Source organism: Pseudoalteromonas obscura (genome assembly GCF_030135505.1).
In the GTDB taxonomy this organism is placed as follows: domain Bacteria; phylum Pseudomonadota; class Gammaproteobacteria; order Enterobacterales; family Alteromonadaceae; genus Pseudoalteromonas; species Pseudoalteromonas obscura.
Window position 1 is genome coordinate 57,672 of record NZ_JASJUT010000011.1, and the last position, 115,343, is coordinate 173,014.

Below are 115,343 nucleotides of genomic sequence, written 5' to 3' on the forward strand. Positions count from 1 at the left end.
TCCAAAACAACTGTGTGTCGTAGTTGTTGGCTAGTACACCTTGGGCGAGTGTACGACCAGCTCCGTTGCCGAACTCTGCGCCAGCTGTGACATAGATGCCATCATTACCATAACGCGCATCATTGAATGTCCCGTACTGGCCTAAAACTTTACTGCTATTGTTTGTTAGGTCAAACTCTACCAACTCAGTTATGCCATGATATGGTGCATCGTAGTGCTGTGGTGAGCGAGTAGCGAGGATGCGCTTATTTTTAGCGTCGAAATCTTCAAGAGAATGGCTAAGGTCATGTTCAGTCACTGCCTGAATTAGGCCTGTGCTGATGTCCATTAAATATACTTGGCTGATATTGCGTGCATAAGACCAGCGATCTTCTAGGCCTTTGTAGTGTTTAACTATCTTATCGCCTTTAGGCGCTGTTTTAGTCCAAGAGAAGATCAAAGTATTGTTATCAAAGAACTTGAACCCACTTGCACCGGTTAAATCTTCAGCGATGACTGTTTCTTTAAGGGTTTTGATATCGAGTGTTTTAAGCTGGTTGTTTTGAACAAAGATCACTGCTTTAGAATCTTCTCTCCAACTAACCCCATTTGCATTAACGCCATTTAAACGATAAACGACTTCACCGTCTTCGTTATAAAGTACGGTATCACGTAGTGCAGAGTTACCTTTATTGTCTTGATATTGCTGTTTGGTCGCAACGTAGTAGTTTGCATCAGGAGACAGTGAAATTGCGCTGATGGTCGGAGAGTCGAAGAGCTGTTTTGCGGATAACGCTTTGGTACTTTTCTGGGTAAATACCAGCGTGTCATGCTCAGCATTTGGGGTATAGTCGATGACCACTTTTTTCCAATCACTGACTTGCTCGGCGACAATTAACAGTTGGTGATCGCCAGTGACGGCGTTCAATGAATAACTCTCTTTGCCTTCAAGTTGTTGACCATTCAAAAAGACATGGGCCTTCTCTATACCAGTCAGGTTCAGTTTACCTTGTACAAAGCGCGTTGCAGAAAACTCAAGTTTTAGTGCCTGTAGGCCACCCATCGTTAATGCATTGACGTCAGACAGTGGTTGCCACTTGATCTCCTCGCCAAAGACTTCTAAAGAGCTATTGTTTTCACTTAATTTGCTAACGAGCGTGTTAACAATTGCTGTTTGGTGGCCGGTATGGTGCGGTTTAGTTTGAATGTTTTGACCAATTGGGCCAATAAACTGAATGTGTTGGCTATCGATTGGCGCTGCGCTGAGTTGCGTAGCTATTGCGGAAAATAGTAAAGTTACCGCTGACTTAAATTTCATAGTATGCGCCTATTGTAGGTAAATAATATGCGTTAATATAACATATTCATAAAGATTACTATGGGCTGTGCGATTAAGTGCTGTACAGCTAAGATATAAGAGAACGGTTGTTACGTGAGGAGTAGACCTTGTTTTTGTTAATTAGCTACATGTTTTTAGCTATCGCGATTTCTTTTTTATGCTCGGTTATGGAGGCGGTACTATTGAGTATCACGCCTAGCCATGTTGGGATGATGAAGCAACAAAACCCAACTTTGGCATCACGTGTGCAAAAGTTGAAAGACAATATTGATAAACCGCTAGCAGCTATATTGACGCTTAATACGGTTGCCCATACCGCAGGTGCGGCGGGGGTTGGTGCACAAGCTGCCGTTGTATTTGGAGATGCGGCGGTCGGAATGGCATCAGCGGTGATGACGTTATTGGTACTCGTACTGTCTGAAATTATTCCAAAAACGTTAGGTGCAACCTACTGGCGCGGGCTCACGCCTAGCGTGAGTTTTGCTTTGGTGTGGATGGTGCGCCTATTGAAGCCATTTGTGTGGATGTCTGATCAGTTAACCAAGCTTATTGGTAAAAAAGGTGATGAGTCTATTTATATTCGTCAGGAAATTGAGGCCATGGCGGAAATGGGTTCTCAAGCAGGCGCCTTACAAGCTGAGGAATCGGCAACCATACGCAGCCTGCTTCAGTTTAGACATGCAAAGCTAGAAAACTTAATGACACCAAGAACGGTGCTATTTAAAGTGCATAAAGATATGACGGTGCATGACTATCTTGCTGATCACGGTTCTGTGTCTTTCTCTCGCGTGCTGGTATTTGACCAAAACAGCGATGATATTGTTGGTTTCGTGCACAAAAATGACATTATGTTGGCTTATCACCGTCTTGGTGAAGATTACAAGATCAGCAAGCTGATGAAACCACTGTACACCGTGCCAGAAACCTTGGCTGCCCCGACTTTATTTCAAACCCTGTTAGAAAAGCGTATTCATATTGCCTTGGTTGTCGACGAATATGGAGATATTCAAGGCATCGTCACGTTGGAAGACTTATTGGAGTCTCTGATGGGCATGGACATCGTCGATGAACGAGAGCAAACCAGCGATATGCAAGCGGCAGCGAAACAAAAGTGGCAACAACGTATAGACAATCACAGCCATTTAATTGTCACTGAAAATGAGCCAGAAGGACAAGATAAGAAGTAGCCTCAGACGGACTGCGCTGGAAAGCTAAGGGTTTGAGTTAATCATTCTTTCCCATGAGTGTATCCAGCGCACAAATTCAGAGAGGGCTTTTGGTCGGCTGATCAAATAGCCCTGCATGAGCAGGCTGAATTTATACCTTTCTAAGTATTGAAGCTCTTCAATGCGTTCAATACCTTCTGCAACAATATCGAGTTGCTCATTTTGAGCTATGTCTATCAAACTATCGACCAAAACTTGTGAAAATCGATCTGATTCGATATAGGTGATCAAAGAGCGGTCAATTTTAATTTCTGTAAATGGCAGCGTTTTCAGCTGGTGGATATTAGTAAACCCAGTGCCAAAGTCATCAAGGGCAAGATCAAAGCCACGTAACCGTAAGCGATTGATGGTTTCCAATTGTAAACTGGTAACAATAGGCTGATGCTCGGTGATTTCGACAATGACCTCTTGAGGTTTTAAACGGTTAAGCTCCAAAATTAGCGCAAGCTTATCTGGGCAGCTGGTATCATTAAGTTGAATGGGTGAAAGATTAAAGGCCAATTTGAACGGGTAATTTAATTCATTTCTGATGAGTTGAAACTCGGTTGCCGCTTTTTCAAAAAGTTGAAACGTAAGCAGGTTTATCAAATCAAGATCCTCTGCAACGCCAATAAAGCGTTTTGGCAACATGACCTGACCATGCTCTTTTGACACAATACGAGCGAGTACCTCAATACTTTTAATTTGTTTGGTACCGCGGTGCACCTTGGGTTGATAAAAAGGTGTGATCTCATGCTGGCTAATTGCCTCTAACAGCTTTTCTTCAGTGATGGGCTGTTCATACTCTTCTTCTGTTCCGACAAAGCTGTCTAATTTTTTTAAGTTTCTTTCAACGTCAATAAGCTGTACAGGCTTTGCGATATTGCCAATTAAGTGTGTACAGTGTTGGCGCGCCAAATTGGCCGCTAAATCAATGATGCGATTTTCCATCTCTGAAATGATAATGATCCCACCGGGATAATGTATTTCACCTAAATGGCGAATAAACTCCATACCATCCATTTCAGGCATGTTGAGATCGGTGAAGATGGCATCGTAAGGGTAGGGGGACTGACGTATTTTTTCTAGAGCTTTCGCTGCGCTGTCTACGGCGGTGACGTGCTCAATATCGAGTTCAGATAGAATGGCTTGCATCACTACAAGGATCGCGTGAGAATCATCTACAACAAGTATACGTCGGCTACGATTGTTCATAATTTCCTGTCCCTAGGGCTGACTGTCTCTATGTGCTTGTTAAAGTTAGACTGCTCTAATCTCTTTAATATCATTTATTAAATGACAAAAACATTTCAAAGAGGTCGAAAGACTCGGCTGAATTCGACATCCTAAGCGTAGTACAACTTGGTAAGAATTCACTCATTGTCTCTTCAATAGAGACTATGAATTGAGGATAATAGTGAAAATTTTGCGAAGTAGTGAATACGATGACAAGAATTGAGCTTCCTATCAGTGGTATGGCTATATCTATTATGGTGAGTCAGCATACGGTGGTACAGGTGTATAAAGAGCAGCAGTCAGTCCCTATTGAAGAGCACAGCGAACATCAGTTTAGTGTGGACTTAGGGACACATATATTGATGTTGGATACTACACAGTTACACACTAATGCGCTGGCGGTATCAATTGATCAATCACCGTGGCAATGGATTGAAGTACCTCATGCTATAGAAGAGCGACGGGGCAACTGGTTGGGCTTAGCGGCACTGGGTTTTAAGTTATTTAAAAGTGCCAAAGTAGTCAAAGCGGCATTGATTGGCGCATCTGTAGCCGGGTATGCGTGGCTTTTTTCTTGGCAATTTGCTTTGATGTTGGTGGCTTGTCTTGTGGTACATGAATATGGGCATGTGCGCGCTATGAAATACTTTGGATTGAAAACCAAAGGCTTTTATCTGATCCCTTTCGTTGGTGGCCTAGCTATGAGCGAAGATAAGATGACCACTCGTTGGCAGGATGTCATTATTTCTCTGATGGGACCCGCATTTGGTTTGTTTACATCGGTGCTGGGCGTGGTGCTCTATTATGCGACCGGTGCTGAAATATTCGCAGGTGTTGCGGTACTCAGTGCATTGTTAAATTTGTTTAATTTATTACCTATTTTGCCGCTGGATGGCGGGCATGTACTTAAAAGTATCAGTTTTTCAATGCGTTCTTGGGTAGGCTTACTCGCTTGCCTTGCAGGGTTAGGGCTAGGGCTTTGGATCAGCTTTAGTTTTGGTTTGATGTTGTTGGCATTTTTCATCTTTATTGGCAGCATTGAAATTTTATTGGAGTGGCGCACGCGCCATCAAACCCATTTGCTGCCCTTAGACCGATATGGACAGGTTGTTTCCGCGGTATTGTATGCGCTCGTCGCTGTCGGGCATATTGCCGTGATGTGGCATTTTGCAGACTCAGACAATGTGATCCTGAGCCTGCCTGTGAAAATTTTGTCTAGCTAAACAAAGGTTAAGATAGCCGCAATGATAATGCCTGTTACTAGAAGTTGTAGCAGGCAAAATCCCATAATATCTCGTGCTTTTAGCCCTGCAATTGCGAGTACAGGCAAGGCCCAAAATGGTTGGATAAGGTTTGTCCACGCATCTCCCCAAGCGACCGCCATGGCTACACGGGCAATATCGGCTTCTAAGGCCTGGGCCGCCGGGATCACAATTGGTGCCTGCACAGCCCACTGCCCACCTCCGGAAGGCACAAAAATATTTACTAAGCCTGCACTCAGAAAGCTCCAAAAGGGCAGGCTTTGTGCGTCACTGATTGAGACGAATCCCGCTGAAATCTGCTCTGCAAGACCTGTTTGAACCATAATTGCCATGATCCCAGCATAAAATGGAAACTGGATCACTATACCAGCCCCCCCTTTAATTGCCTCTTGCAAAGAGTTGAGAATATGGGTGGCCGAACCATGAAACAGAATTGCTAAGAACAAAAAGAGTGCAATGATGATATTGAGGTTTAGTCCACCTCCGGTAGCAATAAAATAGTAGCCTAAGTAGCAACAGCCTAGTAAGCCTATAGCCCTGCCAAGTAACGGTGTGTGCTCTAACCGTTCTGCGGGCGTTAATTTATTGGCCGTCTTTTCTGGCTCTGATGTTTTCAGCTTTGTTTTATCAATTAAAACTTGCTCTTTTTCAGGTGGTAACATAGCGCGATTTAGCAGCGGTAGCACCACCAGCATTGCACCGAGCAAGATTAAATTGAAGTATGAAAAAATGGTTTGTCCGGTGCTTAGAATGCCAATTTGTGACTCAGCAAAGTGACCATCTGATGCAATGGTGAGGGGCACTGAGCCTGCAAGCCCGCCATGCCATACAATAAAGCCAGAATATGCGCTGGCGACCAGTACCCGGTAGTCTACATTGATGTGTCTTGCTAGAGCTTTGGCAAAGAGTGCGCCGACCACGAGGCCAAAGCCCCAGTTTAACCAGCTTGCGATCATCGAGATCAATGTGACTAATAAAATGGCTTGCTTTGGAGATTTGGCACAGCGTGCAAGTTTATTGAGCAGCTTGCCACAAAAGGGTGTATTTGCCAGCATAAAGCCTGCAATCAAAACAAGTAACATCTGCATCGCAAATGTCAGTAAATTCCACAATCCACTTCCCCAGATTTGTACGGTTTCAATTGGGGTGGTTGGTGTGAATAGGGTTGCCATAAACATAACAAACAAGGTTAGTATAATGACAAAAACAAAGGGATCTGGCAGATAGCGCTCGACAAGTCGACTCAGTGGCCGTGTAATGGTGTTTAGCATGGATAAAGTCCTGTTGTTATTATGTAGGCCTGCATGGCTTTTTGTCACATAGTGAAGTGTATATGAAACAATGTGCTAAACAATAGTGGTGATATTGAACAATATAACTAATAAAAGGACTAATAGTTAGTTAATTAGACTAATCTCAATTCTTTAATTTGAACTCTTTGTTTTTAACTTGTTGATACTTAAAAATTTAAATGTTGGCATATATTGTGATTAGTATTAAATATAGTGAATGAAGCAAGGAGCTTCTGTACACTCTGTCAAAATTTGATGTTTTTGGAATAGACATACAACAAAGAGAGGTATTTATGGCAGGACAAGGTTCTGGCGGTAATGTTATTGCGGCAATATGTAATGTATTTTTTCCTGGTTTAGGGCAGTTAGTTCAAGGCCGTTTGTTGGCAGCCATTATATTTGCCATTATTACGGTTGGTGGTTATGCACTGTGGTTTTTAGTTGTGCCCGCTATCATTGCTGCCGTCGTACACCTTTGGGCAATCATTGACGCAGCAAAGTACTCTTCACGGGATTAGCCAGTATAGCCAGAGACTCATAGTAATAGGACTTAGTAGCGTGGACATCACCACGCTACTGGCCAGCGTAGCTTGAGCACATTGTTGCTGTCTCGCGACGAGGTATGCGTTTACGCCCAGTGGAGACGCCGCCATTAAAGTCAATACGGCGGTATGTTCTGCGGGCAACTCCATCCAATTTGCAAATCCCCATACCATTATCGGTAAAAGCACTAATTTCGCTGCGCTAAGGAGCAGAGCACTTTGCCATGCTTGTTTGATGGAATACTGGACTAAACTGACCCCTAGCACAAAAAGTGCACCTGCAATGGCGGGTTTTGCCAACCAGTCTAATCCAGACTGCATTAAGGTAGGAATAGAAAGCTCAACAGCGTTGAAGACCAACCCTAAGCTGATACTTAGCACAATGGGGTTGATAAATAAGGGTTTCAGTGTAGTTATTAGAGATTGTTGCGCTGTACTTGAGAACAAAAAGCTCAACGCAAACAGCAATGCACTGTGAAAGGTAATAATCATAAATACCATTGCGCCTGCATCGTTGCCAAGGGCTGCGATGATCACCGGAAGGCCAACCAAAACCGTATTAGAATAGGTTCCGCCAAGTCCCCACATAGCTGCATCATTCAAAGCTTCTCGGTGAACGAGCCACTTTGTTGCAAGGATCAAAAAGTAGCATGTAGCTACGGGTAAATAGAAAGCTAGCATAATCTCAGTTGAAGCAACCTGAGACAGATCTGCACGGTACATGTTTAAGAACAAAAATACAGGAATAGCGAGATAAAAAATAAAGCGCCTAAGCCCTTCCAATTGATTGGTTGCAATAAAACCACTCTTACCGCACACAAACCCGGTGAGTACTAAAAAGATCAAAGGAAAAAGAATTTCAACGGGTGTCATAAGCTTACTGTTTGCGTGTTCAGGAGCAGTATTATACGAATTACACAAATATTTTCACGGGATTGATGAAGCTTATATTATCAACCGGATTACCCTTTTATAGTGAGTTAAGGATATAATTAGGGACTATCCAGAAGAAATGAAAGTAGTATGGAATATCAGTTTATTAGAGATCCGATCACAGGCTATCGTGTGCGTATGTCACAAGAGCATGCGCTGGTAGGTCGTTGGTTGAACGAAGAACTGGCAATTGCCGATGTGAAACAGTTTGTGCAACAAATGGATATGTTAGGCCAAGATCAGGAAGAAATACGCTTAGAAGGCAAAGAAGTACGTCTTACGCTATCAAAAGATGAAGCGTTATTCGAAGCGCACACGCTGTACCAGAACGAGGTTGACCTATCTCGCTATGAAGATGATTTTTTAGAATTAGATGAAGATGGTTTAATGGCAGGGTGTGGGTTTGAAGATTTTCGAGCCCTGATGCTCGACTGGCAAGCATTTACTCAGGGCCGCAGGTAATCATCGTTTAAGCGGTTGCCTGTTGAGGCGGTGCGCCGTATAAACGCTCGGCTCTTTGAAATAGCACCCAAGAGGTGAGAATATATTTATCATTAGAGCGCGGCATGTTGCCTCTGTGAGTATGGGTGAAATAACTTGGGGCGATCACCATACTGCCCTGCTTTGGTGCTAGCTTTTTGTTTTGATAGAAAAACTCAGTTTCTCCGCCTTCTTCAACATCATTGAGGTAAAACATAAATAACAACACGCGGTGTAGCGCTTCATTGTGATGAAGTTGAGGGTATACCTCACTGTGCCAGTAAGGATAGCCGCCTTTATTTACTGGATACTTTTGCGCTTGAATGGGGCCGAGTCTAAACAATTGCTGAGTTAATACGTGAAGTTGGGGCTTACCTACTTCTTCAAAGTTTTCTACAGTTAGGTTTACTGGTTCACCTGTTTGCGGATGGTAGACATTGAGACCAAACGCCCCTAGCATCATAAAAAAGTGCTCTTCGATGTATTGAAATAGATACTTTGATGTGACTTGTTCAATTTCTCGCAATTGATTTTGATATTCAGGATGATTGTTGAGATATAAATCTTGGCTGACTTTTTTGCTAAGGTCGACGCCGCCAGAAGTTTGCCCTTGAGCTAAATGTGGACTTTTATCAAAGGTTTGCATAAATTTGTTGCAAAACTCTGCACTGAGTGCATTGTCATAAACGCGAATAAAATCAGTCATCTCAATCCTCAAAGGTTGTTAGAATTATTATGCTTACAGAAAAAATCATGCCACGTTTTAGTGAAACTGACGTGCTAGGCCATATAAACAATACCGTACTCCCCGTTTGGTTTGAAGCGGCAAGGGCACCTATTTTCAAAATTTTTACACCAGATTTAAATCCACGCAACTGGAAGTTGATTGTTGCTAAGGTGGAAGTCACTTTTAAAGGAGAGCTATTTTACGGTCAGGAAGTGGAGATCAAGACCATGATTGAAAGAGTAGGTAATAGCTCCTTTGTTATTTTACAGCAAGCATGGCAGCACGGAGAGTGCTGCGCTGAAGGGCGAACTACCATGGTACGTTATGACTTTGCAGCGAAAGCATCGCAATCTCTTGATGAACGTGAGCGAACTGCATTGTCAGAGTATCTCGTAAAGTAGCAATAAAGCGCTGTATATACAGCGCCATCTAGTATTGGTTATTTGGTCATTACCCGAGTTTTAAATTGATGTCCTAGCGCTGCGGATATGCAGGGGAGGACATCGTATTGGTAGCTTGATAAAGTATTGGAGTCATCGAGTTTGGTGATTTGTAAAATCTCATAATCATTCAATTCAATCACTCGTGTTCCTTGTGCATGTTCGCAACGAGAGCGTGAGTCAGCTTCATACTCATAAATAAAATGTGCCAATATGCGTTTTAAGTGGGTTTCGTACTTAACCGTATTTTCGCTGACTGTAGAAATTCTCATTTTAAAATCTTCAAAGTCAGGGTCTTGCTCTGCCGATACGGTTTGTTGTTCTGCACGCTCAAGCTTTAATACATTCACTGTGCTAGTTTGCGGTCCTTCATTATTTGCAGTTGTCACATTGATAGGTTGATTGGCGATAATCTCAAACCACCCTTTGAAAAACTGATTCACGCCACCAGACAAACCTGTGTGCGATAACAGATTGGCTACTTGCACAAGTATAAATAGGCTAAAGATAAAGCGTAACAATCCAGTGGTTACTGGGAATTTGTAATCTGTGGGCTGCCAAATACGGTGTAAGCCAAATGGCCTAAGCAGTATGAGCATTAATAAATATAACGGCTGAATAATTTGCAATAGCAGCAGTAACACGATGGTGGTAAGAAAAAACCAAGTTGGCAGCGATAGAAGTACGCTGAGGTTATGGCTATATGGTAAAGGATCTGAACTGACACCTGTAATGTCATTGATCATGCCTGCGGCTTGTACCAATGCGTAATTAGCGATGAAGGCATAAAAGAGTAAAATAATGGCTTTACCGGGCAAACTTTCCCAAAACACTAGAAATTTTGGCCAAAATTCATAGGTCATGGCACACAGAACAAGTACTGCAACCAAATTCACCCAGCCAGTACTGTCTTGATTTGCAAATACTATTGCGTAGATGCTAATAAAAAAAGCTGAAAAGTAAAGTCGTTGTGGTGTGTTGAGTGAATGCCAAAAGCGTTCGAATGGTGCGCTTACTTTTATCGCGGCTTGCTTCATTGTAACCCAAGCGGGGTGGTTCATTGTTATTATCATCCCTACTGTTAAAACCAAGTTGCAGCGGCGAGTACGCGCCGCTGCACCTCAGTATTTATAACATAGGCTTAAGGTAACGACCAGTATGGGATTGAGGGTGCTCTGCGACTTCTTCAGGTGTACCAGACACCAAAATCTGGCCACCGCCTGAGCCTCCTTCTGGACCAAGGTCGACAATCCAATCGGCGGTTTTAATGACATCCAAATTGTGCTCGATAACGACAACGGTGTTGCCATGATCTCGCAGTCGATGCAGTACTATTAGTAGCTGTTGGATATCGTGGAAGTGTAGGCCTGTGGTTGGTTCATCCAAAATGTAGAGTGTTTTACCTGTATCTCGTTTGGATAACTCACGTGCTAATTTGACTCGTTGTGCCTCACCCCCAGAGAGTGTTGTAGCAGCTTGGCCGAGTCGGATATATGACAAACCAACGTCCATAAGTGTTTGTAGTTTGCGATTGATAGCAGGAATTTTATCGAAAAACTCTCTGGCATCTTCAACGGTCATCTCCAATACTTCATGGATATTCTTACCTTTGTATAAGACTTCAAGGGTTTCTCTATTATAGCGTTTACCTGTACATACATCACAGGGGACATAGACGTCAGGTAAAAAGTGCATCTCTACTTTGAGTACTCCGTCACCCTGACAAGCCTCACAGCGACCACCTTTAACGTTAAAACTAAAGCGGCCGACTTTATAACCACGAGAGCGGGCTTCTTGAGTACCTGCAAATAACTCTCGGATGGCGGTAAAGATACCTGTGTAAGTTGCGGGGTTGGAACGCGGTGTTCTGCCGATTGGACTTTGATCAATATCGATAACTTTATCAAAATGATCCAGGCCTTGAATGTCCTTATGCGGTGCAGGTTCCGAGACTGTAGCGCCGTTTAAAGCACGGTGCGCCAGCTTATATAGCGTATCGTTGATCAGGGTTGATTTACCTGAACCTGATACGCCTGTAATGCATGTCATCAAGCCAAACGGAATCTTTAAGTCGACATTTTTTAAGTTGTTGCCAGTCGCCCCAAACAACTCCAACCATTTCTCATTTGTCTGGTGTCTCTCTTTTGGTACTGCGATTTCTTTACTGCCTGCCAAATATTGCCCGGTTAGAGAATCTGGGTTTGCAATAATGTCTTCTCGGCTCCCTTCTGCCACCACATGACCACCATGAACGCCTGCCCCTGGGCCTATATCAATGATGTGATCCGCGGCGCGTATTGCGTCTTCATCATGTTCAACGACAATAACGGTATTTCCGAGATCGCGTAAATGTGTCAGCGTGCTAAGCAGTCGATCGTTATCCCTTTGGTGCAGGCCAATTGACGGTTCATCAAGTACATACATAACGCCTACCAGCCCGGCTCCAATTTGGCTGGCCAGCCTGATCCGCTGAGCTTCACCACCCGATAAAGTGTCAGCACTGCGTTCGAGTGATAAGTAGTTGAGTCCTACATTGATTAAAAATGACAGTCTATCGCGAATTTCTTTTAGTACTTTTTCAGCGATTTGCGCTTTTTGGCCCGTGAGGGTCAACGACTCAAAAAACTGACATGCTTCACCAATACTCATCGTTGTAACTACTGGTAGATTCGTGTCGCCAATAAAGACGTGTCTGGCTTCTTCTCTGAGGCGCGAACCGTTACAGCTTGGGCATGCTTGACTGGTTTGGTATTTTGCGAGCTCCTCACGTACTGAAGTAGATTCGGTTTCGTGATAGCGGCGGTTCATATTATTTAACACGCCTTCAAACTCGTGATTTCGGGTGATCAGATCACCTCTATCATTGCGATAGTTAAAGGCAATTTTGGTTTTGCCTGAGCCCTCTAAGACGACTTTTTGCGCGGCTTTGGGCAACTCGCCAAAGGGTAGCTCTAAATCAAATTCGTAGTGCTCTGCGACAGAGCTTAGCATCTGAAAGTAATAAAAACTGCGCTTGTCCCACCCTTTAATTGCACCGCCAGCAAGACTCAGCTCAGGATTCTGTACAACTCGATTTGGATCGAAATACTGTCTTACACCTAGGCCATCACAGCTTTGGCAAGCACCAGCTGGGTTGTTAAACGAAAACAGCCGAGGCTCTAACTCAGCCATTGCGTATCCGCAAGTTGGACAGGCAAAATTGGCTGAAAAAATAATGTCTTCAGCATCTGGGTCATCCATACTGGCAATTTGTGCAATACCATCCGCCAAATCCAGTGCAGTTTCAAATGATTCAGCTAATCGTTGTTGCAAGCCATCTTTGACTTTAAACCGGTCGACCACAACCTCTATCGTATGCTTTTTGTGCAGTTCTAATGTTGGAGGGTCTGACAGATCACATACTTCTCCATCGATCCGTGCACGTATGAAGCCTTGACTTGCCAATTGCTCCAGTAACTTAACATGCTCACCTTTACGGTTTTTGACTACTGGGGCGAGTAACATGAGCTTACTGCCTTCAGGTTGAGCGAGAGCAGTATCAACCATTTGGCTAATAGTTTGTGCTTTTAGCGGGAGATCGTGAGTTGGGCAGCGGGGTTCTCCAACGCGGGCGAATAACAGCCTCAAATAATCATAGATTTCAGTAATGGTACCAACTGTTGAGCGCGGGTTATGCGATGTTGATTTTTGCTCGATAGAAATTGCAGGGGATAGCCCCTCAATATGGTCAACGTCAGGCTTCTCCATCAGAGATAAAAACTGTCTGGCATAAGCGGAAAGAGATTCTACATAGCGCCTTTGCCCTTCAGCGTACAGCGTATCGAAAGCGAGCGATGATTTCCCTGAACCAGATAGTCCTGTAATGACGATTAATTTGTCTCTTGGGATGGTCAAAGAGATGTCTTTGAGGTTATGCGTTCGCGCACCTCTTACTTCTATTTTATCCATAGTGGCCTTTTGTGAATCTCATGTGCTTGCAACCAAATCTGGGTGTGTATATCACATTCGCTTATTTTTTAATATTTCACCGCTGCGCTGAGATATGTATACCTTATATGACACTATTTGAAGCTAAGTGATCATTCAATGGGTATGCAAACTAAATTATGGGTAGCTGTATACTCATACAGTATACATAAAAGCTGTGGTTATTCTACCTTTGCTACGTGCTAAGCGCTGTGACGGCTCACTTAAATGAGGTAGATTGCAAAACGAGTTGGATTAAGCCCTGCATGGTATCGCATTGCAAAGACAAAATTAAGCTTTTGTAAAAATAAACAACTAAACTTGTTTTTGAGTATTGGCAACAGAGTTGTGTGTGTGCGCTTTTTGCTTTTGAGTCTATTTTTTCTGTCGCCAGTGTGGGCGTGTGAGATGACGGTGCGATTTGAAAATTACGCCGCACAATCGCGCTTGGATGAAGAAAAGGGTTGGCATGGTATGGATGTAGACTTTGCTAAGGCATTACTTGATGAGGCTGGGTGTAGCTATAAATTTGTGAGTATTCCTTGGGGACGCTCTTTGAAAATGCTTGAAGCAGGTAATATTGATTTGGTGCTGAGTGTAACGCAAACAGAAGAGCGCACCAAGTTTGCCCACTTTGTCGGTCCACAACGGATGGAAACCATCGTATTTGCTATGAATGCAGAGCGTTCATTTGATGTGGAAACGATGGAAGACTTATTTTCACTTCCTGTACCAGTGGCTATTCAACAAGGGGCATTTTATGGCCCTAGCTTCACACAGCGGTATGAAAAACAGTTAAACAAAGGCACTCAATTTATTTTTGTTCCCGACAACCAAACTAAGCTAAGTTTACTAAAACATGGGCGCATTGCTGGCTTTTTGGAGGAAAAATTCAATATCATTTTTCAGTCAACCAATCACCCTGATTTTATGACCATCAAAATCGCACCTTTAATTATCAATCAATCTCCTGTCTACTATGCATTTAGCAAAAAAAGTGTTTCTGAGAAGCAGTTAAAGCAGCTGAGCGAAGCCTTTAGCTCATTAAATAAATCGGGACGTTTAAGCGAGATATTAAAAAAATATCAGTTAGACTGAGTTTTTGCTAAACTAGCTCGCGATTTTTTACTGTTTGACTTTACATTGCTTTATGTCCAATCAATCTTTGAACCAAATTGAAAAACGCGCCGCATTTTCTTTAGCGGGTGTCTTTGCATTTCGCATGCTCGGGTTATTCATGCTCATGCCTGTGTTGGCGATTTATAGTGATTCTTTCGAAGATGTTTCACCGCTTTGGATTGGTTTGGCCATAGGTGCGTATGGTTTGACCCAAGCGCTATTACAAATACCAATGGGGTGGCTATCGGATAAGTACGGGCGTAAACCTATTATTATAGGTGGGTTAGTTGTTTTTGCTGTCGGCTCCGTGATTGCGGCAACGGCTGAGTCTATATATTGGGTAACCGCAGGTAGAGCTCTTCAAGGTATGGGGGCGATTGCCAGTGCGTTACTTGCTTTGGCATCTGATTTAAGCCGTGATGAGCAGCGGCCAAAGGTGATGGCCGTGATCGGAATGTGTATCGGGTTAAGCTTTGCGGTAGCGATGTTAGTGGGTCCTATGGTAGCTGCTTCTTTCGGCATTGCAGGGGTATTTTGGTTAACTGCGATTTTAGCTTTAGTGGGCATCTTGATTGTGTTATTTGTGGTGCCAAATGCAGTGCACAAAGCACCTAAAGGCGATACGGTGGCTTCCTTGTCAGATATCAAGAACCTTATTAAACACCCACAACTGCTGCGTCTTGACCTTGGGGTGTTAATGCTACATTTAACGCTAACAACCCTATTTGTGGTGTTACCAGCCAAATTGATCGACGATGGTCTGGATGCGCAGTCTCATTGGCAAATATATATTCCAGTACTCATATTAGCTTTTGTATTGATGGCGCCAATGATGATTGTTGCGATCAAGAAGCAAAAAGAAAAGCAGGTCTTTTTGGGGGCGATTGCCATGTTAAGCATTAGTACTTTTCTGCTTATCTGGCTATCTCATTCCCTGTGGGGCATTGCACTGGCTATGACTTTGTACTTCATCGCATTTAACTTCCTAGAAGCAACAATGCCAGCATTGGTATCGAGAATATCGCCTGCTACACAAAAAGGTTCAGCTATGGGGGTATTTTCTTCCGGGCAATTTTTGGGAGCCTTTTTAGGCGGTGTACTTGGTGGATATCTCGCGCAAAACTACGAAACGCAATCTGTATTTGCCGCTGCGGCAGGAATTGGGGTAATATGGCTGGTTATTGCATGGCGCATGCAAGTCCCTCCACGTAGTAAGGCGCTGAGCTTTGTAACGGAACTCGATAAACCTCAGCATGCACAAACACTTGCTGATAAACTGGTTACATTACCGGGCGTGTTAGAGGCGACTGTTGTCAGTGAAGAAAATCGCGCTTATCTAAAAGTGGACGAAAGTAAATTTGATTTAAACCAAGCTAAGCAAATTTTATATCCTGCGTAACGGGTACTTGGTTGCGATGAGAAGTCGAATTCGAAGCGCAATCGTTATACAATCGTGTTGTAGAATATAACTAAGCAATGCTTGTAATTGTGTGAGGAGAGGGTGCCATGGCACGCGGTGTGAATAAAGTAATCTTGGTGGGTAACTTAGGCCAAGATCCTGAAGTACGATATATGCCCAACGGTAATGGTGTGGCGAATATTAGTATTGCTACCACTGATAGTTGGAAAGACAAAAATACAGGCCAGATGCAAGAGCGTACTGAATGGCATAGAGTGGTGTTGTTTGGAAAATTAGCTGAAGTGGCTGGCGAATACTTACGCAAGGGCTCTCAGGTTTATATTGAAGGCCGTTTGCAAACACGTAAGTGGACTGATCAGAGTGGTCAAGACAAATACACCACAGAGATTGTTGTTGATATGGGTGGCCAAATGCAAATGTTAGGCGGTCGCAACGAGCAGGGTGGTCAATACCAGTCTGGTGGTAATCAAGGTGGCTATGGTCAGCAGCAAGGTGGTTTTGCGCCTCAGCAAAACAACCAACAGCAATATGGTCAGCAGCCTGTGGCTCAGCAAGGTGGCTTTGCTCCTCAGCAACAAGCACCTCAACAAAGTGCACCTCAACCACAAAATAACAACTTTGGTGGCCAGTCTCAAAGTGCACCAGCGCAAGGTGGTCAGCCTCAGGGCGGTTTTGCACCTCAGCAGCAAGGCAGTGCTTCCAATCCAATGGAGCCACCAATCGATTTTGATGACGATATTCCGTTCTAAACGCTATCTGAGATAGACTGTCGAATCAGCATAAAAAGCCTCGTTTGATACGAGGCTTTTTTGTTTTTGGCTTTTAAGGTGCAGTGTCGTTCCAAGCCACTAAAAATAATGCATGCAAGATCAGCAGCTTTTAGGATTCTTATTCAGGTCTCCTTGAGTTTTGTATTAGATTGAACAAAACTTTAATCAGAATCATTAATGGCAGCTTTATCATGTTTCACTTTGCGCTTACAGAACACTCAATTAAACGTGAGTACGTGTTTTTGGGGGCGTGGTGTGGGTTATTCATCGTATTAAACTTGGCGATAGTCCAGTTCACTGGCACTTGGATAGCAGAAGAAGCAAATCGCCTAAATGTCCAATTGGCATACTATATTGTACCAGTTCCAGCTCAAGAGTTGAGTGTGTTGGCCCAGCAGTTTGGGTTTAGCATTTTCCCCAGCAATGATGCTTTAACAGCTTGGCTTTCAAGCCCTTATCATTTTAAAGTTGGTGAGCACTCAACGAGCCTCTATCCAAGTAATATGATCAACTGGGCTGTTACGTGCTGCTTGTGGCTCAATGCAGTATTAGTGAGTGCAGGTGTATTGGGGTGGATTGCTATGTCGAAGCGGGCTAAATCCCCTGATCGTAGGCGAAAACTGATTGGCGATAAAGCGTTGAGTGCCAGCCCAGATGTGATGCATGTTGCTACAGAGCAGCAAGTAACCATGTTTGCGATGTTTAAGTGGCGTTGTGAATTACCCAAACATATCGAGCCACAAAGCCACTTTAGCGTGACATTGGCCAAGTGTTTCAATAAATATAAGTACTGTTCGGCCAAGTACTTATCATCAGGTACACTCACCGTCACACTCAGCATATTAAATAAAGATGAAGTAGAGCAAACAGTCAAACGTTTGCATGAAGTGGTTTATCAAGCTTTGCTTGCCTTCAGAGGGGATTTATCACGCAGTGCGGTAAAATGTGGCGCATGTTTTTACAGCGAAGGAGCAGATCAAACACAAGTATATCAAATTGCGAGATCGTCCCTCAGTGTCGCGCAAAATCACGTTTGGCAGCATATCCACATGTTACCGTTAAATCACACCTTAGCCGAAAGCCTGCTGGATGCTGAAATCAACATTATGGAAGATATTAGAGCCGGTCGATTTGTATTATTTTGCCAGCCCCTGTTTGATTTTAAATCACAGGATGTGATCCAAAGCGAAGCGCTTTTGCGTGTGCGACATAAAACTTTAGGGCTGATAACCGCTGGTCAATTTATCCATAAAATACATCATAATGAGCATCTAATTGAACTCGATAAGGCCATAGTTGTACAGGCGTTAAAAGTGCTTGCAAAAGAGCCGAGAGGGTTTTCTGTGAGTGTAAATTTACACGTAGTAAATTGGTCCAATAGTGATTTTTTAAACTGGTTGATTGTGACACTGAAGGCGTCGGGGCGAGCGAGCGAAGTGACCCTGGAATTAATGATTAATGATTATTACCAACACAAAGCTTATTTTGAGCAGTTTTTTAGTTCGCTGGCATCGCTGGGAACGAATGTGGTATTGGATCATGTTATTAAACCCCTAGACATAGTGCAGCTCCATACATTGCATAATGTAGTGGGGATCAAACTTGCCTTTGAGTTAATTCATGAAATTAACAGTTGTGCCAAACGCAGAGCAGTAGTCAAACAAATCGTTAATCAAGCGAAAAAGTTACAGATCCCAGTTTATGCAGTGGGGGTTGAAACACAGGATGAGTTTAATTGTATTAAGCGACTGGGTGTAGATGGAGCACAAGGCTATTTCTTCAGTGCTCCATTGTTAGAGTTGGAAAACAGTTTAAATTAATTGTCGATAACGCAGACCATCAAGCCCCTGCAAACCGCCTGTATGTATGGCTACGATGGTACTGCCTCGAGGGAAGTAATCTTGTTGAATGAGTTGCCATAGGCCATAGAACATTTTGCCGCTATAAATGGGTTCTAGAGGGAGGTGATACTGGTGATTCATGTGTTGACAAAACTGCCACAAAGCAGCTGAAAACTTGCCGTAGCCGCCATCGTGGAATTGCGAAAGTATCTGCCAGTTTGTTTTTGTTGCGGCGCAGGGGTTCAGTTTAGTGACTTCTGCATTGAGATAGTGAGCGCCTTTTAGTACTGCAAATCCTAACACTTGTGTAGCTTCATCGACGCCGCTTAGCAGCCCCGCGAGAGTTCCGCCACTACCTACTGCGCAGCAAAGGTAGTCGCTTTTCGGGAGCGATTGTGCCAGCTCTTGACAACCTTGTAAGGCGAATTGGTTACTGCCACCTTCGGGAATGATATATGCCATTGGAAACTGACTCTGGAGCTGTGCTAGGTAGTCTGAATCATGACGTCGGCGATACTCGATGCGGGTGACTGGGTGCAAATTAACGCCACAGGCTTTTGCAAAGCGAAGAGTTGGGTTTTGTGGGTCTATGTGTGGACCTCTGACGATGAAATGTGCGGGAATCTGAAATAACTTACTCGCCATAGCCGTGGCATATAAATGGTTGGAAAATGCGCCACCAAATGTAACGAGCGACTGGCATTGCTGACGTTTAAGCTCTAGGAGGTTGTATTTCAGTTTTCTCCATTTGTTTCCTTGAACTGTAGGGTGAAGCAGGTCGTCTCTTTTTATAATTAAGTCGATTTTTTTCTCTACCAATAGTGGATGATTAATGGTCTGAAGAGGCGATTCAGCGTGGCTTGAGGTCAACATATGATTTTCGATTTATCTATAAATAGGCGCTTTGTGGTTATTATTTCATGAAAATGTGCTCAGAACACTGGTAAGGACGTGACTATTAGTTGTAAACTCAGATATTAATTGTGCAAGGCTTGTGTTTTACTTCGTAAGTACATAGCATTAAGCATTAAAACATTAAAAATAACAAAGACCAAAACAACTGCCGCTGTTGGGAATGGAATATATGCGAATTGCTCCTTTATCTCTTTTTGTCTCTGCCGCCTTATTGTCTGTAAGTGTTTGGGCACAAGATACTGCGACTGTGACAGCTATCGAGTCAGAGCGCTCCGAAAAACAAGCTGAGTTAGACAGATATACTCAGGTATTAGACAAACACGTGGCTGAAGAAGCCCGTTTACAATCACAACTTGAACTGTTGAGGAATAACTCGACAGAGTTGGACAAAGAAAAAAATCAGGCACTTGATGCCATGAATGACTTGTATCGTCGCCTTATCGACGATCCTTCTATCGATATTTCCTCTGCGCAGACGAGATATCAGCAATCAGTGGCTGATCATAAGTCTAACAAAGAAGATATTGCGATGCAGTTAGCGGCCATAGCATCGCACCGTAAAGATATTGAGCAAATTCGCGTTAGCAAGCACACCTTAGTTAACACGCTTGCTAGCTTAAAAGACCAGTTGAGCACAGCGCGCGTCGAGCGACTTCGTAATGAGTTCACTCGAGAAGGGACATTGGAAGTTGAGCATACTATAAACTGTAAGCGCACCGAGACGCTGGCAGCGTGTGAACAGAGGGGCCAACAGCTAGGATTGCAAAAAGCGACTAAACGCTTTATCGATCAAATCTTTGCCAATTTAACCGAGCAGCGTATTGTCGAACCCAAAAGGCATCTTGCAGGTGCACAAGTGCAGGTTGTCAGCAGCCATGTAATCGGCAGTGCATTTAGCGGTCAAGGTAATTACAGTGTTAATTTGAGTGTCACAATGCGTGGTGACGTGAATAATAGCCGCCTGTGTGGCTTATTGACGCTTGATAACCGTTTTTGTAGTGAATATGGCACGCCGCTGTCAGTTGGGTACCAAGCAAGTTATCCAACAACGTTTAGTGACAGCCAGCTAACATTCAAAGATGAATTAGATAAACCTGAAAAAAGTATTCCTAGTGTTACTACATTGCAGCCAAAGGCTGAAATCAAATCACAAATCATTCAACAATCACCACAAGACAGACAAGTTGATCTGACATTGCGTTCAAATGTCTATGATGATGAAGTTTTTATTGATGGCGTCAGCTATGGCTCGACCAAGCTAGTTGTGAGTGTACCACTTGGCTCATACGATATTGAAATTCGCAAACTCGGTTATGAGTCATATACGGCAAGAGTAGATGTTCGACGTGCTCGAACGATTAACGCAAAGCTAATAAAAAAGCCTGAGTCGATTGCTGCACCGACTCCCAAAAGAGAGCAAGTTGAGCGCCAAGCAGTGGTACAAAAATCGGTGACTCCTAACTTGATAGAAAACAAAGAGGTCATTATCCCTGCGGGATCTTTCCAAATGGGAGATTTGACGGGAAATGGACTAGCTAACGAGCGCCCTGTTGTTGAAAAAGTGCTAAGCCACTCGTATGCAATGCAAAGCAATGAAGTGACGGTTGCCGAATTTCGACAGTTTGTCACCAGTTCTGGATTTCAAACCGAAGCTGAAAAAGGCGCTGGATGTGCACACTACAAAAATGGTGAGCCGATTTGGGAAAGTGAATACAACTGGAGCAACCCGGGTTTTGAGCAGGCAGATAATTTCCCTGTTGTCTGCGTGACATACGAAGATGCAAAGGCTTATGCCAATTGGTTGTCAGCAGAACAGGGGATCCAATATCGTCTACCCAATGAAGTTGAGTGGGAATATGCCGCTAGAGCCGGCACAAGTTCAGAGTATCCATGGGGAAATGAAATTGGTCGGGGCTTAGCCAACTGTGGTTGGTGTGGTAGTGAGTGGTCAAATAAAAGCCCAGCTCCTGTAGGTGAATTTTCACCAAATAACTATGGTTTATATGATACCGTTGGCAACGTGTGGGAGTGGACGCAAAAGCGAGCTTCACAAGAGGATGTAACGGTACGCGGTGGCGCATGGAATTTTGCTCCTAGCTTGGCTCGAGTGTCGACCCGCCTTGCACTAGCGCCTGATTTTAGAGCCAACTACATTGGTTTTAGATTGGTTCGAGAAAGATAACTAAAACGTGCCCTGAAATAAGGGCACGTTCAGTCAAAGTGCAGTTTGCACTTTGTAGACTTAAATATTTCAGCCTTAGCGTACAGTTGCTTTGGCTTGGTTAAAAGAATTCTTTAAGGTTACCCAGCCTCATGTTTAAAAAGCTACGTGGATTATTTTCAAATGACCTGTCTATTGATTTAGGCACGGCTAATACACTGATTTATGTAAAAGAAGAAGGTATCGTACTAAACGAGCCCTCGGTGGTGGCAATTCGTCAGGAGAGAGCTGGCGGGCCAAAAAGTGTTGCTTCAGTAGGTACTGCAGCAAAACAAATGCTAGGAAGAACACCTGGGAATATTAAAGCTATCAGGCCAATGAAAGATGGCGTTATTGCCGATTTCTATGTTACTGAAAAGATGCTCCAACACTTTATAAAACAGGTTCACAATAATAACTTTATGCGCCCAAGCCCTCGCGTTTTGATTTGTGTACCATGTGGCGCAACACAAGTTGAAAAACGTGCAATACGTGAGTCTGCAATGGGGGCTGGTGCACGAGAAGTATATTTGATTGAAGAGCCTATGGCGGCGGCTATTGGAGCCGGCCTACCAGTATCTGAGGCAACAGGTTCTATGGTTGTTGACATTGGTGGTGGTACTACTGAGGTTGCAATTATCTCGCTCAATGGTGTGGTTTATTCGTCTTCAGTGCGCATAGGTGGTGATAAATTTGATGAAGCCATTATTAATTATGTCAGACGTAATTTCGGAAGCCTGATCGGTGAAGCTACTGCTGAACATATTAAGCATGAAATCGGCTCTGCATTTAAGAGCGAAACACCAATTGAAATAGAGGTACGCGGTCGTAACCTTGCTGAAGGTGTACCGCGCTCGTTTACACTGAACTCCCATGAAATCTTAGAAGCGTTACAAGAGCCTCTAATGGGTATTGTAAGTGCTGTTATGGTTGCCTTAGAGCAATCGCCACCTGAACTGGCTTCAGATATTTCTGCTCATGGTATGGTGTTAACTGGTGGTGGTGCTTTACTGAAAGATCTAGATCGTCTATTAATGGAAGAAACGGGTATCCCAGTTGTCGTTGCAGATGATCCTCTCACTTGTGTAGCGCGAGGCGGAGGTAAAGCCCTAGAGATGATAGACATGCATGGTGGCGACGTATTTAGCTACGACTGATGAATTTACTGTTTGGCCGAAGCATATCTTTACAACTGCGACTTACTGTCGCAGTTGTGCTTAGTATTGTCCTGATCATAGGCGATAGATACACCTCTGGCGGTACGTTTGTCAGAACGACGTTAAATACATTAGTAAGCCCTGTCTTATATGCGGCAAATATACCCTATGAGTTATTTAACGTCGGGGCACAGAGCTTGCATACTCGCGATAGATTACTCGATGAAAATGAAGTACTCAGGGCTAAGCAATTATTGCAAAGTGAGCAACTCCAACAGTATCAGTTCCTACTTAAAGAAAATAATGAGCTAAGGGCACTGCTAGGGGCATCTGCGCGACAATCCCATAATCGCCAAATTGCGCAAGTACTTTCTGTACGTTCCAATCGTTATAACCACCAAGTAGTCATTAATAAGGGCACTATTGATGGAGTCTCAGAAGGGCAGGCTGTTATTGATGAGTTAGGGCTAGTAGGTCAATTGACACATGTAGGCACGACAACATCTCGTGTTTTACTCATGACAGATACAACCCATGCGACACCGGTAAGAATACTGAGAAATGATGTCAGCATGGTGGTTGAAGGGATTGGTAAAATTAACCTAGTCCAATTGGCACATGTTTCCCATAGTTTGGATATTCGAATTGGTGATATTTTGGTCACTTCAGGTCTCGGTAGCCGTTTTCCTGAGGGGTATCCTGTCGCCGTCGTTACAGAAATAGATAGAGATGAGGGGCTACCTTTTGCCAAAGTTTATGCTGAACCGATTGCACAGCTAGATAGGATAAGATTGCTGGTAATTTTGGGAGAGAACTCCATAGAGGTCAGTGATGAGCCGTAGTTTTTCTTTTATTACTTTTAGTGTTTTTCTGGCACTTATCATGGCTTTAATGCCATTACCTTTCTCATTAGAACCTTTTAGGCCTGATTGGGTCTTACTGGTATTGATGTATTGGTCCATCGCGTTACCACACAGGGTGAATATAGGCTGGGCTTGGTGTACCGGACTGATCATGGATTTGGCAGTGGGCTCGCCACTGGGTATAAATTCATTGACCTATTCTGTATGTATTTATATTACGGTCAGTAATTTCCAGAAATTAAGAAATTTCTCGCTGTGGCAACAAGCTATGTTAATTGGCTTGTTTTTAGCGCTCTACCACTTACTGCAGTTTTGGTTAAATCATTTCTTATTAGATATTTATTTTAACCCTGCATATTTATGGCCAGCATTGATTGGCATGTTATGTTGGCCTTGGATATTTCTATTGCTGAGAAAATACCGTAGACACTTTAGGATCCGTTAATGGCAGTAAAATTATATTTGGCTTCGGCTTCTCCACGTCGAAAAGCACTGTTGAGCCAATTGGGGTACTCCTTTGAACAATTTTCTGTTGATGCAGATGAGAGTGCGCACCCCAACGAACAACCGCACGCCTTGGTTGAGCGCCTTGCGCGTTTGAAGGCACAAAGTGGGGTGGAGGTTGGAGATGAAGAACGTCCCGTATTAGGCAGTGATACTGTTGTTGTGGCCGATGGGAAAGCCTTGGGCAAGCCAGAAAATAAAGCCGATTTTATGTCAATGATGACTATGCTTTCAGGTAAAACTCATCAAGTGATGACTGCAATTGCGGTGGCAGATAAGCATGCTGTAATGAGCAAAACGGTGATAACTGACGTAACATTTAAAGTGCTTTCAGCAGCAGAAATCGAACAGTACTGGTCAAGCGGTGAACCTTTAGACAAAGCTGGCGGTTATGGTATTCAGGGCTTAGGTGGTCGGTTTGTAACGCAGTTGAGTGGTAGTTATTTTGCTGTAGTGGGACTACCTTTGTATGAAACAGATGAACTAATTCAATTATTTATGGCGGAACGAGATGAGTAGCGAATTATTGATCAATGTGACACCAAGCGAAAGTCGAGTCGCACTAATTGAAAATGGTGTATTGCAGGAAGTTCAAGTAGAGCGTGTTGGCAATTTAGGGATTGTCGGCAATATATATTTGGGCAAAGTGAGCCGGGTTTTACCAGGTATGCAGGCTGCTTTTGTAGATATTGGCTTAGAAAAAGCCGCATTTTTGCATGCTTCTGATATTGTCAGTAGTGCATCTATTGAAGAAGCTGTTGATGAGCAGCCGATAAAAAAAGTACAAGATATTAGAGAACTGGTTAAGCAGGGCCAGTTTATTATGGTTCAGGTAGTCAAAGATCCTATAGGCACCAAAGGGGCGCGTTTGACCACAGACATAACCATACCATCTCGCTATCTGGTATTTATGCCCGATGCTACCCATGTCGGAGTTAGCCAAAGAATTGAAACCGAAGAAGAGCGCGACCGCTTAAAACGTATTGTCGCCCAGTACAACGACGAGAACGGCGGGTTTATTGTCCGCACGGCTGCTGAAGGTGCAGCTGAAGCCGAATTGAAGCACGATGCTGAATTTTTAAAAAAGCTCTGGCAAAAAATAGTCAGCAAACGCAGAAAAACCAGCAAAGCGAGCATACTGCACGAAGATTTAACACTCGCATTTCGTACGTTACGCGATTATGTCGGTGAAGATATGGAGCGCATAAGAGTGGATTCAAAGCTCACATATCAACAGCTAAAGTCTTTTACAGAAGAGTTTGTCCCGCAACTTTCAGAAACACTTGAGTATTATCCGGGTGAGCGCCCTATCTTTGACTTGTTTGATGTAGAAGCCGAAATTCAAAAAGCATTGCATCGCAAAGTGGAGCTAAAATCTGGTGGGTACTTGATCATTGACCAGACAGAGGCAATGACAACTGTAGATGTTAATACTGGTGCGTTTGTAGGCCATAGAAACCTCGAAGAAACGATCTTTAATACCAATGTTGAAGCGACATCCGCAATCGCCCGTCAGCTTAGGTTAAGGAACCTTGGCGGTATTATTATTATTGACTTTATCGATATGATTTCCGATGAACACAAGCGGCGTGTATTGCATTCATTAGAAGCGGCGCTGGCAAAAGATCGTGCTAAAGCGAATATTAATGGTTTATCTGCACTCGGTCTTGTGGAAATGACGCGCAAGCGCACCAGAGAAAGCTTAGAGCATATTTTATGTGATGTTTGTCCATCGTGCTCAGGCAGAGGCTCACTCAAAACTGTTGAAACAGTATGTTATGAGATATTACGTGAAATAGTGCGGGTAAATAGGGCCTATGATGCTGACAAGTTTATGGTGTATGCATCTGCGGCTGTGAGTGAGGCGCTGGTGAATGATGAGTATCATAATTTGGCGGAGCTTGAGCTGTTCATCGGAAAGCAAGTGAGTATCCAAACTGAGAACTTGTACAGCCAAGAGCAGTTTGATGTGGTAATGATGTAGGCAATTATGCACCCCAAAACAATCTGCTTTTTTTGTATCAGAAAAGCGTGGCAAATCTTTGCTGTGACTTTGGTTATGATCGCGGTATTGGTTTCGCTGTTAAAATTAAGCCTGCCGTATGCCAATGATTACAAAAATAGCATTGAATCTTTGATTTACAGGCAACTTAATGTTGAATTGAGTATCGGCTCTATCAGCGCTAGCTGGCAAGGAACAGGGCCTGCCTTACTGCTCGAAAATGTCAGTTTTGAAGACAATCTAAACGCACCTATTTCACTGCACATTGACAACACGAGTTTGCAAGTCAATGTCGTGCAATCTCTTAGGCAATGGCAGTTGGTGTCAAACTATTTCGTGTTAGATGGTTTCAAAGCTAATATTCACCTTGATAGACTTGATTTGCAGGGGGATTCTGGAGATTTTGAGCAGCAAGCACTGATTGAAGGGCTGTTTTTGGGGGAAACCGGACACTTTGCAGTACAAAATAGTGAAGTAAATTTATTTAAAGCAAACAAACCACACCACAGCGTACTTATTCAAGATATGGTGTGGCAGAACAGCGCCAGTGCACATCACGGTGAAGGCCGCTTAATATTCCCAAGCCTTTCACAGGGAAGCTTAAATACACGAGTCAAACTCACAGGGGAGACTCTGCAAAGCATCGAAGGTGATATTTACCTGCAAGCCAGTGACCTGAATGTTTTAGACTTAATCGACGAGCATTTCAATACTAACCATCGCGCGTTAAGTGCAAGTATTAACGGGCAATTGTGGGCCAGCCTAGAGTTAGGTAGATTAAAAGATATTTTGGTCCAATTTGAACCGAGTTACATCACTTGGTTATCTGATAATGAGCCCAACAAACTGGGTTTAGATAGCGGTCAATTCTATCTAGAGCCGTCAGATCAAGGTTGGTCACTTTCAAGTTCGGAATTTATATTTCGTAGCGCCGAGCAAGTATACCAGCCAGCGCACTTTCAAGGGGTATGGTCTGTCGATCAAGGCACTCTTTGGCTTCAACAACTTAACTTAGAGCCGTTCGCGCATGCCCTTGCTCTGACCCACTACAACTGGGCTAAGGAAGTTGGTAAAAGTGACTTTCAGGGAACTTTAAGCAAAGCAAAGCTGCAATGGGAGACTCATACAGGTTTAAGTATTTGGAGCTCCTTAAAGGATGTGGGTTGGCAAGAAACTGATGCCGCACCAGGACTGGAAGGACTTAATCTGGAGTTCAATTGGCAAGCGCAGCGTGGTGTTGTAAGTGTTAGTGCGCATCAACGCCAGCTTATCACTGGCCCGCGTTTTGTTGCGCCGATTGACATCGATGAGCTCAACGGTGATATCCACTTTTGGCAGGACAGTAATGCCAAGTGGCACGTTGATTCCGATAATTTATGGCTAAGTAATTCGCAACTTGCGGTAGCGTTAGAGTTTCATACTCGGCTATTTGAGCAGCCTGAATTGGATTTATACGCAGAGGCCTACGGCAAAGACGCGTCTATTGCTGGACGATATTTTCCATTGGAACTTATGCATAGCAATTTGGTTGAATACCTTGAACAGGGCATCATTGCAGGTAAGCATGTTAATGCTCAAGTGCTTTTTTCAGGGCCTTTGACTGAGTTTCCTTTTCGTGGTCAACAGGGGCAATTTGAAGTGCTTGCGCTTATTGATGATGCTGAGTTTTTATTTGCACCTGATTGGCCTAGTGTAAAAAATGCGGGCGTAGAATTGCATTTTCACAATGAACGTATGGATATTACGGCCGACTCAGGGCAATTAGCAAATCAGTCAATCACTGGTGAAGTAGTGGTAAGTCTCCCAGATCTTGAGCAAGCCGACAATCTTTATGTCAATATAAAACAACAAACAGAGGCCGCAAGCTTACTATCATTCTTTGCTGCTACGCCAATAGCAGATCCACTCGTCAATGTATTTGAAATTGTGCAAGGCTCAGGTCAAGTATCCGGCAATATTGAACTTGATATAGATCTTAATAACCTCGATGTTATCGCTAAAGGAGTTGTTGACCTCAATGACATTGGTGTTTTCCTGAGTAAACCGGGTATGCAATTAAACAATGTGTTTGGGGAGCTAACTTTTCATGATGATGAAATAGCACTCCTTAATGCCAAAGCAACTTGGCTTAGTATGCCGATGGATTTTTCTGTGAATGGCAGTGGCGATCAAGACAGTTATGAAGTGAGTGTATCGACTAACTTATTGGCATCTAGTGAGCATTTACTTCCCTATGGGCATGGTTTAATGGATGGTTTCTTGGCAGGCGAAGCTGCATTGGAAACCCAGTTAACGCTGAATTTTGCTGAGCGAGGTTTTAACTATTTAGCGAGTTTTAGCTCCGATTTAAGTGATGTGTCTGTCATGTTACCCGCGCCCTATAGCCAAGAGGCAGGCACTAAAGGGAAGCTAATTGGCGAAGTGAGAGGCGATGATATTTCTAACCTGATCACTGCAAATGTAAATGATTTACTCTATTTCAATGGCATTTTAGATAACCAAAGTGGTCAGTTCAGCAAAGCGCATTTGATTGTGAGTGAGCAAAATCGTGGTTTAGAGCAGTCTGGGTTCAATGTAACCATCGACCATGCTCAGTTGCAACTAGATGAGTGGTTTGCCTTTTTAGACAGGATAATAGAAAAAAGCGAAAAGTCAGACAGTGATGCTGAAAGTCTGTTACCTGCACTCAATGAAATCCGAGCTAACCTCAGTGAGCTAACTATCGGAGATGTGTTGTTTAACGACTTCGAAATGGTAATGCGTCCGAATGAGCAAGGTTTGTCAATGCGCTTAAATGGCAAGGAGCTCAGGGCACAAGTACAATTTCCAACACAGCCAACTTTGCCGATAAGAGTACAGGCAGATTATTTAAGGCTCAATTCAAAACAACCCTCTCAAACAGGGCAAATAGACCAAGCTAGTTCACCACAAGATGACAGCTGGCTGGCCAATATTCCGGCAATAGAGTTTGGTTGTGATGATTGTCGTGTGAATCAGTATCAATTGGATAGAGTGACCTTGTCCATGCTTGGTAATGGTGAGCAACTAACGATCAGCAATCTTAACATTGATAAGGGCGCACATTCGTTGACAGCTAATGGCAGCTGGAGCGATGGTCGCTCACAACTAAGTGGTAATTTAAGTAGCGCTGACTTTGGTGACTTGATGGAAGAGTTTGATATCACCTCTACTGTTAAGGACTCTCAAGCAAATATTGATTTTGATTTAAACTGGCAAGCCGCACCATATGATTTTCAGTGGGCAACATTAGGTGGAGATATTAAATGGCGATTAGGAGAGGGACATTTAACTGACATCAGTGATCAAGGTGCGCGTGTTTTTTCATTGCTTAGTCTAGATTCCTTGGTGCGCAAATTGAAGCTCGACTTTAGAGATGTGTTTGCAAAAGGGTTTTTCTACAATCAAATGGAAGGCAGCTTGCAGTTGAATAACGGTATTGCTTATACCCAAGACACTAAAATGGATGGTGTACCTGCCGACCTTAGCATTTCAGGTTACGCAAATTTAAAAACGCATGAAATCAACTATGATTTGGCGATTGCGCCACAAGTTACTTCAAGCCTACCAGTTATTGTGGGGTGGATGGTTAATCCAGTGACTGGCCTTGCTGCACTGGCAATTGATAAAGTTATCCATTCTGCTCGTGTGATCTCTGAAATTAATTTTAAAGTAACCGGCACAATGCAAGAGCCCGTAGTCACCGAAGTGGACCGCAAGAGCAGAGAAGTTACTCTTCCTGGTGTAAAGCCTCCTGCTTCAACTGAGCCTGCAGTGCCGAGCGATACAAAACAGCCAGATAAGGAAAACCCAGAAGGGTCTAAAAAGGATGCTGATACTACCGCGCCTTTACAGGTTCCTGTCAAGCAACAAAACCCTTCACAAACATCCGACACGGAGCAAAAACGTAAGCAGCTTGGCAATGGAGTACCTGAAGCACCAGCATTTATGTCAGCTGACAGCGAAGTACAACAAAGTATCAAGACTGACGAGGGCCGTTTGTCGAGTGGTAAAATAAAAACACCGTACATCTTTGACTTAAAGTGATATGAATTTTATGACTGTAAATGATGCCAATGTGGTTGTGATCCCAATGTGTTCAGGCATGAATCCTGAAGAGAACTTTAGCTATGTCGCACAACAGTTAGAAGCACTCACCATAGAGGGGCGAACCTTAGTGTGTCTACCCGAAGCTTGGTTGGCATTTTGCAAAAGTGGTTCAGATACTTACGAGATCGCAAGTAACAGCGAGTATTGGATAGAGAAAATCTCGCAGCTATGTAAACGCAATAAGATATGGCTGAGTGCGGGGACTATTCCTATCTCGTGCACTTCTGAAAAATACTATGCAGCTAGCTGTCTGTTTAATGAACAAGGGGAACTTGTTGCTCAGTATAATAAAATCCATTTATTTGATGCTGATGTACGCGATAAATCGAAGCAGTATCGAGAATCTCAACACACAGAAGCTGGGAATGAAGTTGTAGTTGTAGATAGTCCCTTTGGTAGACTAGGCTTAAGTGTGTGCTATGACATGCGCTTTACAGGATTATATCAAGTTCAGCGCGAGCAGGGCGCCTCTATATTGCTGATCCCCAGCGCATTTACTACCGTGACGGGTAAAGCACATTGGTTGCCGTTATTGCAAGCTAGAGCCATCGAAACACAAAGCTTTGTTATTGCCGCAGCGCAAGTTGGGGAGCACCAAAATGGACGAGCAACATATGGTCACAGTGTCATAATTTCTCCTTGGGGAGAGATACAAGATAATAGTGAATTATCTTTGAAGCCAATACAAAGACGGTTAAATTTAGCCGAGCTGGACAATATCAGGCTGTCTATGCCTGTGTTCAAGCACAATCGATTTAAGAGCAATATTATATGAATCAAGTTGAAAAAAGCTTGTTAGCTGATAGCCAGTTAACTAGAGAGCAGCTAGAGCAAACACTCAGCTACATTCACCAGTACAATGTGGATTATTCCGATCTGTACTTTCAATCTAGCTATCATGAAACTTGGGTACTTGAAGATGGCAAGATAAAAGAGGGAAGCTATAACATTGAGCGTGGTGTCGGTGTGCGAGCAGTTAGTGGAGAGCAGACTGGGTTTAGTTATTCTGATGCCATCAATCTAGAAGCCATTAATCAAGCTGCTGAGGCGGCGAGGTCGATTGCTCAGCAAGGAAAATCGCAAAGTGTGCAAGTGTTTACTGATATCCAGGCACCTGTTCAATTTCAGCCAGTTCAACCGTTATTGAGTATGAGTGATGAAGAGAAAATATCATTGCTTAGAGAAGTCGATAGTGCAATTAGAGATTTGGCTCCGGATGCACAGCAAGTCGTTTGTTCTATCGCAGCAGTATATGAAGAAGTATTGATAGCGGCAAGTGATGGTACATTTGCCACTGATATTCGTCCTTTAGTTCGTTTAAATTGCTCTGTGTTATTGGAAAATAATGGCCGCAGAGAGCGAGGGAGTGCCGGTGGTGGTGCGCGTTTGGATTATGGTTACTTTAAAGAACTTGAAAACGGTAAACCACGTTGGATGAGTTACGTCGAAGAAGCGGTAAGACAAGCACAGGTCAACCTGACAGCTATTGATGCTCCCGCTGGTACCATGCCTGTAGTATTGGGCGCCGGTTGGCCTGGAGTGCTATTACATGAAGCTGTAGGACATGGCTTGGAAGGTGATTTTAACCGCAAAGGGGCTTCTGCCTTTAGTGGTCGAGTCGGTGAGCAAGTGGCGTCATCGCTGTGCACGGTCGTAGACGACGGTACAATGGCTAACCGACGTGGTTCTTTAAATATAGATGATGAAGGTACACCTGCAGGTTATAATATATTGATTGAAAAGGGTGTTTTGAAAGGTTACATGCAGGATAAGACCAATGCCCGATTGATGGATGCAAAGCCTACTGGTAATGCTCGCAGAGAATCATTTGCGCATTTACCTATGCCTCGAATGACAAATACTTATATGTTGCCGGGGGAGAGCACACAGCAAGACATCATCAGCTCGGTGAAAAAGGGGATTTTTGCGAGAAACTTCGGTGGAGGCCAAGTTGACATCACTTCAGGGAAGTTCGTATTTTCTGCTTCAGAAGCGTATTTGATTGAAGATGGTAAAGTAACTCAGCCGATTAAAGGCGCGACGTTGATCGGCAATGGTCCAGAAGCCATGCAGCAGATCTCCATGGTTGGAAACGATTTAGAGCTCGACAGAGGCGTAGGTGTTTGTGGTAAAGACGGTCAAAGTGTGCCAGTTGGTGTCGGCCAGCCAAGCCTTAAAATTGATCAGCTTACGGTAGGTGGTACTGCTTAACATCAGTATGAGGGGAAGAAGCTCCCCTCATAATATCAACTAGGGCAAGATGGCTTCTTTTAAGTATTGAAACAGTTCTTTGTACCCTTTCGCAGGTTTTTCTGCTTTTAGTTCCTTGTTCGCTTGACGGACGAGTTGACGCAGCTTTTGTCGCTCCATGCTTGGGTGTTGTTCAAGCAGTTCATTAATTTTGCTATCACCACGCTCGAGTACTTCATCGCGAACTCGTTCAACTTGGCCGAGTAATACTTCCGCTTGGTTGTTTTTGTTTAATAACATATCTAAGGCGGACTGAAGCTGCTCTACATTGTCAGTAGTTCTTAGTACTTTCGCGATGTAATTCATGTGGCGGCGATAGGCATCGTGTTTACCACGAATTTTGTCAGCGAGCGCCATGGCTTCAATGAGCTCGTTGCTCAGTGGCAGCTTTTCGCGTTGTTTTTTCCCCAGCTCTGCTATATCAATGCCAAGTTGTTGATATTGTTGAGCATCCCTTTTTAATTCGCTCTTGGATACATAGATGATTTCTTCATCTTCAATGTTGTGATCTGGTTTTTTTGCCATAATCTAAGGCCATAAAATATTACAATTATATTGATTATACCAAGAAGCGACAAAAAATATCGCTCATACTGCTGCCTTTAGTGATCTATCCCAGCGAAAATGCCACTCCTGTGTTAGGATTGTAATGTTTACAAGTATTTGGAAAATCAACATGAATGATAACCAAGCTGGATCTATATACCAGCAAATCGACGAAGTAAAAGATGCTGTCTCCGAAGTGCTGGAGCTTGCATCCCAGTTGGGTGCAACTTCTGCTGAAGCGGCGATGAGTCGCACTTCAGGGCTATCGGTTAGTACACGAATGGGTGAGGTCGATACGATTGAGTTTAATCAAGACGGCAGCTTGGGGATCAGTGTTTATGTTGGTAATCATAAGGGTTCTGCTTCCACTGCGGATCTAAGTAAGCAAGCATTGCGCTCTGTTGTGAAAAAAGCCATAGAAATAGCTAAGTACACGGCCGATGATGATTGCAATGGTTTAGCTGATAAGGATCTGATGGCGCGTTCTATGCCTGAATTGGACCTCTATCACCCTTGGTCTTTATCTCCGCAAGAAGCTATTGAGCACTGTATAGAAGCGGAAAAATCAGCGCTTGAATTTGATAGTCGCATTGTAAATTCTGACGGTGCGAGTATCGCTTCTCACCAAGGGTTGCGCGTGTATGGAAATAGTCATGGATTTCTCGCAGGTTTCCCTCGTACACGCCACACATTGAGCACTATGGTTATTGGTCAAGAAGGCGATGTGATGCAAAGGGATTCAGCATTCAGTATCGCGAGAAAACACGAACTGTTAAAAGCGCCCAATACAGTTGGTATCGAAGCCGCACAGTCTACAATTGCCAAACTTAATAGCCAGAAGCTATCCACGATGAAAGTGCCAGTGGTATTTCGTGCTGACATTGCAAATAGTTTATTTGGTCACTTGGTTTCTGCGATTGGCGGAGGTGCGCTGTATCGTAAATCGAGCTTTTTACTAGATACACTCGGTAAGCAAATTTTTAATCCATGCGTTTCTATTGCTGAACGACCGCATTTATTGCAAGGTCTGGCGTCAAGCTCGTTTGACAGTGAAGGGGTGTATACGCAGGATAGAGAGATAGTCGTCGACGGTACATTACAAACTTATTTAATGGCAAGCTATGCGGCAAGAAAGATGGGCATGAAGGCGACAGGGCATGCGGGTGGCATTCACAACTGGTTAATTCAAAAAACACATGATGACCTGAGCGCTGTGCTAAAAGAGATGGGCACAGGTTTGTTAGTCACAGAGCTAATGGGGCAAGGGGTTAACACGGTAACCGGTGATTACTCTCGCGGCGCTGCGGGTTTTTGGGTAGAAAATGGCGAAATTCAATACCCTGTAAGTGAAATTACCATAGCGGGTAATCTCAAAGACATGTTCCATAATATTCAAGCAATTGGTGGAGATGTCGAGTTGAGAGGTGCCGTTCAAACTGGTTCGGTGCTGATAGAAAGTATGCAAATCGCCGGAGAATAAATAGATAAAACTATACGATGTCTTGCTCTAAGTCAGGCTTAGAGCAAGAACCATGTTGCAGTGCCAAGAAACGCAAATATGCCAACAATATCTGTGACTGTGGTCAGGACTACGCTTCCAGCCAACGCTGGGTCTATCTTCATACGCTTTAATATTAAGGGGATACTCGCTCCCGCGATCCCAGCAGCAACCAAATTCATGAACATGGCAAAAGCAATCACTGCACCAAGCTTAAAGTCCCATTGCCAAAGGGCAACCACTCCTGCGATTAACAAAGACCACAGCACGCCATTGAGCGCGCCGATCGCCAGCTCTTTACCAAGTAAAAACCTTTGGTTAGTTTGATTGACATGACCTAAGGCAATACCACGGATAACCAAGGTTAAGGTCTGGCTACCTGCAACTCCCCCCATGCTGGGTACTATGCCATTGAGTACTGCTAAAATAGGTAAAATGTCGAGCGTACTTTCAAAAAAGCTGGCGACAAAGGCTGCAAGTAGTGCTGTCAGTAAATTGATCCCAAGCCAAATTGAGCGCCTTTGGCTACTTTTCATTACTGGTGCAAAGGTATCTTCTTCATCCTCTAGACCAGCCATACTCATTAAACTATGTTCGGCATCTTCTCTAATTACATCGACGATATCATCAATGGTGATCCTGCCTAATAACTGCGTTTGATCATCGACTACTGGTGCCGAAATCCAATTGTGGCGCTCAAATAGCTGTGCAACTTCACTTTCGGGCATTGTCACAGGGATCGTTTCTCTTTCCTCGTTCATCAGCTCTTGTACGAGCTTGTCAGGAGGGTTGGTCAATAAAATACCAATGGATAAAGAGCCCAAAAAGCGGTTTTCTTTGTCGACGACATAAAGATCGTCGGTACCTTGTGGTAACTCTTCTTTTAAGCGCAAATAGCGCAGCACCACATCTAAACTCACATCAGGTCGTATGGTGATGGTATCACCATTCATCAATGCACCAGCAGAGTCTTCATTGTAAGACAGTGCGAGCGTGGCTCGTGCTCTGTCTTGGCTATCCATCGCACTGATAACATCTTGATAGACAGGGACAGGCAAGCTTCGCAGAACCTCACCCAAGTCATCATCGTCCATATCTTCGGTGGCTGCCGCGATTAATTCGGGCTCCATTTTGGCGATTATGCTAAGTCGAACGTCTTCTGAGAGCTCTTCAAGTACATCCCCTTGAATATCGGGGTCAACTAACTGCCATAAGGCCGTTCTTATTTTATGAGGCGATGACTCGAGTAGTAGTGCTGTATCACATGGCGGGATCTCTGCCAATGTCTGTCTGACTTGAACAAACTGTCCACTGTTTATTGCTTTTGTTACTTGCTGTAATTGTTCCAGTGTATAGTCTTGTTCAAAAACGTCAGGCATAGGCTTCCAAATTTCAATTTAAGAATAAGTGATAGTGTGTTTTGATTAGTCATCTAGGACAACTAATGTTACCCCTTTAGGGTAATGACAGTGATTAACCTTGTGGTCAATACTGCTCTCACATTCCAAAGGCATGGCACTCAAAACAAATAGATTTGGGAGAGCCTATCTGCGTCGCGCCATATTACTGTAAAAGTGAAAATAATATAATGATTATAGCTGCTTAAATTAAAAGTATTGTATTACAGTTTATTTGCATTAACAGAGCTGTCGGGATAAAAGTAGTATCCTTATAGTTCACTTGAAGCTAGATCTTATTCAGATTCATGGAACTTATCTTCAATGAGATTTCCAATTGCAAGCAAAGCGTCTTGCGCATCGGGACCTGTGCAGGTTACTTTCACTTCTTTTCCCTGGCTGCTCTCTAGTAGCAATAGAGCCAATACGCTGTCTCCTGGCGCGCTTTTATCGCCTTGGTGTAGCGTAACTTGAGCGTTAAATTGAGTAGACAACTGTGCTAGAACTGTTGCTGCTCGAGCATGTAGACCCAGCTTATTTTTTATAAGAAAAACGCCCTCGTATTCTCGCCTCATTACTCTTGTTCTCGGTGACGAATCTTGACATTGGAGTGAGTTCTTTGAAAACGCTCTCCCAGTGTTTGAGCCAAGTATACAGAGCGGTGTTGCCCACCAGTACAGCCGATGGCGATTGTTAAATAGCTACGATTATTACGCTCTAAGTGTGGTAACCAAGTTTGCATGAAGGTTTGAATTTGCCAAACAAACTTTTGAACTATGCTATGGCTTGATAAATAATCAATTACGGGCTGATCTAAGCCTGTTAAGGGTTTTAATTCTGGTTCCCAATGCGGGTTTGGTAAAAAACGTGCGTCGAAGACGTAATCAGCCTCTTTAGGGATGCCGTGCTTAAAGCCGAATGATTCGAACGTGATAATAAGCTGCTTGTCTTTTTGCCCGAGGATTTTTTCACGTACACTCTCTGCTAACTGATGAACACTGAGATCTGTGGTATCTATGGTGACATCGGCACGGCGGATTAACACATCAAGTAAGTTGCGTTCTTGTTTTATGGCCAAGTCTAGTGGTAAGTCGTTTAATGACAGCGGGTGTAAGCGTCGAGTTTCTGAAAAGCGCTTTACCAGAGTTTGATCATCACAATCTAAATAAAAAACACGTGGATTCGCAAACCCAGGTAAATACTCTAAGATATCATGAAATTCTTGCTGCTCTTTAGGTAAGTTTCTTACATCAATGCTTACCGCAATTTTGTTGTAGCTGTCTGAGACACTGCGAACTAGAGCTGGCAGCAGGTTAACTGGAATATTATCAGCGCAGTAATAACCTAAGTCTTCTAAAACTCTTAACGCAACAGATTTACCTGAACCAGAGCGGCCACTGATAATTATGAGTTCCACGTTTAATTCCTATTATTTATCAAACTCAACAAGGACTTGATGAAGCTCGCTATCATTACTTGCTTGCCTAAGTCGTTTACAAAAAGCTTTGTTATTTAGTTTACCAGCGATACTAGCTAAGGTCTCTAAATGTTGTTTATTTTCACCATCTGGTACGATGAGTGCAACAAAAATGTCTACATTGCGATCGTCATAGGCATCAAAAGGAATGGCTTGTTGATTTACAAGTATGATGGCAACAATATTATTTAAACCTGGCAATCTACCATGTGGGATCGCTATCCCTTTACCTATCCCTGTACTGCCAAGCTTTTCGCGGCATAAAAGTGCCTCAAGAATCTCATGTTGATTGGCACTTGGAATTTTTTGCTGCGCCAACTCACTAATATATTGAAGTATTCTTTTCTTACTATTAAAAAGGACCGCAGCTTTGCTACAGTCCTCGGAAATGAGTGTGCTAAGTTTCATGATTTAGTGTCGAGTTAGCTTCTCTTTATGTTTAATCACTTGTCGGTCTAGCTTATCAATCAAACCATCAATTGCTGCATACATATCTTTATGTTCTGTAGAAGCGAACAATTCACCTCCGTTGACATGCAATGTGGCTTCTGCTTTTTGTATGAGTTTTTCGACATCTAAGATTACATGTACGTTGTTGATGTGATCAAAATGCCTTTCTAGCTTCGCAAACTTACTCGTTACGTAGTCTCTTAATGAATCGGTAATTTCTACATGGCGACCAGTTAAATTTAGTTGCATAAGCATTTTTCCTTCTTTTGTTACGCCTAAATCAAGCTCTTACGTTGATTAGACGGTGGAATAGCCAAAGACTCTCGGTATTTGGCAATAGTACGTCTTGCCACCTTAATACCTTGATCAGCTAATACATCTGCAATTTTGCTATCACTCAAAGGTTTAGCTGAGTTTTCAGCTGCAATTAGCTTTTTGATGAGTGCTCGGATTGCTGTGGAAGAGCATTCACCACCATTCTCGGTACTAACGTGGCTCGAGAAGAAGTATTTCAATTCGTAAATGCCACGAGGCGTGTGCATGTATTTTTGCGTTGTTACTCGAGATATTGTCGACTCGTGCATGTCAACCATTTCAGCAACATCATTGAGTACCATAGGTCTCATTGCCTCAGGGCCATGTTCAAAGAATGCCTGTTGTTGCTGCACAATGCAATTAGTAACTTTCAATAAAGTTTCATTTCTGCTTTCAAGGCTTTTAATAAACCACTTTGCTTCTTGTAAATGAGAGCGAATAAATTGACTGTCACTGCTTGATTTTACAGAGCGAGACATTGCAGCGTAATGATCGTTAACTCTTATTTTAGGCATAGAGTCAGGGTTTAGCTCTACAACCCAACGCCCCTTGACCTTTTTCACTGAGACATCAGGGATCACGTAATCGGCTTCTTCTTGCACTATACTTGCCGCGGGCTTAGGGTTTAAGCTGTGGATCAACGTCATCACTTCTTTTAGCTCACCTTCTTTGAGCTTTGTTTTCTTCATGATAGTACGATAATCACGATTCGCTAATAGATCGATATGTTCATCGATAACTAACTTGGTTTGTTCAAGCCAAGGGGTGTCTGCTGCAAATTGATTGAGTTGTACGATTAAGCATTCCTGAAGGCTTCGAGCGGCGATGCCTACTGGATCAAAGAGTTGGATGCGTTTTAATACAGCTTCAACTTCATCGAGTTCGACGGGATCTTGATCATTGTCTAGATTCAAGCTTTCTAAAATGTCTTCACACGATACGGTTAAAATGCCAGAATCATCGACCCCCTCTACAATTGACAGTGCGATCAGTCTATCCGTCGCGCTAAATGGCGTGAGCTCAAGCTGCCACATCAAATATTCTTGCAAGCTTTCTGTTGTTTGCCCTTGGTAAACACTTTCATCCTCAGGCATAGGTCCTGATGAACTAACCGGTGCCGCACTGATGTATTCATCCCAAGTAACATCCATCGCCATCTCATCGCTGAGTGTCTCTTTATTTAGAGCTGTGTCAGTGTCTTGCTCATAATCACTGAGCTGCGGCTCAGGGATCTCCTCAGAACTGGACTCCGCTTTTTCGCTTGTCTGTGATTGCTCTTGCGTTTTATCTAGACCGTTGTCAAAAGACTCTTGTTCGTTTTCTTCTACTTCCAATAAAGGATTGCTGTCCAGCGCTTCTTGAATTTCTTGCTGGAGGTCTAATGTGCTCAACTGCAGCAGGCGAATCGCCTGCTGCAGTTGTGGTGTCATTGTTAATTGCTGCCCCATGCGCAGCTGTAGCGATTGCCTCATGTATCTCTAACAATCCTTTCTGTTGTTACGCTTATTCTTAACTATAGCCTGAATTGTTCGCCTAAGTAGACATCTCGGACTGTTTGATCCGCTAAAACATGTTCAGGACTACCTGAAGCAATTAATTCACCATGGGAAACAATATAGGCTTTTTCACATACATCCAATGTTTCACGCACATTGTGATCTGTGATCAACACACCGATTCCACGGTTTTTTAAATGCTCAATAATTTTCTTTATATCTAACACTGAAATGGGATCAACGCCAGCAAAAGGCTCATCTAATAGAATAAATTTTGGATCTGCGGCTAAAGCGCGAGCAATTTCGACTCGACGACGCTCTCCACCGGAAAGCGCCATTCCTAAACTAGAGCGAATATGTTGAATATTAAATTCGTCCAATAATTCGTTTAATATCGTTTCACGCTGAGCTTTATTTAGGTCTTTACGAGTTTCCAAAATAGCCATTAAATTTTGATAAACCGTCAACTTTCTGAATATCGATGACTCTTGTGGTAAATAGCCTATCCCCATACGTGCACGGCTGTGCATTGGCAGTAGGGTGATGTCTTGCTGATCAATGTGAATGCTGCCTTTGTCACTTGGCACTAAACCGACAATCATATAAAAAGTGGTGGTTTTACCTGCGCCATTAGGCCCTAGCAAACCCACAATGCTCCCAGCTTCAACACTTAGTTCGACATTTTTAACAACTTGTCTGCCTTTGTAGCTTTTGGCGAGTGCTGTGGCTTTTAGTGTGCTCACTGTTGCTCCTTGTTACCATCTTGTTTTTTGTCAACAGGGAGTAAGACTGTTCTTACGCGCTTACCTTCGTCATTGGCTTTTTGTGCGCTGATCAGCTGTTTTTCCATATCATAGAGTATTTCTTGAGCGGAAATCTTTTGGCCTGCTTGGCTGATCTCTGCGTTACCCTTGATTGTCAGCAGGCGATTTGCGACATCATAGCGCACTTCATTGGCGCTGGCTTTTAAGAGTGAGCCATCAGTTTGTCGTTCCTGAAAGATTGCGGGAGAGCCAGTCGCAACTAACAATTGTTTATTCTCGCCTAGCTCTTCTCGCCGATGTACTTCAAGGCGATCTGCAAAGATCTTTCTCTGGCCATGAATAATTTCGACATTTTCTTCAAATACGCCGATGTTAGTCTGTAATTGTGCTTGCTGCTTGCCTGAACTGATAATGACTTGCTCTTGGTTACTATTAGCGAATACGCTATGTGGCAGTAGTCCAATAGCACAAGTAAATAGTAGGGTTGCACTTAGTTTATTGCTTATCATAAATCGTTTCGGTGTGGTTGATGAGTTCAATGACCTCAATATTGAGATCGGCGATAAGGCCTTTTCCAGTAATTGTTACACTTGGGCCTGTAATGACCACTGGCTGCTCTGAGCGCATCATCCGGTTGGTTATTTCGAGCCGGAGGTTGTCTGCGTCAATGTGCGTGATCATTGCTGTTTCATTCAAGTTGGTTGCTTTAACGTTACCTTCTAAAATTAAGGTATCGTTTTCGTATAAAGTGGCTTCGTTCGCTGCGAGTTGCCAGTTGTGCTGCCCATTATGTAAGACAAAAATAGGGGCCTCAAAATGACTAAACCCCAGCTCCTGATAGAGCTCCATTCTTTTTGCTGTAATTTGGTAGCTGAGCTGCCCATTTTCAGCAAAAGAAGTCTGTTTCAAATCAACAGCGACATAATCAGGCTTGGCAATCGTTTCTTCTTGTTGTTGAGATTGCTGCTCTGTTTGTATTAAAAAAGGATACCAAAGCCACAGCATGGTAGCGCCGAAAACTACGAGTAGTATGACTCGTAAATTAGTCATGTACTGCTCCCATTAGAGAGTAACTCGTTGCCCTGACTTAACATCAACAAGTCAGTTAGCTCCCGGACGGCGCCAAAACCTCCCGGCATCATAGTCGTGTAATGAGCTAAGTTTTTCACCAGTGGATGCGCGTCAGCAACCGCCACTGCAAAGCCAACTTGTTGCATGACTGGAATATCCGGTCCATCGTCACCAATATAGGCGATTTGCTCGTTAGTTAAATTGAGTTCGGCCTTTAACTTGTCATAAGCTTGCAGCTTGTTTTCTTGGCCTTGGAAAATATGATTAACGTTTAGGCTAGTCATTCGCTGCTTAACGATTTCTGAATGGCGACCTGTGATCACGGCTACTTCAATACCTGACTCAATGAGAGCTTTAACCCCAAAACCGTCTTTGGTATTAAATGCTTTTAGTTCTTCACCTTGATTTCCTAAGTAAATGCGACCGTCAGAAAATACGCCGTCAATATCACAAATTAGCAGTTTAACTGCTTTAGCTCTGTCATTTATTTGAGATGTGATGGGTTGATAAAGCTCACTAAACTGCATGTTATAATACTCCCGCGCGCAATAAATCTTGAGTGTTTAGTGCCCCAATAGGATGTTGGTTTTCATCGATCACAATGAGGCCATTAATTCGTTTCTTTTCCATAATATTGAGTGCTTCAGCTGCAAGCATATCTGGTGAAGCTGTAGTACAGCAAATCGTCATTACCGAATCAATAGTATCATTATGTAGATCAATTTTTTGCTCAATAACACGGCGTAAGTCACCGTCAGTAAATAGACCGCACAGTTGGCCTTGCTGATTGACGATAGCGGTCATGCCGAGCCCTTTGGCTGACATTTCAAATAGCGCGTCTTTTATTGAGCTACCTGCCAGTGTTTTGGGTACCCCGTCACCTTTGTGCATAATCTCTTCTAACGTAAGGAGAAGGCGTTTTCCAAGACTGCCGCCGGGATGTGACAGTGCAAAATCATCCGCGGTAAAGCCTCTGGACTCGAGCAGTGCTACAGCCAGTGCATCTCCCATTACCAGTGTAGCTGTGGTGCTAGCTGTGGGCGCTAACCCTAACGGACAAGCTTCTTTAGAAACCTTGATGCAAAGATGGACATCAGCTTGCTGTGCCATGGTCGATTGCTCATTGCCTGTCATGCTGATTACATGTGCACCAATTCGCTTAATAACGGGGATGATACCGATTACTTCACCAGTTTCGCCAGAGTTTGATATCAGCAAAACGACGTCATCTGATGTGATCATGCCCAAATCGCCGTGGCTCGCTTCTCCGGGGTGAACAAAGAAAGAGGGTGTACCTGTACTCGCTAATGTAGCGGCAACTTTATTACCGATGTGGCCAGATTTGCCCATACCGATAACAATGACGCGCCCTTTGCAGTTCAGCATAAGTTCGCAGGCGTTAGCAAAGCTAGTGTCTATGAATTTGTTTAACTCACTAATTGCTTGTTGTTCAATTTCCAATACTCGCTTTGCAGATTCAATAAATGACAGGTGCTTCATGCCAACTCCTAAATAATGGCGTACATATAGCCAATAAACGCAGCGAGTAACACGCCACCTTCTAGACGATTAATTTGTCGCTTGCCTCTGAGGTTTACACTCATCACAATGAGCGCGATCGTCGCACCCAGCATTACGTAGATATCTCGCTGTGCGATGTTCATATCGAGTGAAGCCGGGTTTAAAATACCAGCAATAGACAATACAGCGAGGATATTGAAAATATTCGAGCCAATGATGTTGCCCAATGCTAAGTCATCTTCATTCTTAAGCACACCTGCTACACATGCCGCGAGCTCAGGTAAGCTCGTACCAATAGCGATAATGGTCAGGCCGATAAGCAAGTCACTCATACCAAAGAACTTAGCAATATCAACAGCGGAGTCAACTAGAACGTCAGCACTGATTGGCAATACTATCATGCCAACTATCAACCAAAAAACAGCCTTGCCAGTAGGTACATTGTCAGGTACTTCATCACAAGCCTCAGATACTAAAGGGTCATCTTCTTGAGCGTGATTACTGTTCTTGGTGATATAAATGAGGCCGAGAATAAACGTTGCGAACCCGGCAAGTAAGACATAGCCCTCGGTAGCACTGAAATAATTGTCGCTAACGATGTACCATGCGCCCAGCGAGACAATAATTAAGAGCGGCATTTCGCGTCGTAATATTCCAGAACCGACAGCCAAAGGTCTGAGTAAAGCTGTAATGCCTAATACCAAAAGGATATTGGCAATATTGGATCCAATGGCATTGCCGACAGCTGTGTCGGTTTTATCAGATAAAGCAGCTTGTGCTGCAACCATCATTTCGGGTGCAGATGAACCCATAGCAACAATTGTTAGGCCAACAATTAAGGTGGGTACACCCAGGTTTTTTGCTAAAGCGGCTGCACCAAAAACAAATCTATCTGCGCTCCAAACCAGTGCAACAAAACCTAAGATAAGAATGACAAAAGATAAAACCATGAAACCTATGCCGAGCAACTAAATACAGTGCGGTAAATATTATCAAATGCGTTGTCAAATGTATAAATAATCTGATCTTGATAGAGCAATACTGTAGATAGGTAAACGGATAAATTTACGTGATACGGCGATATTCAACGTTTTGTAACCATGTCCATTACAAAATTTTACCAATTTGCATTTTCCATCTTGGTGTAAAAAAACGTATTATTCACCAATTGGTGAAATCGATATATGGAGAGCGACTTGTCGCAGTCAATCGTTGAAGTCAAGGATGTAACCTTTTCTCGCGGTGATAGGGTCATATATAAAAATATGAGCTTTTCAGTGCCTAGAGGTAAAATTACAGCCATCATGGGGCCTAGTGGTATTGGTAAAACAACCATGTTGCGCTTGATAGGTGGTCAACTTCGCCCAGATAGTGGCGATATTACGTTTATGGGCTCAAGTGTGCCTGCTATGTCTCGTTCTGAGTTATATCAAGCACGAAAACAAATGAGCATGCTATTCCAAAGTGGCGCACTTTTTACCGACATGTCCGTTTTTGACAATGTTGCTTTTCCACTACGTGAACACACTCAGCTAAGCGAAGACTTAATTCGTCTTATTGTATTAATGAAGTTGCAAGCGGTTGGCTTACGCGGTGCGCGATCACTTATGCCAGCAGAGCTCTCAGGCGGTATGGCTAGACGAGCTGCACTAGCAAGGGCAATTGCGCTAGACCCTGAACTCATTATGTATGATGAGCCTTTTGCCGGGCAGGATCCAATCTCAATGGGCGTGCTGGTCAGAATGATTAAATCTCTGAATGAAGTGTTAGGGCTTTCATCACTCATCGTGACCCATGATGTCACAGAAGTACTCAGTATTGCTGATCATGTTGTTATTATCGCAGAGCAGGGGGTTATTGGCAGTGGCTCTCCGGAACAGATGCTGGCTCATAGCTCCCCGCTTGTGCAGCAATTCTTGCAGGGATTGTCGGATGGTCCTGTCCCGTTTCATTATAAAGCTGCGCCGTATGAACAGGAATTATTGGATGGAGGCATATAAGCGTGGATTTTTTACAAAAGTTAGGACATAAAACGCTCAGCCGCTTTGCATCTATCGGTCGAGCAACACAAATGTTGCTAGGGGCACTGTTGAATGTTCCCAACCTTCGACAAGGTGCTCCTTTACTGATAAAGCAGCTTTACATGGTGGGTCACCAGTCTCTTTTGATCATCATGGTATCCGGTCTATTTATAGGAATGGTGCTAGCGCTTCAAGGCTACACGGTGTTAGTTGGTTATGGTGCTGAAGACAGTTTGGGGCCGTTGGTAGCTCTGAGCTTGTTGCGAGAACTTGGTCCTGTTGTGACAGCATTATTATTTGCCGGCCGTGCCGGTAGTGCTTTAACTGCCGAAATAGGCTTAATGAAAGCAACCGAGCAACTATCTAGTTTAGAAATGATGGCTGTAGACCCTTTGAAGCGAGTTGTAGCACCTCGTTTTTGGGCCGGTTTTATCAGTATGCCTTTACTGGCATTGATATTTTCCGCTGTGGCAATTATAGGCGCACATTTAGTCGGTGTTGATTGGTTAGGCGTCGATTCAGGAAGCTTTTGGTCAATTATGCAGTCTCAGGTTTCGCTGCAACAAGATATAATGAATGGTCTTATAAAAAGTTTTGTCTTTGCGTTAATCGTTACGTGGATCGCATTGTATAAAGGTTATGATTGTATCCCTACTTCAGAAGGGATAAGCAAGGCGACAACGGAAACCGTTGTGCATTCTTCACTGGCTGTTTTAGGCTTTGATTTTGTATTAACAGCAGTGATGTTTTCGAGTTAAGGGTTAGGAAAAAATGAATACACGGAAAATAGAAATTTTAGTTGGCTTATTTGTAGCCTTAGGTGTCGCTGCGTTTGTTATGCTTGCAATGAAAGTAGCTAATGCAGGGATCAGTGGTAATGGCGAAACATATAGACTGGAAGCCAAATTTGACAATATCGGCTCGTTAAAAACCCGCGCCCCAATTAAGGTCGGTGGTGTTGTCATTGGTCGTGTTGACAGCATTCAAATTCACCCAGAAGAATTTGTCCCAGTTGTGAGCATGAGCATTGATAAAACGTATGAATGTCAGTTCTCAGACACGACTTCGGTGTCCATTTTGACTTCGGGCATACTGGGGGAGCAGTACCTGGGTATTTCGCCTGTCATTGCTTCTGAATCTGCAAAGCAAACGTGTTTAGGGAATGAAGTTTCAGCACAGGATGAAGTAGATTTAGACGATCTCTTTGGTGTTGAAAGTCTAGCGCTTAAAGACGGCGATGCGATAACGGATACTAAGTCAGCACTCGTATTAGAAGAACTGATAGGTCAATTCTTGTTTAATCAAAGCAGCGAGTAAGCAGATATGTCGAAGAATCATTTTTTTGTTGTGAGCATTTTTATTCTCTCGTTGTTGGTATCGTTCGCCAATGCGATGCAGGTTGACTTGAAAGACCCGTATAAAATGGTTCAACAGGTTGCAGAAAATACGTTTCAACGAGTAGCGAAAGATCAAAATATTATTGCCAAAGATAAAGAACATTTAAGAGTGATCGTTGAGCAGGAGCTTTTACCTTATATTGACTATAAATATGCGGCTTACAGAGTCTTGGGTAGCTATATTCAAAAAGTGCGCACGATTAAAGATAAGGAAGAGAAAAAGCAAGCGGTACAAAACATCAAGGCATTCATTGAGGTGTTTAAATCGTATTTGGTTGCAACTTACGCGGGCGTATTTACACAGTACACAGATCAAAAAGTAGAGTTTGAAGCACCGCGTGCTATCGGCGACGCGAATGTGGCCACAGTAAAAACAAGGATCATTGAAGCTGGTAAACCTGATATCAAAATTGATTTTAAGGTACGTAAAAACAAAAAGGGCGAGTGGCGCGCATTTGATATGATGGCAGAAGGGATCAGTCTACTTGATGCGAAACAAAGTGAGTTACACGGTATATTGCGTCAACAGGGGATTGAACATGTGATCTCGCTGTTGGAAAAGAAAAGTCAGCTGCCGGTTCAGTTTAGAGGGGATGATGGAAATGCCTAATCTGCACTTTACCAAGGTTGCTGATGATACCGTCGCGGTTAAAGGTGAATTGACTCGTGACACACTGATAAATGAATCACTTCTTAATCAATTGTTAGAAAATGCGCAGTCAGAGCTGTATTTTGACCTTTGTGAGGTCTCAAGGGTTGACACCGCGGGTTTAGCTTGGTTAATTCACTCTTTAGGAAAATTGAAACAACAAGGCACGCGCCTTGAGTTAAAGAATAGACCTGAGCAATTGCAAAATTTGATGGAATTGGGGCAGGTCACAACCTTATTTGAGTGAGTCCAATGGAAACGAATCAAGTCGAAACTGTTTTACAACAATCTTTGACCTTAGAAGAAGTGAAAGTAAAAGCGAATGGCAGTCACTACGAAGTGATTGCCGTTGGTGAGTGTTTTGATGGACTAAGACGCGTTAAAAGAGAGCAAATGGTATACGCCCCACTGATGGAAGTGATCAAAGATGGGACAATACATGCAGTAAGCATAAAAGCATTCACACCTACCGAGTGGCAGCGCGAGCAGAAGTTCATTTTGCCACAATAATTAGGAGCCACAATGGATCAATTTGTAATCCAAGGTGGCACCACTTTAAACGGTGAAGTCACTATATCTGGAGCCAAGAATGCGGCTCTCCCTATCTTATTTGCTGCATTACTTGCAGATGGCAAAAGTACTTTTAGTAACGTACCTCAGTTGCGTGATATTGTTACGACAGAAGCGCTACTGCGGACACTTGGAGCCGAAGTAAATTGGCGCGGAGAGCTACTGGAAGTAGATGGACGCTGTGTTGACAAAGTACTGGCTCCTTATGAGCTCGTCAAGCAAATGCGTGCGTCTGTTTTAGCCCTAGGGCCACTTTTGGCGCGTTTTGGTAAAGCACAGGTCTCACTGCCTGGAGGGTGTGCCATTGGTGCTCGTCCGGTTGATTTACATATCTCAGGCCTTGAAAAAATGGGCGCTCAAATTAGCGTAGAGAACGGTTATATCAATGCCCAAACGCCACAGGGGAAGCGCTTGCAAGGCGCGGAAGTTTTCATGGAGACCGTGTCTGTCGGTGCAACAGAAAACCTGCTAATGGCTGCTACTTTGGCTGAGGGGACCACTGTGTTAGAAAACGCAGCGCGCGAACCTGAGATCATCAACTTAGCACTGTGCTTGATAGCCATGGGTGCCAAGATTCAAGGAGCGGGCTCAAGCCGCATTGAAATACAAGGTGTTGAAAAGCTAGATGGCTGTGAGCATAAAATCCTACCCGATCGTATTGAAACAGGGACATTTTTAGTCGCTGCGGCAATGAGTAAAGGTGAAGTGTTATGTCGCAATACCGATCACGCTAGCCTCGAGCCAGTACTTGAAAAGCTTCGTCAAGCCAATGCCGCAGTTGAGGTCAATGGCGATAGCATTTTTGTTAGTATGAAAAACCGAGATCTGAAAGCAGTAAATATCAAGACCATGCCACACCCTGGTTTCCCGACAGATATGCAAGCACAATTTACGGCACTCAATGTGGTTGCAAATGGCAGTGCGACGATTACTGAAACAATTTTTGAGAATCGCTTTATGCATGTGCCAGAGCTTCAGCGAATGGGCGCTAATATTCGTCTAGAAGGGAATACTGCAATTTGTGATGAAACCACGCATTTATCGGGTGCACAAGTGATGGCAACGGATCTGCGTGCTTCAGCAAGCTTGATTTTAACGGGCATTGTCGCGCAAGGCGAAACTGTAGTTGATCGCATTTATCATGTTGATAGAGGCTATCAAAAAATAGAAGACAAGCTCAGTCGTCTTGGGGCAAATATTCGTCGCAAGCACAACTAACATTGCGCGCCAAGTGAAGAAACTCACCATAGTTGGATAAACCAATTATGGTGTCGTTTCATAGCTCGCGTTTTCTAGATAGAAGCGCTAGTAAATAGGGGTTTCGAGTTCGACGACCTCGACCATAAATACGAGGCGCTCTCCATTACGATTCACTTCAAACTCAAGCTCGGTACCTGGCTCTGTGTTGCCAATGGTACGCAGCGTTTTTTGCGGGTTGGTAATAGCATTTCCCGCAACTTTGGTGACAATGTCTCCATCTTTCATACCCGCTTGCCATACTGGACCTAGAGGGTCAAGCTCACTGATCCGCAATCCCATGATCGGAGTGTAGACATCGGTAATAACCTGCCCCTTGTTATCCACTGCTGTGCCTTTGAAGCCCAAATAGCCCCGAATAACTCGGCCATCTTCAATGATTTTAGTCATAACATCCTTGGCAAGCCGGTAGGGTACAGCAAAGGAGATACCTTCAATATCAATGTTGTACCGCGTGGTAAATTGAGCAGATGTAATACCCACTAAGGTGCCATTTGAGTTGACCAGAGCGCCACCTGAATTACCAACGTTGACCGCGGCATCGGTTTGCAACAGGCTATTATATTGGCTGTCCGTTAAAGTCTGTTTACCTGTTGCACTGATTATCCCTTGTGTGATGGTTTGCCCAAGGTTGAGCGGGTTGCCGATGGCCAGTACTACGTCCCCAATACGCGGAATTAAATTGTCATTCATTGGGATAACTGGCAGATGATCTTCATTTACTTTGATAACCGCGAGATCGGTAATGGTGTCAAATCCGATCAGCACACCATAATATTGTCTGCCATCGGGCAGTAAGACAATGATTTGATCTGCACTATTGATGACATGGTAGTTCGTCAATATGTAGCCATCCGAGCTCATTATCACACCTGACCCCAATTCTTGAATGCGATTTTGACGTTTAAATCGAGGCACTGAACTAAAGCTTTCAGAAAATATAGTGACAACAGCGGGCGCTGCTCGGCTAACACCATTGGCAAAACTCATTTGCTGAACAGTGTATGGCACGTTTAAATTGGCTGCTTTTTCTCTTAACTCAGGTTTTAACCAGAGGATAAAAAATGCAATACCGAGCCCTATCAAAGCGGGGACGAGAATAAATCTAATAAATTGAAGCACGGTTTATTGTTATACGTATTTAATTTTGTGATAAAGCTATCATGACACAAAACAACGCAGCGGCAAGAGCCGCTGCGCAATTCTAGCTGTTTTTTGTAGCTCTTTACTGAATTAGATAGAAAACAGAGTCTCTCCCACGTTTAATGCCCAATACAATGTTGCCTTGAATATCGTCAATCAGACTTTTCATTTCTCTGACTGTGGTTACTCGCTGGCGGTTAACTTGCATTATCACATCACCTTCTTGTAGCCCGACTCGAGCAGCTGGCGAACGCTCATCAATGCTGACAACTACAATACCTTGGTTGCCATTGCGCTCATTACTTTCAAGTACCGCACCTCGTAAGCTTGGATGGATCCGGTCAGCCTGAGCTTGTCGTTCATTTTGGCCTTGTAATTTAACATCTAAGGTACGTTTTTTACCGTCGCGGTAAATGCCCACTTCAATTTCACGGCCTTCTCCAAGGGTCGCGATTTTTCCGCGCAACTCTTCAATACTTTCGACTTTGTCGCCATCAATACTGGTAATAACATCATTTGCTTTAACACCTGCTTCAGCGGCCGCTGAATCAGGGGTGACCTCTTGAATATAAACCCCTTGTTTGACATCAAACCCTTGGGCTTCAGCAAGGCCTGCATTGAGTGTGCGACCTACAATACCAAGAGAACCACGCCTAACTTGACCATACTCGATGATTTGATCGACCAGATTTTTCATCATGTTGGACGGGATGGCAAAGCCTATTCCAACATTGCCGCCTGAAGCGCCAAGGATCGCGGTGTTGATACCAATCAGTTCACCTTTTAAGTTGACTAATGCGCCGCCCGAATTCCCCTGATTGATTGCTGCATCGGTTTGAATAAAATCTTCATAACCCTCTATGTTTAGGCCACTGCGACCAAGTGCGCTGACGATACCTGATGTTACTGTGTGGCTAAGGCCAAACGGGTTACCGATGGCAACTGAAAAATCACCGACACGGAGTTTGTCTGAATCAGCGAGCTTTACTTCGGTGAGATCTTCGTTGTCAATCTGAAGTAACGCAATATCAGATTCTTTGTCAGCACCGATTAATTTAGCTTTAAATTCTCGGCCATCCTTGAGCGTTACAATAATATTGTCCGCTTCGTCAACCACATGGTTATTGGTGACAACATAGCCTTCATCGGCATCAATTATCACCCCTGAGCCTAAGCCGCTAAAAGGACGTTTTTGTGTTCGAGGTGCAGGGTTGCCGAAGAAAAAATCGAACGGGTCAACGCGGCGGCGTACTTCTTTGGCGCCTGAAACTTGGATGCTCACAACACCAGGTGTTACGCGCTCTAACATTGGCGCAAGCGTCGGCATTTGTTGACCATCGACCGCAACGGGTAGCCTAGCTTCTGCGCTTTGTGGAAGCAAAAGTAAGCTGGAAGAGAAAAGCGCTGCGGATAATAAAGTTAATTTTAATTTCATAGTCTGGAAATTCTCCTAAATAACAGCGTTAAACACATCACTTTTACTGCTTATTAAACAGCAGTTTATAATACCTTTTAAGCGGTATGATGTGAGTCAGAATTAAAGAGCGGGTAGCACCCGCTCTGTTATTCGGTGGTTATTTCTAAAGACTATGAGGTCGAAAAAAAGTTCATCAAGAAGTTTTTAATTGCTCGCTTTTTGCGCGATCATCGTTAAATAAACCGCTTTCTCCTTCGGCATAATCAACGGGTTGTTGATGGTGAGTTGACTCACTATTGCGCCTTTTTTCAGGTCTTGCGCGCAATGATGCTTGAAGTTGTTCAGTGGTCTCTTTAGAGAAAAACGGCTCATTTGAGTGGCTGCGCTTTTCCTCGAGTAAAAGCTGGTTGGTGTCTTCTACATGCTGAAGTAGTTGGCTGTAATTATCCTGCATTTTGCCAACTAACTTTTTAGTATTTGCTAAGTGGTCTGCGACATCCTGCCTATATTGTTCCAAATTTTGCTCAGCTTGCTGTGCTTGCTGTTCTAATTCTTCATGTTTGAACTGCTTTTTGGTAAAGAGTGAACCTAAGAAAAATGCACTGATCGCCACGATGATCAATAAGCCCAACCATGCAATTGTTGTCATATTTACTCCTGTGTAAGGTGAGTGTCACCTAATTACTTTTACTAAAATGCTATCTATCGATAGGTTAAATATACGCTGAGATTGGATGCGTGTTAATATATTGGGCAAATAAAACTGCTCTGTTCAATAAAAAAATATGATGACGCCGTGGGAAAAGTATCAACAAGATCTTACAAGAGATGATTTTCAGTACGACAGTGCGCAAGAGAATGCCGTAAAGCATTTACAGCGTTTATATGACGATTTGATATCTCAACCGCCTGAACCAAAAGGTTTCTTTGCTAAACTTTTTGGCAAAAAGCAAATAGAGCCAGTAAAAGGGCTCTATTTTTGGGGAGGAGTAGGTCGTGGTAAAACGTATTTGGTCGACACTTTTTATGAAGCTTTACCCAGTGACAGAAAAATGCGTGTGCACTTTCACCGCTTTATGCATCGCGTTCACGATGAATTAAAAAAGCTCAAAGAGGTTAAAAACCCACTCAACGTTGTAGCCGACATATTTAAGTCAGAGACGGACATCATTTGCTTCGATGAGTTTTTTGTCCAAGATATTACCGATGCAATGTTATTAGGTGGCTTGATGGAGGCGTTGTTTGAACGTGGGATAGTCCTTGTTGCAACGTCCAATATTGTGCCCGATGAGTTGTATCGTAATGGTTTGCAGCGGGCGCGATTTTTGCCAGCTATAGCGCTTGTTAAAGCCAATACAGAAATTGTGAATGTGGATTCTGGTATTGATTATCGATTACGGACGTTGGAATCTGCGGAAATTTTCCATAGTCCGCTTGATGCACAGGCCGATGACAATTTATTTGAGTACTTTGATAAGTTGTCACCAGAACCAGGCGTGCTTGACGCTGAAATTGAAATCGAAGGGCGCATGATTAAAACGCGCAAGGTGTCAGATTGCATTGCCATGTTTGATTTTACGCAGTTATGTGAAACGGCACGTTCACAGGTGGATTATATGGAGATTAGCCGTTTATATAACACGGTTATCTTGTCGAATGTAAAACAAATGGGCCAGTCCAACGACGATGCTGCACGGCGTTTTATTGCCTTGGTCGATGAGTTCTACGAGCGCAATGTGACTTTGATCATTTCTTCGGAAGCACCTATTGATGACATTTATACACAAGGCACATTAAACTTTGAATTCAGGCGTTGTATCAGTCGTCTACAAGAGATGCAATCCCTTGAATACCTGTCACGAGAACACTTAGCTTAATTAAATAACATTTCTAGTGGAAAAATCAGCCACATGCTGGTTTTTCCCAGTTACCCTTGCTATAATCCGCGGCCTGCCACGTTGCGTTCTATAGCCCTCGTCGGCTTAGCCACCGACTTGAGCGGCAAAAAAGTCTTAAACTCGAAGGGGTTGAAGCACCATTAGTAGAGCGGTAGTCCTTTGACTACCAGTGGTTTTAACTGAAAACTTTGGATTTTATAAATGAAAACGTTTGTTGCTAAACCAGAAACTGTAAAACGTGACTGGTACGTAGTTGACGCTGAAGGTAAAACTTTAGGTCGTATTGCTACTGAAATCGCTGCTCGCCTTCGCGGTAAGCACAAGGCTGAGTACACTCCACATGTTGACACTGGTGATTACATCATCGTTATCAACGCTGAAAAAGTTACTGTAACTGGTAACAAAGCTCAGCAGAAAATGTACTACGCTCACTCTGGTTATCCAGGTGGTCTTAAGTCTGTTAACTTCGAAAAACTTCAAGCTAAAAAGCCTGAAATGATCATCGAAAAAGCAGTTAAAGGCATGTTACCTCGCGGTCCTCTAGGTCGTGAAATGTTCCGTAAACTTAAAGTTTACGCTGGTAACGAGCACAACCATGCGGCACAACAGCCTCAGGTTCTAGACATTTAAGGAGCACTATCATGGCAAATCAATACTACGGTACAGGTCGTCGTAAAAGTTCAAGTGCTCGCGTATTCTTACGCCCAGGCACTGGCAACATCGTAATTAATCAACGTTCTATCGAAGAATACTTCGGTCGTGAAACTTCTCGCATGGTTGTTCGTCAGCCACTAGAGCTAGTTGAACTAACTGAGAAGTTTGACCTTTACATCACTGTTGCAGGTGGTGGTATGACTGGTCAAGCTGGCGCAATCCGCCACGGTATCACTCGTGCACTTATGGAGTTTGACGAGTCACTACGTCCTACTCTACGTAAAGCTGGCTTCGTTACTCGTGACGCTCGTCGCGTTGAACGTAAGAAAGTTGGTCTTAAGAAAGCACGTAAGAAGACACAGTTCTCAAAACGTTAATTTATTACGTTTCAGAATTTGCAAAAACCCAGCCTTGTGCTGGGTTTTTTGTTTCAAGCACTATTGTGGTGTTTTAACTATTGGTACAATTGCGATTAACCGCGTTTCATTCACTTGTGGGTGCGATTGTAACGAGAGGTGAACAGCCACAATTTGTTGGGTGTCTTCGATTTAAAAAGTTCCGTTTAAGCGAGCCAAAGACGAATTTTGTGGTTTTATATTTTTAAAATAACGACAAAAATTAAAGGAATTGTCATGAAATACCTTCTTAGTATTTTTATTTTAGTATCTACATTTGCAGTTCAAGCAGAGGTGACCTGTAAGGGCAAAATTATTAAATTGGTGAAGTGGACAGACAAGAATCAAGCGGCGATTTATTTAGATAATACAAACACCCGCTGGATTTTATTACCTGACGATCAAACTTCATTGTCCATGGCATTGACCGCATATGCAGCGGGAAAAGAGGTTGCACTATATTGGCGAGATCGTGATGTAACCAGTTGTTCAGCTGGCTGGGAGCACTATCGCAAATTGAATGGCTACTTTTTAATTCAATAGTGATACTCAAGCGTAAAAGCAAAGCGGTTTATTCCGCTTTGTCTGTCCTCTAAAAATTCCTGCTGTACTATTTTAAACTTTCTAAAATGCCTAAATGTTATTTTTAGGTTGACCAATTTATCACCATTTCTCTGCTACACTTGCAGGGCAAGTAAATTATTCGCGATATAGTCTGATTAATTTTTCATTCATTTGAAAAGAGGTTGATCTTGGTCAGGGAATCGTTGCGAAAGACGTCATATCATAACCTGTCGTTTCTAGTCTTGGCTGTTTATTGAAGCGCTTAGCACTTTATATGGTCATCATTAGAATAGTAATAACCTTGTTAAATAAATGGTTTTTACTAATGATCGCGTCTATTTTGAAATATCTTAAAATTAACCTGCTGTAACTGATGTTCTCAATATAGCAAGTGTTGAGGATCATAGTGGAGATAAGTGGATGAGCAATGCGCCTGTTGACAACAGCCGACGCCGTTTTTTAACTATCGCTACCTCTGTCGTAGGTGGTGTTGGTGCGGTTGGAGCTGCTGTTCCTTTTATTGCGTCTTGGAATCCAAGTGAGCGTGCTAAATCTGCAGGGGCTCCTGTAGAAGTGGACATAAGCAAACTTGAGCCTGGACAACTAATTCGTGTTGAGTGGCGAGGGAAACCTGTGTGGGTTATCTATCGTACACCAAAAATGCTAGAACAAATGAAACAACACGAAGATCAACTTCGTGACCCCAACTCCAACGAGGCACAACAGTTGGACTCGGCCAAAAACAGCTACCGCTCAAAACGAGAGGAGATTTTTGTTGCAGTTGGGATCTGTACCCACTTGGGTTGTTCTCCAACGTTTATGAATGGTGGATTCGGCGAGAAAGTGGAAGGTACGGCAGATGGCTTTTTCTGTCCATGCCATGGTTCTAAATTCGACATGGCTGGACGTGTTTTCCAAAATGTTCCAGCGCCGTTGAATTTGGAAGTACCACCATACACCTTCCTTGATGACACCACAATTCTTGTGGGCGAAGAAGAAGAGGTGGCATAATGGCAACTAAATATGAAGAACAAAGCCCGGCTGTAGATGCGCCGAGCAAGCAATCTAGCGATGGTGTTGTCAGCTCTGTGGTAGGCTGGATCAACGATCGCATTCCTATGACGCGTGTGTGGAATATGCACATTGCGCAGTACCCAGCTCCGAAAAACTTCAATTTTTGGTATTTATTTGGTTCATTAGCGATTTTGGTTTTGGTTAACCAAATTGTTACGGGGATTTGGTTGACAATGAACTTTGTACCTTCAGCCGAAGGTGCATTTGCTTCCGTTGAATATATCATGCGGGACGTAGAATACGGTTGGCTATTGAGGTATCTCCACTCCACAGGTGCTTCTGCATTTTTTGTAGTCGTATACTTGCATATGTTCCGTGGCATGATTTATGGATCTTATCAAAAGCCAAGAGAGTTGTTATGGCTTTTTGGTATGTTGATATTTCTTGCCTTGATGGCTGAAGCCTTTATGGGTTATCTATTGCCTTGGGGTCAGATGTCATTTTGGGGTGCACAGGTTATCATTTCGCTGTTCGGTGCGATCCCGTTTGTCGGTGAAGATCTTACTCTTTGGATCCGCGGTGATTACGTGATTTCTGGTGCAACGCTAAATCGCTTTTTTGCACTGCATGTTATTGCGTTGCCACTGGTGCTGGTAATATTGGTTTTCCTTCATATTGTTGCGCTGCATGAGGTGGGCTCTAACAACCCTGATGGTGTAGAGATCAAGCGCAAAAAAGGGTCTGTTGCTGAAGAAGACAAACCTAAGTTTGAATTTCATGAATATTACACTAGTAAAAAAGACATTGTTGATGCTATTCCATTCCACCCTTATTACACCGTAAAGGACGTCTTGGGTGTTGCTGGTTTCCTTATTTTGTTCTGTTGGGTGGTGTTCTTCATGCCTGAAATGAATGGTTTCTTCTTAGAAGCGCCAAACTTCGAAGCGGCAAATCCACTTAAAACACCAGAACATATCTTCCCTGTTTGGTATTTTACGCCTTTCTATGCGATTTTACGTGCTATTCCTGATAAACTATTTGGCGTAGTGGCGATGGGCGCCTCCATTGTTATGCTGGCATTATTGCCATGGCTAGATAGAGGTAAGGTGCGCTCCATTCGTTATCGCAGCATTTGGCACAAGTTAAATATCGCACAGTTTGTAGTGACCTTCTTAATTTTGGGTTGGGCAGGTGCTACACCACAGACGGTATTTTCGACAATCTTGTCGCAAATTTGTACTGTGACGTATTTCATGTTCTTTGTACTGTTATATTTCTATTCAAAGAATGAAGCGACGAAGCCACTACCGACGAGGTTGACGAAATGATGAAAAAGCTATTAATCGGTTTATTCGCATTGTTGCCAACCTTTGCAATGGCAGCAGGTCCATCTGTTCCGCTTATGGACGCTAATATTGATTTGAGGGACAATGCATCTTTGCAGCGTGGCGCTAAACTATTTATGAATTACTGTTTAGGTTGTCACCAGATGCAATATCAACGTTATGAGCGCACCTTTCGTGACATTGGTATCCCTGTTGAAATAGGTAAAGAGACATTAATCTTTGATGACTCTAAAGTAGGTTCGCACATCCTTAACTCAATGTCTCAGGATGATGCAGCCAAATGGTTTGGTGCGGCACCGCCAGATTTAACGTTGATATCTCGAGTTAAATCACCAAATTATATCTATACCTACTTGAAGTCATTTTATAAAGATGAGTCTCGTCCTTTTGGTGTGAATAATGTTGTATTTCCACTAGTGGGAATGCCTCACGTTCTACAAGAACTTCAGGGCTTACCAACGGCGATAACAGAAGATGTCGTTGAAAATGGTGAGACTGTAACCAAAATTGTGGGTGTCGAAACTGACGGCTCCGGTGAGATGAGTGATGACGAATACGATCAAGCAGCAAGGGATCTCACTAACTTTTTAGCGTATGTGGGTGAGCCTTCTCGATTAGAATCAGAAGCAATAGGTATCAAAGTGCTTGGATTCTTGGTAATCTTCTTCATCTTAGCTTTCTTATTGAAGAAAGAGTACTGGAGAGACGTTCATTAATTTGAACACTCAATGGTGATTATAGGTAATAGGGGCGCATGCCCCTATTGCTGTTTAAAGTGATTTGATTACTTTGTGATTAATTTATGGAGGTAGGCATGGCCGTAGCTGCCAATAAGCGCCCAGTTATGACTCTTTTTTCTGGTGCAAACTGTATGTATAGCCATCAGGTTCGTATCGTTTTAGCAGAAAAAGGTGTAAGTGTTGATATTCATCTGGCTGAAAAGGATAACTTGCCAGAAGCGCTACACGAAATTAACCCATATGGTACAGTTCCGACGCTGATCGATCGTGAACTTGGCTTGTATCAAGCAAATATCATTATGGAATATTTGGATGAGCGTTTCCCGCATCCACCGTTGATGCCAGTTTATCCAGTTATGCGTGGCCGCAGCCGCTTGATGATGCACCGTATCGAAAATGATTGGTACAGCCTTGCTGATAAAATTCTATCAGGAAACGATGCTGACAACGCGCGCAAAGAGTTAACTGAAGCTCTACTTGCTGTGGCACCTATCTTTGGCGAAGCACCTTACTTTATGAGTGAAGAGTTTAGCTTGGTAGACTGCTTTATGGCACCACTACTATGGCGTTTGCCTCAATTGGGTATTGAGCTTAATGGCAGTGGCGCAAGTGAATTGAAAGATTATATGCTTCGTTTGTTCGAACGTGAGTCTTTCCAGGCGTCTTTGACTGATATTGAGCGCGAGATCCGCAGCTAATGACATCAAACCGACCTTATTTACTAAGGGCGTTCTATGAGTGGATAGTGGACAACCAGTGCACACCACATATAGTAGTCAATGCCAACTATCCTCATGTTCAAGTACCAGTCCAATTTGTACAGGATGGACAAATTGTGCTTAACGTGAGCCCTAGCGCGGCAAACAACTTCACGATGGATAACGACGCACTGAGCTTCAGTGCGCGTTTTTCTGGACAGCCAATGCAGGTATATGTACCTGTTGATGCGGTCTTAGCTATCTACGCGAGAGAAAACGGTGAAGGCACTATTTTCTCTGAGGCAAGTATTGAAGAGGATTACGAAGAACAAGCGTATGACTCTGATGATGACGTAGATCAAGAAGTTGAAACACAGTCTGAGGACACTGAAGAGAAACCTTCGGGCACAGACAAGCCTAAAAAAGGCGCGCATTTACGCGTTATCAAATAGAAAAAAAAACCTGCAGTTGCAGGTTTTTTTATATGTGGGCACTTATAAATATTCGAATGCCTTAACAACCTTTTCAACTCCGTGAATATTCCGTGCAATTTCAACAGCCTTTTCGGCTTCAGCTGGAGCAACCATTCCCATCAAAAAGACTTCAGCATTTTCGGTGACAACTTTGATATTACTACCATTGACATTGTCATCAGCAAGCAATTGTGTTTTTACTTTTGATGTCAGCCAAGTATCGTGTCCTTTTGTTGCAAGGCCGATATTGCTACCAATTCGGATCTGATTAAATAATTTTTTTACACCAATAACAGACTGTACTGCTTTGTTTGCTTCAGTACGCATTTCTACATTGGCAACTTGCCCCGTTAGTAACACAGTACCATTCACGCTCACTACATTAATGTTGGCATGTTTTGCCAGTCTTTGGATTTGTTTGAGCGCGATTGTGGCTTTAATTTCAATGCTATTGTCGTCTATTTGGGAGCCAATTGTACGTCTGTCATTGGCTGCCGAAACTGCGCTTGCCGTTCCTGCAACAACAGCGGCAGCACACCCTTGAAGCAAAGACAAAATCGAGATTAACAAGATGGTTCTTAACATCATAATTAGGCATCCTGTGGGAATAAAATGTTGTCGATGAGCTGACTGAGACAATGTATAGTAAACATATGAGATTCTAAAATTCGACTAGGTCGTTTGCTGGGCACTCTAATTTCTACATCATTAGGCCCCAATAACCCTGTTAGTTCACCACCATCATTGCCCGTTAATGCAATTACCTTTAGGTCTTTGGTTAAAGCTGACTCTACTGCGCTAATAACTTCTTTTTCATTACCATTGAGTGCAATAGCGAAAAGTAAATCACCTTCTTGCGCAACAGCCCTGATCTGGCGAGCATACAGCTCTGTGAGAGTATTAGTGTGCTGGCTACTCAAATTGATGTTGGATTGACTCAATGTCAATGCTGGTAAGCAAGGGCGCTCAGTTTCATAAAAGTTAATTAATAAGCTGGCAAAATGCTCCGCAAGCATATGGCTGCTAGGCTCGCCACAGCAAATCAATTTATTGCCATTTATTAAAGTCTGAGAAATGACGTAGGCAGCCGTTTCTAGTTGTTCTGGAAGTGCCTCTCCCGCTGCTATTTGCGCTTGAATGCTTTCGGTAAAGATGGCTTTGATAGATTCTTGCATATTAAAAAACGTTCTTTATCCATTGTATCGCATGTGGGGTGTTCCCCTGTATTGCAACAAAGTCTACGCGCAGCGCTATATTATGCAAGGTAAAATCTTGCATATATTGATATATACTGCGCCTTAGACGCTGTTGTTTTTGTTGTGAAAGTGTATTTATCGCACCGCCATATTTGAGACTTTTGCGATATTTAACTTCCACAAATACCCAAGTTTGGGCATCTTTCATGATTAAATCAATTTCTCCATGTCTACACAAGTAATTACGTGAAACTGGTGTTAGGCCGTGTTTTTTTAAGTAACGTTCTGCAATAGTTTCAAAGTAAAGGCCTTTCTCTCGTGTATTAGTAAAAATTCCTTTTAGCATCTTTTCTGTCCCTAATTAATTGCTCCTAGCAGCCAAGCGTACCCCAGAACTATACTTTACTCTTTTTGCATGAAAAGAGGGGTCGGCAGGCGTTCATCTAAACTCACGAGGCGAATACTATTTTTATGATATTGCCCCCAACTTAATTTTCTGTGTATTTGATTGGCTTCTTTAATGCTCAAAGAGCCAGTTAAACCATCGAATTCTTTGCCCGGTATTTTACTTAACTGCTTAAGTTCCGGAATGAGATTGAGTGCATCATGCGCCATTGCAAATAGTCGCTGCTCAATATCTGCTTGTTCTGGCCACAGGCGGGCGTAGGTATCACGCAAATTTCGTTCATTGATAGCATCGGGGAGCATCCAAGGGAGCTCGGTAAAGTATAATCCCTCTAAATCACCTTTGTCTGTTTTGTCAATTTGTTTGCTGTAACTCCGTGAGCTGGCGTAGAGCGGGATCCGCTCTGCAAAGGTACTAACGTTGACATCAAGGTAAGGCTTGATCAAGCGGGTCTCAATTGCGTCACCTAAAATATAAATCGCGTCTATATCTCGTCTAGAGCGTGTTTCACTTTCGACTTCGCTACGGAATAAGCTTTTAACTTCTTTAATCCTAGCTTGCGAGCGATCTACTTCAAGTAGCTGAGTGATCACCTCGACCATGTCTTCGCTGTTGTTGTAAAACCCAGCCTCTGGTTCTGTTTCACTGAAGTTTTGCCACTGCGAATTAAAGTGAGCAATGAGACGTTGACCAGATGGTGTATTCGGTGCGAGCAGCATAGGTTTTTGAAAACCTTTTGCTAAAAAGTGCACCATTGCTTGTTCTACTTCGTGCTCTGGGTTTAGGGCAAAATAATAGTGTTCAGTATGGATGCGCTCGGCATCTTCTGGGTCTATTTCATTCAAAAAAATAGCAGCAGATTGAGCGACAAAACTGCTAGATTTAACTTTGACGATATTGGATTTTAAAAGAGGTCCTATGATGAAGTCTGCTTGAACTTTTTGTAGCTCTCTTTCGATCAATTCAGCGCTGTCCATTTCATCAATAAAGTAAATTTCATTTACTTGGCTTTTATCCATCGCAGCTAGGAAACCATTTTTTAATGCAGCGCCTAAGCGCTCGCTACTACCTGATTGCGGTAATAAAATTGCTAGCTTAGTGGCTTGGTAGGGCGCTAAATTGATGGTCGACTTGACTTCACTGGGAATAATGAAACTGCCAGGATGATTTTTATAGCGCCTTTGCCAATTATTCATGGCTTGATGCAGTTGCACTGTGGAGCCTAAATAGACTTGATGATATTTTGCGAGCTTGACCCACCCTTGTTGAATAACCGAGCCGCGGTCGAAGCGCTCGAGCGCATAGGAGGATAACTGTTGCAACGCGGACCAAATATCATTGTCTAGTCCTGCGATGGTGAGTTTGTTTTGCTGCGCGATATCTGCGCTCTTAAAGTAGTGAACGAGCGCCTTTTTGGGAAGTTTTTGAGAGGCAAAAATACTGCCTGTCAGATATTGATGCCATCCTCGATGTTCTGCAAGTTTTAGTTGTGCATCGACTGATTGCAATATGGTGTGGGCACTCTCAAATTTTCCTTGTTCTTTTTGGGCAAAGGCAATGTATAGCTTGTTTTGCACATGATCGACACTTGCTTTAGTCTCTAGCTCAAAACATACCTGCTCAAGCACCAACCAATTTCGTTCGATGATAGCTGCTTCTCGCGCATTATAAAGTAACTGTATTCTGCTCGCGCCTTGCTTGGAAAGGGCAAGGGTATACAATGCATTTGCATCCAGATTTTCCTGCGGCTGTGCTTTTTGGACCTGAGATTGTGGGTTACTTACAGGTTGTTGGTTTTTGGGGGTTGTACCACACGCTGATAACCCGGACAATATAGCCACTATTAGACTTAATTTTTTCAGTTGCACGCGTATACCTTCACTCATCACCTTGTATGTGAATATCTTACTGACTGATCTTGGAGAGCTCAATGACAAAAGCCGAAACCTTAGACAAAATAGGCACCCTTTACATCGTCGCAACACCTATTGGCAATTTAGACGATATTAGTGAACGAGCGCTGAAAACCTTAGCTGACGTAGATCTGATCGCAGCAGAAGATACACGTCACACAGGCAAGCTATTGAGCCACTTTAATATTAAAGCAAAAACCTTTGCTTTGCATGATCATAATGAAAAACAAAAAGCGCAACAAATCGTAGATTGGTTGAACGAAGGAAAAGACATTGCTTTGGTGTCAGATGCTGGTACACCTTTGATCAGTGATCCAGGTTATGCGGTGGTCAATTTGTGCAGAGATGTCGGCGCAAAGGTTACACCCGTGCCCGGCGCGTGTGCCGCGATTGCCGCTGTGAGCTGTTCCGGCTTGCCGACTGACAAATTTCAATTTGTCGGTTTTACACCTGCAAAAAGTCAGGCAAGACAACAATTCTTTAACGATGCGTTTGATTCGGGTATCACTAGTATTATGTATGAAAGCACTCACCGCATCATGGCCAGTTTAGGTGACTTGGCCACCGCGCTGGGAGATCAACAGCAGGTGGTTTTTGCAAAGGAATTGACTAAAACTTACGAGACGTTTTTTAGTGGTCCAGTGTGTGAATTGATTGAGTTTTTGACTGCTGAGCCGGAGCGCCAGCGAGGAGAGCTGGTGTTAATTTTGCCTGGAAAAGGGAAGGAAACGGCTGCAATCACACCTGAAGCTCAGAAACTAATCACACTTTTAGAGACTGAAATGCCGCTAAAGAAGGCGTGTGGAGTTGCAGCAGAGTACTTCGGATTAAAGAAAAATGCACTGTATAAAGCCATCATTGCTCAAAGAGAAGAATCCTAGAAAAATCGCTGTGATTTAGCCTAGAAAAGGGTATAATACGCGCCGAGTTGGCCGGATAATCGCTGCTTGTGACGAAAATGATCAAGGGGAGGAAAGTCCGGGCTCCACAGGGCAGGGTGCCAGCTAACGGCTGGGGGGTGAAAGCCCACGACAAGTGCAGCAGAGAGAAGACCGCCAACTTCGGTTGGTAAGGGTGAAAGGGTGCGGTAAGAGCGCACCGGACCACTGGTAACAGTTGGTTGCAAGGTAAACTCCACCCGGAGCAAGACCAAATAGGGTTCCTTATGGTGTGGCCCACATCGGAACCGGGTAGGTTGCTTGAGCCTAAGAGCGATTTTAGGCCTAGACGAATGATTATCACCTCGCAAGAGGGACAGAACCCGGCTTATAGGCCAACTCACACTTTCAACTGATCGCCCATTTGTTTGATGGGCGATCAGAACTCACCTGACTAACTTATTATGCTTTATCTAGTGATCAAACTTCACTTTCACCATGGCACGCAAGTTGAATAAGCTCCTTTTTCATATCAATCTGGTAAGCATAGTTAATAATTACCTGTGATCTATATAATTTTAGTAAATACAATAATGTAGGAATAAAAGCGTAACTTAGTTGACATGTTCCTGAAATAAAAAAGTCATTTTTAAATCGTAGACTTGCCGCTGCTCACAATCGATTACGTTTTAGGAACATAAAAATGAAAATGAAGCTTATTGCGCTCGCGGTGTCCGCAGCTGTGCTTTCTGGGTGTAATGATGATACTTCGACAGTTGAAGTCCTCAAAGAAGTTGAAGTCGTCAAAGAAGTCCCAAAAGAAGTTGAGGTGATCAAGGAAGTTGAAGTAATTAAAGAAGTACCAACAACACAACCTGAACCACCTGCGCCACCAGTACCACCAACACCAACTACCTCAGTTAAAAATGTCATCTTAATGATTGGTGATGGTATGGGACCTCAACAAGTTGGTTTATTGGAAGAGTATGCTCAACGTGCACCGAACTCTATTTACAAAGATAAAAATAATCAAACAGCGCTATCCAAATTTGCCAATGCTGGACACCTAGGTCTTTCACTTAATGCGCCTCATGGCCCTTCTGGTAGTCTGGTAACTGACTCTGCGTGCTCTGCAACTCAGCTTGCAACAGGTATTGCGGCCGGATCAGAGATGATAGGCCTAGATACACAAGGCAACAAAGTTGCGACTATCCTTGAAAAAGCCAAGGCCATGGGTAAGGCAACGGGTTTAGTTTCTGATACGCGTATTACCCATGCTACTCCAGCGGCATTTGCGTCACACCAACCACATCGCTCCTATGAAGATAAAATTGCGCAAGAACTTGTTTCATCAGGCAATGTGGATGTCATGCTTTCTGGCGGTGCGCGAGTTTTCCTTCCTAAAAATGTGGCAACAGATACAAAAACGCGGGATCAGTTAGCTAAGCTAGGCATGCCTGCAAGTGTGTATAAGAAGTCAAAACGCGATGATTTGAAGAACCTTGTTTTAGATGCGAAAAATGAACACGGTTATGCGCTGGCTTTCGATAAGACACAATTGAGTAAAGTAGAAGGTGATAAGCTACTTGGCTTGTTTGCAAATTCAGGCATGGACGATGGTATTGCTTATAGAAAGTGCCAGCAAGCTAATGACTGTACTCAACCATCACTGAAAGAAATGACTGTCAAAGCGCTTGATATCTTGGCTAAAGATGAAGATGGCTTTTTCTTGATGATCGAAGGTGGCCAAATTGATTGGGCTGGTCATGCAAACGACGCGGGTTGGATGCTCAACGAATTACTGAAGTTTGATGAAGCTGTAGAAGCTGTTTATGAGTGGGTCAAAGATCGTGACGATACGCTAGTCGTAGTAACAGCGGACCACGAAACGGGTAGTTTCGGCTTTAGTTATTCCGATCACAATACACCAACAGCTGTGGCTTTACCAGGTGATGGTATGGGTGACTCTCTTTATAAACCCAAGTTTAATTTTGGCGCACTGTCTTTACTTGATACTTTGTACAATCAAGAAGGGACATTTTACGACATTATGGGTGACGTAGATGGCGACTATAATTTTGCCAATAGCAGCGCTGAGCAATGGCAAACTGCCATTACTAAACACACTCCTTACACTGTAACACTGGATCAAGCGGCAACCATTCATGCCTCTCACGAGGTTAATGACGATGGTCACCCTCTGCCTCATTTTGAAGATTTCTCTGACTTTTATGTCTATGGCACAGAAGACTTTACTGGAAAGATTGCACGTGTTGTTGCAACTCAGCAAAATGTGGTTTGGGGTACTGGTACCCATACCGCTGCACCCGTACCTGTCTATGCATTTGGTCCTGAAGACGTGACCAAGCAATTCTCAACACTACAGCATCATGTTGATATCGCAACTAAGATGATGAATGCGCTGGGTGTAAATAAATAATTGATTCAATCCAAACAACCAAAGCCATCTAAATGGTGGCTTTTTTTATGCGTTGCCATGTTCTAGGTAAGAAATAAATGCTTCTTTTGGTAATGGTTTACTATAAAAGTATCCTTGTCCAAAATCACAACCTGCCTGTTTGAGAAGTTCATGCTGTGTTGCTGTTTCAATACCTTCAGCTATCACTTTGAGACCCAGTTGATGCGCCATCAATATCATTGTTTCGCACAGAACTAAATCGTCTTCATTGATTTCAATACCGTCGACAAAGCGTTTATCAATTTTGATAAACTCAGTATCCATTTGCTTGAGGTACGCCAATGATGAATAGCCAGTGCCAAAGTCATCTAAAGCGATAGCAAACCCTTGCTGAATGAGTTTAGTAAGGCGTTTTTGGCTTCGTCCTTCACCTTGCATCATTAAACCTTCAGTGATCTCAAGTACCAACATATCAGGCGTGAGCTGATGTTTAGTGAGTTGATTTTGCCAAGCTAGTAGCGTTGTGTGCTTAGCACTAAATTGGATAGGTGACACGTTAATACTGAGTTGTAACTGACTATTCAGGCTACGCGTCTTCTGTAGTACTTCGACAGCCTGATCGAAAGCAAACTCGCCCAATTGATGGATCAACTGGGTTTCTTCCGCTAACGGAATAAATTGATCGGGGCTTATCATACCTTTGTTAGGATGTTGCCAGCGGATCAAAGCTTCAGCTTTGGTGATTTGGCGCGTATGCATTGAAACAATAGGTTGAAAGTGCATTTCAAACTGGTTTTGTGCCAGTGCAAAGCGCATATCTTTCAGTAGTAAAATTCGTTGTTCTGCTTTTTCTCTGAGTTCGGAGCTAAATAAGGCAAAACCGTTTCTGCCAATCTGTTTGGCTTTATACATGGCTTGATCGGCTGCTTTCAATAATTGCTCGGTGCTTTTACCATCCTCCGGAGCGAAAGCGATACCAATACTTGCGGCGATAGGGTAGGTGTCGTTTTCTAGCGTAAAGGGAACTTTTAGTGAGTCTAAGATCTGCTCGGCTAATTCAATGGCATTTTTACGATCTGTACAATGATCGTAGATCAATACGAATTCGTCACCGCCTATGCGCGTTAGTCGTGCTGAGGATTCAGATAATTTCTTGAGGCGTTTGGCAATTTGCTTTAGCAGGATATCTCCATAATAGTGTCCCAGCGTATCATTTATATCTTTAAAATGATCAATATCGAGCAGTAGTATTGCAAAGGTATGTTCAGGCAGTCCAAACAGAGTATTAAGCTGTTTTTTTAGGCTGGTTCGGTTAGGGAGCTCGGTGAGCTCATCAAAGTGGCTTTGTCGCCAAAGTTGTTCATCCTTTAACTTTTTATCTGTGATATCAGCAAAAATACCAACTCGGCGATAGGGTTCATCATGTTCATCGTAAACCGTATCTATGGTCAGCCACTCAGTATAAAGCTCACCATTTTTACGCTTATTGATGATTTCACCTTGCCACTTTCCTGTCTTAATAATTGATTGCCAGAGTTGCTCATAAAAGCTGGTATCGTGGCGACCTGAACTAAGGATCGAAGTTGTTTTACCAACGACTTCATGCTGTTCAAATCCAGTTACTCGAGTAAAAGCAGGGTTAATATCTAAAATATATCCTTGAGCGTCCGTGATTACCATGCATTCACTGCTGTTATTGTATGTTAACGCTGCTAAGTTAAGTGCCTCTTCTTGCTGCTTCTTCTGGCTAATGTCGCGCATGATAAGTATGGCTTCATCCTTGTGTTCGATACGTTGTATACGGATCTCAAAAACTGTATTTTGGCCATGTTCTTTGTGAGCATACTCAAAATAGGTACTAGCTTGGTTTTCAAGCATTGCCATAGCGGCTTTAATGCGAATATTGATATGAGTGGGAAAGATTTCTTGAATGTATTGTTTATTGTTGACTCTATCACCATGTTTATCCAAGATCTTTGCCGCTTTGTTTAATCTGAGATAGTTATCAGGAAGGGCTTTTATCAAGGTATTAAGTTCGGCATTCTTATTCTGTGCAATGGTTTCAGCTTGCAGCCGCACAGCAGCCATTCGTTCAAAGTGTGCCGCAAGCTCAGCCAGCTCTTTGGGCATATCGGTGTGCTCAATTTTATGCTCTTTCCCGTGTGCCAATGCACCTATCGCCCGACTAAAGTTATTTAAAGGTGTTAACAAGGAGCGATTGAGTTGTGCACGGCCAGTCCAGAAAAGCACCAGTATTGTAAGTAAAAACAATGCTGTTACGAGCATAAATTGACTGTTTACTTCATGCAGTGCGTCATCAAATGGAAAATCAAAATATATACTTAGCTCAGATTGGGGGGCTTGTAGCGGTAACTTAAAATAAACGTGATGAAGTCCTTTATTATCTTTGACTGTTTTAGTTACATAAGCTTGAAGGTCACTAGGCCAATCGTCGCTTACTGAGCGGCCAAGTGTTTTTTTCGAATACGGGTATTCGGCCACTATCTGTGCGTAGTTGTCTGCAACCATAACACGAGTGCCGATTGGCAGGGGAAGATGAGAGAGTGATTCACTCCAATTTGTTAGCCTGCGCACGGCAAAAATTACCATCTTTAACTGACTTTGTTGATAGACAGGTTGAGCAAAATTGAGAGTTTCAGTATAGACACTCCGATCGTTTTGGTATTCACCGATGCTAAATGTTCCGGTTCTGATGGCCTGCAAGAAATAGGCTCTATCGGCAATGCTAATGGGAGCTTTGAGTGGGTGCAATGAACAAAAAACATGTCCAGTGGGGGTTGCTAAGCCAAAATTTGCAAACTCTTTATTAATGATCAACGCATGTTTTAGTAACTTTGGACAGCCTTGTTGTTGCGTATCTAACAGTGTCGCATCTTTGGCTAAATTATAGAGCAAATGCTGCGTGTCAGTAATGTCTACCCGTTGCAAGGTGGCGATCTGGTTAGCAAAAAATAGCGCATCTTGCTCTTTGCTATGCAAAATGTCCGAGCGCTGTTCAACCAAAAGTGCTAATACCGCTAAAAAGCCTGGTATGGACAGCAGTAACATCAGTCTAAAAAAGCGCTGTTTTATTGATGAATAAAGAATAGTGAGATCTCAATTTGTAAATACATGTATATGATAACCGCGAGTTTGTAAATCGCCAAACACAAGCACTACTTATCTAATTTAGGAGCTGATTTTTATCGGATAGTTGTGTGTGAAGGACATACTAGGTAGTGATATTTTTCATTCATTAAAACCGGTTTTTCGCAAAATTTATTATTAATTTGCGCTTTATTTTCTTCTATTCCCACTTTTTACCACACTTATCATAAACTTCGTTGAAAGCCTGATTTTTTCTGGATTTTGGCTTGCTTTAAGACGCCCTGATAGCTTGACAAAATGGCTTGTCAAGCCCTAGACTTGTCAACTGTGGTAGAATGTGGGTTAAAGTGGATCAATTTGGATCAAAATGTACATTTCTTAGTGAACAGGGCAACAGCAAGATGTTTCGCGGCGCGAACTTAATTAGCCTGGATGATAAAGGGCGATTCTCGATACCGACTAAGTATCGCGATACCTTGCTGTCTGAAGAAATGGGCACAGTCATTTGTACCATTGCGATTAATGAACCTTGCCTATGGGTGTATCCCTTATCTGAGTGGCAGGATATTGAAGCGCGTTTACAAAAGTTATCGAATACAAATCCAAGAGTCAGGCGGTGGCAAAGAATGCTTTTAGGGCATGCTACTGAGTATCAATTGGATAAGAATGGCCGCATTTTATTAGCTCCTGCCCTGCGCAGTTATGCCAATTTGGGGAAGAAGTTAATGCTTGTCGGTTTGTTAAATAAGTTTGAGATCTGGGATGAAGCACGTTGGAATGAACAAATGCGTCTCGATACAGAGATCGAGCGCAGTGGTGACGTGGAAGAAAGTTCAGATCTTGATGGTTTTTCTTTATAGAGTACAGGTGTAGCTCACAATTATGAGTTCAGAATTAGAACATATATCGGTGTTAATGGATGAAACACTCGATGCACTAGATATCAAACCCAGTGGTATATATATTGACGGCACTTTTGGACGTGGTGGTCACTCGGGGCAAATTCTGAAACGTTTAGGTGAGTCGGGGCGTTTACAGGCGATTGATCAGGATCCTCAGGCGATCCAAGCTGCTCAGAAGTTTGCTCAAGATACACGCTTTTCTATTGCACACAATCGCTTTTCAAATATCGCGCAAGTTGCCAGTGAAGCAGGGCTAACTGGCAAAGTCGATGGTATTTTATTAGATATCGGTGTTTCATCTCCGCAACTGGATGATGCAGATCGTGGTTTCAGCTTTATGAAAGAGGGACCTCTGGATATGCGAATGAATCCGGAGGCAGGGCGCAGTGCAGCTCAATGGCTTGCAGAAGCAGAGCTGGAAGACATGGTATATGTAATTAAAAAGTATGGTGAAGAAAAATTTGCCAGACGTATTGCGCACAAAATTATTGAAACCCGTGAAGAGACTGATATCACGACGACAAAGCAATTGGCAGATTTAATTGATGAAGCTGTGCCAGTTAAAGATAAACATAAACACCCTGCAACACGCACATTTCAAGCTATTCGCATTTACATCAATAGTGAACTAGAAGAAATTCAAACGGCTCTGTCAGCATCTCTTGAGGTGTTGAAGCCGGGTGGCCGTTTGGTTGTTATTTCTTTTCATTCACTGGAAGACCGAATTGTTAAACAATTTATAAAAAAGCAGAGCAAGGGGGAAGCAATTCCGAGAGGGTTACCTTTGACAGATGAGCAAATCAATAAAAACTTAACGCTCAAAGCGATTGGTAAAGCGATCAAACCAAGTAAGACGGAAATTAATAATAACCCTCGAGCGAGAAGCTCTGTACTGCGTATTGCTGAGAAATTATAAATGGCTAAACCTGCGCAACGTCAACCTCAGCTTTTTTTGGAGATTTGCCATGTTTTATTGGCGAACAAGCTGACATTTTTGCTGCTCGTCAGTGTGTTTATATCGTCTTTGGTGGTGGTACAAATAACACATTCGACTCGGCAACAGTTGATATTGCAAGATCAGTTACTCCAGCAAAGGGATGAGTTGGATCTGGAGTGGCGCTACCTACTTGTAGAAGAAGAGTTTTATTCACAGCATGCGAGAATAGAAGAAATTGCAAAAACACAACTAAAAATGTTGCGCCCTACAAGTAAAGAAGAACAGGTGATAGAGCTGCCATGAAAACGAAGAATACGTCACCACAAAACTTAATAGCATGGCGGTTCATCCTTGTTTGCGTTATGTTGGGTTCAGTGTTTTTAGCATTGATTGCTCGAGCTGCTTATTTGCAGGTGATAGAGCCTGACAAAGCGCGAGAAGAAAATGCCAAGCGTACTGTGAGAAAAGAAAAATTGCATGTTCAGCGGGGTATGATCTATGACCGCAACGGCAAAGAACTTGCGGTAAGCGTTCCGGTTGTCAGTGTATATGCTGATCCTTATGCGCTGGAAAAAGCCTTGAAGAAAAAGGTGCTACGTCAGGCGAGAAAAAACCGTGAAGACCATGTTGCGCTGGCCGAAAACGAAGAGCAGCTCAAAACACGTACCCAGCAATTGTATCAAGGGCAAGCTCGTTGGCGTGAGTTGTCCGATGTATTGCAGCTTCCTTCTGATCAAGTTAACACTAAGTTGCGTGGTAACGCTAAGCGTCGTTTTGTCTATTTAAAACGTCAAGTAACGCCTGCGGTGGCAAAATATATCAGGCAAATGCGATTGCCTGGAATTCATTTACTTGATGAATCAAAGCGCTTTTATCCAAGTGGTGAAATTGCTGCACACGTTTTAGGTGTGACTAACATTGATGGCATTGGTATTGAAGGAATTGAAAAACGTTTTGATACGGCACTCACGGGCACCGAGGGGCTACGGACTATCCGTAAAGACGCACAAGGTCGAGAAGTACAAGTCTTATCTGAAGAAGAGCGTGTCGAACCGGAAGACATTCATCTCAGTATTGATCATCGTATTCAAACGATAGCGTATGTAGCGTTAAAATCAGCGGTTTTGACATACCAGGCAACCTCAGGATCAGCCATGGTTGTCGATGTGCATACCGGTGAAATCCTCGCAATGGTGAATAGCCCGAGCTTTAATCCAAATGATATGAGTACTGCTGCACCGTATAAACGCCGTAATCGCGCTATTACAGATTTATTTGAACCAGGCTCAACGCTTAAACCTTTAGCAATATTAGCAGGCCTAGAATATGGTGCGATTACAGCTGATGAAATCATCGATACTTACCCCGGCTGGATGCGCTTAGGTGGTAGCTTAGTAAAAGATACGCGCAATCATGGTGAAATGTCACTGCGAGAAATATTAAAAGTATCGAGCAATATGGGCGTGGCTAAAATTAGTCAAAAATTACCCAAAGATTATTTTGTTGGCACGTATCAAAAAGCGGGATTTGGAGAAGATACTGGCACCATGATGATTGGCGAAAGCTCAGGATTATTCTATCCAAATAGACGATGGTCAGACTTTGAAATTGCTACATTATCATATGGTTATGCTGTTTCGGCCAGTACGGCGCAGATTGCTAGGCTCTATGCGATGATAGGTGCAGGTGGTATATCTAGGCCCCTAACAATACTAAAGCAGGATCAACCTCAACCTGGTGAGCGCATATTTAAAGAAGAGGACACCAAAGCGGTGATCTCAATGATGGAATCCATTTTCGAGAAAGGCGGGACGGCATCCATGATCAAAGTGGACGGCTATCGTGCAGCTGGCAAAACAGGAACATCGGAAAAAGCCATTGCTGGTGGTTATGGTGATGAATATGTTGGCTATTTTGCCGGCGTTGCTCCTGTCAGTGACCCTCGTTTGGCGGTAGTGGTGATGGTTAATGAACCCGGTGGTGATGTGTATTATGGAGGTCAGACCGCAGGCCCTGTTTTTGCTGAGATTGTTTCTAATTCATTGCGTATGTTGAACGTAGCCCCAGACAAAGAAAGCGTAGCATATTTATCAGGAAAAAATGACGATGCGTGACTTAACTAAAGTACTCAAAAACTTTGGCGTAGTAAGTCCCCAAATCAGCGTGAATGCACTGCGTTTAGACAGTCGTGAAATATGTGTGGGCGACTGCTTTATTGCTATTGCTGGGCACCAATTGGATGGTACACAATTTATATCTGCGGCGATTAAACAAGGCGCAACATGTATTTTGGTTGACGACAGTACACACCTTGGCAGTTTTGCGGTGCCCGTCATACGCGTTGCAAATTTAAAACAAAATCTATCGCAAATTGCAGCCCAATTTTATCAAGAGCCCAGTACAAAAATGACCGTTATAGGTGTCACAGGCACTAATGGGAAATCAACAACAACTGCTATGATTGCTAGCTTAGCACAGCAGTGTGGTACACCTAGTGCCGTGATAGGAACATTGGGCTATGGTGAACCTGAGCGACTAACTCCCTTAACCAACACGACCCCTTCGTCAGTATTGCTACAGCAAATATTGAGTGAACTACAGACGCAATACCAGCAGGTGGCGATGGAAGTGTCGTCACACGGTATTGTGCAAGGGCGCGTTGAGCATATTGACTTTGACATTGCTGTTTTTACTAACCTAAGTCGTGATCACTTAGACTATCACGGTGATATGGAAAATTATGCACAAGCTAAAAAACGCTTGTTTACCGAGAGTAATGCCAAAGTTAACATACTTAATATCGATGACGCGTATGCACAGCAGTGGCTTGGCGAGTTAGACGCACAGCAGTGTGTTGTTTATGGCAAGCAGCCACAGGATAATGCGTATGAGCAATATGTATTTTTTGAAAATGTGCAATGTCACCAAAATGGAATTTCTCTAAACCTTAATACTTCGTGGGGCAATACTAAGATCACAACAGGCTTGTTTGGACAGTTTAATATTTATAATCTGTCGGCCGCGATAGCTTCTTTACTAATTCAAGGTTACGCCCTTGAGCAGCTTCAGGTTGCAGCAACCAATTTGTTACCTGTTGATGGCCGTATGCAAGCATTTTATCAACCCGGATTCCCAACCTGTATTGTCGACTATGCGCACACCCCTGAAGCGCTGGAATTAACACTGCGGGCTTTGCAGCAACATGTGCCGGGGAAGGTTAGCTGTGTGTTTGGATGTGGTGGTGATCGTGACAAAGGGAAAAGACCATTAATGGCCCAAGCAGCAGAACAATTTGCTGATACAGTGATTATTACCAGTGATAACCCTCGAAGTGAAGACCCTAACACAATTATAAGTGACATTAAGGCTGGGCTCAGAGAACCTCAGTATGCTGTGTCACAACCTGATAGAGAAAAAGCCATTAGATATGCGATTGAACATGCCGATGAAAACAGCGTCGTATTGATTGCAGGTAAAGGCCATGAAGACTATCAAATTATAGGAAACCAGACACTAAGCTTCTGCGATAGAAGTTTAGTGAAATTAATATTACAGGGGGAAAGTGCATGATCAAGATGGATTTTTCTTGGCTTGCAGAAGTACTTGAGGCCCCTTTTTGTGGGCAGAATTTGGCAGTTGCCAATATCAATACAGATACAAGAACAATAACCGATAATGAAGTCTTTTTAGCACTCAAAGGTGCAAATTTTGATGGTCATAAGTTTGTTGAAGAAGCAAAGAGCAAAGGTGCCATAGCGGCCATTGTATCAGAGCGTGTCGACGCTGATATTGTACAGTTTGTGGTATCTGACACACGTGATGCGCTGGGCAAGCTTGGACAAGCGGTTATAAAGCAGGTCGCGCCAAAAACCGTAGCAATAACGGGCAGTGTGGGAAAAACCACGGTAAAAGAGATGACTGCGGCAATATTATCACGCCGTGGCAAAGTGCTCGCGACCAAAGGAAACTTCAACAATGATATTGGTGTCCCTTTGACTTTACTGCGTTTATCGGAAGATGACGAATATGCTGTTATTGAGCTGGGCGCTAATCATATTGGGGAAATAGCCTATACAAGCGGGTTAACCAACCCAGATGTCGCTGTGGTGTGCAATGTTGCCCCTTCTCATTTAGAAGGCTTTGGCTCTATTGAAGGTATAGGCCAAGCCAAAGGAGAAATATTTGGCGGGTTAAAGTCTGATGGTGTAGCGATTATAAACGGTGATAGTGAGTTTGCCCCCATGTGGGAGGGCAGCTTGACCTCCCAATCAGTTCAACGCTTTTCTATGAACAGTAAGCTGGATGTTTGGGCTCAAGACATTCAATTAGATGAGTTTGGTTGTGCCGAGTTCGTTTTGTGTACGCCAGATGCGTCGCAAAATGTAAAGTTAGCACTGCCTGGCAAGCACAATGTGATGAATGCTGTGATCGCAGCATCACTTACGCTGCCTTTTGATACGTCGCTGCAGGATATCGCCATTGCACTTAAAGATATGCCAATTGTAAAAGGCCGGGTCAATGTCATCGATGTTTCCAGTTCACTGCGCATTGTAGATGACACCTACAATGCCAACGTCCGCTCAGTCAAGGCTGCCATTGAGTTATTAAAAGACATGCCTGGTACACGAGTACTGGCGCTTGGAGACATGGCTGAGCTAGGTGAAGACGCTCGGGCTTACCACAAAGAAGTGGGTGAATATGCGAAGCAGCACGGTATTGACGCTGTGTATACGCTGGGTGTACTGAGTCGTTATGCAAGCGAAGTATTTGACACGCCAAATCGTCACTTTTCTACCCGTGAACATATGCTAGAAGAGCTTTCACAATTCATTAAACACGAAACAGAGCAGTGCACACTGCTTGTCAAAGGATCGCGTAGTGCCCGCATGGAGCTATTGGTCGCTGATCTGATTTCAGCGCATACAAACTCAGAAAGTGGGGACCGATAATGTTAGTTTGGTTAGCAGAGTATTTAACGCAATACTACAGCGGTTTTAACGTATTCTCGTATTTGACTGTACGAGCTATTTTGGGGATTTTAACCGCTTTACTTATATCACTGTATTTTGGACCTAAACTTATCCGTGCATTACAGCGCATGCAGATAGGTCAAACGGTAAGAGATGATGGCCCTGAGTCTCACTTGTCTAAATCAGGTACGCCCACAATGGGAGGTTTGCTGATCCTAGGCGCCATCTTTGTCAGCTCCTTAATGTGGGGAGATTTGAGTAATAAATACGTGTGGGTCACATTGTTTGTGATAGGTTCACTGGGTATTGTCGGTTTTGTTGATGATTACAGAAAAGTGATCCGCAAAGACAGCAAGGGATTGATTGCAAGGTGGAAATATTTTTGGCAATCCGTTATTGCAATATCCGTCGCCGCATTTTTATATTCTACGACAACATCTGCCGCTGAAACGTCCCTTGTTGTGCCGTTTTTCAAAGATGTATTGCCACAGCTGGGACTGTTTTATCTCGTAATGAGTTATTTTGTGATTGTGGGAACATCCAATGCTGTAAATCTAACCGATGGCTTAGATGGATTGGCGATCGTACCTACGATTTTGGTGGCTGCGGCTTTAGCGATCATTGCTTATTTAACTGGTAACGTAAACTTCTCAAATTATCTCCACATTCCTCATATACCATTGGCCAGTGAGCTTGTGGTTGTCTGCACTGCTATCGTCGGAGCTGGACTTGGATTTTTGTGGTTCAACACCTATCCAGCCCAAGTATTTATGGGTGATGTTGGCTCTTTAGCGCTGGGCGGAGCTCTCGGAATAATCGCTATTTTAGTCAGACAAGAATTGGTATTAGTGATCATGGGGGGGGTATTTGTAATGGAAGCCTTATCTGTCATTTTGCAGGTAGGTTCATATAAGTTACGTGGCCAGCGAATTTTCAGAATGGCACCTATTCACCATCACTATGAACTAAAAGGTTGGCCTGAGCCACGTGTTATTGTGCGTTTTTGGATCATCTCCTTCATCTTAGTATTGGCTGGTTTGGCGACCTTAAAGATAAGATAATGAATTATTTAGATACGTTGAAACAGAAAAAAGTCACTGTGTTAGGGCTCGGTATATCCGGGCTTGGCACCGTACGCTTTTTGTTACGACACGGGATCTTTCCTAAAGTAGTTGATACGCGACCGGTACCACCGGGCGCGGATTGGCTAGCGCACAATGCACCAGAATGTGAGGCTGTTTTCGGTCCACTTGCTGAAGGCGCGTTGGTTGATACCGATATAATTATTATTAGTCCCGGGATCCCGCTATATGACAGATATGTTGTAGAGGCGATAGCACACGGTGCTGAAGTGGTCGGTGATATAGAGGTTTTCGCGCGACTAAACACGACTCCAGTCGTTGCGGTCACTGGATCAAATGGAAAATCTACGGTGGTAAGCCTAGCTGAAACGGTTTGTCAGTCGGCGGGGTTGAAAGTTGGTTTGGGTGGCAATATTGGTACGTCCGTGCTGGATTTACTTGATCAAGATTTAGATATTGTCATTTTGGAGCTATCTAGCTTTCAGCTCGAGACCACTCAAAACTTAAAGTGCCACAGTGCTATGATCCTCAATATTACAGAAGATCACATGGATCGATATCCTGACTTTGAAGCTTATTGTGCGGCGAAAAAGCGTATCTATCAAAAAACAGACTTACTTGTTTTCAATGCTGATGATGAAAAAACACATCAAGCACACACACACTCGATTGGCGTTGGTTTACACAAAGCGGATTACTGTATTGCCACGACTGAGCAGGGCGACTTTTTTAGTATAAATGGCAAACATGTGTTCGCTGTGGATAGTTTATTGCTGTCTGGCAAGCACAACCAGTTTAATGCTTTGGCCGTCATGGCGCTATTGTCGCCTTTTACAATTGGTAAACGGGCTTATCAAGACGCATTTTCTCGCTTTGGTGGACTCTCACACCGCTGCCAACTGATTGCAGAAGTAGCCGGTGTAAAATATTTCAACGACTCTAAAGCGACGAATGTCGGAGCGACGGTTACAGCACTTGAGAGCTTGCAAGCTGAGGCTCAGAAAATAATTCTAATTTTAGGTGGAGATGCAAAAGGAGCTGATGTCTCACCATTGGCTGCACCTATCCAAAGCCATTGCAGGGCGATTTACTGTTTTGGCAAAGATGCGGCTCTGTTTTCTTCGATGCATACTCAAAGCCATCTAGTTGGTTCATTAAAGGATGCTGTTATTGGGGCAAGTCAGCAAGCACAGGCTGGCGATATTGTATTACTGGCTCCTGCGTGTGCGAGCATTGATATGTATCCAAATTACATGGCACGTGGTGATGAGTTCTGCAAATGGGTGGGAGAGCTGTAAATGATTGCGACCATCAACCTTAAAGGCATATTTAAATCAAGCAAGACAGATACATTGTTTGATTTGCCATTGTTGTATGCGATGTTGTGCTTAATTGGGGTTGGGTTTGTGATGGTCACCAGTGCCTCTATGCCTGTTGCAGAAAGGCTTTACGATAACCCTTATCATATCATTGTACGTCACGGCATGTTTCTGATTATGGGGATGGTACTTTTTTGGTTAAGTACATCTGTGTCCATGGCTTGGTGGAAACGTTTTAACCCTTACTTATTGCTCTTTGGCGTGGTGTTGTTGATCTTGGTTTTAATCGTTGGCCGAGAGGTGAATGGGGCGAAACGTTGGATCCCTGTTGGACCCGTTGGTGTGCAAGCTGCGGAAGTAGCAAAGCTTTACTTTATAAGCTATATCGCGGGCTACTTGGTTCGAAAACGAGATGAAGTGCAAGAAAACATTAAAGGGTTTGCAAAACCTATTGTAGTGTTTGCGGTTTATGCCTTTTTAATACTGATGCAGCCAGATTTAGGCACAGTTGTTGTGATATTTGTCACCACTGTTGGGTTATTGTTTTTAGCTGGTGCAAAGCTATGGCAATTTTTTGTACTCATGCTCACCGGTATTTTTTTGGTGATTATGCTGATCATTTTTGAGCCTTATCGAATGGCCAGGGTAGTTGGATTTTTAGAGCCTTGGAAAGATCCATTTGGTAAAGGGTATCAGCTTGTTCAGTCTTTAATGGCTTACGGACAAGGCGGCTGGTTTGGTCAAGGACTTGGTAATAGTGTGCAAAAGCTACAGTATTTACCTGAAGCGCATAATGACTTTATTTTTGCTGTCATTGCCGAAGAGCTAGGCTTTTTGGGCGTTGTTTGTGTGTTATTTATGTTGGGTATGTTGGTCTTTCGAGCTTTGCTCATTGGCCAACAAGCGCTAAAGTCGCAAAAAGAATATGAAGGATATTTAGCACTGGGAATCGGGATTTGGTTTGCGTTTCAGACATTAGTCAATGTCGGGGCGAGTGCAGGGATGTTGCCAACGAAAGGGCTAACTTTGCCATTTGTATCTTATGGTGGCTCAAGTTTATTGGTCATGACAATTGCAGCTGGGTTGCTGCAACGGATAGATTTCGAAACCAAAATGTCTACGAGGCAGGCAACATCAAGAGGTGGTAAGCGATGAGTAGACGATTATTGGTTGCTGCTGGTGGTACAGGTGGGCACATTTTCCCAGGTATCGCTGTTGCAGAAAAATTAAAACAACTTGGCTGGGAAGTTTCTTGGGTTGGAACTGAGGATAGAATGGAAGCCCAGGTTGTACCTAGTCATGGTTTTGAGATTGACTTTATTAAGGTAAAAGGGTTGAGAGGCAATGGTTTAAAACGCCTGTTAAAGGCCCCTTTTATGATACTTAAAGCCATCATTGCAGCGAGAAATATACTCAAAACCCATAAACCGGATGCCGTACTTACAATGGGTGGGTACGTAACAGGGCCTGTCGGGATCGCAGCAAAAATGTTAGGCGTACCACTTATCATCCACGAGCAAAATGCGGTGGCGGGTTTTAGCAATAAACTGCTGGCTAAGTTGGCTACACGTGTATTGTGCGCTTTTCAAGGTGCGTTTGCAGATAGAGCGTGTGATATTGTAGGTAATCCAATAAGAGATTCGGTGACCCAGATTCAGTCTAAATCGATTACTCACCAAGTGAATTGCCTCGTGGTTGGTGGTTCTTTGGGGGCAAAGGCATTAAACGATACATTGCCTGATGTCTTTTCATCTCTTAATGAGAAAAATCACGCATCGTTAGCTGTTTGGCATCAGTCAGGAAAAGGGAATGGGGGCGGTGTAACCAAGCGCTATGAAGGTCAATCGTTTGACTATAAAGTTACTGAGTTTATCGAAAATATGGATCAAGCTTATGAGTGGGCTGATATTATAGTCTGCCGTGCGGGTGCCTTGACGGTCAGTGAAGTTGCAGCGGCAGGAAAAATGGCCGTTTTTGTACCACTGCCTCACGCCGTTGATGATCATCAAACATTAAATGCTCGTGCTTTAGTGGATAAACAAGCAGCCTTGATTGTTCCTCAATCTGAGCTGAATATGTCAAATATGGTTTCACTATTAGAGCCGTTTTTTGCTGAACCACACTTAATTGAAGAAAAAGCACTGCGCGCCAAAGCGTGTGCGCAACTTGATGCCACAAATTCAGTGGTTGAAATAATTAAAGAAGTTACTAATCAAAGAGAAAGTTGTGAAAGAAAATAAATATCGCCGGGCTATGAGACGCATCAACACCATCCACTTCATTGGAATAGGTGGAGCTGGTATGGGCGGTATAGCAGAAGTGTTGGCGTATGAAGGGTATCGGATCACAGGTTCAGATATCGCGCAAAATGCTATGACAGAAAGGCTGTTAAAAATTGGCGCTGAGATTTTTATCGGTCACGATTCGGCCAATGTCACTGATGCAGACGTGGTGGTGGTCTCCAGCGCAATAGATACATCAAACCCTGAAATTATGGCGGCTCAGCAGGCACGCATTCCGGTTGTAAGGCGTGCTGAAATGCTCGCTGAGTTAATGCGCTTTAGACACGGCATTGCGGTAGCGGGTACCCATGGAAAAACAACAACGACTAGCCTAGTAGCAAGTATTTTTGCAGAAGCAAAGTTAGATCCAACATTTATTATTGGCGGATTGCTAAATAGCGCAGGAAGTAACGCTAAAGTTGGCAGTAGCGACGTGCTGATTGCCGAAGCAGATGAAAGCGATGCTTCTTTTTTGCATTTACAACCAATGGCTTCAGTAATCACCAATATTGAAGCAGATCATATGGATACGTATGGTGGTGATTTTGAAAAGCTCAAAGACACCTACGTTGACTTTATCCATAACTTACCGTTTTACGGTTTGGCAGTTGTATGTATTGACTCGCCAGTAGTAAGAGAGCTGTTACCGAGATTTGCTAGGCCAACGATTACCTATGGTGAGAGCGAAGATGCGGATTATCGAATGACCGACTATGTGCAAAACGTTGAGAGTTGTAGCTTCAAGGTGTTGCATAAATCTGGGTCAAGTATTGAGATCACGCTAAATATGCCAGGTAAACACAATGCACTTAATGCCACCGCAGCCATTGCAATAGCCAAAGATCACGATATTGATAGCAGTGCTATCCAAGTTGCTTTAAAAGAGTTTGCAGGTATCGGAAGACGCTTCCAGCACTACGGTACATTTACAAATGATTCTGGTGAAGTGATGTTAGTCGATGATTATGGCCATCATCCATCTGAAGTGGCCGTGACTATTGAAGCTGCGCGTGCCGGTTGGCCCGATAAGCGGTTGGTGATGCTGTACCAACCACATAGGTATACGCGTACTCGTGATCTTTATGAAGAGTTTGTTAAAGTGCTCTCGGAAGTTGATCAATTGATCTTATTAGATGTCTATGCTGCTGGTGAAGCGACCATTGTCGGTGCAGATAGTAAAGCATTGTGTAGGAGTTTGCGCCAGAGAGGGGTTGAACCTATCCATGTGGCGGAGCATGAAGAGTTGATGACCGTTTTGGCGGATGTGATAGAAGACAATGATTTAGTGATCACTCAAGGTGCGGGCAACATAGGTCAGATCGTGAAGCAATTAGCTGCGACAGAGCTATCCAAGCAAAAGTTAAGAGCGGAGAGTTAATGAGTAAATTTGGAAAAGTTGCTGTATTACTGGGTGGAAGTTCAGCTGAACGAGAAGTCTCTTTGGCCTCAGGTAATGCGATCGTTGCGGCATTAAAAAGCCAAGGGGTTGATGTGATCGCCTTTGACCCTGCGCAGCGCAATATCTCGGAATTAACAGCTCTGAATGTAAAGCGTGTTTTTATCGCTTTGCATGGCAGAGGTGGTGAAGATGGTACGGTGCAAGGTGCCCTTGAGTTTATGGGGATCCCTTATACAGGTAGCGGTGTGTTGGGAAGTGCATTGGCAATGGATAAAATTCGTTGCAAGCATCTATTTGAATCGGCCAAGCTGAGCACAGCAAAATACGCGGTGGTTGATAAACACAGTGGCTATGATGCCAAAGCTATTATTAAAGAGCTAGGACAAGTCATGGTGAAGCCGAGCCACGAAGGTTCAAGCGTTGGTATGGCAAAAGCACAAGATGAAACGTCATTAATAGAAGCTTTGAATGCTGCGTTTAAGTTCGATAATCAAGTGCTAGTAGAACAGTGGATAGAAGGGCGAGAGTTTACAGTTGCAATCTTAGATGGGCAGCCGTTACCTGTTATTGAAATGCGCACACCACGTGGGTTTTACGATTATCAGGCAAAGTATAAAGAAACGACAACTGAATACATATGCCCAGCAGAATTAACGCCAGCTTATACTGAGCAATTGCAAGTGATGTCGCTACATGCATTTGAATTAGTTGGTGCTAGCGGTTGGGGGCGAGTTGATGCAATGCAAGATGCAAATGGACAGTTTTATTTACTTGAAGTAAATACTGTGCCAGGTATGACGGAAACCTCTTTGGTACCGAAGGCGGCAAAAGCACAAGATATCAGCTTTGAACAGTTAGTCGTTCGCATTTTAGAGCAAACGTTATAATATGCGCCCAAATATGAAAAAAGCGTTTACGAAAGTCGGCAGGCTGAATTGGTCTGCGATACTTGGTGTGGGCTTTTTTCTAGGTGTATTGATTTTTCTAGTACGCAGTGTGTTTTGGGTCAGCGACTGGTTGGTCGAGCACAGAGATGCACAGATTAAAACGTTAACCGTGTTGGGAGATCCTTTTTACACTGAGGAACACGACATTGTTGAAGCGATAAAACGAACAGACTTAACCAGCTTTTTTCAGTTAAATGTGAAAGCGGTTCAGGCTGCTGTTAAGGATTTACCTTGGGTTGCATCTGTGTCGGTGCGTAAGCAGTGGCCTGATACAATTCAGGTTTATGTTGTTGAGCATAAACCTGTCGCATTTTGGAATAGTGATTCACTACTGAATGCGGATGGCGTCATATTTCAAGCTGATAGCACTAAGCTATCTACTAACTTACCTCAGTTATATGGTCCAGAGGGAAGTGAAGGTGAAGCTTGGGAAACGTTTTTGCAATTGAAGGCCATGTTGGCAGTCAATTCATTTGAATTAACTAGTTTGGCGCTTTCCGAGCGGTTTGCTTGGCAGCTATGGCTAAAAAATGGCATCGAACTAAATTTAGGCAGAGAAGAAAAAGCAAAGAGAGTGCAAAGGTTCATTGACGTGTATCCGCTTTTAAAAAGACCCGAAGGTGCACTGCTTGATGTGATCGATTTGCGTTATGATACAGGGCTGGCGGTAAGTTGGAGATACCCCCAGGTACATGAGAAAAAAGAAAAGAGTAAAGCATGACCAAGTCAGCAGAAAGAAACTTAGTGATAGGACTCGATGTAGGTACTGCAAAAGTAGTTGCTACTGTCGGTGAGATCACATCCGATAATCAATTAAGTATTGTTGGCGTTGGTAACCAAGTTGCGCACGGTATGGATAAGGGCGGAGTCAACGATCTTAATTTGGTATCTGATTCGATTAAACGTGCAATTGATGAAGCCGAATTAATGGCGGATTGCAGAATTAGCTCGGTGTATCTGGGTATTTCGGGTAAACATATTCAATGCCAAAACGAAAGTGGCGTAGTGGCAATTAATAACACAGAAGTCACAGATGATGATATTGCAAATGTTATCCATATTGCTCGGTCTGTGCCTATTTCGGCTGAGCGTAAAATGCTGCATTCGTTGCCACAAGAGTACAGCATTGATATGCAAGAGGGGATCAAAAACCCACTTGGTATGAGTGGAGTAAGGATGGAAGCGAAAGCGCATATTATTACTTGCTCCAATGACATGGCCAAGAATATAGAAAAGTGCGTAGAGCGATGCGGGCTTGAAGTTGACCAGCTTACCTTTACGGCCTTAGCTTCTTGTTATTCTGTTTTGACAGAAGATGAAAAAGAACTGGGGGCGGCTGTAGTCGATATCGGCGGCGGCACTATGGATATTGCCATTTATGTAAATGGCGCGCTGCGTCATACAGCAGTAATTCCTGTTGCTGGTAACCAAGTTACCGGAGATATTGCAAAAATATTTAGAACGCCACTCTCACATGCTGAGTCTTTGAAGGTACAATACGCGTTTGCTAGCAGTCAAATGGCCAGTGTTGAAGAAACAATTGAAGTGCCAAGCGTTGGTGGTCGTCCCTCTCGGATCATGTCTCGTCATACCTTATCAGAGGTAGTTGAGCCGAGATTTAGAGAACTATTTGAGTTAGTTCAAGAAGAAATTCGTCGCTCTGGTTTTGAAGACCAAATTGCGGCAGGTGTTGTCATGACTGGTGGCAGCGCCAAAATGAAAGGGGCTTTGGAAGTTGCAGAAGACATCTTTCAAATGCCCGTAAGGATAGGAAAGCCTGTTGGGATCACAGGATTAACAGATTATGTTGATGATCCGGCATATGCTACAGCGGTAGGTTTGTTACAATACGGCCGTACGCTGCAAGCCAAAAATGCACAAAAGGCGAAAGTAGATGCCGAAGAAGGTTGGTGGAGCCGAGTAACTAAATGGTTTCAAGGTGAGTTTTAAAGCTCAAGTCGGAGAGTGAAGATGTTTGATATTATGGAGCAACACGGCGAAGAAGCCGTAATTAAAGTAATTGGTGTTGGCGGCGGCGGTGGCAACGCCGTTGAGCATATGGTAAAGCAAGAAATAGAAGGTGTACGCTTCATTGTTGCCAACACTGACGCGCAAGCGTTAAGAAAGTCATCTGCGGATGTCACTGTCCAGCTTGGTACGCAAATTACCCAAGGTTTAGGGGCGGGTGCTAATCCAGAAGTTGGTAAAAGTGCAGCCGAAGAAGATGTTGAAACGATTAAGGCGAGCCTTGAAGGTGCTGATATGGTCTTTATCGCCGCAGGTATGGGTGGCGGTACAGGTACTGGTGCTGCACCTGTGGTTGCGCGTGTCGCCAAAGAGCTGGGGATCTTGACCGTTGCCGTCGTTACGCGCCCTTTTGACTTGGAAGGTAAAAAGCGTATGGCTGCAGCTGATCATGGGATCGGTGAATTGTCTGAAATTGTAGATTCACTTATTACAATTCCTAACAACAAGTTACTGAAAGTACTTGGCAAAGGAACTACATTATTAGACGCATTTGCAAAAGCTAACGACGTTCTTTATGGCGCGGTGCAAGGCATTGCAGAATTAATTACCCGTTCAGGTCTAATTAATGTCGACTTTGCTGATGTAAGAACGGTAATGTCGGCAATGGGTACTGCGATGATGGGTACCGCAGCAGCATCTGGTCCAGATCGCGCACAAGAAGCTGCTGAAGCTGCTATTTCAAGTCCGCTGCTTGAAGATGTGGATTTGACAGGTGCAAAAGGTATTTTGGTTAATATTACCGCTGGTATGGATATCACCATTGAAGAGTTTGAAGTGGTGGGTAACCACGTCAAGGCACTGGCGTCTGAAAATGCGACAGTGGTGGTAGGTGCAGTTATTGATCCTGAAATGAGTGACGAATTACGCGTTACTGTTGTGGCCACGGGCCTTGGTGGCGAACGTAAACCTCAGTTTGGCATTGTTGATAAAGGCATTCAAGGTCTTGCTGGACAAGCTGCAACAGGAACTCATGGCCCAAGTCATACTAACGATGACTTTGTGCCAAGCTTTGGCGGTGCGGGCAATAAGCCTGTTGAATCACAGCCCAGCAGTGATACAGGTGCAGGGTTTAGCGCAGAGCCCAACACAATACAGACCAAAGAGACAATTAAAACGACTGAGCAACCAAAAGAAACTGGTGAAAAAGAAAAAGGTGACTATTTCGATATCCCAGCATTTTTGAGAAAGCAGTCAGACTAGGGTAAAAAATGACCGATTGGCAAGGGGTGTTATATGTGATACACTCCGCGGTCTATCTAACTTAAAGTGGGCGAATATATGATTAAACAACGTACAATTGCAGAAGTTGTTAAAGCCACAGGTGTAGGTTTACACAAAGGTGAAAAGGTCACGATCACTCTCCGACCTGCGAGCGCAAATACGGGCATTGTATTTCGTCGCGTAGATCTAGACCCTGTTGTCGATTTCGAGACAACTCCTGAAGCTGTGGGTGATACGCAATTGTGTACTTGTTTAACTAATAAAGATGGTGTTCGCCTTTCTACGACTGAGCATTTAATTGCGGCGGTCGCAGCTTTGGGCATCGATAATCTTATCGTTGAACTAGACAGTGCCGAAGTACCAATTATGGATGGTAGTGCATTACCATTTATATACTTGATACAAAAAGGCGGTATTGCTGAGTTAAATGTAGCGAAACGATTCATACGTATCAAAGAAACTGTACGTGTTGAAGACGGTGACAAATGGGCCGAAATCGAGCCGTACGATGGATTCCATATCGATTTTGAAATTGCATTTGATCACCCTGCAATTAATGCAAGTCGTCAACGCATTGGTCTAGATATTACTGCACAAAGCTTCACGCAGGAAATCAGTCGCGCGCGTACTTTCGGTTTTATGAAAGACATTGAGTATATGCATGCTAATAATCTGGCACTTGGCGGTAGCATGGATAATGCTGTTGTGTTAGATGACTTTAAAGTGCTTAACCCAAATGGTCTGCGTTACAAAGATGAGTTTGTAAAACACAAAATACTAGACTGTGTGGGTGATTTGTTTATGACGGGTCACAACATTTTAGGTAAGGTGACATGTTATAAGTCTGGTCACGGTCTAAACAATAAACTACTGCGCGAAGTTATGGCAAATGAACAAGCGTGGGAGTGGGTTAGCTTTGACGAGCCAGTCACCATGCCAGCACCTGGTTTGGAAGCTGGACAACAAACAGCAACAGCATAAAAAAATGACGCGAAAGCGTCATTTTTTTTAGCTATTGCCTCACAACTATTTACTGGCGTGTTTTGCCAATTTTAAAAGTTTTTCTTTTAGCCCTGCAGGTGCATTGTCGGCCAGCATTGTGAGTTGCTGTGCAGTAGACTCGCTCAAACGGTGCTGTTGGGTAGGCGGCTTTTTCGGCTCGACGACACGTTGTGATAACCGCTGTTGAGCCTCTGGGGTAGCGGTGATTTTCACTTGACTGCAATCATGAAAGCCTGATTGCCTGAACTCCGACAAGATTTCCATTTTGAGATATCCAAGGCGAGTAGCCAATGTTGCAGAAGCGGCTTCGATATGTAAAGTACCTTGACTGTAGTTAGATACACGGCACTTTTTACTTAGAATTGGACCCAGTGCCTTATTCAAGGGAGCTTGTAACGCTGCAATGTCTTGTGCTTTTTCGACATAGTTGGATAATTTGTTAGACCACTTAGGTGCCAACTCAGAGAGCGATTTAGGGTCAAATCTATTTTTAGCCATACCGTCTCCTCTATTTGAACATAGTGTATGATTTGCGCTTATTCAGCTTTATACCTAGCAAAGAGCATTGCAATATCTCTACCTGTTCTATTTTACCTTAATTTTACGCTAGGGTAATGCTTAGTCGCATCTGAAATGTCGATATCTAATATAGGAGAGCCTTGTTCTGTGTATTCGACTTGAAGTTTAGAGCGACTATCCCCATATCTGCATAATTGACAAACAATACCGTCATATCTGAAGGATATTATAGAGTGACCATATGCGTAATTACGTGTATTCTGAACCCCCCTTGCGATAGACATGTTATTAAATAGGAACAGTTTTCGCTTAGGTGGTTTGCAGATGCGCATAGTCTGGTATGATAGGGTATAAAATTAACTCGGCACACAGCACAAATTCGACTTTGTCGCCAACAGGACTTAGTAAGCCTTTTGGGAATACGCGAATGCACGGGCTTACAAACATAAGATTGAAATGGTTTAAACATGATAACTAAAATTTTTACCAAGATTTTTGGTAGCCGTAACGACCGGATGATCAAAAATTTACGCAAAACGGTCGCTTTAGTTAATGCTTTGGAAGAGCAGTATAGCAAGCTATCTGATGAACAACTAAAAGCAAAAACAGCAGAGTTTAGACAAAGATTTGAGCAAGGAACCAGCTTAGACGAATTACTTCCTGAAGCATTCGCTACTGTTCGTGAGGCCTCAAAACGCGTCTTTGAAATGCGTCATTTCGACGTGCAAATGATAGGTGGTATGGTTTTGCATCAAGGCCGTATTTCTGAGATGCGTACTGGTGAAGGTAAAACACTGACAGCAACCTTACCTGCATACCTCAATGGTTTAACAGGTAAAGGCGTCCACGTGATCACCGTGAATGATTACCTGGCAAAGCGTGATGCTGAAAATAATCGCCCGCTATTTGAATTTTTAGGTTTGAGTGTAGGCTGTAATATTCCAGGTATGATGCCAGCACAGAAAAAAGAAGCTTATGCCGCTGATATCACGTACGGCACCAACAACGAGTTTGGTTTCGATTATTTACGTGACAACATGGCGTTTAGCATTGAAGAGCGTGTACAGCGCCCACTGCATTATGCGGTTGTGGATGAAGTTGACTCGATCTTAATTGATGAGGCAAGAACACCACTGATCATTTCAGGTCCGGCAGAAGATAGCTCTGAACTTTACACCCAGATCAACAAAATTGTCCCTGAACTTATTCAACAAGAAAAAGAAGATGAAGAAGGCGTTGAAGGTGATGGTGATTACACAATTGATGAAAAATCAAAGCAAGCCCATTTAACCGAGCGTGGTCAAGTTAAAGTCGAAGAGCTGTTGATTAAGCACAGCTTGATTGAAGAAGACGATTCTTTGTATTCAGCAGGTAACATCACATTATTAAGCCATGTTTATGCGGCGCTACGTGCACATAAGTTGTATCAGAAAGATGTCGATTATGTGGTCAAAGACAATGAAGTAATTATTGTTGATGAACACACGGGTCGTACAATGGAAGGCCGCCGTTGGTCAGAAGGCCTACACCAAGCTGTAGAAGCCAAAGAAGGCGTTCGTATTCAAAATGAAAACCAAACTCTTGCTTCGATCACATTCCAAAATTACTTCCGTCTGTATGACAAATTATCAGGTATGACCGGGACAGCAGATACTGAAGCATTTGAATTTCAGTCAATCTATGGCTTAGACACTGTAGTTATCCCAACCAATAAACCGATGATACGTGATGATCGTGCAGATTTGGTTTACCTGACTCAAGAAGAAAAGTTTGAAGCAATTTTAGCCGATATTAGAGATTGCCAAAAGCGAGGGCAGCCTGTTCTTGTTGGTACTATTTCAATTGAAAGTTCTGAATATCTATCTCACTTTTTACGTAAAGAAAAGATTGAGCACAATGTACTTAATGCTAAGTTCCATGCGCAAGAAGCTGACATCATTGCTGATGCCGGTTTACCGGGGAATGTTACAATCGCTACAAACATGGCGGGCCGTGGTACGGATATCGTACTAGGTGGTAACTGGCAAAATGATATTGCAAAAATTGACAACCCAAGTGAAGAACAAATATCAGAAGCAAAAACAAAATGGAAAGAGCTTCACGATAAAGTATTAGAAGCTGGTGGTTTACATATCATTGGTACTGAGCGCCATGAATCGCGACGTATTGATAATCAGCTACGTGGTCGTTCTGGTCGTCAGGGGGATGCAGGTTCAAGCCGTTTCTACCTGTCTATGGATGATGCATTAATGCGTATTTTTGCTGGTGAGCGTATGACAACCATGATGCGCAAACTTGGCATGCAACGTGGCGAAGCAATTGAGCACCCATGGGTAAACCGTGCAATAGAAAACGCACAACGCAAAGTAGAAGCGCGTAACTTTGATATTCGTAAGCAGTTACTAGAATACGATGATGTTGCCAACGATCAGCGTCGAGTTGTCTATGAGCAGCGTAATGAGCTACTGGAAGAAGGCGATATCTCAGAAACAGTGAATGCGATCCGCAGTGATGTACTCAACGGTACGATTGATCGCTTTATTCCACCGCAAAGCTTAGCTGAAATGTGGGATATCCCAGGTTTAGAAGAGCGCTTAAAAGCCGACCTACTATTGGACTTACCAATTGGTAAATGGCTTGAAGAAGACAGCAAATTGTATGAAGAGTCACTACGTGAGCGTATCATCGAAGAGGCCGAAACTGCATACAAGCAAAAAGAAGAACAAGTTGGTGTTGAAGTACTGCGGCATTTTGAAAAAGCAGTCATGCTACAAAGCTTGGATCAACATTGGAAGGATCACTTGGCTGCAATGGATCACCTGCGTCAAGGTATTCACCTACGTGGTTATGCACAGAAAAATCCTAAGCAAGAGTATAAACGTGAGTCATTTGAACTGTTCTCTAATATGCTTGAAACGCTTAAAGTTGATGTGGTTGGTGTACTGAGCAAAGTACAGGTGCGTGCCGAAGAAGATGTTGAGAAAGTTGAAGAGCAGCATCGTCGTAGCGAACAAATGCCAAGACAATATCAGCATGAAGAAGCTGAAAAAGTCGGCGGTGAGGCCCCACAAGGCGCAGCGGTTGCGGCGAGAGCGGAACCTAAAGTTGGCCGTAACGAGCCGTGTCCGTGCGGTTCAGGTAAGAAATATAAGCAGTGTTGCGGTAAACTAAGTTAGGCGCACACTGAATTTAATACAAAAGCGACCTAAAGGTCGCTTTTTTTATGGGGTAAAAAGATGACTAAAAAAGTAGTCAATGTGGCAGTTGGTGTGATTGAAAAACAAGCACAGTACTTTGTCTGTAAGCGAAGTGATGAGCAACATCAAGGTGGACTCTGGGAGTTTCCGGGTGGAAAAGTGGAAGACAATGAAAGTGTTGAGCAGGCGCTTTCAAGAGAGCTCGCCGAGGAAATAGGTATTCAAGTTGAACGCTCGGAGCACTTAGTTACTATTGAACATGATTATGGTGATAAACAAGTCTGTCTTGTTGTACATGTCGTGACAGCGTTCTCTGGTGAAGCCACTGGGCTAGAAGGGCAACCAAGTCAATGGGTCAATTTTGAACAGCTTAAAAAGCTTGATTTCCCATCAGCCAATGTGGCTATTATTGATGCTTTGGCAACGTCAAAATAAGCAGTTACAAATGAATTAAATACCTTGGATTTTAATCTGATTTGCTGCAAGGTATGATTCATATATGATTTAAAAGGAGCCTACATATATGCGTAAAACATTCGCGGCAATTGGTGTGGCACTGGGCCTTGTTGGCTGTAGTGAGCAGCCACAAACAGAGCAAACTCAAGAAATCGTACAGCAACAAACGTTAATTTCGGGCATTGAGCTCGAAAATATAGACTCATCCGTTCGTCCTCAAGATGATTTTTATAGGCATGTAAATGGTAAGTGGTTTGAGAGAACTGAAATCCCTGCTGATAAATCAAATTACGGATCTTTTACTGAGTTAAATGAGAAATCGAAGGCTGCACTCAAGATAATTTTAGAAAAAGCAGCCAACAACCCATCGGCTGCGCCGGGAAGTGACGAATACAAATTGGGTGCATTTTACAAAAGTTATACCGATGAGCTCGCGCGAGAAGAAATCGGTGTTTCGGCGCTTGACGAGTACTTAGAACCAATAAAAGCCTTAAAAAATAAGTCTCAGTTACCGGCACTGATTGCCAAATTGCAATTGCAAGGTGGCACGACTCCCTTTTCCTGGTATGTTCACAATGATGCTAAAAACTCTACCATCAACACTTTGTATCTGTACCAAACAGGCCTAGGGTTACCTGATAGGGATTTTTACCTGACAGAATCTGAGAAATTCAGCAAAACAAAAGCGGCATATCAAATTTATATTACCAATATTTTATTTGAGTTTGGATACAATGAGCAGCAATCTGAACAAGCCGCAAAGCAGATATTGGAACTAGAGACGAAAATAGCACAGGCACAATGGAGCCGTGTCGATAGCCGTGATGCATCAAAAACATATAATAAACTTAATGTCGGTGAACTAAACCAGCAAATGGCTGGGTTTGATGTTGTGGATTATTTCGAGGCTCTGGGCATTAATATTGAGGAGTTGGTTGTCTCTCAACCTTCATATTTTACCCAATTAGCAAACATCATTCAAAACACTGACGTTGAAGTTTGGCGTGCATATTTGACTTTCCATTTTGTGAGCAACTTTGCAGATCTACTCGAGCGCAAGTTAGTGGATTTGCACTTTGGCTTTTATGGAAAGACGTTACGCGGTTTGGAAGCACAATCGCCAATGTGGAAAAAGGCTGCGGATGCCAGCAATGATGTGTTAGGTGAGTTACTCGGCAAAATTTATGTTAAAGAGCACTTTCCGCCAGAGGCCAAAGCTCGAATGCGCGAAATGGTTGACAATTTGATTCTTGGCTTTGATAAATCAATTGATGACTTGGACTGGATGAGCGCAGAAACAAAAGTTGCTGCAAAAGCGAAGCTCAAAAAGTTCACACCTAAAATTGGCTATCCAGACAAGTGGCGTGACTACTCCAAGCTGGAAATCAATGCGGATGACTTGGTGGGTAACTATGTTCGTTATAACCAGTGGTCATATCAAGCAATGATCGATGAGGTCGGAAAACCTGTAGATCGTTCAAGGTGGTACATGACGCCGCAAACAGTGAACGCCTATTACAATCCAGTAAATAATGAAATCGTGTTTCCTGCAGCAATTTTACAACCGCCATTTTTCAATTTAGAGGCGGATGATGCCGTAAATTATGGTGCGATTGGCGCAGTAATTGGCCATGAGATTGGCCACGGTTTTGATGACCAAGGCGCTAAGTATGATGGCGATGGAAACTTAAGAAACTGGTGGAGTGATAATGATTTATCACAGTTTGAGGCCCGTGGAAAACAATTGATTGATCAGTTTAATGGGTATAAGCCTTTCGACGATGCCCATGTTAATGGCGAGCTGACTCTCGGCGAAAACATAGGTGATTTAGGAGGCTTAACTGTTGCTTATAAAGCTTATAAATTGTCTTTGCAAGGTAAAGAGGCCCCTGAGATTGATGGGTATACCGGCTCACAGCGATTCTTTATGGGTTGGGGGCAGATTTGGCGCAGAGAATACCGTGACGAAGAGCTCAGAAACCGCTTAATGACAGACTCTCACTCGCCTAGTGAATATCGCGTTATCGGTATTTTATCTAATATGCCGCAGTTTCATGAAGCCTTTGATGTGAAAGAAGGTGACGGTATGTACATAAAGCCAGATGAACGAGTAAAGATCTGGTAATTCTAAGTACCGTTAATAAAAGCCCGCTACAAGTAAATCTTGAGCGGGTTTTTTTGTGGAATAAACGGGCTTTTATAAAATTTGATAGCGCTGTCATTTTTTCTTCGATATGATGAAAAGCTAACAATAAGTTGGTTAGTATTATTCCCTTGAGTCGCGTCAATCGTCTGCAGTAACGCTATACCATAAAGTCGTATAATTCAGTATGCGCGGCAGCGACGAGTAGCTTTTGCTAGAATGTGGTTTCAAGGAATAGCCTTTAGGAGCGAATATGAATCTACGAAAAAACATGCTGGCGCATATGTTTGCGACGACCCTGATCACGTCCTCGTGGGGGGCGAGCGCAATGCTCTCTCAATCACAGCTTGATGCCTTTGCTAAAGACACGCAACTCACTTTCGCGGTAGAAAATAACTTTCATGGTGGTGCTGGCAGTTTTATCGGCTCCATCTCTTTAAAAAACAACTCGAAAATCGCACTACCTAAAGGTGAAAGCGATTGGCAGATTTATGTGCATTCGGTGAGAAAAATTAAGACCTTGGCGTCAGCAGGTTTACGTATTGAACATGTCAATGGAGACTTACATCGTTTTGTTCCTACACCGGAATTTGCGGGGTTAGCTGCAAATGGCTCCTTGAAGATCGAATTTGAGGCTGGCGCGTGGATTGCCGCTTATACGGATTTTATGCCTCGCGCATTTATTGTTTCGGGTCAATCACTACCAGTTGTGTTCGCTAATACTGATACAGAAGACATGCTGGCATTTGTTGCCCCCATCGAACGTGACAATCAGCTAAAAAGGCATAATGAGCCGCTTGATTACTCTCCGATTGCCAATGCCGCTTGGCGCTATGAGCACAATCAGCACAGTGTCAAAGTAAATAGAGAAGCGGCACTAAAGCGAATTATCCCTAAACCTCAGAATGTTGATTTTAATCGCGGCGTTGCTGAGTTAAATGGGCAGTGGCAAATTAGGTTTGCGGGCAGACTGAAGTCAGAAGTGAGCGTCTTCCAAGAGGACCTTTCTGAATTTGGATTAAAATTAGATGCCAAAGCAGATCATATTCCAACTGGTGAATCTCCAACTATCTATTTGAAAGTCGAATCAGAGCAGGGACGATATGAAAGTCGTTCTGGGAGCTACAAACTAGAAATTGATGACGATAAAATTGAGATTATCGGTGTTGATAATGCTGGTGTATTTTATGGCATACAAAGTCTGTTGGCATTGCTATCAAAAGAGTCGAATGGCGGGGTAACTGCGCCAAACGTTGAAATTGAAGATACGCCGAGATATGACTGGCGAGGTATGCATTATGATAATGCGCGAAACTACCACGGCAAAGACGCATTATTTAAACTTGTTGAGCAAATGGCACGTTATAAACTCAATAAGTTTCATTGGCACTTTTCTGACGATGAAGGCTGGCGATTAGAGATCCCGGGTTTACCTGAGTTGTCAGAAATAGGCGGATATCGCTGTTTTGACTTAGAAGAGCGTCAATGTTTGCTAACCCAACTAGGCACAGGTCCATTCAAGTCAGGATCAGGTAACGGCTATTTATCGCGAGAAGATTTCGTTGAACTCCTCAAATTTGCTAAAGCTAGGCATATCGACATAATTCCAGAGATAGAAGGACCTGGTCACGCTCGAGCAGCTATTATTGCGATGGAAGCGAGATATCACACGTTAATGGAGCAGGGTAAAGAAGCTGACGCGCGTGCGTTCTTATTAAGCGACCCTGAAGATAAGTCTGAGTACTTAACTGTTCAAAATTACACAGATAATTCATTCAATGTCTGTATGGATTCTACTTATGCATTCATAGAGAAAGTGACTTATGAATTGCAAGGTATGTATCGTGAAGCTGGCACCCGACTGGAGAATTTGCACTTTGGTGGTGATGAAGTTGGCGCGGGCTCTTGGACCCAGTCACCAGCTTGCGATGCTCTGTTTAAAGACGCTAACAACGGCATTGCTGGCCCTGCGGATTTAAAGCCTTATTTTACGCAACGCATCGCAAAGATCTTTGCTAAGCGTGGTATCGCACCGGGTGCGTGGGAAGATGGTTTAATGTATGACAGAGTGAATCCATTTAAGCGTGATGAGTTTCCAAATCAAGTGTTTACTGCCAATGTGTGGGATAACATCTGGGAATGGGGTGTGGCAGACAGGGCATATCGTTTAGCTAATGATGGATATCAAGTTGTACTATCTCATGGTACGCATCTTTACTTCGATCACCCGTATGAGGCGCATCCTGAAGAGCGCGGGTACTATTGGGCTGCAAGGTACACAGATACTAAGAAAGCATTCGGCTACATGCCTGATGATGTATATGCCAATGCTGATTTCACGCGTAATGGTGAAGCAATTGACAACCTTGAAGCGCTAGTTGGTAGGCCGTTACCTAAATTAGAAAAACCGCAAAATATTCTAGGTATGCAAGGGCAGGTATGGACAGAAACCATTCGCACGGAAGAGCAGGTGATGGCGATGATATTCCCGCGTTTACTTACTGTTGCTGAACGTGCTTGGCACAAAGCAAGCTGGGAAGGTGAGCTGCCAAATGAAAAATTGCGCGCAGCAGATTGGCAAGAGTTTTCAGCGACACTGGCACTTAAAGAGTTAGATAAACTAGTTGCGTCAGGTGTCAATGTGAATTTACCAGTCCCAGGTGCGGTAATTGAAGGTGGTAAGTTACTAGCAAATAGCGCGTTTTCTTTCTTGACCATAGAAGTGAGCCAAGATGCAGGTAAAACATGGCAAACTTATACAGGTCCGATGACGGTTTCAAAGCCATCTGATATTCGTTTGAGAACGGCATTAGCTGGTAAAAAATACAGCCGAATTACAGGTTTAGAGTAATTTAATTGGGTCTTTTGGAATTAATTAGGGGCGTTTGCCCCTTTTTTAAATCCAGAATAGTATAATTTCTAACTAGAAATACGTGTAAAATTAACGTAAAGTTAAATGTCAGCGCTGTCATTTTGTTGCATTAGTTGTTTTTTGTATTCAACATCAGCTGAGCAGCGCGGCTATAAACCATGAATAATGGGTATAACAAAAACACATATCGTGTGCTTGTGGCTTAAGAGTCGTGAGTACAACTTGTCATAAGATTTTATTGCAACAAGAAGAGTATTATGGAAGCAACAGTGGATATGAATGAAAAAGCGAAGCAGAGTGTCTGGTTGCCGATGACGCTGGCTGGTTCTATGTTTTTTATATTAGGGTGCATAACCTGGCTAAATGGTGCAATCACACCTTTTTTACAGCAAATGCTTGAGCTATCACCTTTACAAGCGTCATTTATTATATCGTCATTTTATATTGCGGTAACAATTGCAGGTATCCCTTCTGCGATGGTGATCAAAAAGGTGGGCTATAAAAATGGCATGGCTGTGGGTTGTGTGATTATGGCTCTGTCTGCGCTTCTTTATATTCCTGCGGCAAAAATGCAGGCGATTGAAGTATTCCTTTTAGCCCAGCTATTGATTGGTGTTGGTCAAACTGTGCTACAAACTGCGGTGAATCCCTATGTGGTAAAAATGGGATCTGAAAAATCAGCAGCTGTGCGCGTATGTATTATGGGCTTATTAAATAAGTCAGCTGGCGTGATTGTCCCAATTGTATTTGCAGCTGTTGTGGTTAGCGGTGTTGTAAATGGTGGTGAGAGCTTGTCTCAAGAACAGAAAGACGCAATGGCAAACAGCCTGATAGCACCATACTTGGCGATTGCTGGTTTGATATTCTTGTTTGCGCTTTTCGCAAAATTTGCGCCACTACCTGATTTGGTTTTCGAAGAAGAGAGTAAAACATCTAAAGGTGAATTGAGAGAAGCACTTCAGCATCCTCATCTTGTACTGGGTGTTGTAGGTATTGCTTTATATGTTGCTGTTGAAGTGATCGCAGCAGATACAATAGGCTCTTACGCGTTACATTTAGGTATTGCAGATTATTCAATTATGACATCCTATACTATGGGCTGTATGTTGTTAGGCTACGCGATCGGTATTGTATTGATACCGCGTTTTATGTCTCAGCAAAGTGCGCTGGTGATGTCTGGCATAGCAGGTATTATTACCGTATTGGCTGTTGTAATGGGTGACAACAACTCTTTTGCAATTTCTAACCTATTGTTAGTGCCTTTTGGTGGACCTCAGCTGCCAGATCCGCTATTGTGTATCGCATTACTTGGTTTTGCTAACGCCATGGTATGGCCAGCAATTTGGCCTCTGGCTTTAGATGGTCTAGGGCGATTAACTGGTACAGCCTCTGGTTTATTGATCATGGGTATTGCCGGTGGTGCTTTAGGTCCACTATTGATTGGTTTAGGGAATGTTGCAGGTTTAGGTGCGCAAGGTGCATATAGCCTGATGATCCCAAGTTATATATTTATACTATTCTATGCTTTGAAAGGTCATAAGATGAGAAGCTGGAAATAAGTGAACAGAATTTCTATTTATAAGTAGAAATAATCCCGTGTGTAATGCCACCTAGCTTTAGGTGGCATTTTTTGTTTTAAACTTCCTATCAAAGCTTAAAGATGCGAATTCACTCATAATTGGAGTGAGCTGCCAAGGGGTCCTGTAAGCTTGCGAGTAGAACTCTACCCTTTTAGAACCATATATCGAAAGCGCGTACTCAAAATGCGCTAGAGAAGCTGTGCTGTGAAGGATTATCGTATAAGTGAGTGGGTTTGAATGAAACAATCGTCGCAACGCAAATCCAATGCACAGAAGATATGTCAGTGTGAATCACAACGTTGAAAAGATGTTTTTATATTTTTTAGGGATGTTTTTGAATTATTTTAGATTACACGATAAAAGAAGGGGAGATGGGGCGACTGATGGGGCTCGAACCCACGACAACCGGAATCACAATCCAGGGCTCTACCAACTGAGCTACAGCCGCCACAATGTTTCGTGTAACACCTCTTGGGTGTGGCGCGCATATTACAGAACTTTTCATTTAATGCAAAGCCTTTTTTTATTTTTTTGAAGATTTTTGTCGGTTTGGGGAAAATTTCCACATTGTGACTAATATTTATACCTGTTGTTAATGGTTGTACAAAAATCTCGGTAACAGGAAACTTTATGGACATATTATTCGATTGGTTCAATAACAATTCAGATTTGGTTATGCACTATATACTCCAAGGTCTGCTCGCCTTACTCATCTTCTTTATAGGGCTCAGAGTTACACGCTTTTTATCGAGCTTAACTGAAAAGGCAATTTGCAATCGGAAGGTAGATAAAGCAGTTGGTGTGTTTTTATCGAATATTGTCTACGCATTAGGTTTTGTCGCTACGCTACTGATGGCATTGTCACAGGTTGGAGTTGAAACCACGTCTTTCATTGCTATTTTAGGTGCAGCAGGTTTGGCTGTTGGTTTAGCGTTGCAGGGTTCATTATCTAATTTTGCCTCTGGAGTGCTCATCATTATTCTGAGGCCTTTTAAGTCGGGTGATTATATTGATGCTGGCGGTCAATCCGGCAGTGTTAGGAAGATTGAAATCTTTTCTACAGAATTGATTACGCCTGACAACAAAGTCATTATAATACCCAATTCTTCAGTTATGTCTGGCGCGATAGTAAACTATTCCAGAGAGTTGACCAGACGTATCGATTTAGTCATTGGGGTTAGTTATGATGCCGACCTCAAGCAGGTTAAATCAGTGTTAGAAGGGGTCCTGACAAGTGAATCTCGAATCTTGAATGACCCAAGCTATACTGTGGCCGTGTTAGAGTTGGGAGACTCTAGTGTAAACTTTGCTGTTCGACCATGGGTGAACACCGGTGACTACTGGCCAACGTATTTCGATTTGCTTGAAAACATTAAAAATGCATTAGATGATGCACAAATTAATATTCCGTATCCGCAAATGGATGTGCACTTACAAAAAACTGAAAAATAAGGTTGATTTTAGAATGAAATTAAAACTGATCTCTCTGTGTGCATTAGTCGCTATGTCGTCACAGTTAGCAGCTAAAGAAACAAGCTCTGATAGTGTGCCTGCTGAAGAGAAAGAGTGGGATATAACGAGTGAAGTAGGCGCTATTGTGACGAGCGGTAATACGGAAACAACTACTCTAAAAGGTGAAATCAAAGCGAAACATCACTTAGATAATTGGCGCAACGAATATAAAGTCGATGGTATTTTCAAAGAAGATGAAATAGAAAATGAAGATGGCGAAAGAGTAAAAGAGCGTACCAATGAAAAGTACTCTTTATCTGTGCAGGGAAATTACAAGCTAGTTGAGGACCACAGCCATTTGTTTATTTACGGTGCATATGACTCCGATTATTTTGGCGCGTATCGTAGCGAAACAGTATTTTCGGTAGGGTATGGATTGAGACTTGTAAAGCGCAGTGATATGTACCTTGATTTTGAAATTGGGCCGGGTATAAAGCGCTTTGAATATCAAGAAGACAGTACAGAGACTAACAAAGATGGGAAGTCTTTGGCAGGAGAAACGGAGAGTGAAGCGATAGGTGTTGCAAAACTTGATTACGAGTGGACACTGTCTGACAATGCTAAGTTTACCCAAGTAGTGGCAATAGAGTACGGTGATACGAACACAAAGACAGAATCAGAAACTGCACTGCTGGCAAAAGTTAATGGCTCTTTGCAAATGAAAGTGGCCTATAAAATCACTAACAATTCGGAGGTTGACGATGACAAAGAGAAAACGGATACAGAAACATCGTTGACTCTGGTTTACAGTTTTTAACGTGCTGGTACGTTTGATAACAAAGATATGACAAAAAAAAGGGCTTTGGCCCTTTTTTTATTGGTTTGATCTCGTGTAAAATGCGCAGTCTTAAATTTTTGATGTGCTTCAGGGTGTATAAATCAGATGATTCTTAAACGAATATTAGTTTTTGTTTTGCTAAGTTTTAGTGCTATTTCTGTGGCTTTTACGCCTACACCAGAGCAAATTGAACAATTTTCGAAGTTACCTAAAGCGCAACAAGAAGCACTTGCCCGCCAGTATGGTTTTGATGTCTCTAGCCTCAACAACTCAACAGATAAGAATAAAGATTCTGAAGGCTTCAAATCTAGCATTAGACCCCGAAATACTGATGAGGAAGACGTCGAAAAGCAAAAAGATGAATTTGACCCAACTGAAGACCCTTTGACACCATTTGGCTACGAACTGTTTTCTGGTGAGCCAACTTCTTTTGCACCTACTGAAATCGCATCTGTACCATCTGATTACATCATTGGCCGTGGTGACTCTGTAAGTGTAAATCTCTATGGTAAAGAAAGCACTACACATACTTTACTAGTAGACAACGAAGGCAGGTTAACTATTCCGGATTTTTCACCAGTACAAGTAGCTGGCCTGACATATGATGAATTAAAAAAGCTAGTCGCAAATAAAATTGCAAAAGAGGCGATTGGTTTAAATGTATTTATTTCAATGGCTGAATTACGCTCAATGCGTGTAATGGTGGTTGGTGAAGCTTATAAACCAGGTAGCTACACAGTATCTCCTTTATCTACGGTGACGCACGCTCTATATGTTAGTGGTGGACTGACAGAAATCGCAAGCTTACGTAATATTCAAGTAAAACGTGCAGGAAAGACCGTAGCGGTCTTAGATCTATACGATTTACTATTGAATGGTGATACAAGTGGTGATGTTAGTTTACGCTCAGGTGATGTTGTATTTATTCCTTCTGTAGGACCTCAAGTTTCAGTTGAAGGTGCAGTAAAACGTGCTGGCATTTTTGAATTGACCGCGAAGGACGACAAAGAGTCACTTGTTAAAATGTTTGGTGGATTTAAAGAGAATGCGTTTACTAAACGTGTTCAAGTGCGCCGAATCATGAATGGTACTAAAAACCTTGCTGTGTCGGCAGACTTTTCGTCAGAAGATAGCGATTTCGCCCCACAAGGCGGTGACCACTATGTGGTACAAAGTGTTAACGATGAAGTGGTGGATTCAGTCACTTTAATTGGTGCAGTAGTAAGGCCTGGGCTATATGAGTGGCAGTCAGGAATGACTGTAGATCAGCTGTTAAGTAACTTAAAATCAGATTTACTACCTCAAGCTGATTATAGCTATGCGCTAGTGGTCAGGGAAAAGTCTGTTTTAGGTGATGTAGAAGTTATTCAATTTTCTTTAGCTGATGCCTTAAAAAGCAAAAATATGGCATTACAAAAAAATGATGAAATATATATCTTTAGCCGCTTTGAACTGAGAGAGACTGAAGAGCAAGCTCTGGCAAATTTGGCATTAACTGAAGAGCAAAAAATTCAGCAACAAAAAGTTAAGTTGTGGCACTTATTTGAGTATCAAGAGTTTAAAAACAAAGTACAAACTTTTGATGATATTGTACAAATTGAGTTAGAGAAGGCTGAGTTGCTAGAAGATGATTTAGAGCCTCAAGAAGGACAATATGCAACTTTCAGTCGTACAGAATTACTTAAACCTCTATTAAAACGACTTGAGTTTCAAGCTTCGTCATCTGATAAGTCTGCAACCATTGAAGTATTAGGGCAGGTACGTTTCCCTGGTGTATACCCGCTTGCAAAAAATGCGACTGTTGGTAAAGCCATTGATGCTGCCGGTGGTGTATTAGAGTCAGCCTATGCCCAGCGTGCAGAACTTACGCGTTTTATCAACCAGAAAGATCAGCAGTTTAAGCATATTCAAGTCAATTTTAATGAACACGAAGCGCTTGATATAAAGCTGCAAAGCAGAGACACGCTAAACATTCTTATGCAACCAAATTGGCTAAATGGCTATAAGGTAACGGTAGAAGGCGAGGTGCGTTTCCCCGGAACTTATACAGTGAGTCGTGGTGAAACGCTGCAAGATGTTATCAAGCGTGCAGGTGGATTATCTGAATATGCAGAGCCAAAAGCTGCTGTATTCACTCGTGAATCAATTAAAGAGCAAGAGCAGCTTCAACTAGCAAAACTATCCGATGAGCTAAGGAAAGATATCGCTTCTAAAAGCTTCCAAAATTCAATCGGACAGAACAATAGTATTAGCTATGACGAAATGAATATGCTTTTAAAAGATCTTGCTAGTGTTAAAGCAGTTGGTCGATTAGTAATTGATTTACCAAATATACTGGAAAATAAAGACTCTGTTGTTTTACAAGATGGCGATGCTTTATATGTTCCAGGAAAGCAAGATTCTATTTCTATTATTGGCGAAGTTAACTATGCTTCATCTCACTTATTTAAATCAGGTGTAACTATCGATCAATACCTTGAGTTGAGTGGTGGCGTGAAAGACAGAGCGAAAGAAGACCAGATTTATGTCATTAAAGCAAATGGTGCGGTATTTATCCCCAAATCATCAAGTTGGTTTGCTGTAAGTAATGAACATGAATTAGGCCCAGGAGATACTATTGTTGTTCCAATGGATGCCTCTCATATGGATAACCTAACGTTGTGGAGTACAGCAACACAGATCTTTTATCAGTTAGGTGTTGGTGTCGCTGCTATTGCGCGAATATAGGCATTACAGTGTATTCATTTTATAGTTTTTTAAATGTGCAGTGGTTAGAGAGTAGGAATAAGAGATTCAATGGAAACATCTAAATTAAATACTGAAGACGGTTATCAATCTAGATTCGAAAAAGATGAAGTTGATGTTTCTGAACTGTTTACCGTCGTTGCCTCAAGGAAGTGGTTTTTATTTGGCATCACATCGATTTTCGCAGTTTTATCTATTGCGCTATCTTTGTCATTACCAAATATATATAAATCAGAAGTGCTGCTTTCTCCTGCACATGAATCAAAAAGCTCGAACCTTGGTGGGTTAGCAGGTCAACTAGGAGGAATCGCTGGGCTAACCGGGATTTCTTTGGGTGGAGGCGATGATAAAACAACGCTAGCATTAGAAGTTTTAAAGTCGAGACAATTCATTAAGAGTTTCATTGAAAAACATGACTTACTGCCAGATTTAATGGCAGTAAAAGAGTGGGAACAGGGCAAAAATGAAATTGTTTATGACGAAGAGTTATACGATGTTGATAGTAAAACTTGGGTAAGGGATGTTGAGCCGCCAAAGACAGCTAGGCCTTCTCGCCAAGAAGCATATATAGAATTTAAAAAGATCTTTGAGGTCAACGAAGCTAAGGATACTGGTTATGTAACAATCAGTATTGACCATCAATCACCAGAAATTGCACAGCGTTGGGTCGAGCTTCTTGTAATGGAAATTAATCAAACGATTAAAACTATGGATGTTGTTGAAGCTAAGAAAAGTATAAAGTTTTTAGAAGAGCAGCTTTCAAAGAACGATATCGCTGAGCTTAAAACGGTTTTATTTGGCTTAATTGAAGAGCAAGTTAAGACTATTATGTTCTCCGAATCTCGCGCTGAATATGTGTTTAAAACAATAGATCCTGCGATTGTACCTGAGTTGAAGCACTCACCTAAGCGCGCTGTAATCTGTGTCGCAGGTACTGTATTTGGATTTATTGTTGGAATTGTAATTATTCTTATTGGCTTATTTAGAAATGGTCAAAAGGGTTAGGTAAAGGGTTGCACCCTTACTAATTAAACTGAGTGAAGTCTTAGATGGTTTATTTTTTACCTTTTATAACATCTTTCGTTGCTTGCGTTTTAGCCGTTTATTTGGTGTATCCGTTATCTATTAAATATGGGCTAGTCGATTCGCCATGTGCGCGTAAGCAACATAAAGGAGAGATCCCTTTAGTTGGAGGGATTGCAATTTATATAGCCATATTGCTCTCTTCATTACTGTTTTTTAGAGATGACCTTTTAATCGTGTATGTAATATCAAGTACAGCCATACTGATTGTAGGGGTGTTAGACGATAGATTTGAGTTATCGGTAAAGTCACGCATCTTGATCCAAGTAATCGCTGCGCTATTTTTGATCTCACAATCAGGCCTGTACATAGATAGCTTCGGATATATTCTAGGTAACGATTTTGAGTTATATCTTGGCAAGTTTGGCGTGGTTGTTACTGTGATCGCTGTTGTGGGTGCGATCAATGCATTCAATATGGTAGATGGTATTGATGGCCTTGCAGGTATGTTGAGCTTGGTTTCATTCACTTGCTTAGGCTTCCTGTACTATTACACTGGTAGCCAATGGGCTATTTTACCAACTGTATTTATGGCCGCAATCTTGGCGTTCCTTATGTACAATTTGCGTTGGCCCTCTCGCTCAGTGCACAAAATATTTATGGGTGATGCAGGCAGCATGCTTATTGGCTTCACCGTTGTTTGGTTACTTATTGTTGGTGTCGATACGAAAGGAGACGCAGAGGCAATTTTAAAACCTGTCACAGCTTTGTATCTAATAGCTGTTCCATTTATGGATATGGTTGCAATTATGTACAGACGGGTGAAAAAAGGTAAATCTCCGTTTAAACCAGACAGAGAGCATCTGCATCATATTTTTGAACGTATCGGATTCAGCCGTAAAAGGTCGTTACTCTACATTTCCCTAATAGCAATTGTCATCGCAATTGCTGGATGCTTGATGCAAGTCTTAGGTGTACCTGAGTGGGTAATGTTTTCAATATTTTTGTCGCTGTTTTTAATTTACAACTTTGCTTTGATGCATGTATGGAAAATCACGACTTGGGTGAGAAAGCATCGTGATAAACGACTTTCCAAACGTTAGTAAAAGTTAATTTAAGAGATTCAGCATGAAACAAACTCTCAATTTGATTGGCAGAAAAGAAGCATTATTTACTCAAGATATCTTAGCTGCTGAAGAAGAACTAAAAAAAGCAGTATCTACATCTCGGTTTTTGGTGTTAGGTGGTGCAGGTTCAATTGGCCAAGCCGTCACCAAAGAAATATTTAAAAGAAACCCAAAGAAACTTCATGTTGTTGATATTAGTGAAAACAACATGGTGGAGTTGGTTCGTGATATTCGCAGTTCTTTTGGTTATATAGACGGTGACTTTCAAACGTTTGCTCTAGATATTGGTTCAATTGAATATGATGCCTTTATCAAGGCTGATGGCGAGTATGATTATGTTTTAAATCTATCAGCATTGAAACACGTACGCAGTGAAAAAGACCCGTTCACTCTGATGCGTATGATTGATGTAAATGTTTTCAATACAGAGAAGACAATTCAGCAGTCTATTGATAAGGGTGTAAAGAAATACTTCTGTGTATCAACTGATAAAGCTGCAAACCCAGTCAATATGATGGGTGCATCAAAGCGTATCATGGAAATGTTCTTAATGCGTCGCAGTGAAGAGATTGATATTTCTACAGCTCGTTTTGCGAATGTTGCATTTTCTGATGGATCTTTGTTACACGGATTTAATCAGCGTATCGAGAAGAAGCAGCCTATCGTAGCTCCGAGTGATATCAAACGTTATTTTGTTGTACCTCAGGAGTCCGGTGAACTATGTTTAATGTCGTGTATATTCGGTGAAAATAGAGATATCTTCTTCCCTAAATTGAGTGAGTCTTTACACCTTATCACTTTTGCAGATATCGCTGTTAAATACCTCAATGAACGCGGTTATGAACCTTACTTGTGTAAAGACGAAGATGAAGCGCGAGAGCTTGCCAAAACACTACCTGCAGAAGGTAAGTGGCCTTGTTTATTTACTTCAAGTGATACAACTGGTGAGAAAGATTTTGAAGAGTTTTTCACCGATAAAGAAGTGTTGGACATGGAGCGATTCGAAAATCTAGGCATTATCAAAAACGAAGCGCTTTATGACAATGAGCTTTTAGAGTTGTTCGAAAATACTATTGCCAAATATAAGTCAGACAAGCAGTGGAGCAAAGAGGAAATCGTAAAGCTATTCTTTACTATGATCCCTGATTTTGGACATAAAGAAACAGGTAAGTACCTCGACAGCAAAATGTGATTTGGAGCCATAATGACGCCATTAAAAATCAATGACTTTGTGCGCGAACTTTACGCAACAAATGACTTTATTCCACTACATGCGCCTACATTTCAAGGTAATGAAAAAGCCTATGTTACTCAAACAATTGACAGTACATTTGTCTCAAGTGTGGGTAAATTTGTCGATGAGTTTGAAACAAAAATGGAAGAGTTCACAGGTTCTGCTAAGGCGGTTGCTACGGTAAATGGTACTGCTGCATTACATGCTGCTTTGTACATGGCTGGGGTCCGCGCCGGTGATCTTGTAATTACTCAGGCTTTAACATTTGTGGCAACGTGTAACGCTGTGCACCATATGGGGGCAGAAGCTGTTTTTGTTGATGTATCGCCAAAAAGCTTAGGATTATGCCCTAAAGCGTTAGATGAGTTTTTGCAGGAACATGCAATTCAAACTGAACAAGGGTGTATTCATAAACAAACTAAGCAGCGCTTTCAGGCTGTAGTACCTATGCACACCTTTGGCCATCCTGTTGAGCTAGATGAGTTAATGCAAGTATGTAGTAAATGGAATATTACCATTGTCGAAGATGCTGCAGAAAGCTTGGGCTCATACTACAAAGGCGTGCATACGGGGACTTTTGGTGAGTTTGGTGCAGTTAGCTTTAATGGCAATAAAATAATAACAACGGGCGGTGGTGGTATAGTTTTGTGTAAATCAGCGGAAGCTGGCGCTCATACCAAGCATATAACCACTACAGCAAAGGTGCCCCACCCATTCGAGTTTTATCATGACGAAGCTGGCTTCAATTATCGGATGCCAAATTTAAACGCAGCTTTAGGTTGCGCACAGCTAGAGAAGCTGGAAATGTTTATTGGTCAAAAGCGAGCGCTTGCAAAGTTGTATCAATCTTTTTTCGAAAAGTCAGACCTTACATTTGTTACTGAACCTGAGTATGCAAAGTCAAACTATTGGCTGAATGCCATTATTTGTCCTGATAAAGAGTCAAGGGACTTTGTATTACAAGAGACCAATGCTGCTGGTGTAATGACTCGGCCTATTTGGCAGCTAATGCATAGACTACCTATGTTCAAAGATGCGCTTTGCGGCAATTTACATAACTCAGAGTTTATCGAATCGAGATTAATTAATTTACCTAGCTCGCCTTTGGAGATTCAATCATTATGAGAAAAGTAGCTGTTTTTACAGGGACACGTGCTGAATATGGTCTCCTCTATTGGGTTATCAAAGGGTTGGAGTTATCACCTGAAGCTGAGTTGCAGCTTTATGTAGGTGGTATGCATTTGTCTCCTGAGTTTGGAAAAACAATCGACCAGATAGAAGCTGATAACTTCCAAGTTTGCGAAAAGTTAGAGTTTTTATTGTCATCAGATACACCTGTTGGGATTGCTAAGTCTATGGGGCTGGCGTTAATAGGTGCCGCAGATGCACTGGAAAGAACAAAACCTGATCTGTTGGTGGTTTTGGGAGACCGATTTGAGTCGATGGCTATTTGTCAAGCTGCTATGGTTGCTCAGATCCCAATTGCACACATTCATGGTGGTGAAACTACCGAAGGCCTGATTGATGAAGCCGTTCGCCACTCCATCACTAAGATGTCTCATTTGCACTTTACTGCTACTGAAGAATACAAACAAAGAGTTATTCAGCTGGGCGAACAACCAAGCAATGTTTACAATGTTGGCGCTCCAGGGATTGATAATATAAAAGCTTTGGACTTGCTATCAAGAGAAGAGTTATCTACTTCTCTTGGTTTTGATGTGGTTAATTCTCCCTATATGGTGGTTACATACCACCCAGTTACATTGAGCAGTGATGGTGCAGTGGATGATCTCGAAGCACTTTTAATGGCATTGAGACAGTATCCAAATCATAAGTTTATTATTACGTTTCCGAACGCAGATACTCATGGCCGTGCACTAATACCATTGTTAGAAAAATTTGCTCAAGAAATGAGTGGGCGTGTATCGCTTGTACAGTCCTTAGGGCAATTGAGATACCTTAGCGCACTGAAGCACTGCGACTTAGTAGTAGGAAACTCATCAAGCGGGCTGATTGAAGTGCCGACATTCAGGGTTCCAACGATCAATATTGGCAACCGCCAAAAGGGACGTATTGCGGGTGATACAGTGATTAACTGTGGTGGCGATCAAGAATCGATTAAAGCTGCATTAGATTGCGCATTGAGTGAATCATTTAAAGCAAAATGCTTAAAATCTTCTAACCCTTATGGTGACGGAGGTAGCTCCGAAATGATCTTGGACACAATTTTGAATGCAGATCTTACCGATTTAGTATTCAAATCATTTTACGATATTAAGTAGAGGCTCAATGAAAGCTGGATTTATTGGATGTGTCGACTCCAGTCGTGTCGCACTAGAAACTTTAATTGGTATTGATGGCTTAGATGTCTCAGCGGTTGTTACGAGAGAGTGCTCAGCAGTAAATACCGACTTTTGTGATCTGACAGATATATGTATTGGAAACAATATACCTGTTCACTTCGAAGATCCAAAAGAAAGAGAAGCTTCAGTTGACTTTCTAGCGGCATATGACCTTGATATCGTATTTTGCATAGGGTGGAGTTACTTACTAAGTGAACGAATGCTGTCACTGCCTAAACAAGGCGTAATAGGTTTTCATCCTGCTAAACTGCCTAGCAACAGGGGTAGACATCCTATTATTTGGGCGTTGGCATTAGGTTTGGATGAAACTGCTTCAACATTTTTTAAAATGGATGCAGGTGCAGACTCTGGCCCTATTGTTAGTCAGGTCCCAGTAACGATTGAAGCAACTGACAACGCCACCAGTTTGTATAAAAAAATATTAGATGTCACACAAATACAATTATCAAAATTAGGTACTGACTTAGTTAATGGAGTAGCTCAATTCGTCGAGCAAGACCACGATAAAGCGACTTATTGGAGAAAAAGAAGTCGTGTTGATGGCCTGATTGATTTTCGAATGAGTGCTGTATCTATTCACAATTTAGTAAGAGCTTTAGCATCACCATACCCTGGTGCTGAATTTGTTTATGAAGGTCAGCATTTTACAGTTCAAAGCAGTGCTTTATCAGAAGAAAAGTACCCCACAAATATTGAGCCGGGAAAAGTCTTAGGCAAGACTGAAACTAGCCTGTTGGTTAAGACCGCGGGTGATGAAGCTATTTTTATCTGTGGTCTAACATTGAATAATATTGCTGTTGGAGACTTTTTATGAAGACAGTTTTAGTTGTGGCTCCCCATGCGGATGATGAAACGCTGGGTTGTGGAGGAACAATTCTCAAATTAATAAGTCAGGGTTATAAAGTACACTGGTTACTTGTTACATGCATGACTAAAGAAGTTGGGTTTTCTCAAGAGCAAATACAAACTAGAAGTAAGGTAATTAAGGATGTTTCTGAAAAGTACGGGTTTGAATCCACACTCGAACTAAACCTTCCTGCTGCAATGCTGGAAACGCTTCCTAAGGGCGAGGTCATTGGGCCTATTTGTAAAGTAGTTAATGAGATAAAACCAGAAATTGTCTTTACCGTTTATAGAAACGATGCACATAGTGATCACGAGATTGTTTTTGATGCTGTTATGTCTGCAACCAAATCTTTCCGTTACCCATTTGTCAAAAAAGTTTTGGCATACGAGACGATGTCAGAAACAGATTTTGGTATGAAGCCGGAGGATGGCGGTTTTAAACCAACTGTGTATGTCGATATTGCTAATCAATTAAACGATAAACTGGACATACTTGAGATGTTTGAGTCTGAAGTTCACGACTTTCCATTTCCTCGTTCAAGAAAAGCCCTTGAAGCATTGGCGCATGTAAGGGGAGTTCAGTGTAACTCAGAAGCGGCAGAAGCCTTTGTTTTAATAAAGGAGATCCTATGACACTCATTATAGCCGAGGCCGGTGTTAACCATAATGGCAACGATGATTTGGCATTCCAACTCGTAGATGCTGCTCATAAAGCCGGAGCGGATATTGTCAAATTTCAAACGTTTAAAGCAAAAAATTTAGTAACAGAGTCAGCGAAGCAAGCTGATTACCAAGTTGTAAATACTGGGCAGCAAGAATCCCAGTATAATATGCTAAAGCGTTTAGAGTTGAGCTATGAAACGCATCATAAATTAGTCAAATATTGTAATACTTTAGGTATTGAATTTCTTTCTACTGCATTTGACTCGGAAAGTTTAGACTTTCTGGTTAATGATTTAGGTGTTACACGTTTGAAGTTGCCGTCAGGCGAAATCACAAATGCCCCACTCGTACTTGAACATGCGCGAACAGGTTGTGACTTAATTGTGTCTACAGGAATGGCAACGTTAACGGATATAGAGCAGGTTCTATCTGTGATTGCTTTCGGCTACTTAAATAAAGAGGGAAGCCCAACCCCTGATAGCTTGATTGAAGCATACTACTCTGAAGCCGGTAAAGCTATATTGAAGGAAAAGGTAACGCTACTGCATTGCACAACCGAGTATCCAGCGCCTTTTGCAGATATAAATCTCAACGCGATGGATACGATGAGAGATGCATTCAAGTTAGCCGTGGGCTATTCAGATCACAGCGAAGGTATTGTAGTTCCTATTTCTGCGGTGGCGAAAGGTGCAGTATTGATAGAAAAACACTTTACAACCGATAAATCGCTTCCAGGACCTGACCATAATGCGTCACTTGACCCGCAAGAGCTTAAGGCGATGGTCGATGGAATTAGAATCGCAGAAAAAGTATTAGGTGATGGAATAAAAGGGCCAAGGCCTTCTGAGGTAAAAAATAAAGCGGTTGTGCGCAAGAGCTTGGTTGTAGCAACTTCTCTAAAGCAAGGTGAAGAAATTACCAGTGAGCATTTAAGTGTTAAGCGTCCAGGTGATGGTATGTCTCCACTAAAATACTGGGATGTGCTCGGTAAAACCGCGTCGCGAGATTATGAAGTTGGTGAGCTATTTGAAGAGTAATAAACCTGTTATTCTAATAGGTGGTGGTGGGCACGCCGCTGGCCTTGCTGAAATTATACAACAACAAGGCCGGGAGATATTAGCTGTAGTAGCACCTGAGCTTTCGCAAAGCCTTCAATCTTTAGGGAGCTTTACGCATTATACCTCTGATGACGATGTGTTTAAATTCAGAACGGATCAGGTTGAACTGGTGAATGCAATTGGTGCTATGCCATATCAAGTGCTGAGAAAGGCGATATTTACACGATTTAAAGAGCAAGGTTATCGGTTTGCTACAGTAGTAGCTGATTCAGCAATAGTTTCGCCAAATACTCTGTTAGAAGAAGGTGTTCAGGTCATGCAAAATGCAGTGATCTGTATAGGTTCGTCAGTTAGAGAAAATACTATAATCAATACATCGGCATCCATTGATCATGACTGCCTAATTGGGGCTAATTGTCATATTGCGCCCGGCGTAACAATGAGTGGCCAAGTTAATATAGAAGATGGTGTGCATATAGCTACCGGAGCTAATATAATCAATAACATTACGGTAGGTAAAAACACGATCGTCGGTGTTGGCGCATCGGTAACAGCGGACTTGCAAGAAGGTGTGATCGCTTTCGGATCAAGGCTAGCAATTAAAGAACAGCGGAAATTATGACAATAGATTGGAAAAAAGTAGTAATATCTCCAGATACGACTATCAGAGAGGCTCTGCAAGTAATTGACAAAGAAGCTCTCAGGGTTGCAGTTGTTGTTTTAGAGTGTGATAAGTTAGCTGGTGTTGTTACAGATGGCGATATTCGTCGAGGTATACTTTCGGGTGTTGAATTATCTGAGCCTGTTAGCGTTGTAATGAACTCTACGCCTATTTATGCATTGGACTCTCTCAGTTCTGCAGAACATCAATCGATTATGCAAGAACGAAAAATACTTTCACTCCCACTTGTTGATAGTTCAGGCAAACTTATAGGGTTAAAAACGCTTTATGAAACATTAGAAATTGAAAAGCGTGAAAACCCGATTTTTATCATGGCAGGTGGGTTTGGTACAAGGCTAAGGCCCTTGACTGATAACTGCCCAAAACCAATGCTGAAGGTAGGCGATAAACCAATGCTTGAAACTTTGATCAAGCATTTTAAATCTTTTGGTTTTTACAATTTTTATATTTCCACGCATTATCTATCTGAGGTTATTACAAACTACTTCAAAGATGGCAAAGAGTTAGGCATCAATATAACGTACGTTCATGAGGATAAACCGCTAGGTACTGCAGGGGCATTGTCTTTATTGCCTAGTGACTTACCGAAAGCGCCATTAATTATGATAAATGGTGATATATTGACCAATGTTGATTTCTCAAAAGTTTTAGATTTTCATCAAGAGCATACCGCAGATGCAACCATGTGCGTTAGGGACTATGAAATCAAGGTACCTTTTGGTGTGATTGAAGGTGAAGGCAATTTAATCTCTGCAATTGTTGAAAAGCCTACATATCGATACTTTGTCAATGCGGGTATTTATGTTATCTCAAATAAGGTTGTACAGTCTTTAAAAGGCAAAGATGAATATTTGGATATGCCGACACTTTTTGAACAAAAACACCAGTCCGGCCAGAAAGTCCTCAAGTTTCCAATCCATGAATATTGGCTTGATATAGGTCGCCACGATGACTTTAAAAAAGCACAGGCTGATATTTACTCCCTTGGGATAACACTGTGATAAATAATGCAATTGTTATTGGCTTAGGTAGCATAGCTAAGCGACATAGAAAAAATATCAAGCAGCTATATCCTGACTCAACAGTATTTGCTATGTCTGCTAGCGGCCGTGTGCCCAATGAAACTATAGAGTATTGTGATAAAGTTATTAGTAGTTTTAATGAGCTAAATTTAGAGTCGGTACAGCTTGCTATTGTGGCTTCTCCTGCACCATGGCACGCTGCTCATGCAATACCGTTAATAGAGTCCAGGATACCTACAATTATTGAAAAGCCTGTGGCAGCGTCTTCGGTTGATGTGGCCCAAATCCTTAAGTCACAGAAAAAATTTGATACGCAGGTTGCTGTTGGCTATTGCTTAAGGTTTTTACCTTCAATTGACACTATAAAAAGTTACTTGAAAAGTGACAAGTTAGGCGAAGTTCAAAGTGCTTTTGTGGAAATTGGCCAGTACTTGCCTGATTGGAGAAGTGATAAAAACTACAAAGATAGTGTCTCAGCTTCGAGCAAACTCGGTGGTGGTGCATTGCTAGAATTAAGCCATGAAATTGATTATGCAATTATGCTATTTGGTGGTTTGAGTGTTGAACATGCAACTTTAAAATCATCCAAAGAACTTGGGCTAAAAGTCGAAGATTGCGCAGATATATTAACGACAACTTCAGATCATACTTCAGTTCATATTCACCTAGATTTTCTGCAACGCAAGCCAAACAGAGTGTGTAAAATCATTGGGAGCAATGGTACTCTTTTTTGGGATTTGATTAGAAACGAAGTTACTTATTCTGATGGAAATACAACTGAAGTCCTATTTAGTGAGCCCGAATGGGACAAGAATCAGATGTATATACATATGATTGAGGACTTTTTAAGTAAAGAAAAATGTTCTTCTTTGGCTACGTTAGAAGAGTCCTTGAAAGTAGTAGAGTTAATAGAAGTAGTAAAAAACAATTTTCCAATTTTTATACGGTAATAATTAAATGAGTAACTTTGCTTTTATTTTTGCGCGTGGTGGTTCCAAGGGTTTGCCTAGAAAAAATGTTAGACGACTTGCAGGTAAGCCGCTTATTCAGTACTCGATTGAGACTGCGCAAAGTGTCGAATCTATTGAGAAAGTGTTTGTTTCTACTGAGGACTCAGAAATTGCAGAGATCGCCAGAAATGCGGGTGCAATAGTCATAGACCGTCCGGCAGAGTTAGCCTCAGATACAAGTCCTGAATGGTTGTCTTGGCAACATGCTATAGAGTGGGCAACAGAGCGCTTTGGAAAGTTTGAGCAGTTTATCAGTTTACCCGCGACCAGCCCTCTTAGAAGCGTCGGAGATGTAGAGTTAGCAATAGAAAAACAGACAAGTAAAGAATCAGATATTTGTATATCGATTACGCCAGCATCACGTTCTCCATTCTTTAATATGGTTAAAGTGTATGATAATGGATTAGTAGGCTTAGTAAATAAGCCAGAGAAAGGTGTGGCGCGAAGACAAGACGCGCCAACTGTATATGATATTACAACCGTGGTTTATGTTGCTTCGACAAGTTTTATTTTAAATCACAGTAGTATCTTTGAGGGGAAAGTGACTGCTGTTGAAGTACCAAAAGAACGAGCTATTGATATTGATGATATTTTTGATTTTAAACTTGCTGAAATTATTGTAGAGGAAGGGATCAGTGGCTAATTTGTTGAATGGTAAAAGCGTTCTTGTAGTTGGTGCAGGGGGCTTACTTGGTTCAAGGCTAGTAAAATATCTTATCGATAAACGTGTTAGTATAGTTGCGGTAGATTTAAATCTCACAGCAATGAGAGAGAGGCTTTCAAAACAAGGAGTTGATAACGCGAACAGCTTATTAACATTGAAAGAGCTTGATATCACTAACGATATGGAAGTAAAGCGTTTTTTTAACTCTGAACTTCAAATAGATGGTATTGTTAATGCAGCTTACCCTCGAAATAAAACCTATGGTAATAAGTTTTTCGATGTTTCTTTGCAAAGCTTTAACGAGAACTTATCTCTTCACTTAGGCAGTGCATTTTTGCTGACGCAACAAGCCGCAGCTTATTTTGAACGCAATAAAACTCCGTTATCATTGGTGAATATATCCTCTATCTATGGTGTAATCGCACCAAAATTTGATATCTACGATGATACGAATATGACGATGCCTGTTGAGTATGCGACAATTAAAGCGGCAATTCAG

The 115,343-nt window shown here is 42.7% G+C and carries 104 protein-coding genes, 1 tRNA gene and 1 other RNA gene (2 of these 106 cut by a window edge); 75 read left to right on the top strand and 31 right to left on the bottom strand.

What is annotated here, in order from left to right; genetic code table 11:
- A protein-coding gene (locus QNM18_RS20785; protein ID WP_284138332.1) for an alpha/beta hydrolase family protein crosses the window boundary here: on the bottom strand, positions 1-1,297 show its 5' portion. The gene continues 1,157 nt to the left of window position 1, outside the view; only the first 1,297 of its 2,454 coding nucleotides appear in the window; it begins with the start codon at positions 1,295-1,297; the stop codon falls past the left edge of the window.
- Between the two features lie 128 nt (positions 1,298-1,425).
- On the opposite strand from QNM18_RS20785, the gene QNM18_RS20790 reads away from it, so the two are divergent.
- The gene (locus QNM18_RS20790; RefSeq protein ID WP_023397276.1) at positions 1,426-2,505 is read left to right on the top strand and encodes a CNNM domain-containing protein; all 1,080 of its coding nucleotides are present in this window, start codon (positions 1,426-1,428) and stop codon (positions 2,503-2,505) included.
- A 24-nt stretch (positions 2,506-2,529) separates the two neighbouring features.
- On the opposite strand, the gene QNM18_RS20795 is transcribed toward QNM18_RS20790, so the two are convergent.
- Positions 2,530-3,738 (bottom strand): EAL domain-containing response regulator, encoded by a 1,209-nt coding sequence (locus QNM18_RS20795; protein ID WP_211011851.1) that lies wholly within the window; start codon positions 3,736-3,738, stop codon positions 2,530-2,532.
- A 230-nt stretch (positions 3,739-3,968) separates the two neighbouring features.
- On the opposite strand from QNM18_RS20795, the gene QNM18_RS20800 reads away from it, so the two are divergent.
- Positions 3,969-4,982, top strand: coding sequence for a site-2 protease family protein (locus QNM18_RS20800; RefSeq protein ID WP_284138333.1), 1,014 nt, complete (start codon positions 3,969-3,971; stop codon positions 4,980-4,982).
- Here the strand turns inward: QNM18_RS20800 and QNM18_RS20805 are convergent.
- Positions 4,979-6,292, bottom strand: a complete 1,314-nt coding sequence (locus QNM18_RS20805; RefSeq protein WP_284138334.1) for a short-chain fatty acid transporter — start codon at positions 6,290-6,292, stop codon at positions 4,979-4,981. The two genes, QNM18_RS20800 and QNM18_RS20805, sit on opposite strands and share 4 nt — an antisense overlap.
- A gap of 314 nt (positions 6,293-6,606) precedes the next feature.
- Here QNM18_RS20805 and QNM18_RS20810 point away from each other — a divergent pair, with 314 nt between their 5' ends.
- Positions 6,607-6,831: a hypothetical protein gene (locus QNM18_RS20810; RefSeq protein ID WP_023397272.1), complete on the top strand. Its 225-nt coding sequence runs from the start codon at positions 6,607-6,609 to the stop codon at positions 6,829-6,831.
- Here the strand turns inward: QNM18_RS20810 and QNM18_RS20815 are convergent.
- The gene (locus tag QNM18_RS20815; RefSeq protein ID WP_211011854.1) at positions 6,820-7,728 is read right to left on the bottom strand and encodes an AEC family transporter; all 909 of its coding nucleotides are present in this window, start codon (positions 7,726-7,728) and stop codon (positions 6,820-6,822) included. The genes QNM18_RS20810 and QNM18_RS20815 overlap by 12 nt on opposite strands.
- Before the next feature lie 150 nt (positions 7,729-7,878).
- On the opposite strand from QNM18_RS20815, the gene QNM18_RS20820 reads away from it, so the two are divergent.
- The gene (locus QNM18_RS20820; protein WP_284138335.1) at positions 7,879-8,250 is read left to right on the top strand and encodes a YacL family protein; all 372 of its coding nucleotides are present in this window, start codon (positions 7,879-7,881) and stop codon (positions 8,248-8,250) included.
- Between the two features lie 7 nt (positions 8,251-8,257).
- Here QNM18_RS20820 and QNM18_RS20825 read toward each other — a convergent pair whose 3' ends face one another.
- Positions 8,258-8,974: a 2OG-Fe(II) oxygenase gene (locus tag QNM18_RS20825; protein ID WP_023397267.1), complete on the bottom strand. Its 717-nt coding sequence runs from the start codon at positions 8,972-8,974 to the stop codon at positions 8,258-8,260.
- A 29-nt stretch (positions 8,975-9,003) separates the two neighbouring features.
- Here QNM18_RS20825 and QNM18_RS20830 point away from each other — a divergent pair, with 29 nt between their 5' ends.
- Positions 9,004-9,396: an acyl-CoA thioesterase gene (locus tag QNM18_RS20830; protein ID WP_284138336.1), complete on the top strand. Its 393-nt coding sequence runs from the start codon at positions 9,004-9,006 to the stop codon at positions 9,394-9,396.
- 38 nt (positions 9,397-9,434) lie between these two features.
- On the opposite strand, the gene QNM18_RS20835 is transcribed toward QNM18_RS20830, so the two are convergent.
- Both QNM18_RS20835 and uvrA read right to left on the bottom strand, forming a co-directional pair.
- Positions 9,435-10,508, bottom strand: a complete 1,074-nt coding sequence (locus tag QNM18_RS20835) for a hypothetical protein (RefSeq protein WP_284138337.1) — start codon at positions 10,506-10,508, stop codon at positions 9,435-9,437.
- Between the two features lie 55 nt (positions 10,509-10,563).
- Positions 10,564-13,383 (bottom strand): excinuclease ABC subunit UvrA, encoded by a 2,820-nt coding sequence (uvrA, locus tag QNM18_RS20840; protein ID WP_211011859.1) that lies wholly within the window; start codon positions 13,381-13,383, stop codon positions 10,564-10,566.
- A gap of 426 nt (positions 13,384-13,809) precedes the next feature.
- Here uvrA and QNM18_RS20845 point away from each other — a divergent pair, with 426 nt between their 5' ends.
- From QNM18_RS20845 to QNM18_RS20860, 4 genes are all read left to right on the top strand, one after another.
- Positions 13,810-14,499, top strand: coding sequence for a substrate-binding periplasmic protein (locus QNM18_RS20845; RefSeq protein ID WP_211011860.1), 690 nt, complete (start codon positions 13,810-13,812; stop codon positions 14,497-14,499).
- A 52-nt stretch (positions 14,500-14,551) separates the two neighbouring features.
- Complete coding sequence (locus tag QNM18_RS20850) at positions 14,552-15,919, top strand: MFS transporter (RefSeq protein ID WP_284138338.1); 1,368 nt, start codon at positions 14,552-14,554, stop codon at positions 15,917-15,919.
- A gap of 107 nt (positions 15,920-16,026) precedes the next feature.
- The gene (gene ssb, locus QNM18_RS20855; RefSeq protein ID WP_284138339.1) at positions 16,027-16,689 is read left to right on the top strand and encodes a single-stranded DNA-binding protein; all 663 of its coding nucleotides are present in this window, start codon (positions 16,027-16,029) and stop codon (positions 16,687-16,689) included.
- A gap of 212 nt (positions 16,690-16,901) precedes the next feature.
- Positions 16,902-18,530: an EAL domain-containing protein gene (locus QNM18_RS20860; protein ID WP_284138340.1), complete on the top strand. Its 1,629-nt coding sequence runs from the start codon at positions 16,902-16,904 to the stop codon at positions 18,528-18,530.
- Here QNM18_RS20860 and QNM18_RS20865 read toward each other — a convergent pair.
- Positions 18,522-19,424, bottom strand: coding sequence for a 1-aminocyclopropane-1-carboxylate deaminase/D-cysteine desulfhydrase (locus QNM18_RS20865; protein ID WP_284138341.1), 903 nt, complete (start codon positions 19,422-19,424; stop codon positions 18,522-18,524). The two genes, QNM18_RS20860 and QNM18_RS20865, sit on opposite strands and share 9 nt — an antisense overlap.
- A 211-nt stretch (positions 19,425-19,635) precedes the next feature.
- On the opposite strand from QNM18_RS20865, the gene QNM18_RS20870 reads away from it, so the two are divergent.
- From QNM18_RS20870 to tldD, 9 genes are all read left to right on the top strand, one after another.
- Entirely contained in the window at positions 19,636-21,648 is a 2,013-nt protein-coding gene (locus QNM18_RS20870) for an SUMF1/EgtB/PvdO family nonheme iron enzyme (protein ID WP_211011865.1), read from the top strand.
- A gap of 131 nt (positions 21,649-21,779) precedes the next feature.
- Positions 21,780-22,823, top strand: a complete 1,044-nt coding sequence (locus QNM18_RS20875; protein ID WP_010376642.1) for a rod shape-determining protein — start codon at positions 21,780-21,782, stop codon at positions 22,821-22,823.
- Positions 22,823-23,665: a rod shape-determining protein MreC gene (gene mreC / locus QNM18_RS20880; RefSeq protein WP_211011866.1), complete on the top strand. Its 843-nt coding sequence runs from the start codon at positions 22,823-22,825 to the stop codon at positions 23,663-23,665. Before QNM18_RS20875 ends, mreC begins: the two co-directional genes overlap by 1 nt.
- Positions 23,655-24,131, top strand: coding sequence for a rod shape-determining protein MreD (mreD, locus tag QNM18_RS20885; RefSeq protein WP_023397256.1), 477 nt, complete (start codon positions 23,655-23,657; stop codon positions 24,129-24,131). Before mreC ends, mreD begins: the two co-directional genes overlap by 11 nt.
- On the top strand, positions 24,131-24,709 hold the full coding sequence (locus QNM18_RS20890) for a Maf family protein (protein WP_284138342.1): 579 nt from the start codon (positions 24,131-24,133) through the stop codon (positions 24,707-24,709). Before mreD ends, QNM18_RS20890 begins: the two co-directional genes overlap by 1 nt.
- Complete coding sequence (rng, locus tag QNM18_RS20895) at positions 24,702-26,174, top strand: ribonuclease G (RefSeq protein ID WP_284138343.1); 1,473 nt, start codon at positions 24,702-24,704, stop codon at positions 26,172-26,174. The genes QNM18_RS20890 and rng overlap by 8 nt, the downstream gene beginning before the upstream one ends.
- 6 nt (positions 26,175-26,180) lie before the next feature.
- Positions 26,181-30,257: a YhdP family protein gene (locus QNM18_RS20900; protein ID WP_284138344.1), complete on the top strand. Its 4,077-nt coding sequence runs from the start codon at positions 26,181-26,183 to the stop codon at positions 30,255-30,257.
- Position 30,258: 1 nt separating this feature from the next.
- Positions 30,259-31,095 carry a carbon-nitrogen hydrolase family protein gene (locus QNM18_RS20905; RefSeq protein ID WP_284138345.1) on the top strand — a complete coding sequence of 279 codons (837 nt, stop codon included), beginning with the start codon at positions 30,259-30,261 and terminating at the stop codon, positions 31,093-31,095.
- Entirely contained in the window at positions 31,092-32,531 is a 1,440-nt protein-coding gene (gene tldD / locus QNM18_RS20910) for a metalloprotease TldD (RefSeq protein WP_211011871.1), read from the top strand. Before QNM18_RS20905 ends, tldD begins: the two co-directional genes overlap by 4 nt.
- A 39-nt stretch (positions 32,532-32,570) precedes the next feature.
- Here tldD and yjgA read toward each other — a convergent pair whose 3' ends face one another.
- A complete protein-coding gene (gene yjgA, locus QNM18_RS20915) occupies positions 32,571-33,095 on the bottom strand; it encodes a ribosome biogenesis factor YjgA (protein ID WP_211011872.1) in 525 nt (174 codons plus the stop codon).
- Between the two features lie 151 nt (positions 33,096-33,246).
- Between yjgA and pmbA the strand changes: the two genes are divergently transcribed.
- Complete coding sequence (gene pmbA, locus QNM18_RS20920) at positions 33,247-34,596, top strand: metalloprotease PmbA (RefSeq protein ID WP_211012106.1); 1,350 nt, start codon at positions 33,247-33,249, stop codon at positions 34,594-34,596.
- A 38-nt stretch (positions 34,597-34,634) separates the two neighbouring features.
- On the opposite strand, the gene mgtE is transcribed toward pmbA, so the two are convergent.
- The 12 genes from mgtE to QNM18_RS20980 all read right to left on the bottom strand — a co-directional run bounded on the left by mgtE (position 34,635) and on the right by QNM18_RS20980 (position 44,055).
- Entirely contained in the window at positions 34,635-35,993 is a 1,359-nt protein-coding gene (mgtE, locus tag QNM18_RS20925; protein ID WP_211011873.1) for a magnesium transporter, read from the bottom strand.
- Between the two features lie 314 nt (positions 35,994-36,307).
- A complete protein-coding gene (locus QNM18_RS20930) occupies positions 36,308-36,586 on the bottom strand; it encodes an HPr family phosphocarrier protein (protein ID WP_211011874.1) in 279 nt (92 codons plus the stop codon).
- Positions 36,586-37,428 (bottom strand): RNase adapter RapZ, encoded by an 843-nt coding sequence (rapZ, locus tag QNM18_RS20935; RefSeq protein WP_211011875.1) that lies wholly within the window; start codon positions 37,426-37,428, stop codon positions 36,586-36,588. Before rapZ ends, QNM18_RS20930 begins: the two co-directional genes overlap by 1 nt.
- Positions 37,429-37,440: 12 nt before the next feature.
- Positions 37,441-37,896: a PTS IIA-like nitrogen regulatory protein PtsN gene (gene ptsN, locus QNM18_RS20940; protein ID WP_211011876.1), complete on the bottom strand. Its 456-nt coding sequence runs from the start codon at positions 37,894-37,896 to the stop codon at positions 37,441-37,443.
- Positions 37,897-37,899: 3 nt separating this feature from the next.
- A complete protein-coding gene (hpf, locus tag QNM18_RS20945; protein ID WP_023397244.1) occupies positions 37,900-38,187 on the bottom strand; it encodes a ribosome hibernation promoting factor in 288 nt (95 codons plus the stop codon).
- A gap of 26 nt (positions 38,188-38,213) precedes the next feature.
- The gene (locus QNM18_RS20950; protein WP_284138346.1) at positions 38,214-39,725 is read right to left on the bottom strand and encodes an RNA polymerase factor sigma-54; all 1,512 of its coding nucleotides are present in this window, start codon (positions 39,723-39,725) and stop codon (positions 38,214-38,216) included.
- A 41-nt stretch (positions 39,726-39,766) separates the two neighbouring features.
- Positions 39,767-40,492 (bottom strand): LPS export ABC transporter ATP-binding protein, encoded by a 726-nt coding sequence (gene lptB / locus QNM18_RS20955; RefSeq protein WP_023397242.1) that lies wholly within the window; start codon positions 40,490-40,492, stop codon positions 39,767-39,769.
- Positions 40,489-41,019, bottom strand: a complete 531-nt coding sequence (gene lptA / locus QNM18_RS20960; RefSeq protein WP_284138406.1) for a lipopolysaccharide transport periplasmic protein LptA — start codon at positions 41,017-41,019, stop codon at positions 40,489-40,491. Before lptA ends, lptB begins: the two co-directional genes overlap by 4 nt.
- On the bottom strand, positions 41,009-41,563 hold the full coding sequence (gene lptC, locus QNM18_RS20965) for an LPS export ABC transporter periplasmic protein LptC (RefSeq protein WP_211011879.1): 555 nt from the start codon (positions 41,561-41,563) through the stop codon (positions 41,009-41,011). Before lptC ends, lptA begins: the two co-directional genes overlap by 11 nt.
- On the bottom strand, positions 41,560-42,111 hold the full coding sequence (kdsC, locus tag QNM18_RS20970) for a 3-deoxy-manno-octulosonate-8-phosphatase KdsC (protein ID WP_284138347.1): 552 nt from the start codon (positions 42,109-42,111) through the stop codon (positions 41,560-41,562). Before kdsC ends, lptC begins: the two co-directional genes overlap by 4 nt.
- Position 42,112: 1 nt before the next feature.
- A complete protein-coding gene (locus QNM18_RS20975; protein WP_284138348.1) occupies positions 42,113-43,084 on the bottom strand; it encodes a KpsF/GutQ family sugar-phosphate isomerase in 972 nt (323 codons plus the stop codon).
- An 8-nt stretch (positions 43,085-43,092) separates the two neighbouring features.
- Complete coding sequence (locus QNM18_RS20980) at positions 43,093-44,055, bottom strand: calcium/sodium antiporter (RefSeq protein WP_211011882.1); 963 nt, start codon at positions 44,053-44,055, stop codon at positions 43,093-43,095.
- Positions 44,056-44,289: 234 nt separating this feature from the next.
- Here QNM18_RS20980 and QNM18_RS20985 point away from each other — a divergent pair, with 234 nt between their 5' ends.
- The 7 genes from QNM18_RS20985 to murA are packed head-to-tail and all read left to right on the top strand — an operon-like array spanning position 44,290 to position 48,960.
- Positions 44,290-45,105 (top strand): ATP-binding cassette domain-containing protein, encoded by an 816-nt coding sequence (locus tag QNM18_RS20985; protein ID WP_284138349.1) that lies wholly within the window; start codon positions 44,290-44,292, stop codon positions 45,103-45,105.
- A gap of 2 nt (positions 45,106-45,107) precedes the next feature.
- A complete protein-coding gene (gene mlaE, locus QNM18_RS20990) occupies positions 45,108-45,884 on the top strand; it encodes a lipid asymmetry maintenance ABC transporter permease subunit MlaE (protein ID WP_211011884.1) in 777 nt (258 codons plus the stop codon).
- A gap of 13 nt (positions 45,885-45,897) precedes the next feature.
- Entirely contained in the window at positions 45,898-46,443 is a 546-nt protein-coding gene (gene mlaD / locus QNM18_RS20995) for an outer membrane lipid asymmetry maintenance protein MlaD (RefSeq protein WP_284138350.1), read from the top strand.
- Positions 46,444-46,449: 6 nt separating this feature from the next.
- Complete coding sequence (locus QNM18_RS21000) at positions 46,450-47,133, top strand: MlaC/ttg2D family ABC transporter substrate-binding protein (RefSeq protein WP_284138351.1); 684 nt, start codon at positions 46,450-46,452, stop codon at positions 47,131-47,133.
- Positions 47,126-47,419, top strand: coding sequence for an STAS domain-containing protein (locus QNM18_RS21005; protein ID WP_036974894.1), 294 nt, complete (start codon positions 47,126-47,128; stop codon positions 47,417-47,419). Before QNM18_RS21000 ends, QNM18_RS21005 begins: the two co-directional genes overlap by 8 nt.
- 5 nt (positions 47,420-47,424) lie before the next feature.
- Positions 47,425-47,682 carry a BolA family protein gene (locus tag QNM18_RS21010; RefSeq protein ID WP_039608173.1) on the top strand — a complete coding sequence of 86 codons (258 nt, stop codon included), beginning with the start codon at positions 47,425-47,427 and terminating at the stop codon, positions 47,680-47,682.
- Between the two features lie 12 nt (positions 47,683-47,694).
- Positions 47,695-48,960 (top strand): UDP-N-acetylglucosamine 1-carboxyvinyltransferase, encoded by a 1,266-nt coding sequence (murA, locus tag QNM18_RS21015; protein ID WP_284138352.1) that lies wholly within the window; start codon positions 47,695-47,697, stop codon positions 48,958-48,960.
- Positions 48,961-49,047: 87 nt separating this feature from the next.
- Here murA and QNM18_RS21020 read toward each other — a convergent pair whose 3' ends face one another.
- The 3 genes from QNM18_RS21020 to QNM18_RS21030 form a co-directional block, all read right to left on the bottom strand.
- On the bottom strand, positions 49,048-49,989 hold the full coding sequence (locus tag QNM18_RS21020) for a trypsin-like peptidase domain-containing protein (RefSeq protein WP_247687453.1): 942 nt from the start codon (positions 49,987-49,989) through the stop codon (positions 49,048-49,050).
- A gap of 235 nt (positions 49,990-50,224) precedes the next feature.
- Positions 50,225-51,577: a DegQ family serine endoprotease gene (locus QNM18_RS21025; protein ID WP_284138353.1), complete on the bottom strand. Its 1,353-nt coding sequence runs from the start codon at positions 51,575-51,577 to the stop codon at positions 50,225-50,227.
- A 175-nt stretch (positions 51,578-51,752) separates the two neighbouring features.
- Positions 51,753-52,208, bottom strand: a complete 456-nt coding sequence (locus QNM18_RS21030; RefSeq protein ID WP_211011890.1) for a ZapG family protein — start codon at positions 52,206-52,208, stop codon at positions 51,753-51,755.
- A 139-nt stretch (positions 52,209-52,347) separates the two neighbouring features.
- On the opposite strand from QNM18_RS21030, the gene zapE reads away from it, so the two are divergent.
- From zapE to QNM18_RS21075, 9 genes are all read left to right on the top strand, one after another.
- Positions 52,348-53,436, top strand: a complete 1,089-nt coding sequence (gene zapE / locus QNM18_RS21035; protein ID WP_211012107.1) for a cell division protein ZapE — start codon at positions 52,348-52,350, stop codon at positions 53,434-53,436.
- A 222-nt stretch (positions 53,437-53,658) separates the two neighbouring features.
- Positions 53,659-54,087 (top strand): 50S ribosomal protein L13, encoded by a 429-nt coding sequence (gene rplM / locus QNM18_RS21040; RefSeq protein WP_023397225.1) that lies wholly within the window; start codon positions 53,659-53,661, stop codon positions 54,085-54,087.
- Between the two features lie 8 nt (positions 54,088-54,095).
- Positions 54,096-54,488, top strand: a complete 393-nt coding sequence (gene rpsI / locus QNM18_RS21045; RefSeq protein ID WP_145925054.1) for a 30S ribosomal protein S9 — start codon at positions 54,096-54,098, stop codon at positions 54,486-54,488.
- 255 nt (positions 54,489-54,743) lie between these two features.
- Positions 54,744-55,049, top strand: coding sequence for a hypothetical protein (locus QNM18_RS21050; RefSeq protein ID WP_211011891.1), 306 nt, complete (start codon positions 54,744-54,746; stop codon positions 55,047-55,049).
- A gap of 441 nt (positions 55,050-55,490) precedes the next feature.
- Complete coding sequence (petA, locus tag QNM18_RS21055; RefSeq protein WP_023397222.1) at positions 55,491-56,081, top strand: ubiquinol-cytochrome c reductase iron-sulfur subunit; 591 nt, start codon at positions 55,491-55,493, stop codon at positions 56,079-56,081.
- A 107-nt stretch (positions 56,082-56,188) separates the two neighbouring features.
- Positions 56,189-57,412 carry a cytochrome b gene (locus QNM18_RS21060; RefSeq protein WP_211012108.1) on the top strand — a complete coding sequence of 408 codons (1,224 nt, stop codon included), beginning with the start codon at positions 56,189-56,191 and terminating at the stop codon, positions 57,410-57,412.
- On the top strand, positions 57,409-58,146 hold the full coding sequence (locus QNM18_RS21065) for a cytochrome c1 (protein ID WP_023397220.1): 738 nt from the start codon (positions 57,409-57,411) through the stop codon (positions 58,144-58,146). Before QNM18_RS21060 ends, QNM18_RS21065 begins: the two co-directional genes overlap by 4 nt.
- 98 nt (positions 58,147-58,244) lie before the next feature.
- Entirely contained in the window at positions 58,245-58,868 is a 624-nt protein-coding gene (gene sspA / locus QNM18_RS21070; RefSeq protein ID WP_023397219.1) for a stringent starvation protein SspA, read from the top strand.
- Positions 58,868-59,320 carry a ClpXP protease specificity-enhancing factor gene (locus QNM18_RS21075; protein ID WP_284138354.1) on the top strand — a complete coding sequence of 151 codons (453 nt, stop codon included), beginning with the start codon at positions 58,868-58,870 and terminating at the stop codon, positions 59,318-59,320. The genes sspA and QNM18_RS21075 overlap by 1 nt, the downstream gene beginning before the upstream one ends.
- 42 nt (positions 59,321-59,362) lie before the next feature.
- Here the strand turns inward: QNM18_RS21075 and dolP are convergent, their stop codons facing one another.
- From dolP to QNM18_RS21095, 4 genes are read right to left on the bottom strand one after another with little or no spacing between them, the layout of a single operon-like run.
- Positions 59,363-59,929 (bottom strand): division/outer membrane stress-associated lipid-binding lipoprotein, encoded by a 567-nt coding sequence (dolP, locus tag QNM18_RS21080; protein ID WP_284138355.1) that lies wholly within the window; start codon positions 59,927-59,929, stop codon positions 59,363-59,365.
- A 2-nt stretch (positions 59,930-59,931) separates the two neighbouring features.
- Positions 59,932-60,516: an SIS domain-containing protein gene (locus tag QNM18_RS21085; RefSeq protein ID WP_211011894.1), complete on the bottom strand. Its 585-nt coding sequence runs from the start codon at positions 60,514-60,516 to the stop codon at positions 59,932-59,934.
- A 1-nt stretch (position 60,517) separates the two neighbouring features.
- Positions 60,518-60,883, bottom strand: a complete 366-nt coding sequence (locus QNM18_RS21090) for a YraN family protein (RefSeq protein WP_211011895.1) — start codon at positions 60,881-60,883, stop codon at positions 60,518-60,520.
- 56 nt (positions 60,884-60,939) lie between these two features.
- Positions 60,940-62,811 carry a penicillin-binding protein activator gene (locus tag QNM18_RS21095; protein WP_284138356.1) on the bottom strand — a complete coding sequence of 624 codons (1,872 nt, stop codon included), beginning with the start codon at positions 62,809-62,811 and terminating at the stop codon, positions 60,940-60,942.
- Positions 62,812-62,873: 62 nt separating this feature from the next.
- Here QNM18_RS21095 and rsmI point away from each other — a divergent pair, with 62 nt between their 5' ends.
- From rsmI to QNM18_RS21110, 3 genes are all read left to right on the top strand, one after another.
- Complete coding sequence (gene rsmI / locus QNM18_RS21100) at positions 62,874-63,737, top strand: 16S rRNA (cytidine(1402)-2'-O)-methyltransferase (protein WP_211011897.1); 864 nt, start codon at positions 62,874-62,876, stop codon at positions 63,735-63,737.
- Positions 63,738-63,780: 43 nt separating this feature from the next.
- An RNA gene (gene rnpB, locus QNM18_RS21105) (RNase P RNA component class A) lies at positions 63,781-64,141 on the top strand.
- A 296-nt stretch (positions 64,142-64,437) separates the two neighbouring features.
- Positions 64,438-66,174, top strand: coding sequence for an alkaline phosphatase (locus tag QNM18_RS21110; RefSeq protein WP_284138357.1), 1,737 nt, complete (start codon positions 64,438-64,440; stop codon positions 66,172-66,174).
- A 45-nt stretch (positions 66,175-66,219) separates the two neighbouring features.
- Here the strand turns inward: QNM18_RS21110 and QNM18_RS21115 are convergent, their stop codons facing one another.
- Positions 66,220-69,222, bottom strand: a complete 3,003-nt coding sequence (locus QNM18_RS21115; RefSeq protein WP_284138358.1) for an EAL domain-containing protein — start codon at positions 69,220-69,222, stop codon at positions 66,220-66,222.
- A gap of 440 nt (positions 69,223-69,662) precedes the next feature.
- On the opposite strand from QNM18_RS21115, the gene mraZ reads away from it, so the two are divergent.
- The 16 genes from mraZ to lpxC all read left to right on the top strand — a co-directional run bounded on the left by mraZ (position 69,663) and on the right by lpxC (position 87,329).
- Entirely contained in the window at positions 69,663-70,121 is a 459-nt protein-coding gene (mraZ, locus tag QNM18_RS21120) for a division/cell wall cluster transcriptional repressor MraZ (protein ID WP_023397210.1), read from the top strand.
- Between the two features lie 22 nt (positions 70,122-70,143).
- Positions 70,144-71,079 (top strand): 16S rRNA (cytosine(1402)-N(4))-methyltransferase RsmH, encoded by a 936-nt coding sequence (gene rsmH, locus QNM18_RS21125; protein ID WP_211011899.1) that lies wholly within the window; start codon positions 70,144-70,146, stop codon positions 71,077-71,079.
- Positions 71,080-71,403, top strand: coding sequence for a cell division protein FtsL (gene ftsL, locus QNM18_RS21130; RefSeq protein ID WP_211011900.1), 324 nt, complete (start codon positions 71,080-71,082; stop codon positions 71,401-71,403). It abuts the gene before it with no gap.
- Complete coding sequence (locus QNM18_RS21135; RefSeq protein WP_211011901.1) at positions 71,400-73,214, top strand: peptidoglycan D,D-transpeptidase FtsI family protein; 1,815 nt, start codon at positions 71,400-71,402, stop codon at positions 73,212-73,214. Before ftsL ends, QNM18_RS21135 begins: the two co-directional genes overlap by 4 nt.
- Positions 73,207-74,670 (top strand): UDP-N-acetylmuramoyl-L-alanyl-D-glutamate--2,6-diaminopimelate ligase, encoded by a 1,464-nt coding sequence (gene murE / locus QNM18_RS21140; RefSeq protein WP_211011902.1) that lies wholly within the window; start codon positions 73,207-73,209, stop codon positions 74,668-74,670. The genes QNM18_RS21135 and murE overlap by 8 nt, the downstream gene beginning before the upstream one ends.
- Positions 74,667-76,049 carry a UDP-N-acetylmuramoyl-tripeptide--D-alanyl-D-alanine ligase gene (locus QNM18_RS21145; RefSeq protein WP_284138359.1) on the top strand — a complete coding sequence of 461 codons (1,383 nt, stop codon included), beginning with the start codon at positions 74,667-74,669 and terminating at the stop codon, positions 76,047-76,049. The genes murE and QNM18_RS21145 overlap by 4 nt, the downstream gene beginning before the upstream one ends.
- The gene (gene mraY / locus QNM18_RS21150; RefSeq protein WP_023397204.1) at positions 76,049-77,131 is read left to right on the top strand and encodes a phospho-N-acetylmuramoyl-pentapeptide-transferase; all 1,083 of its coding nucleotides are present in this window, start codon (positions 76,049-76,051) and stop codon (positions 77,129-77,131) included. Before QNM18_RS21145 ends, mraY begins: the two co-directional genes overlap by 1 nt.
- A complete protein-coding gene (gene murD, locus QNM18_RS21155; RefSeq protein ID WP_211011904.1) occupies positions 77,131-78,450 on the top strand; it encodes a UDP-N-acetylmuramoyl-L-alanine--D-glutamate ligase in 1,320 nt (439 codons plus the stop codon). The genes mraY and murD overlap by 1 nt, the downstream gene beginning before the upstream one ends.
- A complete protein-coding gene (ftsW, locus tag QNM18_RS21160) occupies positions 78,451-79,626 on the top strand; it encodes a cell division protein FtsW (protein WP_211011905.1) in 1,176 nt (391 codons plus the stop codon). It begins immediately after the preceding gene.
- The gene (murG, locus tag QNM18_RS21165; RefSeq protein WP_284138360.1) at positions 79,623-80,711 is read left to right on the top strand and encodes an undecaprenyldiphospho-muramoylpentapeptide beta-N-acetylglucosaminyltransferase; all 1,089 of its coding nucleotides are present in this window, start codon (positions 79,623-79,625) and stop codon (positions 80,709-80,711) included. Before ftsW ends, murG begins: the two co-directional genes overlap by 4 nt.
- A gap of 13 nt (positions 80,712-80,724) precedes the next feature.
- Positions 80,725-82,131, top strand: a complete 1,407-nt coding sequence (gene murC / locus QNM18_RS21170) for a UDP-N-acetylmuramate--L-alanine ligase (protein ID WP_284138407.1) — start codon at positions 80,725-80,727, stop codon at positions 82,129-82,131.
- On the top strand, positions 82,131-83,039 hold the full coding sequence (locus QNM18_RS21175; RefSeq protein ID WP_211011908.1) for a D-alanine--D-alanine ligase: 909 nt from the start codon (positions 82,131-82,133) through the stop codon (positions 83,037-83,039). The genes murC and QNM18_RS21175 overlap by 1 nt, the downstream gene beginning before the upstream one ends.
- 1 nt (position 83,040) lies before the next feature.
- On the top strand, positions 83,041-83,820 hold the full coding sequence (locus QNM18_RS21180) for a cell division protein FtsQ/DivIB (protein ID WP_284138361.1): 780 nt from the start codon (positions 83,041-83,043) through the stop codon (positions 83,818-83,820).
- Complete coding sequence (gene ftsA, locus QNM18_RS21185) at positions 83,817-85,049, top strand: cell division protein FtsA (RefSeq protein WP_023397197.1); 1,233 nt, start codon at positions 83,817-83,819, stop codon at positions 85,047-85,049. The genes QNM18_RS21180 and ftsA overlap by 4 nt, the downstream gene beginning before the upstream one ends.
- A gap of 21 nt (positions 85,050-85,070) precedes the next feature.
- The gene (gene ftsZ, locus QNM18_RS21190) at positions 85,071-86,327 is read left to right on the top strand and encodes a cell division protein FtsZ (protein WP_023397196.1); all 1,257 of its coding nucleotides are present in this window, start codon (positions 85,071-85,073) and stop codon (positions 86,325-86,327) included.
- 78 nt (positions 86,328-86,405) lie between these two features.
- On the top strand, positions 86,406-87,329 hold the full coding sequence (gene lpxC / locus QNM18_RS21195; protein ID WP_023397195.1) for a UDP-3-O-acyl-N-acetylglucosamine deacetylase: 924 nt from the start codon (positions 86,406-86,408) through the stop codon (positions 87,327-87,329).
- Positions 87,330-87,374: 45 nt separating this feature from the next.
- Here lpxC and QNM18_RS21200 read toward each other — a convergent pair whose 3' ends face one another.
- Positions 87,375-87,848 (bottom strand): DciA family protein, encoded by a 474-nt coding sequence (locus QNM18_RS21200; RefSeq protein ID WP_211011911.1) that lies wholly within the window; start codon positions 87,846-87,848, stop codon positions 87,375-87,377.
- Positions 87,849-88,336: 488 nt separating this feature from the next.
- Here QNM18_RS21200 and secA point away from each other — a divergent pair, with 488 nt between their 5' ends.
- The 5 genes from secA to nagP all read left to right on the top strand — a co-directional run bounded on the left by secA (position 88,337) and on the right by nagP (position 98,096).
- Entirely contained in the window at positions 88,337-91,045 is a 2,709-nt protein-coding gene (secA, locus tag QNM18_RS21205; RefSeq protein WP_211011912.1) for a preprotein translocase subunit SecA, read from the top strand.
- Positions 91,046-91,105: 60 nt separating this feature from the next.
- The gene (mutT, locus tag QNM18_RS21210; RefSeq protein WP_211011913.1) at positions 91,106-91,501 is read left to right on the top strand and encodes an 8-oxo-dGTP diphosphatase MutT; all 396 of its coding nucleotides are present in this window, start codon (positions 91,106-91,108) and stop codon (positions 91,499-91,501) included.
- 88 nt (positions 91,502-91,589) lie between these two features.
- Entirely contained in the window at positions 91,590-93,647 is a 2,058-nt protein-coding gene (locus QNM18_RS21215; RefSeq protein WP_284138362.1) for a M13 family metallopeptidase, read from the top strand.
- Positions 93,648-93,918: 271 nt separating this feature from the next.
- Positions 93,919-96,516, top strand: a complete 2,598-nt coding sequence (locus QNM18_RS21220) for a family 20 glycosylhydrolase (RefSeq protein ID WP_417714854.1) — start codon at positions 93,919-93,921, stop codon at positions 96,514-96,516.
- A gap of 278 nt (positions 96,517-96,794) precedes the next feature.
- A complete protein-coding gene (gene nagP, locus QNM18_RS21225) occupies positions 96,795-98,096 on the top strand; it encodes an N-acetylglucosamine MFS transporter NagP (RefSeq protein WP_211011916.1) in 1,302 nt (433 codons plus the stop codon).
- 393 nt (positions 98,097-98,489) lie between these two features.
- Here the strand turns inward: nagP and QNM18_RS21230 are convergent.
- A tRNA-His gene (locus tag QNM18_RS21230) sits at positions 98,490-98,565 on the bottom strand.
- Between the two features lie 182 nt (positions 98,566-98,747).
- On the opposite strand from QNM18_RS21230, the gene QNM18_RS21235 reads away from it, so the two are divergent.
- The 16 genes from QNM18_RS21235 to QNM18_RS21310 all read left to right on the top strand — a co-directional run.
- The gene (locus tag QNM18_RS21235; protein ID WP_211011917.1) at positions 98,748-99,569 is read left to right on the top strand and encodes a mechanosensitive ion channel family protein; all 822 of its coding nucleotides are present in this window, start codon (positions 98,748-98,750) and stop codon (positions 99,567-99,569) included.
- 13 nt (positions 99,570-99,582) lie between these two features.
- Positions 99,583-100,386, top strand: coding sequence for a DUF481 domain-containing protein (locus QNM18_RS21240; protein ID WP_284138363.1), 804 nt, complete (start codon positions 99,583-99,585; stop codon positions 100,384-100,386).
- A 126-nt stretch (positions 100,387-100,512) separates the two neighbouring features.
- A complete protein-coding gene (locus QNM18_RS21245) occupies positions 100,513-103,134 on the top strand; it encodes a polysaccharide biosynthesis/export family protein (protein WP_284138364.1) in 2,622 nt (873 codons plus the stop codon).
- A gap of 69 nt (positions 103,135-103,203) precedes the next feature.
- Positions 103,204-104,157 carry a Wzz/FepE/Etk N-terminal domain-containing protein gene (locus tag QNM18_RS21250; protein WP_284138365.1) on the top strand — a complete coding sequence of 318 codons (954 nt, stop codon included), beginning with the start codon at positions 103,204-103,206 and terminating at the stop codon, positions 104,155-104,157.
- 44 nt (positions 104,158-104,201) lie between these two features.
- Positions 104,202-105,278: a UDP-N-acetylglucosamine--undecaprenyl-phosphate N-acetylglucosaminephosphotransferase gene (wecA, locus tag QNM18_RS21255; protein ID WP_211011921.1), complete on the top strand. Its 1,077-nt coding sequence runs from the start codon at positions 104,202-104,204 to the stop codon at positions 105,276-105,278.
- A gap of 25 nt (positions 105,279-105,303) precedes the next feature.
- A complete protein-coding gene (locus QNM18_RS21260; protein WP_211011922.1) occupies positions 105,304-106,494 on the top strand; it encodes a UDP-N-acetylglucosamine 4,6-dehydratase in 1,191 nt (396 codons plus the stop codon).
- Positions 106,495-106,506: 12 nt separating this feature from the next.
- Positions 106,507-107,661 (top strand): LegC family aminotransferase, encoded by a 1,155-nt coding sequence (locus QNM18_RS21265; RefSeq protein ID WP_284138366.1) that lies wholly within the window; start codon positions 106,507-106,509, stop codon positions 107,659-107,661.
- Entirely contained in the window at positions 107,658-108,818 is a 1,161-nt protein-coding gene (neuC, locus tag QNM18_RS21270; RefSeq protein ID WP_284138367.1) for a UDP-N-acetylglucosamine 2-epimerase, read from the top strand. Before QNM18_RS21265 ends, neuC begins: the two co-directional genes overlap by 4 nt.
- A gap of 7 nt (positions 108,819-108,825) precedes the next feature.
- Positions 108,826-109,713: a methionyl-tRNA formyltransferase gene (locus QNM18_RS21275; protein WP_284138368.1), complete on the top strand. Its 888-nt coding sequence runs from the start codon at positions 108,826-108,828 to the stop codon at positions 109,711-109,713.
- Positions 109,710-110,378, top strand: a complete 669-nt coding sequence (locus QNM18_RS21280) for a PIG-L deacetylase family protein (RefSeq protein WP_284138369.1) — start codon at positions 109,710-109,712, stop codon at positions 110,376-110,378. Before QNM18_RS21275 ends, QNM18_RS21280 begins: the two co-directional genes overlap by 4 nt.
- Positions 110,375-111,445, top strand: a complete 1,071-nt coding sequence (neuB, locus tag QNM18_RS21285; RefSeq protein WP_284138370.1) for an N-acetylneuraminate synthase — start codon at positions 110,375-110,377, stop codon at positions 111,443-111,445. Before QNM18_RS21280 ends, neuB begins: the two co-directional genes overlap by 4 nt.
- Positions 111,435-112,088 carry a NeuD/PglB/VioB family sugar acetyltransferase gene (locus QNM18_RS21290; protein WP_284138371.1) on the top strand — a complete coding sequence of 218 codons (654 nt, stop codon included), beginning with the start codon at positions 111,435-111,437 and terminating at the stop codon, positions 112,086-112,088. The genes neuB and QNM18_RS21290 overlap by 11 nt, the downstream gene beginning before the upstream one ends.
- On the top strand, positions 112,085-113,149 hold the full coding sequence (locus QNM18_RS21295; protein WP_284138372.1) for a nucleotidyltransferase family protein: 1,065 nt from the start codon (positions 112,085-112,087) through the stop codon (positions 113,147-113,149). The genes QNM18_RS21290 and QNM18_RS21295 overlap by 4 nt, the downstream gene beginning before the upstream one ends.
- Entirely contained in the window at positions 113,146-114,120 is a 975-nt protein-coding gene (locus QNM18_RS21300; RefSeq protein ID WP_284138373.1) for a Gfo/Idh/MocA family protein, read from the top strand. The genes QNM18_RS21295 and QNM18_RS21300 overlap by 4 nt, the downstream gene beginning before the upstream one ends.
- 7 nt (positions 114,121-114,127) lie before the next feature.
- Positions 114,128-114,823 carry an acylneuraminate cytidylyltransferase family protein gene (locus tag QNM18_RS21305; RefSeq protein ID WP_284138374.1) on the top strand — a complete coding sequence of 232 codons (696 nt, stop codon included), beginning with the start codon at positions 114,128-114,130 and terminating at the stop codon, positions 114,821-114,823.
- Positions 114,816-115,343: the 5' portion of an oxidoreductase gene (locus QNM18_RS21310; RefSeq protein WP_284138375.1), read on the top strand. The gene runs 243 nt beyond the window's last position; 528 of the gene's 771 nt are visible here — the first part of the coding sequence; its start codon is at positions 114,816-114,818; its stop codon lies off the right edge, out of view. The genes QNM18_RS21305 and QNM18_RS21310 overlap by 8 nt, the downstream gene beginning before the upstream one ends.

Bases quoted from the DNA above. Each gene is read 5' to 3' on its own strand.
- QNM18_RS20800 (WP_284138333.1), top strand. From the start codon at position 3,969: ATGACAAGAATTGAGCTTCCTATCAGTGGTATGGCTATATCTATTATG.
- QNM18_RS21005 (WP_036974894.1), top strand. From the start codon at position 47,126: ATGCCTAATCTGCACTTTACCAAGGTTGCTGATGATACCGTCGCGGTT.
- mutT (WP_211011913.1), top strand. From the start codon at position 91,106: ATGACTAAAAAAGTAGTCAATGTGGCAGTTGGTGTGATTGAAAAACAA.
- sspA (WP_023397219.1), top strand. From the start codon at position 58,245: ATGGCCGTAGCTGCCAATAAGCGCCCAGTTATGACTCTTTTTTCTGGT.
- QNM18_RS21075 (WP_284138354.1), top strand. From the start codon at position 58,868: ATGACATCAAACCGACCTTATTTACTAAGGGCGTTCTATGAGTGGATA.
- ftsA (WP_023397197.1), top strand. From the start codon at position 83,817: ATGACCAAGTCAGCAGAAAGAAACTTAGTGATAGGACTCGATGTAGGT.
- mraZ (WP_023397210.1), top strand. From the start codon at position 69,663: ATGTTTCGCGGCGCGAACTTAATTAGCCTGGATGATAAAGGGCGATTC.
- QNM18_RS21295 (WP_284138372.1), top strand. From the start codon at position 112,085: ATGACAATAGATTGGAAAAAAGTAGTAATATCTCCAGATACGACTATC.
- yjgA (WP_211011872.1), bottom strand. From the start codon at position 33,095: ATGGCAAAAAAACCAGATCACAACATTGAAGATGAAGAAATCATCTAT.
- QNM18_RS20795 (WP_211011851.1), bottom strand. From the start codon at position 3,738: ATGAACAATCGTAGCCGACGTATACTTGTTGTAGATGATTCTCACGCG.
- murE (WP_211011902.1), top strand. From the start codon at position 73,207: ATGCGTGACTTAACTAAAGTACTCAAAAACTTTGGCGTAGTAAGTCCC.
- lpxC (WP_023397195.1), top strand. From the start codon at position 86,406: ATGATTAAACAACGTACAATTGCAGAAGTTGTTAAAGCCACAGGTGTA.
- QNM18_RS21060 (WP_211012108.1), top strand. From the start codon at position 56,189: ATGACGCGTGTGTGGAATATGCACATTGCGCAGTACCCAGCTCCGAAA.
- QNM18_RS21265 (WP_284138366.1), top strand. From the start codon at position 106,507: ATGACGCCATTAAAAATCAATGACTTTGTGCGCGAACTTTACGCAACA.
- QNM18_RS20980 (WP_211011882.1), bottom strand. From the start codon at position 44,055: ATGGTTTTATCTTTTGTCATTCTTATCTTAGGTTTTGTTGCACTGGTT.
- QNM18_RS20985 (WP_284138349.1), top strand. From the start codon at position 44,290: ATGGAGAGCGACTTGTCGCAGTCAATCGTTGAAGTCAAGGATGTAACC.
- rplM (WP_023397225.1), top strand. From the start codon at position 53,659: ATGAAAACGTTTGTTGCTAAACCAGAAACTGTAAAACGTGACTGGTAC.
- QNM18_RS21275 (WP_284138368.1), top strand. From the start codon at position 108,826: ATGAAAGCTGGATTTATTGGATGTGTCGACTCCAGTCGTGTCGCACTA.
- QNM18_RS20835 (WP_284138337.1), bottom strand. From the start codon at position 10,508: ATGATAATAACAATGAACCACCCCGCTTGGGTTACAATGAAGCAAGCC.
- QNM18_RS20905 (WP_284138345.1), top strand. From the start codon at position 30,259: ATGAATTTTATGACTGTAAATGATGCCAATGTGGTTGTGATCCCAATG.
- QNM18_RS20865 (WP_284138341.1), bottom strand. From the start codon at position 19,424: ATGTTGACCTCAAGCCACGCTGAATCGCCTCTTCAGACCATTAATCAT.
- QNM18_RS21200 (WP_211011911.1), bottom strand. From the start codon at position 87,848: ATGGCTAAAAATAGATTTGACCCTAAATCGCTCTCTGAGTTGGCACCT.
- QNM18_RS20930 (WP_211011874.1), bottom strand. From the start codon at position 36,586: ATGAGGCGAGAATACGAGGGCGTTTTTCTTATAAAAAATAAGCTGGGT.
- QNM18_RS21135 (WP_211011901.1), top strand. From the start codon at position 71,400: ATGAAAACGAAGAATACGTCACCACAAAACTTAATAGCATGGCGGTTC.
- QNM18_RS21305 (WP_284138374.1), top strand. From the start codon at position 114,128: ATGAGTAACTTTGCTTTTATTTTTGCGCGTGGTGGTTCCAAGGGTTTG.
- QNM18_RS20825 (WP_023397267.1), bottom strand. From the start codon at position 8,974: ATGACTGATTTTATTCGCGTTTATGACAATGCACTCAGTGCAGAGTTT.
- QNM18_RS20900 (WP_284138344.1), top strand. From the start codon at position 26,181: ATGCACCCCAAAACAATCTGCTTTTTTTGTATCAGAAAAGCGTGGCAA.
- QNM18_RS20950 (WP_284138346.1), bottom strand. From the start codon at position 39,725: ATGAGGCAATCGCTACAGCTGCGCATGGGGCAGCAATTAACAATGACA.
- ftsZ (WP_023397196.1), top strand. From the start codon at position 85,071: ATGTTTGATATTATGGAGCAACACGGCGAAGAAGCCGTAATTAAAGTA.
- QNM18_RS21110 (WP_284138357.1), top strand. From the start codon at position 64,438: ATGAAAATGAAGCTTATTGCGCTCGCGGTGTCCGCAGCTGTGCTTTCT.
- QNM18_RS21115 (WP_284138358.1), bottom strand. From the start codon at position 69,222: ATGTTACTGCTGTCCATACCAGGCTTTTTAGCGGTATTAGCACTTTTG.
- neuC (WP_284138367.1), top strand. From the start codon at position 107,658: ATGAGAAAAGTAGCTGTTTTTACAGGGACACGTGCTGAATATGGTCTC.
- QNM18_RS20820 (WP_284138335.1), top strand. From the start codon at position 7,879: ATGGAATATCAGTTTATTAGAGATCCGATCACAGGCTATCGTGTGCGT.
- QNM18_RS21030 (WP_211011890.1), bottom strand. From the start codon at position 52,208: ATGACAACAATTGCATGGTTGGGCTTATTGATCATCGTGGCGATCAGT.
- QNM18_RS21220 (WP_417714854.1), top strand. From the start codon at position 93,919: ATGAATCTACGAAAAAACATGCTGGCGCATATGTTTGCGACGACCCTG.
- mlaD (WP_284138350.1), top strand. From the start codon at position 45,898: ATGAATACACGGAAAATAGAAATTTTAGTTGGCTTATTTGTAGCCTTA.
- nagP (WP_211011916.1), top strand. From the start codon at position 96,795: ATGGAAGCAACAGTGGATATGAATGAAAAAGCGAAGCAGAGTGTCTGG.
- rsmH (WP_211011899.1), top strand. From the start codon at position 70,144: ATGAGTTCAGAATTAGAACATATATCGGTGTTAATGGATGAAACACTC.
- ftsW (WP_211011905.1), top strand. From the start codon at position 78,451: ATGATTGCGACCATCAACCTTAAAGGCATATTTAAATCAAGCAAGACA.
- wecA (WP_211011921.1), top strand. From the start codon at position 104,202: ATGGTTTATTTTTTACCTTTTATAACATCTTTCGTTGCTTGCGTTTTA.
- secA (WP_211011912.1), top strand. From the start codon at position 88,337: ATGATAACTAAAATTTTTACCAAGATTTTTGGTAGCCGTAACGACCGG.
- mreD (WP_023397256.1), top strand. From the start codon at position 23,655: ATGAGCCGTAGTTTTTCTTTTATTACTTTTAGTGTTTTTCTGGCACTT.
- QNM18_RS21245 (WP_284138364.1), top strand. From the start codon at position 100,513: ATGATTCTTAAACGAATATTAGTTTTTGTTTTGCTAAGTTTTAGTGCT.
- QNM18_RS21025 (WP_284138353.1), bottom strand. From the start codon at position 51,577: ATGAAATTAAAATTAACTTTATTATCCGCAGCGCTTTTCTCTTCCAGC.
- ptsN (WP_211011876.1), bottom strand. From the start codon at position 37,896: ATGAAACTTAGCACACTCATTTCCGAGGACTGTAGCAAAGCTGCGGTC.
- rng (WP_284138343.1), top strand. From the start codon at position 24,702: ATGAGTAGCGAATTATTGATCAATGTGACACCAAGCGAAAGTCGAGTC.
- QNM18_RS21065 (WP_023397220.1), top strand. From the start codon at position 57,409: ATGATGAAAAAGCTATTAATCGGTTTATTCGCATTGTTGCCAACCTTT.
- QNM18_RS21260 (WP_211011922.1), top strand. From the start codon at position 105,304: ATGAAACAAACTCTCAATTTGATTGGCAGAAAAGAAGCATTATTTACT.
- mgtE (WP_211011873.1), bottom strand. From the start codon at position 35,993: ATGCCTGACGTTTTTGAACAAGACTATACACTGGAACAATTACAGCAA.
- QNM18_RS20850 (WP_284138338.1), top strand. From the start codon at position 14,552: ATGTCCAATCAATCTTTGAACCAAATTGAAAAACGCGCCGCATTTTCT.
- ssb (WP_284138339.1), top strand. From the start codon at position 16,027: ATGGCACGCGGTGTGAATAAAGTAATCTTGGTGGGTAACTTAGGCCAA.
- murA (WP_284138352.1), top strand. From the start codon at position 47,695: ATGGATCAATTTGTAATCCAAGGTGGCACCACTTTAAACGGTGAAGTC.
- neuB (WP_284138370.1), top strand. From the start codon at position 110,375: ATGACACTCATTATAGCCGAGGCCGGTGTTAACCATAATGGCAACGAT.
- murD (WP_211011904.1), top strand. From the start codon at position 77,131: ATGAATTATTTAGATACGTTGAAACAGAAAAAAGTCACTGTGTTAGGG.
- uvrA (WP_211011859.1), bottom strand. From the start codon at position 13,383: ATGGATAAAATAGAAGTAAGAGGTGCGCGAACGCATAACCTCAAAGAC.
- mreC (WP_211011866.1), top strand. From the start codon at position 22,823: ATGAATTTACTGTTTGGCCGAAGCATATCTTTACAACTGCGACTTACT.
- QNM18_RS21215 (WP_284138362.1), top strand. From the start codon at position 91,590: ATGCGTAAAACATTCGCGGCAATTGGTGTGGCACTGGGCCTTGTTGGC.
- ftsL (WP_211011900.1), top strand. From the start codon at position 71,080: ATGGCTAAACCTGCGCAACGTCAACCTCAGCTTTTTTTGGAGATTTGC.
- QNM18_RS21280 (WP_284138369.1), top strand. From the start codon at position 109,710: ATGAAGACAGTTTTAGTTGTGGCTCCCCATGCGGATGATGAAACGCTG.
- rsmI (WP_211011897.1), top strand. From the start codon at position 62,874: ATGACAAAAGCCGAAACCTTAGACAAAATAGGCACCCTTTACATCGTC.
- lptC (WP_211011879.1), bottom strand. From the start codon at position 41,563: ATGACTAATTTACGAGTCATACTACTCGTAGTTTTCGGCGCTACCATG.
- QNM18_RS21145 (WP_284138359.1), top strand. From the start codon at position 74,667: ATGATCAAGATGGATTTTTCTTGGCTTGCAGAAGTACTTGAGGCCCCT.
- QNM18_RS20845 (WP_211011860.1), top strand. From the start codon at position 13,810: ATGACGGTGCGATTTGAAAATTACGCCGCACAATCGCGCTTGGATGAA.
- dolP (WP_284138355.1), bottom strand. From the start codon at position 59,929: ATGATGTTAAGAACCATCTTGTTAATCTCGATTTTGTCTTTGCTTCAA.
- zapE (WP_211012107.1), top strand. From the start codon at position 52,348: ATGACGCCGTGGGAAAAGTATCAACAAGATCTTACAAGAGATGATTTT.
- QNM18_RS20810 (WP_023397272.1), top strand. From the start codon at position 6,607: ATGGCAGGACAAGGTTCTGGCGGTAATGTTATTGCGGCAATATGTAAT.
- QNM18_RS21250 (WP_284138365.1), top strand. From the start codon at position 103,204: ATGGAAACATCTAAATTAAATACTGAAGACGGTTATCAATCTAGATTC.
- QNM18_RS20870 (WP_211011865.1), top strand. From the start codon at position 19,636: ATGCGAATTGCTCCTTTATCTCTTTTTGTCTCTGCCGCCTTATTGTCT.
- QNM18_RS21175 (WP_211011908.1), top strand. From the start codon at position 82,131: ATGAGTAAATTTGGAAAAGTTGCTGTATTACTGGGTGGAAGTTCAGCT.
- QNM18_RS20875 (WP_010376642.1), top strand. From the start codon at position 21,780: ATGTTTAAAAAGCTACGTGGATTATTTTCAAATGACCTGTCTATTGAT.
- QNM18_RS21085 (WP_211011894.1), bottom strand. From the start codon at position 60,516: ATGCAAGAATCTATCAAAGCCATCTTTACCGAAAGCATTCAAGCGCAA.
- QNM18_RS21090 (WP_211011895.1), bottom strand. From the start codon at position 60,883: ATGCTAAAAGGAATTTTTACTAATACACGAGAGAAAGGCCTTTACTTT.
- QNM18_RS21235 (WP_211011917.1), top strand. From the start codon at position 98,748: ATGGACATATTATTCGATTGGTTCAATAACAATTCAGATTTGGTTATG.
- QNM18_RS20890 (WP_284138342.1), top strand. From the start codon at position 24,131: ATGGCAGTAAAATTATATTTGGCTTCGGCTTCTCCACGTCGAAAAGCA.
- QNM18_RS20975 (WP_284138348.1), bottom strand. From the start codon at position 43,084: ATGAAGCACCTGTCATTTATTGAATCTGCAAAGCGAGTATTGGAAATT.
- QNM18_RS20815 (WP_211011854.1), bottom strand. From the start codon at position 7,728: ATGACACCCGTTGAAATTCTTTTTCCTTTGATCTTTTTAGTACTCACC.
- QNM18_RS20860 (WP_284138340.1), top strand. From the start codon at position 16,902: ATGTTTCACTTTGCGCTTACAGAACACTCAATTAAACGTGAGTACGTG.
- QNM18_RS21050 (WP_211011891.1), top strand. From the start codon at position 54,744: ATGAAATACCTTCTTAGTATTTTTATTTTAGTATCTACATTTGCAGTT.
- QNM18_RS20830 (WP_284138336.1), top strand. From the start codon at position 9,004: ATGCTTACAGAAAAAATCATGCCACGTTTTAGTGAAACTGACGTGCTA.
- tldD (WP_211011871.1), top strand. From the start codon at position 31,092: ATGAATCAAGTTGAAAAAAGCTTGTTAGCTGATAGCCAGTTAACTAGA.
- murG (WP_284138360.1), top strand. From the start codon at position 79,623: ATGAGTAGACGATTATTGGTTGCTGCTGGTGGTACAGGTGGGCACATT.
- mraY (WP_023397204.1), top strand. From the start codon at position 76,049: ATGTTAGTTTGGTTAGCAGAGTATTTAACGCAATACTACAGCGGTTTT.
- QNM18_RS21180 (WP_284138361.1), top strand. From the start codon at position 83,041: ATGCGCCCAAATATGAAAAAAGCGTTTACGAAAGTCGGCAGGCTGAAT.
- QNM18_RS21010 (WP_039608173.1), top strand. From the start codon at position 47,425: ATGGAAACGAATCAAGTCGAAACTGTTTTACAACAATCTTTGACCTTA.
- QNM18_RS20805 (WP_284138334.1), bottom strand. From the start codon at position 6,292: ATGCTAAACACCATTACACGGCCACTGAGTCGACTTGTCGAGCGCTAT.
- hpf (WP_023397244.1), bottom strand. From the start codon at position 38,187: ATGCAACTAAATTTAACTGGTCGCCATGTAGAAATTACCGATTCATTA.
- petA (WP_023397222.1), top strand. From the start codon at position 55,491: ATGAGCAATGCGCCTGTTGACAACAGCCGACGCCGTTTTTTAACTATC.
- QNM18_RS21240 (WP_284138363.1), top strand. From the start codon at position 99,583: ATGAAATTAAAACTGATCTCTCTGTGTGCATTAGTCGCTATGTCGTCA.
- QNM18_RS21020 (WP_247687453.1), bottom strand. From the start codon at position 49,989: ATGAGTTTTGCCAATGGTGTTAGCCGAGCAGCGCCCGCTGTTGTCACT.
- murC (WP_284138407.1), top strand. From the start codon at position 80,725: ATGAGACGCATCAACACCATCCACTTCATTGGAATAGGTGGAGCTGGT.
- kdsC (WP_284138347.1), bottom strand. From the start codon at position 42,111: ATGCAGTTTAGTGAGCTTTATCAACCCATCACATCTCAAATAAATGAC.
- pmbA (WP_211012106.1), top strand. From the start codon at position 33,247: ATGAATGATAACCAAGCTGGATCTATATACCAGCAAATCGACGAAGTA.
- QNM18_RS21000 (WP_284138351.1), top strand. From the start codon at position 46,450: ATGTCGAAGAATCATTTTTTTGTTGTGAGCATTTTTATTCTCTCGTTG.